109 protein-coding genes, 1 pseudogene, 1 CRISPR repeat array and 1 other annotated feature (1 of these 112 running past the window's edge) are annotated in these 115,343 nt (G+C 37.6%); of the genes and pseudogenes, 44 read left to right on the top strand and 66 right to left on the bottom strand.

Annotated elements, in window-relative coordinates; translation table 11 throughout:
• The first annotated feature begins 23 nt into the window (after window positions 1-23).
• The 10 genes from LS684_RS10750 (at window position 24) to LS684_RS10705 (ending at window position 7,718) form a co-directional block, all read left to right on the top strand.
• Window positions 24-728: a class I SAM-dependent methyltransferase gene (locus LS684_RS10750; RefSeq protein WP_233805914.1), complete on the top strand. Its 705-nt coding sequence runs from the start codon at window positions 24-26 to the stop codon at window positions 726-728.
• 178 nt (window positions 729-906) lie between these two features.
• Complete coding sequence (locus LS684_RS10745; protein ID WP_432418823.1) at window positions 907-2,310, top strand: aldehyde dehydrogenase; 1,404 nt, start codon at window positions 907-909, stop codon at window positions 2,308-2,310.
• A gap of 166 nt (window positions 2,311-2,476) precedes the next feature.
• Window positions 2,477-2,992, top strand: a complete 516-nt coding sequence (locus LS684_RS10740; RefSeq protein WP_233805912.1) for a GrpB family protein — start codon at window positions 2,477-2,479, stop codon at window positions 2,990-2,992.
• Between the two features lie 66 nt (window positions 2,993-3,058).
• Window positions 3,059-3,445 (top strand): GNAT family N-acetyltransferase, encoded by a 387-nt coding sequence (locus LS684_RS10735; protein ID WP_233805911.1) that lies wholly within the window; start codon window positions 3,059-3,061, stop codon window positions 3,443-3,445.
• Window positions 3,446-3,727: 282 nt separating this feature from the next.
• On the top strand, window positions 3,728-4,603 hold the full coding sequence (locus LS684_RS10730; RefSeq protein WP_233805910.1) for an SDR family oxidoreductase: 876 nt from the start codon (window positions 3,728-3,730) through the stop codon (window positions 4,601-4,603).
• Window positions 4,575-4,988 (top strand): hypothetical protein, encoded by a 414-nt coding sequence (locus tag LS684_RS10725; protein ID WP_233805909.1) that lies wholly within the window; start codon window positions 4,575-4,577, stop codon window positions 4,986-4,988. The genes LS684_RS10730 and LS684_RS10725 overlap by 29 nt, the downstream gene beginning before the upstream one ends.
• A gap of 133 nt (window positions 4,989-5,121) precedes the next feature.
• Window positions 5,122-5,346, top strand: a complete 225-nt coding sequence (locus LS684_RS10720; protein ID WP_233805908.1) for a hypothetical protein — start codon at window positions 5,122-5,124, stop codon at window positions 5,344-5,346.
• A complete protein-coding gene (locus LS684_RS10715) occupies window positions 5,330-5,920 on the top strand; it encodes a hypothetical protein (protein ID WP_233805906.1) in 591 nt (196 codons plus the stop codon). The genes LS684_RS10720 and LS684_RS10715 overlap by 17 nt, the downstream gene beginning before the upstream one ends.
• A gap of 155 nt (window positions 5,921-6,075) precedes the next feature.
• Window positions 6,076-6,285: a hypothetical protein gene (locus LS684_RS10710; protein ID WP_233805904.1), complete on the top strand. Its 210-nt coding sequence runs from the start codon at window positions 6,076-6,078 to the stop codon at window positions 6,283-6,285.
• Window positions 6,286-6,485: 200 nt separating this feature from the next.
• Window positions 6,486-7,718 carry a CNNM domain-containing protein gene (locus LS684_RS10705; RefSeq protein ID WP_233805902.1) on the top strand — a complete coding sequence of 411 codons (1,233 nt, stop codon included), beginning with the start codon at window positions 6,486-6,488 and terminating at the stop codon, window positions 7,716-7,718.
• A 366-nt stretch (window positions 7,719-8,084) separates the two neighbouring features.
• On the opposite strand, the gene LS684_RS10700 is transcribed toward LS684_RS10705, so the two are convergent.
• Window positions 8,085-8,645, bottom strand: a complete 561-nt coding sequence (locus LS684_RS10700; protein WP_233811614.1) for a recombinase family protein — start codon at window positions 8,643-8,645, stop codon at window positions 8,085-8,087.
• Between the two features lie 580 nt (window positions 8,646-9,225).
• Here LS684_RS10700 and LS684_RS10695 point away from each other — a divergent pair.
• Together LS684_RS10695 and LS684_RS10690 are read left to right on the top strand one after the other, a co-directional pair.
• Entirely contained in the window at window positions 9,226-9,756 is a 531-nt protein-coding gene (locus LS684_RS10695) for a matrixin family metalloprotease (protein ID WP_233805899.1), read from the top strand.
• A gap of 14 nt (window positions 9,757-9,770) precedes the next feature.
• Entirely contained in the window at window positions 9,771-10,463 is a 693-nt protein-coding gene (locus LS684_RS10690) for a hypothetical protein (RefSeq protein ID WP_233805897.1), read from the top strand.
• A 170-nt stretch (window positions 10,464-10,633) separates the two neighbouring features.
• Here the strand turns inward: LS684_RS10690 and LS684_RS10685 are convergent, their stop codons facing one another.
• Window positions 10,634-13,411 carry a Tn3 family transposase gene (locus tag LS684_RS10685; protein WP_432418766.1) on the bottom strand — a complete coding sequence of 926 codons (2,778 nt, stop codon included), beginning with the start codon at window positions 13,409-13,411 and terminating at the stop codon, window positions 10,634-10,636.
• The gene (locus LS684_RS24290) at window positions 13,383-13,631 is read right to left on the bottom strand and encodes a DUF4158 domain-containing protein (protein ID WP_432418765.1); all 249 of its coding nucleotides are present in this window, start codon (window positions 13,629-13,631) and stop codon (window positions 13,383-13,385) included. Before LS684_RS24290 ends, LS684_RS10685 begins: the two co-directional genes overlap by 29 nt.
• 243 nt (window positions 13,632-13,874) lie before the next feature.
• Between LS684_RS24290 and cas3 the strand changes: the two genes are divergently transcribed.
• From cas3 to LS684_RS10630, 11 genes are all read left to right on the top strand, one after another.
• A complete protein-coding gene (gene cas3 / locus LS684_RS10680) occupies window positions 13,875-16,298 on the top strand; it encodes a CRISPR-associated helicase Cas3' (RefSeq protein ID WP_233805894.1) in 2,424 nt (807 codons plus the stop codon).
• Window positions 16,299-16,463: 165 nt separating this feature from the next.
• The gene (gene cas5c / locus LS684_RS10675) at window positions 16,464-17,183 is read left to right on the top strand and encodes a type I-C CRISPR-associated protein Cas5c (protein ID WP_233805892.1); all 720 of its coding nucleotides are present in this window, start codon (window positions 16,464-16,466) and stop codon (window positions 17,181-17,183) included.
• On the top strand, window positions 17,180-19,099 hold the full coding sequence (gene cas8c / locus LS684_RS10670) for a type I-C CRISPR-associated protein Cas8c/Csd1 (RefSeq protein ID WP_233805890.1): 1,920 nt from the start codon (window positions 17,180-17,182) through the stop codon (window positions 19,097-19,099). The genes cas5c and cas8c overlap by 4 nt, the downstream gene beginning before the upstream one ends.
• A complete protein-coding gene (cas7c, locus tag LS684_RS10665; protein ID WP_233805888.1) occupies window positions 19,096-19,956 on the top strand; it encodes a type I-C CRISPR-associated protein Cas7/Csd2 in 861 nt (286 codons plus the stop codon). Before cas8c ends, cas7c begins: the two co-directional genes overlap by 4 nt.
• Complete coding sequence (cas4, locus tag LS684_RS10660) at window positions 19,946-20,605, top strand: CRISPR-associated protein Cas4 (protein WP_233805886.1); 660 nt, start codon at window positions 19,946-19,948, stop codon at window positions 20,603-20,605. Before cas7c ends, cas4 begins: the two co-directional genes overlap by 11 nt.
• Window positions 20,602-21,633, top strand: a complete 1,032-nt coding sequence (gene cas1c, locus LS684_RS10655; RefSeq protein WP_233805884.1) for a type I-C CRISPR-associated endonuclease Cas1c — start codon at window positions 20,602-20,604, stop codon at window positions 21,631-21,633. Before cas4 ends, cas1c begins: the two co-directional genes overlap by 4 nt.
• A 10-nt stretch (window positions 21,634-21,643) precedes the next feature.
• Complete coding sequence (cas2, locus tag LS684_RS10650; RefSeq protein WP_233805883.1) at window positions 21,644-21,934, top strand: CRISPR-associated endonuclease Cas2; 291 nt, start codon at window positions 21,644-21,646, stop codon at window positions 21,932-21,934.
• A 168-nt stretch (window positions 21,935-22,102) separates the two neighbouring features.
• A CRISPR array of direct repeats spans window positions 22,103-22,865; the repeat unit is 32 nt; unit sequence GTCGCACTCCATGTGAGTGCGTGGATTGAAAT.
• Window positions 22,866-22,998: 133 nt separating this feature from the next.
• Complete coding sequence (locus LS684_RS10645; RefSeq protein ID WP_233805881.1) at window positions 22,999-23,871, top strand: aldose 1-epimerase family protein; 873 nt, start codon at window positions 22,999-23,001, stop codon at window positions 23,869-23,871.
• Between the two features lie 636 nt (window positions 23,872-24,507).
• Entirely contained in the window at window positions 24,508-24,825 is a 318-nt protein-coding gene (locus tag LS684_RS10640) for a thioredoxin family protein (RefSeq protein WP_233805879.1), read from the top strand.
• Window positions 24,826-24,891: 66 nt separating this feature from the next.
• Window positions 24,892-25,980: an FAD-dependent oxidoreductase gene (locus tag LS684_RS10635; RefSeq protein ID WP_233805877.1), complete on the top strand. Its 1,089-nt coding sequence runs from the start codon at window positions 24,892-24,894 to the stop codon at window positions 25,978-25,980.
• 360 nt (window positions 25,981-26,340) lie between these two features.
• Complete coding sequence (locus LS684_RS10630) at window positions 26,341-26,727, top strand: hypothetical protein (protein ID WP_233805876.1); 387 nt, start codon at window positions 26,341-26,343, stop codon at window positions 26,725-26,727.
• Here the strand turns inward: LS684_RS10630 and LS684_RS10625 are convergent.
• The gene (locus LS684_RS10625; RefSeq protein ID WP_233805875.1) at window positions 26,684-27,415 is read right to left on the bottom strand and encodes a methyl-accepting chemotaxis protein; all 732 of its coding nucleotides are present in this window, start codon (window positions 27,413-27,415) and stop codon (window positions 26,684-26,686) included. The two genes, LS684_RS10630 and LS684_RS10625, sit on opposite strands and share 44 nt — an antisense overlap.
• Window positions 27,416-27,428: 13 nt before the next feature.
• Window positions 27,429-27,647, bottom strand: a complete 219-nt coding sequence (locus LS684_RS10620) for a glutaredoxin family protein (protein WP_233805874.1) — start codon at window positions 27,645-27,647, stop codon at window positions 27,429-27,431.
• A gap of 112 nt (window positions 27,648-27,759) precedes the next feature.
• On the opposite strand from LS684_RS10620, the gene LS684_RS10615 reads away from it, so the two are divergent.
• A complete protein-coding gene (locus tag LS684_RS10615; RefSeq protein ID WP_233805873.1) occupies window positions 27,760-28,440 on the top strand; it encodes a Crp/Fnr family transcriptional regulator in 681 nt (226 codons plus the stop codon).
• A 24-nt stretch (window positions 28,441-28,464) separates the two neighbouring features.
• Here LS684_RS10615 and LS684_RS10610 read toward each other — a convergent pair whose 3' ends face one another.
• From LS684_RS10610 to LS684_RS10510, 21 genes are all read right to left on the bottom strand, one after another.
• A complete protein-coding gene (locus LS684_RS10610; RefSeq protein ID WP_233805872.1) occupies window positions 28,465-29,889 on the bottom strand; it encodes a dihydrolipoyl dehydrogenase family protein in 1,425 nt (474 codons plus the stop codon).
• Complete coding sequence (locus tag LS684_RS10605) at window positions 29,890-30,480, bottom strand: CDP-alcohol phosphatidyltransferase family protein (RefSeq protein ID WP_233805871.1); 591 nt, start codon at window positions 30,478-30,480, stop codon at window positions 29,890-29,892.
• A 3-nt stretch (window positions 30,481-30,483) separates the two neighbouring features.
• The gene (locus LS684_RS10600) at window positions 30,484-31,146 is read right to left on the bottom strand and encodes a TVP38/TMEM64 family protein (protein ID WP_233805870.1); all 663 of its coding nucleotides are present in this window, start codon (window positions 31,144-31,146) and stop codon (window positions 30,484-30,486) included.
• A 1-nt stretch (window position 31,147) separates the two neighbouring features.
• A complete protein-coding gene (locus LS684_RS10595) occupies window positions 31,148-32,098 on the bottom strand; it encodes an ABC transporter ATP-binding protein (RefSeq protein ID WP_267930419.1) in 951 nt (316 codons plus the stop codon).
• A 10-nt stretch (window positions 32,099-32,108) separates the two neighbouring features.
• Entirely contained in the window at window positions 32,109-32,936 is an 828-nt protein-coding gene (locus LS684_RS10590; protein WP_233805866.1) for an ABC transporter permease, read from the bottom strand.
• Window positions 32,933-33,802 carry an ABC transporter permease gene (locus LS684_RS10585; protein ID WP_233805864.1) on the bottom strand — a complete coding sequence of 290 codons (870 nt, stop codon included), beginning with the start codon at window positions 33,800-33,802 and terminating at the stop codon, window positions 32,933-32,935. Before LS684_RS10585 ends, LS684_RS10590 begins: the two co-directional genes overlap by 4 nt.
• Window positions 33,780-35,012: an ABC transporter substrate-binding protein gene (locus LS684_RS10580; protein ID WP_233805862.1), complete on the bottom strand. Its 1,233-nt coding sequence runs from the start codon at window positions 35,010-35,012 to the stop codon at window positions 33,780-33,782. The genes LS684_RS10585 and LS684_RS10580 overlap by 23 nt, the downstream gene beginning before the upstream one ends.
• 118 nt (window positions 35,013-35,130) lie before the next feature.
• Window positions 35,131-35,619: a staygreen family protein gene (locus LS684_RS10575; protein ID WP_233805860.1), complete on the bottom strand. Its 489-nt coding sequence runs from the start codon at window positions 35,617-35,619 to the stop codon at window positions 35,131-35,133.
• 94 nt (window positions 35,620-35,713) lie between these two features.
• On the bottom strand, window positions 35,714-36,466 hold the full coding sequence (locus LS684_RS10570) for a YybI family spore inner coat protein (RefSeq protein WP_233811613.1): 753 nt from the start codon (window positions 36,464-36,466) through the stop codon (window positions 35,714-35,716).
• Window positions 36,467-36,674: 208 nt separating this feature from the next.
• Window positions 36,675-38,120 carry an alanine/glycine:cation symporter family protein gene (locus LS684_RS10565; protein ID WP_233805858.1) on the bottom strand — a complete coding sequence of 482 codons (1,446 nt, stop codon included), beginning with the start codon at window positions 38,118-38,120 and terminating at the stop codon, window positions 36,675-36,677.
• A gap of 174 nt (window positions 38,121-38,294) precedes the next feature.
• The gene (gene parC / locus LS684_RS10560; RefSeq protein ID WP_233811612.1) at window positions 38,295-40,727 is read right to left on the bottom strand and encodes a DNA topoisomerase IV subunit A; all 2,433 of its coding nucleotides are present in this window, start codon (window positions 40,725-40,727) and stop codon (window positions 38,295-38,297) included.
• On the bottom strand, window positions 40,727-42,703 hold the full coding sequence (parE, locus tag LS684_RS10555; RefSeq protein ID WP_284701556.1) for a DNA topoisomerase IV subunit B: 1,977 nt from the start codon (window positions 42,701-42,703) through the stop codon (window positions 40,727-40,729). Before parE ends, parC begins: the two co-directional genes overlap by 1 nt.
• Before the next feature lie 400 nt (window positions 42,704-43,103).
• Entirely contained in the window at window positions 43,104-44,789 is a 1,686-nt protein-coding gene (gene argS / locus LS684_RS10550) for an arginine--tRNA ligase (RefSeq protein ID WP_349293129.1), read from the bottom strand.
• Window positions 44,790-44,833: 44 nt separating this feature from the next.
• Window positions 44,834-45,052: a binding site (T-box leader), on the bottom strand.
• Window positions 45,053-45,094: 42 nt separating this feature from the next.
• On the bottom strand, window positions 45,095-45,517 hold the full coding sequence (locus tag LS684_RS10545) for a CoA-binding protein (RefSeq protein ID WP_233805852.1): 423 nt from the start codon (window positions 45,515-45,517) through the stop codon (window positions 45,095-45,097).
• Window positions 45,518-45,558: 41 nt separating this feature from the next.
• On the bottom strand, window positions 45,559-46,452 hold the full coding sequence (locus LS684_RS10540; RefSeq protein ID WP_233805851.1) for a glycine betaine ABC transporter substrate-binding protein: 894 nt from the start codon (window positions 46,450-46,452) through the stop codon (window positions 45,559-45,561).
• A gap of 17 nt (window positions 46,453-46,469) precedes the next feature.
• Window positions 46,470-47,123 (bottom strand): ABC transporter permease, encoded by a 654-nt coding sequence (locus tag LS684_RS10535; protein WP_233805850.1) that lies wholly within the window; start codon window positions 47,121-47,123, stop codon window positions 46,470-46,472.
• Entirely contained in the window at window positions 47,116-48,150 is a 1,035-nt protein-coding gene (locus LS684_RS10530; protein ID WP_284701555.1) for an ABC transporter ATP-binding protein, read from the bottom strand. The genes LS684_RS10535 and LS684_RS10530 overlap by 8 nt, the downstream gene beginning before the upstream one ends.
• 299 nt (window positions 48,151-48,449) lie before the next feature.
• Window positions 48,450-49,421 carry an HD-GYP domain-containing protein gene (locus tag LS684_RS10525; protein ID WP_233805849.1) on the bottom strand — a complete coding sequence of 324 codons (972 nt, stop codon included), beginning with the start codon at window positions 49,419-49,421 and terminating at the stop codon, window positions 48,450-48,452.
• Between the two features lie 34 nt (window positions 49,422-49,455).
• Window positions 49,456-51,630, bottom strand: a complete 2,175-nt coding sequence (locus LS684_RS10520; protein ID WP_233805848.1) for an EAL domain-containing protein — start codon at window positions 51,628-51,630, stop codon at window positions 49,456-49,458.
• Between the two features lie 189 nt (window positions 51,631-51,819).
• Entirely contained in the window at window positions 51,820-53,115 is a 1,296-nt protein-coding gene (locus LS684_RS10515; protein WP_233805847.1) for a purine/pyrimidine permease, read from the bottom strand.
• Between the two features lie 129 nt (window positions 53,116-53,244).
• Window positions 53,245-54,966, bottom strand: a complete 1,722-nt coding sequence (locus LS684_RS10510) for a glycosyl hydrolase family 18 protein (RefSeq protein ID WP_233805845.1) — start codon at window positions 54,964-54,966, stop codon at window positions 53,245-53,247.
• 287 nt (window positions 54,967-55,253) lie between these two features.
• On the opposite strand from LS684_RS10510, the gene plsY reads away from it, so the two are divergent.
• Together plsY and LS684_RS10500 are read left to right on the top strand one after the other, a co-directional pair.
• Window positions 55,254-55,835 carry a glycerol-3-phosphate 1-O-acyltransferase PlsY gene (gene plsY, locus LS684_RS10505; RefSeq protein ID WP_233811611.1) on the top strand — a complete coding sequence of 194 codons (582 nt, stop codon included), beginning with the start codon at window positions 55,254-55,256 and terminating at the stop codon, window positions 55,833-55,835.
• Window positions 55,836-55,983: 148 nt separating this feature from the next.
• Window positions 55,984-56,916 carry a sensor histidine kinase gene (locus LS684_RS10500; RefSeq protein WP_233805843.1) on the top strand — a complete coding sequence of 311 codons (933 nt, stop codon included), beginning with the start codon at window positions 55,984-55,986 and terminating at the stop codon, window positions 56,914-56,916.
• 29 nt (window positions 56,917-56,945) lie between these two features.
• Here LS684_RS10500 and LS684_RS10495 read toward each other — a convergent pair whose 3' ends face one another.
• Window positions 56,946-58,244 (bottom strand): globin-coupled sensor protein, encoded by a 1,299-nt coding sequence (locus LS684_RS10495; RefSeq protein ID WP_267930180.1) that lies wholly within the window; start codon window positions 58,242-58,244, stop codon window positions 56,946-56,948.
• A gap of 125 nt (window positions 58,245-58,369) precedes the next feature.
• On the opposite strand from LS684_RS10495, the gene LS684_RS10490 reads away from it, so the two are divergent.
• From LS684_RS10490 to LS684_RS10480, 3 genes are all read left to right on the top strand, one after another.
• Window positions 58,370-58,534 carry a hypothetical protein gene (locus tag LS684_RS10490; protein ID WP_233805841.1) on the top strand — a complete coding sequence of 55 codons (165 nt, stop codon included), beginning with the start codon at window positions 58,370-58,372 and terminating at the stop codon, window positions 58,532-58,534.
• An 833-nt stretch (window positions 58,535-59,367) separates the two neighbouring features.
• Window positions 59,368-61,428: a methyl-accepting chemotaxis protein gene (locus LS684_RS10485; protein WP_233805839.1), complete on the top strand. Its 2,061-nt coding sequence runs from the start codon at window positions 59,368-59,370 to the stop codon at window positions 61,426-61,428.
• A 129-nt stretch (window positions 61,429-61,557) separates the two neighbouring features.
• A complete protein-coding gene (locus LS684_RS10480; RefSeq protein WP_233805838.1) occupies window positions 61,558-62,346 on the top strand; it encodes a CPBP family intramembrane glutamic endopeptidase in 789 nt (262 codons plus the stop codon).
• 63 nt (window positions 62,347-62,409) lie between these two features.
• Here the strand turns inward: LS684_RS10480 and LS684_RS10475 are convergent, their stop codons facing one another.
• A complete protein-coding gene (locus tag LS684_RS10475; protein WP_233805837.1) occupies window positions 62,410-62,670 on the bottom strand; it encodes a hypothetical protein in 261 nt (86 codons plus the stop codon).
• Between the two features lie 117 nt (window positions 62,671-62,787).
• Here LS684_RS10475 and LS684_RS10470 point away from each other — a divergent pair, with 117 nt between their 5' ends.
• Window positions 62,788-63,081 carry a HesB/YadR/YfhF family protein gene (locus LS684_RS10470; protein WP_233805836.1) on the top strand — a complete coding sequence of 98 codons (294 nt, stop codon included), beginning with the start codon at window positions 62,788-62,790 and terminating at the stop codon, window positions 63,079-63,081.
• Window positions 63,082-63,124: 43 nt separating this feature from the next.
• Here the strand turns inward: LS684_RS10470 and LS684_RS10465 are convergent, their stop codons facing one another.
• The 6 genes from LS684_RS10465 to LS684_RS10440 all read right to left on the bottom strand — a co-directional run bounded on the left by LS684_RS10465 (window position 63,125) and on the right by LS684_RS10440 (window position 67,108).
• Window positions 63,125-63,418 (bottom strand): hypothetical protein, encoded by a 294-nt coding sequence (locus LS684_RS10465; protein WP_233805835.1) that lies wholly within the window; start codon window positions 63,416-63,418, stop codon window positions 63,125-63,127.
• Between the two features lie 27 nt (window positions 63,419-63,445).
• Window positions 63,446-63,871, bottom strand: coding sequence for an acyl-CoA thioesterase (locus tag LS684_RS10460; RefSeq protein WP_233811609.1), 426 nt, complete (start codon window positions 63,869-63,871; stop codon window positions 63,446-63,448).
• A 45-nt stretch (window positions 63,872-63,916) separates the two neighbouring features.
• Window positions 63,917-66,253, bottom strand: a complete 2,337-nt coding sequence (locus tag LS684_RS10455) for an AAA family ATPase (protein WP_233805834.1) — start codon at window positions 66,251-66,253, stop codon at window positions 63,917-63,919.
• A gap of 130 nt (window positions 66,254-66,383) precedes the next feature.
• On the bottom strand, window positions 66,384-66,614 hold the full coding sequence (tlp, locus tag LS684_RS10450; RefSeq protein ID WP_233805833.1) for a small acid-soluble spore protein Tlp: 231 nt from the start codon (window positions 66,612-66,614) through the stop codon (window positions 66,384-66,386).
• A 146-nt stretch (window positions 66,615-66,760) separates the two neighbouring features.
• Window positions 66,761-66,913: an acid-soluble spore protein N gene (locus LS684_RS10445; RefSeq protein ID WP_233805832.1), complete on the bottom strand. Its 153-nt coding sequence runs from the start codon at window positions 66,911-66,913 to the stop codon at window positions 66,761-66,763.
• A 63-nt stretch (window positions 66,914-66,976) separates the two neighbouring features.
• Window positions 66,977-67,108 carry an FbpB family small basic protein gene (locus LS684_RS10440; RefSeq protein ID WP_233805830.1) on the bottom strand — a complete coding sequence of 44 codons (132 nt, stop codon included), beginning with the start codon at window positions 67,106-67,108 and terminating at the stop codon, window positions 66,977-66,979.
• Window positions 67,109-67,437: 329 nt separating this feature from the next.
• Between LS684_RS10440 and LS684_RS10435 the strand changes: the two genes are divergently transcribed.
• Window positions 67,438-67,644 (top strand): hypothetical protein, encoded by a 207-nt coding sequence (locus LS684_RS10435; protein WP_233805828.1) that lies wholly within the window; start codon window positions 67,438-67,440, stop codon window positions 67,642-67,644.
• Window positions 67,645-67,708: 64 nt separating this feature from the next.
• Here the strand turns inward: LS684_RS10435 and LS684_RS10430 are convergent, their stop codons facing one another.
• The 3 genes from LS684_RS10430 to acnA all read right to left on the bottom strand — a co-directional run bounded on the left by LS684_RS10430 (window position 67,709) and on the right by acnA (window position 71,539).
• Window positions 67,709-68,230 (bottom strand): TlpA family protein disulfide reductase, encoded by a 522-nt coding sequence (locus LS684_RS10430; protein ID WP_233805826.1) that lies wholly within the window; start codon window positions 68,228-68,230, stop codon window positions 67,709-67,711.
• Between the two features lie 37 nt (window positions 68,231-68,267).
• Window positions 68,268-68,684: a hypothetical protein gene (locus tag LS684_RS10425; RefSeq protein WP_233805825.1), complete on the bottom strand. Its 417-nt coding sequence runs from the start codon at window positions 68,682-68,684 to the stop codon at window positions 68,268-68,270.
• A gap of 149 nt (window positions 68,685-68,833) precedes the next feature.
• Entirely contained in the window at window positions 68,834-71,539 is a 2,706-nt protein-coding gene (gene acnA / locus LS684_RS10420; RefSeq protein ID WP_233805824.1) for an aconitate hydratase AcnA, read from the bottom strand.
• A gap of 368 nt (window positions 71,540-71,907) precedes the next feature.
• Here acnA and sspO point away from each other — a divergent pair, with 368 nt between their 5' ends.
• Window positions 71,908-72,057: a small acid-soluble spore protein SspO gene (gene sspO, locus LS684_RS10415; protein WP_233805823.1), complete on the top strand. Its 150-nt coding sequence runs from the start codon at window positions 71,908-71,910 to the stop codon at window positions 72,055-72,057.
• Window positions 72,058-72,465: 408 nt separating this feature from the next.
• On the opposite strand, the gene LS684_RS10410 is transcribed toward sspO, so the two are convergent.
• Window positions 72,466-72,732, bottom strand: a complete 267-nt coding sequence (locus LS684_RS10410; RefSeq protein WP_233805822.1) for a hypothetical protein — start codon at window positions 72,730-72,732, stop codon at window positions 72,466-72,468.
• A gap of 159 nt (window positions 72,733-72,891) precedes the next feature.
• Between LS684_RS10410 and LS684_RS10405 the strand changes: the two genes are divergently transcribed.
• Window positions 72,892-73,035: a small acid-soluble spore protein P gene (locus tag LS684_RS10405; protein WP_233805821.1), complete on the top strand. Its 144-nt coding sequence runs from the start codon at window positions 72,892-72,894 to the stop codon at window positions 73,033-73,035.
• A 38-nt stretch (window positions 73,036-73,073) separates the two neighbouring features.
• Here LS684_RS10405 and LS684_RS10400 read toward each other — a convergent pair whose 3' ends face one another.
• Together LS684_RS10400 and selA are read right to left on the bottom strand one after the other, a co-directional pair.
• Window positions 73,074-73,778 carry a DUF421 domain-containing protein gene (locus LS684_RS10400; protein WP_233805820.1) on the bottom strand — a complete coding sequence of 235 codons (705 nt, stop codon included), beginning with the start codon at window positions 73,776-73,778 and terminating at the stop codon, window positions 73,074-73,076.
• Between the two features lie 91 nt (window positions 73,779-73,869).
• On the bottom strand, window positions 73,870-75,279 hold the full coding sequence (gene selA, locus LS684_RS10395) for an L-seryl-tRNA(Sec) selenium transferase (RefSeq protein WP_233805819.1): 1,410 nt from the start codon (window positions 75,277-75,279) through the stop codon (window positions 73,870-73,872).
• A gap of 122 nt (window positions 75,280-75,401) precedes the next feature.
• Here selA and LS684_RS10390 point away from each other — a divergent pair, with 122 nt between their 5' ends.
• Complete coding sequence (locus LS684_RS10390) at window positions 75,402-75,785, top strand: Hsp20/alpha crystallin family protein (protein WP_233805818.1); 384 nt, start codon at window positions 75,402-75,404, stop codon at window positions 75,783-75,785.
• Between the two features lie 72 nt (window positions 75,786-75,857).
• Here LS684_RS10390 and LS684_RS10385 read toward each other — a convergent pair whose 3' ends face one another.
• Entirely contained in the window at window positions 75,858-76,094 is a 237-nt protein-coding gene (locus LS684_RS10385) for an Rdx family protein (protein ID WP_349293042.1), read from the bottom strand.
• A 215-nt stretch (window positions 76,095-76,309) separates the two neighbouring features.
• On the opposite strand from LS684_RS10385, the gene selD reads away from it, so the two are divergent.
• Both selD and LS684_RS10375 read left to right on the top strand, forming a co-directional pair.
• Window positions 76,310-77,377, top strand: a complete 1,068-nt coding sequence (gene selD / locus LS684_RS10380; protein WP_432418822.1) for a selenide, water dikinase SelD — start codon at window positions 76,310-76,312, stop codon at window positions 77,375-77,377.
• A gap of 57 nt (window positions 77,378-77,434) precedes the next feature.
• On the top strand, window positions 77,435-78,175 hold the full coding sequence (locus LS684_RS10375) for an arylamine N-acetyltransferase family protein (protein ID WP_233805817.1): 741 nt from the start codon (window positions 77,435-77,437) through the stop codon (window positions 78,173-78,175).
• 121 nt (window positions 78,176-78,296) lie between these two features.
• Here the strand turns inward: LS684_RS10375 and LS684_RS10370 are convergent, their stop codons facing one another.
• The 4 genes from LS684_RS10370 to LS684_RS10355 all read right to left on the bottom strand — a co-directional run bounded on the left by LS684_RS10370 (window position 78,297) and on the right by LS684_RS10355 (window position 81,937).
• Window positions 78,297-79,256, bottom strand: coding sequence for an L-threonine 3-dehydrogenase (locus LS684_RS10370; RefSeq protein ID WP_233805816.1), 960 nt, complete (start codon window positions 79,254-79,256; stop codon window positions 78,297-78,299).
• Between the two features lie 51 nt (window positions 79,257-79,307).
• A complete protein-coding gene (locus tag LS684_RS10365) occupies window positions 79,308-80,501 on the bottom strand; it encodes a glycine C-acetyltransferase (RefSeq protein ID WP_233805815.1) in 1,194 nt (397 codons plus the stop codon).
• Window positions 80,502-80,941: 440 nt separating this feature from the next.
• Window positions 80,942-81,091, bottom strand: a complete 150-nt coding sequence (gene sda, locus LS684_RS10360; protein ID WP_233805814.1) for a sporulation histidine kinase inhibitor Sda — start codon at window positions 81,089-81,091, stop codon at window positions 80,942-80,944.
• A 210-nt stretch (window positions 81,092-81,301) separates the two neighbouring features.
• Entirely contained in the window at window positions 81,302-81,937 is a 636-nt protein-coding gene (locus LS684_RS10355; protein WP_233805812.1) for a hypothetical protein, read from the bottom strand.
• Between the two features lie 180 nt (window positions 81,938-82,117).
• Here LS684_RS10355 and LS684_RS10350 point away from each other — a divergent pair, with 180 nt between their 5' ends.
• Entirely contained in the window at window positions 82,118-83,671 is a 1,554-nt protein-coding gene (locus LS684_RS10350; RefSeq protein ID WP_233811500.1) for an ABC-F family ATP-binding cassette domain-containing protein, read from the top strand.
• A 391-nt stretch (window positions 83,672-84,062) separates the two neighbouring features.
• On the opposite strand, the gene LS684_RS10345 is transcribed toward LS684_RS10350, so the two are convergent.
• Window positions 84,063-85,181, bottom strand: a complete 1,119-nt coding sequence (locus tag LS684_RS10345) for a phosphatidylglycerol lysyltransferase domain-containing protein (RefSeq protein ID WP_233811499.1) — start codon at window positions 85,179-85,181, stop codon at window positions 84,063-84,065.
• A gap of 238 nt (window positions 85,182-85,419) precedes the next feature.
• Here LS684_RS10345 and LS684_RS10340 point away from each other — a divergent pair, with 238 nt between their 5' ends.
• On the top strand, window positions 85,420-86,067 hold the full coding sequence (locus LS684_RS10340; protein WP_233811498.1) for a glycoside hydrolase domain-containing protein: 648 nt from the start codon (window positions 85,420-85,422) through the stop codon (window positions 86,065-86,067).
• Between the two features lie 37 nt (window positions 86,068-86,104).
• Here LS684_RS10340 and mscL read toward each other — a convergent pair whose 3' ends face one another.
• The 8 genes and pseudogenes from mscL to ltaS form a co-directional block, all read right to left on the bottom strand.
• On the bottom strand, window positions 86,105-86,614 hold the full coding sequence (mscL, locus tag LS684_RS10335) for a large conductance mechanosensitive channel protein MscL (protein ID WP_233811497.1): 510 nt from the start codon (window positions 86,612-86,614) through the stop codon (window positions 86,105-86,107).
• 373 nt (window positions 86,615-86,987) lie between these two features.
• Window positions 86,988-90,407, bottom strand: a complete 3,420-nt coding sequence (locus LS684_RS10330; protein WP_233811496.1) for a hypothetical protein — start codon at window positions 90,405-90,407, stop codon at window positions 86,988-86,990.
• Window positions 90,408-90,572: 165 nt separating this feature from the next.
• Window positions 90,573-91,208, bottom strand: a complete 636-nt coding sequence (locus LS684_RS10325) for an ATP-binding domain-containing protein (RefSeq protein WP_233811495.1) — start codon at window positions 91,206-91,208, stop codon at window positions 90,573-90,575.
• A gap of 196 nt (window positions 91,209-91,404) precedes the next feature.
• A complete protein-coding gene (locus LS684_RS10320) occupies window positions 91,405-92,391 on the bottom strand; it encodes a Gfo/Idh/MocA family protein (protein ID WP_233811494.1) in 987 nt (328 codons plus the stop codon).
• A 120-nt stretch (window positions 92,392-92,511) separates the two neighbouring features.
• Window positions 92,512-93,624 carry a transposase gene (locus LS684_RS10315; RefSeq protein ID WP_233811493.1) on the bottom strand — a complete coding sequence of 371 codons (1,113 nt, stop codon included), beginning with the start codon at window positions 93,622-93,624 and terminating at the stop codon, window positions 92,512-92,514.
• A gap of 11 nt (window positions 93,625-93,635) precedes the next feature.
• A pseudogene (gene tnpA, locus LS684_RS10310) lies at window positions 93,636-93,981 on the bottom strand (IS200/IS605 family transposase).
• Between the two features lie 529 nt (window positions 93,982-94,510).
• Window positions 94,511-94,741 (bottom strand): group-specific protein, encoded by a 231-nt coding sequence (locus LS684_RS10305; protein WP_233811492.1) that lies wholly within the window; start codon window positions 94,739-94,741, stop codon window positions 94,511-94,513.
• Window positions 94,742-94,841: 100 nt separating this feature from the next.
• On the bottom strand, window positions 94,842-96,782 hold the full coding sequence (gene ltaS, locus LS684_RS10300) for a lipoteichoic acid synthase (protein ID WP_233811491.1): 1,941 nt from the start codon (window positions 96,780-96,782) through the stop codon (window positions 94,842-94,844).
• A 333-nt stretch (window positions 96,783-97,115) separates the two neighbouring features.
• Here ltaS and LS684_RS10295 point away from each other — a divergent pair, with 333 nt between their 5' ends.
• The 3 genes from LS684_RS10295 to LS684_RS10285 all read left to right on the top strand — a co-directional run bounded on the left by LS684_RS10295 (window position 97,116) and on the right by LS684_RS10285 (window position 100,268).
• Window positions 97,116-98,360 (top strand): sensor histidine kinase, encoded by a 1,245-nt coding sequence (locus LS684_RS10295; RefSeq protein WP_233811490.1) that lies wholly within the window; start codon window positions 97,116-97,118, stop codon window positions 98,358-98,360.
• A gap of 97 nt (window positions 98,361-98,457) precedes the next feature.
• Entirely contained in the window at window positions 98,458-99,507 is a 1,050-nt protein-coding gene (locus tag LS684_RS10290; protein WP_233811489.1) for a M42 family metallopeptidase, read from the top strand.
• A gap of 509 nt (window positions 99,508-100,016) precedes the next feature.
• Window positions 100,017-100,268 (top strand): sigma-G-dependent sporulation-specific acid-soluble spore protein CsgA, encoded by a 252-nt coding sequence (locus LS684_RS10285; protein WP_233811488.1) that lies wholly within the window; start codon window positions 100,017-100,019, stop codon window positions 100,266-100,268.
• Between the two features lie 38 nt (window positions 100,269-100,306).
• On the opposite strand, the gene LS684_RS10280 is transcribed toward LS684_RS10285, so the two are convergent.
• The 8 genes from LS684_RS10280 to LS684_RS10245 form a co-directional block, all read right to left on the bottom strand.
• Window positions 100,307-101,056 carry a yteA family sporulation protein gene (locus LS684_RS10280; RefSeq protein ID WP_233811487.1) on the bottom strand — a complete coding sequence of 250 codons (750 nt, stop codon included), beginning with the start codon at window positions 101,054-101,056 and terminating at the stop codon, window positions 100,307-100,309.
• 447 nt (window positions 101,057-101,503) lie between these two features.
• On the bottom strand, window positions 101,504-102,451 hold the full coding sequence (locus LS684_RS10275; protein ID WP_233811486.1) for a C40 family peptidase: 948 nt from the start codon (window positions 102,449-102,451) through the stop codon (window positions 101,504-101,506).
• A gap of 655 nt (window positions 102,452-103,106) precedes the next feature.
• Window positions 103,107-104,927, bottom strand: a complete 1,821-nt coding sequence (locus LS684_RS10270) for an ABC transporter ATP-binding protein (RefSeq protein WP_233811485.1) — start codon at window positions 104,925-104,927, stop codon at window positions 103,107-103,109.
• A complete protein-coding gene (locus LS684_RS10265; RefSeq protein WP_233811484.1) occupies window positions 104,908-106,650 on the bottom strand; it encodes an ABC transporter ATP-binding protein in 1,743 nt (580 codons plus the stop codon). Before LS684_RS10265 ends, LS684_RS10270 begins: the two co-directional genes overlap by 20 nt.
• 962 nt (window positions 106,651-107,612) lie before the next feature.
• Complete coding sequence (locus tag LS684_RS10260; protein ID WP_233811483.1) at window positions 107,613-108,986, bottom strand: hypothetical protein; 1,374 nt, start codon at window positions 108,984-108,986, stop codon at window positions 107,613-107,615.
• A 26-nt stretch (window positions 108,987-109,012) separates the two neighbouring features.
• The gene (locus LS684_RS10255) at window positions 109,013-109,288 is read right to left on the bottom strand and encodes a helix-turn-helix domain-containing protein (protein ID WP_233811482.1); all 276 of its coding nucleotides are present in this window, start codon (window positions 109,286-109,288) and stop codon (window positions 109,013-109,015) included.
• Between the two features lie 192 nt (window positions 109,289-109,480).
• A complete protein-coding gene (locus tag LS684_RS10250) occupies window positions 109,481-109,780 on the bottom strand; it encodes a hypothetical protein (protein WP_233811481.1) in 300 nt (99 codons plus the stop codon).
• An 887-nt stretch (window positions 109,781-110,667) separates the two neighbouring features.
• On the bottom strand, window positions 110,668-111,264 hold the full coding sequence (locus tag LS684_RS10245) for a kinase (RefSeq protein WP_233811480.1): 597 nt from the start codon (window positions 111,262-111,264) through the stop codon (window positions 110,668-110,670).
• 441 nt (window positions 111,265-111,705) lie between these two features.
• On the opposite strand from LS684_RS10245, the gene LS684_RS10240 reads away from it, so the two are divergent.
• Window positions 111,706-112,835, top strand: a protein-coding gene (locus LS684_RS10240; RefSeq protein WP_432418800.1) for an IS3 family transposase whose coding sequence is annotated in 2 segments (ribosomal slippage) — window positions 111,706-111,985 and window positions 111,985-112,835 — 1,131 coding nt in all. Because the reading frame shifts where the segments join, the coding sequence is not laid out codon by codon here.
• A gap of 13 nt (window positions 112,836-112,848) precedes the next feature.
• Here the strand turns inward: LS684_RS10240 and LS684_RS10235 are convergent.
• The 4 genes from LS684_RS10235 to LS684_RS10220 all read right to left on the bottom strand — a co-directional run bounded on the left by LS684_RS10235 (window position 112,849) and on the right by LS684_RS10220 (window position 114,382).
• Window positions 112,849-113,196, bottom strand: a complete 348-nt coding sequence (locus tag LS684_RS10235) for a hypothetical protein (protein ID WP_233811479.1) — start codon at window positions 113,194-113,196, stop codon at window positions 112,849-112,851.
• A gap of 17 nt (window positions 113,197-113,213) precedes the next feature.
• A complete protein-coding gene (locus LS684_RS10230) occupies window positions 113,214-113,603 on the bottom strand; it encodes a hypothetical protein (protein WP_233811478.1) in 390 nt (129 codons plus the stop codon).
• 73 nt (window positions 113,604-113,676) lie between these two features.
• Window positions 113,677-113,844, bottom strand: a complete 168-nt coding sequence (locus LS684_RS10225) for a hypothetical protein (RefSeq protein ID WP_233811477.1) — start codon at window positions 113,842-113,844, stop codon at window positions 113,677-113,679.
• A gap of 124 nt (window positions 113,845-113,968) precedes the next feature.
• Complete coding sequence (locus LS684_RS10220) at window positions 113,969-114,382, bottom strand: hypothetical protein (protein ID WP_233811476.1); 414 nt, start codon at window positions 114,380-114,382, stop codon at window positions 113,969-113,971.
• A gap of 107 nt (window positions 114,383-114,489) precedes the next feature.
• Here LS684_RS10220 and LS684_RS10215 point away from each other — a divergent pair, with 107 nt between their 5' ends.
• Window positions 114,490-114,675, top strand: coding sequence for a hypothetical protein (locus tag LS684_RS10215; protein WP_233811475.1), 186 nt, complete (start codon window positions 114,490-114,492; stop codon window positions 114,673-114,675).
• 217 nt (window positions 114,676-114,892) lie between these two features.
• Window positions 114,893-115,343: the 5' portion of a MerR family transcriptional regulator gene (locus LS684_RS10210; RefSeq protein WP_233811474.1), read on the top strand. The gene runs 290 nt beyond the window's last position; only the first 451 of its 741 coding nucleotides appear in the window; its start codon is at window positions 114,893-114,895; the stop codon falls past the right edge of the window.

The raw sequence follows: 115,343 nt of genomic DNA, 5'->3' as shown, positions 1-115,343 counted from the left end.
ATTCATTTTTAGGGGGATTGGGGATGGACAAAAGAATTCTAAATTACGATGACTTACTGCAAATGCTAGATGATTTATTGAGGGATCCTAAAGAATTTTGGGACGATTTCTATCTGGACAGAACCAAAGAGGTACCTTTTTTCAAAAATATGAATCCAGATGAAAATCTAGTAGCTTACTTCGAGAACGACTTTTCTCCGAAGAAGGTACTAGAGCTAGGCTGTGGGCCAGGAAGAAATGCGATCTATATGGCTAAACATGGCTGTCAAGTAGACGCATTAGATATATCAGAAAATGCAATTAATTGGGCTAAAGAAAGAGCATACGAGCAAAATGTTCACATTCAATTTCACTGTCAATCCATGTTTGATTTCGTATTTGAACCACAATCATATGATTTTATCTATGATTGTGGCTTGTTTCATCACTTACCACCTCATAGGCGTCTAACTTATATCGCATTTCTAAAAAAAGCATTACAAAAAGACGGTTACTTTGGGCTTGTTTGCTTTAATGAGGATGGTGCCGATTATACACCTGATTGGGAAATCTACAAAAACAGAAGTCTAAATGGGGGAATTGGATATAACGAGGAAAGGCTCAAGGAGATCTTTCATAACGTTTTCGATATACTGGAATTTAGAAAAATGAATAGGACTAGCTTCGATGCCCAAACCTTTGGAGAAGATTTTCTTTGGGTGAGTTTAATGCGATTGATTGAGAAGTAGTTCACGAATTATTTATATCTATCTTTTTCAACTGAATCTGTCTTACACTTCAGTAATAAATGCTCCTAGCAATAAAGGAGCATTTTTCATTCATCTATTTTCTTGACGGAATTTCTCTCGTATCATAAAATGAAATCAATAAGTTTAAATGTTTAAACGTTTAAAAGGGGGTAGCATGATGAAACCTGTTGATGGAATAGAAGAAAAGACGAATGAATATGTAGCGGAGCGAGTGGAGCTTCAAAAGGCATTTTTTAGAGGAGGACATACAAAGCCATATGCCTTTCGAGTTGATGCTCTAACTAAATTATATGATGCGATTAAAAAGAATGAGAACGAAATTATTTCTGCTTTAAAAGCTGATTTGAATAAATCTGAAACAGAAGCATATACGACAGAGATCGGTATCTTGTTAGAGGAAATCCGCTTCACGTTGAAACGATTAACGAAATGGATGAAACCGCAAAAAGTGAAAACGGCTTTAACCCATTTTGGTTCAAAAGGGTATCAAGTGCCAGAGCCTTATGGAGTTACCCTTATTATTGCCCCGTGGAATTATCCATTTCAATTACAGCTGGCTCCATTAATTGGTGCAATCGCGGCCGGTAATACAGCGATATTAAAGCCATCTGAATTAACTCCCGTTACGTCTCGCTTGATTGCCAAGCTCATGAAAGAAATCTATCCCCCTGATTTTGTAGAGGTGGTAGAAGGTGGAGTTCAGACGACTGAGTACCTTTTGGACCAGCCATTTGACTATATTTTCTTTACAGGAAGTGTTCCAGTCGGAAAAATCATTATGCAGGCTGCTTCTAAACGACTGATTCCTGTAACATTAGAGCTTGGTGGTAAAAGTCCTTGTATTGTCGATGAAACAGCTGACCTAGAGCTTGCAGCTAAACGGATTGCTTTTGGGAAATTTACGAATGCGGGACAAACGTGTATCGCACCTGATTATCTCTTTGTACACAAAGCGGTTCGGGAACAATTTCTAACTGAATTAACAAAAGTGATCAAAGAGTTTTACAGTGACAATCCTCTGCAAAATGAGCAATACGGAAAAATTGTGAATGAACGTCATTTTTCCAGGTTATCAACCTATTTAGCTGATGGAGAAGTGGTATTTGGAGGAAAGGTAGATGGAGAGAATCACAAGATAGAACCTACCCTTTTAATCCCCCATCATACTGATGTGGATGTCATGAAGGAAGAAATCTTTGGGCCCATTTTTCCAGTAATGGAGTTTGATTCAATAGATGAGGTCATACAGTTTGTCGTGGATCGACCAAAGCCGTTAGCTCTCTATTTATTTACGAAAACAAAAGAAGTCGAAGAAAACGTGCTAAATTCTGTTAGCTTTGGTGGTGGGTGTGTAAATGACACATTGATGCACATCGCAACGCCATTCTTGCCATTTGGTGGAGTTGGCGAAAGTGGCATTGGCAGCTACCATGGGGAATCCAGCTTTATGACATTTTCTCATTATAAAAGTGTGTTAAAGCAAACGAACCAATTTGACTTTAGCTTTAAATACCCAAATGCTAAAAATGGCTTAAAGATAATTCGTAGGTTAATGAAATAATAAAATCAGGAGTAGTCTTCAATCAGAAGGCTATTCCTTTTTTCTTTGGAAACAAGTGCTATTTTTATCGAAGGAGATATCACTGACTTTAAAGAATAACATATGGAATCGATTGATCATTAGATCAAATTCCGAATTAAGTAATCAGTTTTGGGAGGGATTTCAGTTGAAAATCCGTTTGACGGAGTATTGTGATGTGTGGGTTCAAATGTTCGATGAGGAGGCTCAAGTGTTAAAGGGAATCTTTGGGGACGCTATCCTTTCATTTGAACACTTTGGAAGCACGTCTGTTCCAGGCATGAAGGCTAAACCGGTAATTGATATGATGTGTCTTGTAAAAGATATTAGGGAAATTGATCAATTTAATGATCAACTGCATGTCCTTGGTTATGATGTTGCCGGAGAATGGGGGATCGAGGGAAGACGTCTATTTCGCAAAGGTGGGGAGAATAGAACCCATCATATTCATGTGTATCGGTATGATCATCCTGAAATCAAACGCCATCTTGTTTTTCGCGATTATTTACGAGTTCATCCAAACGAAGTGTCTCGATATACAAGTTTGAAAGAGCAATTGGCTGACCAATATGACGATACGGCGTATTACAGCAAAGCCAAAAAAGCATTTGTTAGCGAAATGGAAAAACGTGCGTTGTTGTGGTATGAAAACCTAGAATCATAGACTTGATGTGATGGAATGTCTTTGCCATAGACTATTTTTACAAAACTAGAGAAAATGGGGATTTAAATGAATATAAGGCTTGCTGAAACGAAGGATATCAAGCATTTAATTAAAATGAGATGGGATTTTACACTAGAATATGACGAAAGTAAGAAAATTGAACATTCATCCTACTTGGAATTTGAAAAAGAATGCAGCGATTTTTTGGAGAATGCAATAGCTGGTGATCAGTGGTTTATTTGGATAGCAGAGGAGAGGGAGAGAATTGTTTCGCATATCTACATGGAACTCATCCAAAAAGCACCAGGTCCTGGAACCATAACCCACCCATTCGCATACAAGACAAATATGTATACCATTGAAGAGTATAGAAACAAAGGTATCGGCAGTAAGTTACTTAAAAATATAAATCTGTGGGCTAGGGAAAATAACTATGAAATGATCATCATATGACCAAGCGATGAGAGTATCAATTATTATAAGAAAAATGGCTACAAACACTGTTCAGAACCAATGGAATTCTTTCCAACTTAATCAAGTAGTGATTGCTGAATAAGAATGCAGAAGGTGGTGGATGGGGTTATTATGACATTTTATGTGATGCGTACTTTACTATTAGCAGGGTATCAGATGAAAAAATGAATAACTAGTGTTCTTGACTTTCCAAACAAGGTTAATAAGTCATGCATGTAAGTAGTTTAAACTCATAAAAGTGATCATAGGAGGTGGTTAAAAGTGAAAACAGCAATTGTGACAGGTGGGTCTAGTGGATTTGGTTTGCTTACAACTATTAAGCTAGCAAAGGCTGGATTTAAGGTGGTGTCTACTTATCGAACGGGTGGAAATGAAGTGAGAATGAAACAAGAGCTCGAATTACAACAGGTGAGTGACCAAGTGATCATTAAAAAGCTCGATGTCACTTCTCAAGAGTCCTTACAGCATTTTCATCAGGTGGTTGATTCATTGGAACGGATTGATGTGTTAGTGAATAATGCAGGAATGGCAGTAGGCGGATTTTCTGAGGAAGTACCCTTACATGCCTATCGGACCCAATTTGAAACAAATGTATTCGGAGCGATCGCCGTAACCCAATTGGTACTACCGAAAATGAGACAGCAAACGTCAGGGAAAATTATTAACATGAGTAGCATTAGTGGACTTGTAGGATTTCCTGGGTTATCTGCCTACTCTGCATCTAAGCATGCTTTGGAAGGATGGAGTGAGAGCTTACGTCTAGAATTAGCTCCTTTTCATATCGATGTCTTTATTGTGGAACCAGGTTCTTATCATACCAACATTTGGACAACTGGTACATACATTCCGGCTGAAGCCGATTATGATTCATCACCTTACAATGATATGATGAATCAGATAAAGAAGGTCATAGAGAAATCATCAGCGAATTATGGCGATCCAATAGAAGTGGCAACATTGGTAACAGACATTGCTACTGGAAAAAAAGGAACTACATTTCGTTATCCAGTAGGAAAAGGCATAGGACTTACGCTGTTCTTTAAAAAACTTATTCCATGGAAATGGTGGGAAAAGGCGGTCAAAAAGCAAATAAAGATGGGGGAAACAGATGCAAGCAGATATTCACGGAAAGATTAGCCGGATGGGGTCAAATCTATCGGAGAGGCTTGAAGATCATTTAACAGGAAATGTAATTGGCGCCTTACGATATATCCCTTTTTCAATAGGACTTGGGAAGGTTCTTGCTAACGGGGTGTATCCCCGCTCTGTAGGTGAAGACATTTCCAACATTGATAACGAGTATTGGGCAAATCACCTTCAATTTTGGCCCTATGATGCAGAAGGAGAAATCGATGCGTTGATTGATTTCCCTCATCATTTGCTAGGCATTGAGGTTAAGTTTATGAGCGGTCTTTCTTCTGATGATGAAGTGTCTAATCCTTCTAGTACCGATATATATATCCAGAGTATGAAATCAATTAGCAAGGGAATCACGCATTCTATCGAAAAGGAGCAAACATAAAGAAAAGCTGCTTCTATTTATCGCTGATCGAATATCGTGTAAGGCGGTTTATACCCATATCATTCAGCGGAACATCCTTGAAAGAGACGTCAAGCTCGCTTATATTTCCTGGCAAGATTTCCTCCATCAATTGATGAATTTGGATTTACAAGATGCTTTTCACCAATTGATTGTTCAAGACATCATCGCTCTTCTTAAGAGGAAAGGATTTGAAGACTTTAGAGACTTTACAATCGAGATTCCAAATCCAATCAATGAAAAAGGGCATTATTCCTTTCATCTACAAAATCGAATGGAACTTTGCTTTACTACTAATCTAGCCGTAAATGAGGGAGACTTTTATGAGTTCAGATGTTAATATTCGGAATGCATTTCACGTCGTGTTTCAAACATACGAAAATATTCAAAAGCTCATGGATTACTGTAAAACAATTGCACCCGAGCAAAGCAATTATGTAAATGTGATTGATAAGTTTTTAAGATACAAATCAGATAACGACCCTTCTGGCTGGTTCATCAAAAATTTCATCGTCCTATTTCAACGTAAAAACGATATCGAACTCGAAAATGAATGGCGTGATGGACCTATTTATGTCATGGAGATCGAACTGTATGATCAGGACTTATATAAAGAAGCAATGGAGAGCCTGCCATGTATTCATCTCTCTAAATTCGAGTATGACCGCATGGATGAGTGGGGGAAAGGCTGTTCACCAACCAATCATTGGAGATTTTATTTTCCTTTACGAAATGGTGATCTGATGGATATTCAACAAGCCGGTGATTCATTCATTAGCACGCCTAAAGATCAAGGAGAAAGTGATCGATATTACTGGGGGGTCAAGCGAGTCACGAGCAGACGAATCCCACTGACAGATGTGACAGCGGATCACGTTGTCGAGAAAATATTCGGTACCTTTGATTGTTTGTGAAAGAAACTTTTATAGAAAAGAATCTTAATCTGATTCGGTATATAGGACCAGTTCGTGTTATAATATCAATTTAGGATAACTATGACGTATGCTCATATTTGAACGGATGCCAATGAAAGCCTCCGCCTAGAGATCAAAATTGGAGGTCATATGAAATGAATAAACGCTGGACAATTGAAAAAATTAAAGACTTTGTCGAGAAAAACTCAGAAAGTACATTGCTAACAACGGAATATCAAGGTTTTTCACAAAAGCTCTTATTAAAATGCTCATGTGGTAGTAATTTCGAAAAGACATTTAAGAAATTTAAAGATAATCACCAGCGTAAATGCGATGTGTGTCAGCCACCTAAGCAATCGAGGTAATAGGAAGAAGTAGTCAATTTCCATGTGAGAGAAGTTGGCTCTTTTTTATACGTTGTGAAATCCAAAAAAAGATCTATCTCAAAAATCAAAATAGCGGGATAGTATCACATTTATTCGTGCATATTACGGAATTAAAGTTATAATAAATTTGTAAGCCTAGTTTTACCTACTTTTTATTATTAATGGAGGAATTTTTCACCGTGCTGATTGCGATTTTCTTTTTTCTACTGATGTCATTTTTCTTATCGGGAAGTGAAACAGCTCTAACGGCTGTTAATAAAATGAAGCTTAAAACAAAAGCAGAAAACGATAAGAAATCTGAGAAGTTATTAAAGCTCGTAGCAACACCCGATGAATTGATTACAGCCATTCTTATCGGGAACAATATCGCAAATATTATGCTGCCAACATTAGTCACGATCATGGCTATTGAATATGGTTTTAATGTTGGGCTAGCTACTGGGATTTTAACCGTCGTCTTAATTATTTTTGCAGAGGTGCTACCAAAATCGATCGCTGCAACGTTTGCTGATAAAATTGCATACATTGTGTTTCCGGTTATCCGAATTTTAATGATCATCTTAAAACCGTTAACATTTCTATTGTCCACGTTTACACGTGGCGTGATTAAGATGATTTCTAAGGGAGAAAAGACGGAAGTATCTTTTTCTAGAGAAGAATTGATTACGATGGTGGATATTGCATCAAGTGAGGGAACCTTTCAAAATGAAGAATCAAAACGAATTAAAGGTGCGATGGACTTTTATGATCTAGATGTACGTGATGTATTGAAGACTCCCCGCGTAGAAATAGAAGGGATTCCAGTAGAGGCTACCTTTGAGGAAGCAAGTGAAATCGTCTTAAACAACCGTTTCTCAAGGTATCCCGTTTATAAGGAAAATATGGATAACATTGTCGGGGTCTTTCATTCCAAGCAGCTATTGCTATGGGCGAAGGCTGCTAATCAAACGATTGAAGACTTTATGGACAATGAACCGCTGTTTATCTTTGAATTTCACTCGATTGAAAGAGTCTTTAAAAAGATGCTGAAGGAAAGAAAGCATCTAGCAGTCGTTCTTGATGAATATGGGGGAACGAAGGGAATCATAACGAATGAAGATATCATTGAAGCGATGATCGGCCAGGAAATCAAGGATGAAACAGATGAGCATGAAGAAGTCCTAATCCATGAGCTAACCGATTCACATGTGATTTGTAACGGAAAAATATCTTTGCACCGCTTAAACAAAGTATTCAAAACAAAAATCCCTGAGGATGAAGACATTCTTTCAGGATTTCTTCTGACAGAACTCGGGCGCTTTCCTGAAGAAGGAGAAACACTCGAATACCATCATCTCCACTTTACCGTCCAACAAATTGAAGATAACCGGATTAAGCAAGTAGAAATAAAAAAGAAGATGGCTACCATCTAATAAACAGCAGCTACAACTGGTAACCGTACCGGGGGTAGCTGCTGTTTTTGATTTATTGAAAAACGATAGGAATATTAATTATTGCCTATGCTCAAATTCAGACAACCGATAATAAGTAGGTATCTCCAAGAAAGATACATGTACCTATTTAAGGAGATGCTTTTCCTTTGCCACACAAAACTAATCATTGTACCAATAAGGCTTAGTGACAGGGTTCTTGCTGTAGACCGCAAAGTAAATTTGAAGAAATAATATAATGCACCCCTATTTTTTTTATTTCTTCAAACTTTCTTCTATTGGGCTTAGTCACAAGGTTGCTGCTCTAATTTGTCAGATGTTTTACAGAAAATGTATTTTATAACTCGCTTAGCAACCCTTGTACGACTTGTCCAAATACCTATACAACGTAGTTTTGCTGATTCCAGTTGCCTCTGTAATTTCCCTAATGGTGTAATCTTTGCTCTTATACATTTTGACGGCCATTTCTACTTTATCTTCTTTTTTAGTAGGTCTACCGCCCTTCCTTCCCCGAGCTCTTGCAGCTTGAAGTCCTGACTTTGTTCTTTCACTGATAATGTCACGCTCTAATTCTGCAATACTTGCTATTGTACGAAAGAAAAACTTTCCCATGGCTGTTGAGGTATCAATACTGTCGTTAATGGATATAAAGTCTACTCCTACGTCATTGAAAAGTTCGCTAAGTTCAATGAGATGCTTTGTCGATCGTGAAATACGGTCAAGTTTATAGACAACTATTTTATCACCGATACGTAAGACTTTTAGCAGCTCATCTAATTGAGGTCGATCTCTTCTAGTTCCTGTTAATTTTTCTTTATAAATTCTTTCTGCCCCAAATTTCTCCAGTGCATCAATCTGCATATCTAAGTTCTGTTCCTCTGTACTTACCCTTGCATAACCAAAAATCACCATTTACCACCCGTTTCAAATTGTTTATACCTCTATTTTAGCACCAAAAACGGTGTTGACTATCAAAAATATTACTTTGTTTTTAGGAATGAGTTTTGGTGCTATAAATATGCACAAAAAGGCTGTTTTTTGATTAAGTGATTAATAGTTTCATAAATGTCCGTTTATGGGAATGTTTTGATATTGTTTACCTTTGAGAGTGCTGCTATGAACGCACTATTGGAACATTGGTTTATCCACCTTGACCAGATGGGGAAATTGTTTCACTATATTTTTTCCGTATTATGCAACTTTTCGATATTGTATTGAACTTTATTCCCTGAAAACCTAGATCTTGGTTTAAATTATAGACTTTTAAATTAAGAATCTTAAAATTAATTTTTCAAGATTCTTAATTTAACAATTAGTATTCTTTTATCTATTATTCACCTAAATTATTACAAAAATAAATTATTTATAACAAATTACGCCAAAATATACTATTTTTTCTTGTTATTATATAAAAGGAAAGGGGTGATCGGTTTTCATTTACTATTAGATTGTATAAAGAATAAAAATACATATTAAAGGAGAATATGACATGAGTACGAAATTTATATTTTCAGTCCTATCAGTAATAATGCTTATTTTTATATCAGCAACATCAAGCAATGCTTACACTTTCAATAATAGATATTGGCCTAAAACAGCCGGACAAACATATACTATATATTTAAACTACGGAACCTCTAATACAGCATATAGAGCTTCATTTGATACTGCCGTCTCTGATTGGAATAGTGCACAATCTAAACTTAAGTATGTTATTACCTCATCAAGTGCTCCAAATTTTGTTGGTACTCAAAATGTAGATGATCCAACTCTTTATGGGACTTGTTTTGCACTTAGTGGAAATTATTTTAACGCTACGATTAATATTGGAAATCCAACAATAGTTAGTAACTCTACTGTACGTAGAAGTACAGCAGTACATGAATTAGGACATGGTCTTGGCCTTAGCCATGAATATCCTCCAGTTCTTGCGGTTATGAACTCATCAAGAGACAGAACACAAACCTATACTCCGCAACTAGATGATAAAAACGGAATTAATGCTAAATATCCATTTTAAGGAGGAGTTTTAACATGGTAAAAAAATCAACAAATAAATTAATACTATTTTTAACTTTATTTCTTGCACTTGGAGCTACCCTTTTCTTCCTTTTAAAGGCAGAGTCTATAACAGGAAAGAAGGTTCAATCCTCAAATCCATTTACTTATGAGTTTGAATATACCGCTGATTATGACGTAAATGGTGATGTTAAAGGTCTTGTTGCAAAATCTGATTATATTGTTACTGGCCACTACGAGAAATTTGTAGAGAATTGGGAAATGGGAGAAAATTATCATAGTGAAGTCTATACTTTTATTGTAGATAAGGAATTATTTGGTGCAACTGGAAAAACAATTGATGTAGCAATCCCACATACAGTTATGCTAGAAAGCAATGAAGATGGAGAACATGTAGAAGCCGAATTAAATCTTCCAAATTATAACAAACCTGATATAAATAAAGAATATGTTTTATTTTTAAAGAAATTACAAACCAAAGAGGCTTACGGTCCTGCATCAGTTCCTTTCCAAGTAGAAATTGATTCTAAAGGTAAAGTTGAGCTTAAAACAAATACAGAAAATACAGAAGTAAAAAAAGTAATCAAGTCAAAAAATGTTGTTCATTTTAAAACTGAAACAATTGATATGAGTAAAGTCGATAAGATTTCGGGAAAAAACAAAAATGACCTGCTTAAAGAAATTAATATGGAAATAAAGAATAAATAGGATAAAACTTTTTTCTAACATATAAAAATAGTTCATACTGAAAAAAGAGTATTGCAAAATACTAAATTAATTTCCTGTTTGAATGTTGGCGGTACTTCTTTATTGCAAAAACCAGCTAATATTTTATCAAGATATTAGCTGGTTTTTTGTCACTAATTAAATAATGAAAGCTATGATACTTTCAACTTAATAGGTATTCGCTGATCCATATTTAGTTCAAAAGTTCCGTATGGATTGACATGATGATAAAATAAAGGTGTTAATCCCCTAAAATCTTCTGGAGTCATTTTCTTCAACCAATATTGGTTGTTGTCATAAAGCACTTCTTGTACCATTAAGGTATTCATATAGACTAAACAATTTTGCAGCAATTGAAGTGATAAGGCGGACACCTCTTGATCTTCTATCGAATTGGAACGAATTTCACTGTTTTTTCCATAGAAAATATAAGTATTCACCGAGTTCCATTGTTCCACTGTATTTAATCCTTCATGAATCTCCCTTCGAATCTCTTCATAGTGTAAATAATCACATAAAAAGATCGTTTTGATCGCTTTTCCTAATTCACATAAAGCCTGATAGGTTGGATGTTTCGTATCCCTTGTAAATCGCTTTAATATGGATTCTGCAGAAGCAGTACCCAACCGCAAACCAGTTGCAAACTTAATGATTTGTTCATACTGTTGCCGAATAAGATCCCAGTTAATCGGTCTACTTAAAGCCAGTTGCAGGTGAGGATATTCCTCATTCATGCCGGCTTCTGGACGATATAGCTTTTGAGACCCGATATTTTTAAAACGTGGCATCAGTTTAAAACCAAGTAGATGACAAAAAGCAAAAGCAACGACACTTTGTCCGTGTGTATCGACATAATTTCTGTCAACCTCCATGTCCGTACAGTGACGAAGAACCCCTTCCATCATTGCTGCTACCTCCGAAGAAAGGCAGGACTTAAGCTGAGAATAGATACAAGCTGACTTTCGATCTGTATGCCAATAGATAATGACTCCATGCTTCTTATAACGAGGATGCCATTCTGAAAGCAAGTTCTGATCCCAAGAGCCAAAATGTTTTGAATCGGAAGCACATGCAGTGGTAGCTTCTCCCCATACCTCTTTCATTCGATTGTAGATGATATGATTTGTAACCTCGGCGTTGGCTTTTCGCAAATGATCCTTATGAATAAATTTTTGACGTATATACCGAAGTTCCCTATAACTATCTAGGTGGTTTCCGGTAGATACAGTTTTCAAACCTGTATTCGTTCCCAATCCAAATAAACTTAAAAGAAGCCGTCTCTGGATGGTTTCTCGTTCTAAAATCTCGCGATCGGCTGTAGTCTTAAAGTGCTTGGTAAACTCCGTGTGAAAATCTGTTTCTTTTAGTAAATCTAATAAGTTGATGTTGGACCAACGGTTTTTAATCTCCTGTTTTATCCTAGTCACATATGGGGGTTCTGGTTGCTTTTCAAGTGGAGTGACTCGAATCCATCCTCTGTTATTTCTAGTAGTAATTGCGACTTTTTCGTTACTTTGAACCTCTAACCCTTGATTTAGTAATTGAAGCTTATCTTTCATCAACTGTATTATATCTTCGATAAAAGGCTCTACATCAAGTGGTGCTTTCAGTGCTTGAAAATATTCTTCCTTGTGTTCTTCAAAATCTTGAGGTAGATCTTCATCCGGGTTTCGATATCGATCAGCGCCCTCAATCCAAATTTCTTTACAACGAAGTCGAGTACGAAGCGACTGGATCACTGCAATTTCATAATTGATTCGATTCACTCTCTCTATACCTTTGCTGTCTGTCTCGACAATAACGTCTTTCCATTTCGACTGAATTACACCTTCAATGGGAACTTCATCTCCAGCAGAAAAATAACGTTGCCCACTTTCTCCATACTCTCGTATGAGTTGGATAGCCTTAATAATCGGCTGATGAAATTGATTATTTGAGCGAAAAGAAAGGTTGTTTAATATTTTTGAAAGAGACTTCCGATAATGCCCTTGGTAAGAAGAATGCATTTTTGTATAGATTTTTTCTTTGTATTCCCGGTTATTTTTTGTCATGTCCTTAATAATATCTCTAATCATATCAGAGCTAACAATAGGGAACAAAGTATCTTGAATGACCCCTTCTGGGTGATCTACGGTTGCTTTTAATAAATTAACAATATGTCTATTTTTTCCTTGGACTCTTTCTAATTCTTCTACTGCTTCTTTTCGGGTTGTATTTTTTGCCTTATTTCCGAATTTAAGCGTAATTTCATCCAATAAATCAGCTAAATAATCAATGACTTCCTCATGACGATGCGAAAATAAAATGGCAAGAAGGGTATAGCGAATGGGTGCAGGGTGTGCACGCAATTCCGTTACGGTTTCTGTAACTGCACGAAGTCGATATTTCTTTACTAATTTCGGAGTCAAATGATGAAATAATCTTGGAGGAATGTGTAGGTGCCGAATAGCTAACAATTTTTCAACTTCTATTTCCATAGTGTTTACACTTGGCTTGCTAGGAGAAGATAAAAGTTGCCGAAAAGTTAAAATATCTGATTCCTTTTCCTTATGAAACTCTTCTTCAAAACCTTCTGCTGTTACCTCATCAGCAAAAGATTCCAGTAACGCATCTAATCTTGAACAAGTCCTAGGAGATAGCTGTTGATAAGTCGATTTATACAAATTTTTTTCAAAAGTATCAATGGAAGAATCAATCAATCGCTTTAGACTTCTATTTGAAGGAGGTTCGACTTTCCATTTACGAAATATGCTATATGACTGATTTTTTAAGTAGTCGATATCATGAGTAAACTGAACTTGTCCGTGTAACCATTCTGTCAAAAGTTCGTTATCTTTTGCTGTAAGTTCTCGAAAACCAAAGAACTCTCGAATTTGTTTTCGGTGATAAGTAAAGTTTCTTTCATCTGCGCCCCCAACGATATTCCTCAAAGAGCGCTGAAGATAACCCTAATTGCTGTGCTATAAATTCAACTACCACTTTGGGAATATCTTGTTTTTTAGAAGGAAATCTAGCCTCTTGTTGAAAGTACTTTAATAATACTGCAAATCCTAAACGACTTGCCCCTGTTTTATTACCAATCAGCTTTCTTTCAATGGGTAGTACTACAAAATGTTCTAGAAGCTCATCTTCATTCCAATTTCGTTTCATAAATATCCTTCCCCTAACATTAGAATAATCACTATTATGAGTGTAATCTATTGAATAGAGGATGAAAACCCTACTTTGCGGTCTAGAGCAGCAACCCTGTCACTAAGCCAATAACAGCTAATACCAATATAGAATGTACATTTTCTGCTTTTATTATGGAAAAAGGATCAGTTATATGCAAAAATTTAATTGTAATATACTGTTAATTTATTGTGTCAATTTTCGTAAAAAGGAGAGGGTTGGATGAGTTATATTGCTCATATTCGCGGGAGTGACAGACAGATACAGACCGTTGAACAACATTTAATAGAAGTAAAAGAACTTGCAGAAATGTATGGAGAAAAAATTGGCGTCAAACATTTAGCTGGCCTTGCGGGTATGCTTCATGATCTTGGCAAGTATACGGATGAGTTTAGAGAATACATAATAGAAGCAGTTGCAAATCCTGATACCCCGCCTAAAAGAGGAAGTGTTGATCATTCGACAGCAGGAGGGAAACTTCTATATGAGCTTTTTCATACAAAGGAAAGTATCTCTCGCGATAAACATAAAGGAATAGTAGCTGAAGTTGTTGGAAATGCAATTATTTCTCACCATGCGTATCTTCAAGATTTTTTAAATCCAGATCTAGAATCGAATTATTTAAATAGAGTAAGAGATAAAAAACTAGATGGATTTGAACATGCAAAGCAATGTTTTTTTGAATGTGTCATGAATGAGGATGAATTTCATCGTTATGTTGACAAAGCTGCGAGAGAACTAGAAACCTTTTTAGCAAAAGAAGCACCAGAACATAATGAAAAACAACTTATGTTCCTAACCAAATTTATTTTTAGTGCATTAATTGATGCAGATCGAACAAATACGAGAAGATTTGAAGAAAACAAAAAAGACGAAGTATCTAGTGATCCAATACAACGATTTCATACATACTACGAAAGACTCATGTCAAAAATCAACGCATTTAATGCAACAACACCTATTAATCTTTTAAGAAAAGAAATGTCAAATCAGTGCGATCAATTTGCCGCGAATCCATCAGGAATTTATACATTATCAATACCTACTGGTGGCGGTAAAACATTGGCAAGCTTACGATACGCACTAAAACACGCTAAACTTCATCATAAAAAACGAATTATTTACGTTGTCCCCTACACTACGATCATTGAGCAAAACGCAGAGGAAGTTCGAAAAATACTTAAGGATGAAGCTCATATTTTAGAGCATCACTCAAACGTTATTGATGATATGAATGATCATGATGAAAATCAAGATGGCATGATAAATATACAACAAAAATTAAAGCTAGCGAAAGATAATTGGGATGCTCCGATTATCTTTACGACAATGGTACAGTTTTTAAATGTCTTTTACGCAAAAGGAAGCCGCAACATTAGAAGGCTTCATAATTTAAGTGAATCAGTGCTCATTTTTGATGAAGTTCAGAAGGTACCTATTCCTTGTGTATCTTTATTTAATCAGGCATTAAATTTTCTAAAGCTACATGGCCGTTCCAGTATGGTTCTATGTACCGCTACTCAGCCAGCATTAGATTTTGTCGAGCATAAATTAGACGTTAATGCAGATGCCGAAATGATTAATAACTTAGACCGTGTGATTAAGGCGTTTAAACGAGTAGAAATTATTGATAAAGCAACAAATGAAACATTTACGAATGATAGACTTACAGATTTTATCAATTTAAAGATTCAAGTGGTTCAGAGTGTCCTAGTTATATTAAATACAAAGTCGGTAGTAAGAGATTTGTATACACGGTTACAAACTAATGAACAGAGTATACCGGTTTACCATTTGAGTACATCCATGTGTGCCGCCCATCGAAATGGCATTTTAGCTGAAATCAGACACCATCTGAAAGAAGGCAATCAAATCATTTGTATTAGCACCCAATTAATTGAAGCAGGGGTAGATGTGAGCTTTGAATGCGTCATTAGGTCTTTAGCGGGGCTAGACTCAATTGCGCAAGCGGCAGGACGGTGCAATCGTCACGGTGAAAAAGGATTACAACATGTGTATGTAATCGATCATGAGGAGGAGAACATCAGTCACTTAAAAGAGATTAAAGTTGGAAAGGAAGTGACGAAAAGAATTTTAGTGGATTTGAAGCGTAATAAAAAGGAACACGGAGGTGATATATTATCACAACAAGCGATGGACCGATATTTTAAAGAGTATTACACAGAGTTTGAAACAAATTTACATTATTTTATCCCAAAAATAAAAAAAGAGATGACGGAATTATTGACGGCTGCAAAATCAAAATCTAGTTACTACAAGGCTTATATTCATAACGAGAAAAAGCATCTACCGCTGTTTCTGATAAACAGTTATAAAACTGCAGCTGAATATTTCCATGTCATTGACGATGTAACATCTTCGGTCATTGTGACGTATGGCGAAGGAAAAGAGATCATTGCTGAATTAAATGGCAGTCGTTCCATTGAAGATCTTGACTATTTGTTGCGAAAGGCTCAGCAATATTCGGTTAACATATTTACACATGAAAAAGATCAATTAATTAAAAATGACGGATTGATATACTATCTTGAAGGAAAAGTGATGGCTTTGAAGGAAGGGGCATATAGTGACGAATATGGTTTGGATATCAAAAACGAAAGCGGTTTTCAATCAGTCATATTTTAAAATAGTTTTTTAACATGATTGAATTTTCAGAGTAATACAAAGTGATAGAAGAGATTCTAGATGGGATGTTCACCTATATTTCACAATAAACGACCTTGATAATTTCATAGGAAAAAGGTACGATTTATTTGAAAAATAACCCATAAAAGTAAGGGGGTGGAATTAATGAGGAATGCTATTGAATTCGAATTATTTGGTAACTACGCTTTATTTACAGATCCTCTTATGAAATTAGGTGGAGAGAAAATGACCTATCAGGTGCCAACTTATCAAGCACTAAAAGGGATTGTGGAGAGCATTTATTGGAAACCTACTCTTCTAATGATTGTAGATGAATTGCGTGTTATGAAGCCTATTAAGATGGAGTCAAAAGGAGTCCGGCCGATTGAATATGGTGGTAAGAACACCCTTGCTAATTATACATATTTGAAAGATGTCCACTATCAAGTAAGAGCTCATTTTATATTTAATCCTTATCGTCCTGATCTAGCTTTTGATCGTAACGAGCATAAACATCACAACATTTTAAACCGCTCTCTTAAAGTAGGGGGCCGTAGAGATATCTTCCTCGGAGCGAGAGAATGCCAAGGATATGTAGAGCCTTGTGTATTTGGAGAAGGAGAGAGTTTTTATGATCATTACGGGGATCTGCATTTAGGGACAATGGTCCATGGGATTAACTATCCTGATGAGACAGGAAGGAATGCAATGGAAGTGCGTCTTTGGAATCCAGTTATGAAAAACGGGGTTATCCGATTTATTCGACCGGATGAGTGTACTCATGTGCGCAAAATTTCAGATATGGAACCGAAACACTTCGATCATTCAAACATTGAAACAGCCGATGAACTCTTCGAAAAAATGGAAATGGAGGTAATTAAATGAGCTGGCTATTGAATTTGTACGAAACGTATGAATCAAATTTGGATCAGGTAGGCCAGATTAAAAAGAAATACAATGGTCAGGAATATACGTTGTTGCCTATTTCTCATACTACTCAGACGGCACATATCGAAGTTTCAATTACAGAAGATGGTGAATTTCACTCAGCGACAATCCTTGATAAAAGTGATGCGAACACGTTAATTCCTTGTACCGAGGATTCAGCAAATCGAGCTGGTTCTAAAATTGCCCCGTATCCCCTTCATGACAAACTTAGCTATGTAGCAGGAGATTTTGTAGCATATGGAGGAGCGATAAAAAAAGAAGAACCTTTTTCATACTACATAAGCCAATTGAAAGAATGGGCTGAATCTTCAAATGCTACTGCTAAGGTGAAAAGCATCTACTGTTATTTAAAAAAGCGTAAGTTGATATCCGATTTAGTCACTGCAGGAATTTTACATGTAGATGCTAATGGGAAATTAATAGATACGTGGGATAAAAAAGCCGAGTCTTTTCTTGGTGAAAAACCGTCAATTTTTTCGGCAGTTACTGGCAGTCAAGAAAGTGCGTTTGTCAGATTCAATGTGGTGTCCTCAGACAAAATTTTGATAAAAGTATGGAAAGATAAGGAAATGTATGAATCATTTATCAAATTTTATCAAGATTATTTAAGCGATGAGGATTATTGCTATGTAACAGGCCAAGTGATGCCAAGTACAGATAAGCATGCAAATAAAATTAGAAATGCTGGAGATAAGGCGAAGTTGATATCCTCTAATGATACGAGCGGCTTTACATTTAGAGGGCGATTTAATAAAGCAGATGAGGTAGCAAAAATTAGTTATGATGTATCTCAAAAAGCACACAATGCGTTAAAATGGCTCATTAACAAGCAAGGAAAGATGGTAGATCAACGCGTTTTTCTTGTTTGGGGAAATGATGCAGAAGATATTCCTGATACTGTAGAAGATAGTTATGATATTTATTCACTAAATGAGATTGGAACTGAGAAGAGGGAAATAACATCTTATACGAACGATGAATTTGCAATTAAATTGGCTAAAGCAATCGATGGATATAAAAACAACTTAACGACCAAGGCTGACGTAAATATCCTTATTCTTGATTCTGCAACAACAGGAAGGTTAGCTGTTTTGTATTATCGTAATATACAGAAAGACTTGTATTTAAATAGATTAAAAAACTGGCATTCTTCGTGTGTTTGGGAACATCGCTATCGTAAAGATGAAAATAATGAATTTGTTAAATTTTTCGGAGCCCCATCAACGAGAGATATTGCGTTTGCTGCATATGGGCCAAACGCAAATGAGAAAGTGGTCAAAGGTTTAATGGAACGTATGTTACCTTGTATTGTAGATGGAAGGAACATTCCATTTGACATTGTCCGAAGTGCTCGTGAACGTGCATCTAATCCTGTGTCGATGGAAAGGTGGGAATGGGAAAAAACACTAAGCATTGCATGTGCATTAATCAATAAACAGGAGGGATACAAGGTGCCGTTAGATAAAGATAATAACGACCGTGATTATTTATTTGGTCGATTATTGGCCATCGCGGATGTGTTAGAAAGAAGTGCTTTAGATATTAAAGAAACACGGGCTACGAATGCAATCCGTTATATGAATTCATTTTCCAAGCATCCTGAAAGAACATGGAATACGATTCAAGCGTCTTTACAGCCATATCAGGCACGACTCGGAACGAAAGCAACCTATTTATCTAAATTAATCGATGAAGTGGCGTCAAAGTTTACGGTGGAAGAATTTAATAACAAACCATTATCCGGAAAATATTTGTTGGGATTCTATAGTCAGCGTCATGAGTTGTATCAAAAAAAGAATAAAAGTGAGTCAGTAGATCAAGCAATAGATACTGGGGAGGAGAATTTAGTATGACAAGTCTAGATCATAAAATCGATTTTGCCGTTATTTTATCGGTAACAAAGGCTAATGCAAACGGGGACCCTTTAAATGGAAATCGTCCGAGACAAAATTATGATGGTCATGGTGAAATTTCTGACGTAGCTATTAAGCGTAAAATTAGAAATCGACTCCAAGATATGGGCGAATCTATATTTGTCCAATCAAATGACAGAAAAAACGATCCATTCAATAGCTTAAGAGAAAGAGCAGAAGCAAATGAAGAGTTAGTAAAAGCACTAAAATCAAAAGAAAATCCTAAAGAAATGTTTGCTACATCCGCATGTAAGGCATGGATAGACGTAAGAAGTTTTGGACAAGTCTTTGCATTTAAAGGTGGTACGGAAAAAGGTGTCTCTACTGGAGTAAGAGGCCCGGTTTCCATTCATACGGCAACGAGTGTAGATCCAATTGACATTACAAGTATGCAAATTACAAAAAGCGTGAATTCTGAGCCTGGGAAAGAGAAAGGATCAGATACAATGGGAATGAAACATCGTGTCGACTTTGGGGTTTATGTATTTTACGGAAGCATCAACACTCAACTAGCAGAAAAAACCGGCTTTACAAATGAAGATGCGGAAAAGATTAAGCAAGCGCTTATTACTTTATTCGAAAATGATGCATCATCTGCTAGGCCAGAAGGAAGCATGGAAGTACATAAAGTGTGCTGGTGGGAGCATAATTCAAAGTTAGGTCAATATTCTTCTGCAAAAGTTCATCGCTTGTTAACTATTGAGAAAAGAGTGGATGAACCAAAAACAATCGATGACTATTCTATTGAAGTCCACGAATTGGATGGGTTAAAAGCTGAGGTGATTGATGGACTATAATGATGAGGACAGCTATCTTATGCTGTCTGGCATTCAGCACTTTCAATTTTGTAAACGCCAATGGGCGCTTATCCATATTGAACAGCAATGGGAAGAAAACGTCAAAACGGTTGAAGGGCAACATCTTCATCGTAAAGCTGACCAACCATTTACTAGAGAGAAGCGCGGCAATAAACTCATTGTTCGTGGGATGCCTGTAAAATCAAATAAGCTTAACATTACGGGAATTTGTGATGTAGTGGAGTTTATTAAGGATGAAAATGGTGTTGAAATAGCGGGTTCGGAAGGGAAATATACTGCATATCCAGTCGAGTACAAACGAGGTAAACCAAAAAAGGACGATGCAGACGTTTTACAACTAACTGCACAAGCTATGTGTTTAGAGGAGATGCTGCTTTGCGATATAAACGTTGGTTATATGTTTTATAACGAGATAAAGCATCGAGTGGAGATTCCACTAACCGCTGAGTATAAAAACAAAGTGAGATCGGTTGTTACAGAGATGCTCGATTATTATAGTCGAAAATACACACCTAAAGTAAAAACAGGAGCATTTTGTCATAGTTGTTCCCTTCAACATATTTGCTTACCTAAGCTCATGAATAAGAGGTCGGTAAAAAGTTATATTGAAGGGAAGATTAATGAATGAAAAAGCTTCTAAATACGTTATTTATCACTCAACAAGATGTTTATTTGTCATTAGATGGAGACAATATTGTTCTGCTTAAAGAACAGGAGAAGATGGGAAGATTACCGCTTCACAATTTGGAGTCCATTGTGTCCTTTGGCTATACAGGTGCCAGCCCTGCACTTATGGGTTATTGTGCAGAGAGAAATATTTCATTAATCTTTTTAACGATGAGTGGAAGGTTTCTGGCAAGAGTGAGTGGGAAAAGCAAGGGAAATGTAGTTTTGAGAAAGAAACAATATCGTATTTCAGATGATGAAGTGTTATCAGCGAAAATTGCACGTAACTTTATTATTGGTAAAATTTATAATAATAAATGGATGATTGAGAGAATGACACGAGATTACCCATTACGAATAGATGTCATTCAGTTCAAGGAAATTTCTCAGCACCTATCATCTATCATTAAAGCAGTAAGAGAGTGTAAGGATTTAGAAAGATTAAGAGGATTAGAGGGGCAAGCGGCTATTAGCTACAATAGCTTGTTTAACCAAATGATCTTACAGCAAAAAGACGATTTTTATTTCCATTCTCGTTCACGTAGACCGCCGTTAGATCATGTCAATGCAATGCTGTCATTTGCATATACGTTACTAGCAAACGATATGGCATCCGCTTTAGAAGGCGTTGGACTCGATGCATATGTTGGGTTTTTACATCGAGATCGACCAGGAAGAGTGTCGTTAGCGTTAGATGCTATGGAAGAACTTCGCGGAGTCTATGCAGATAAGTTTGTTTTGTCACTCATTAATAAAAAAGTTATAAATAAGGGCGATTTTCTAATGAAAGAAAATGGGGCTGTTATTATGACAGATGAAGGAAGAAAGAAATTTTTAAACGCATGGCAGAATAAAAAACAAGAAAAGATAACCCATCCGTATTTAGGTGAAAAAATAGCTTGGGGCTTAGTACCACATGTCCAAGCGTTATTGCTCGCTCGTCATTTGCGCAATGATTTAGACGAGTATCCACCATTCCTATGGAAGTAGGTGCACATATTTGTTAGTGTTAATTACGTACGATGTAAGCACTGTAAGTAATGGAGGGCAAAAGAGACTTAGAAAAGTCGCGAAAACATGTCAAAATCACGGCCAACGAGTTCAAAACTCGGTGTTTGAATGTGTAGTAGATGCAGCACAATTTGCTGCATTAAAAATGAAACTAGAAGACATTATTGATCCTACGCAAGACAGTCTTAGATTTTATCAACTAGGCAACAATTATAAGACAAAAGTAGAACACGTTGGTGTAAAAGAATCAGTAGATTTAGAAGGTCCTTTAATTTATTAGTGCGAATATAAAGCACACATAAATTCTCAGGCACATTCGCACCTGGATTTTACCATTTATCCACCCATTTTTTTCTAATTATTGTAGTGTTCTTTATTCCAATAAAGAAAATAGCAGATTTTTGATCGGAAAATGCGTAATTTTAGCTTATTTTGGTCAAAAATCGCTGTCGCACTCCATGTGAGTGCGTGGATTGAAATCAGATTGGTTTGATAAAGAGGATGAACCAAATACGTCGCACTCCATGTGAGTGCGTGGATTGAAATTTAATACAAACATCTGACTTTAAGGGGAACAATTGTCGCACTCCATGTGAGTGCGTGGATTGAAATAAGTATGGGATTAATTAGTCTACTTGCACCTATAATGTCGCACTCCATGTGAGTGCGTGGATTGAAATCTCTAATGATTAATATTGGAAAGAAACGCATTTGTCGCACTCCATGTGAGTGCGTGGATTGAAATTTCTATAACGCAGATCGAAGACCTGGCAGGCGGGTCGCACTCCATGTGAGTGCGTGGATTGAAATCCTAAAGTATTAATGCCAGAACTAATTAAACAAGGTCGCACTCCATGTGAGTGCGTGGATTGAAATAAAAATCAACAAGGAGAATCAGAAGCGGACTTCAGTCGCACTCCATGTGAGTGCGTGGATTGAAATTATAATCGATTGAAGAATATTAAAGATGCTTTTGACTGTCGCACTCCATGTGAGTGCGTGGATTGAAATATAAGAATCGTGTATAAAACTTATTCGTCCATCATGTCGCACTCCATGTGAGTGCGTGGATTGAAATATGGCTGCATTGTTTGCGGATCGAATCATTGAGCGTCGCACTCCATGTGAGTGCGTGGATTGAAATAATTCAGCAGCAAGCTTATCGGCATTGGCTTTTTCGTCGCACTCCATGTGAGTGCGTGGTATGAATTTGCTTGTTCATCTTAATAATCTTCAAATATCAATTAATTGATTTATGAGATGAATAAATTTAAGATTACGAGGATAAAGGATTCTTTTTATATAATAAGCAGGACGTATTACTTGAGAGATGAGGGATAGAAGATGATTCTAATGGAAAATGATTGGTTACAAGTTGAATTTTCAAGCAGCGGGGCAGAAGTGAGGAAAGTTGCACATAAGAAAAATGGTCTCGACTATATGTGGACGGGTGACAGTGCCTACTGGGGACGCGTCTCACCGGTATTGTTTCCGATTGTTGGACGTTTAAAGGAAAATCGTTATGAACTTGATGGTCAAACATATGAAATGTCACAGCACGGATTTTTGCGCGACGTTGAATTTACTATTCATGATCAAACAGCAACAAAGATTTCGTTTCAGTTTCAATCAGCTGGACGTTATACCGACGTGTACCCATATGAATTTACAGCGATTATTCATTATACCCTTCAAGAGGATTCACTTACTGTGAAGTGGGAAATTGTGAATGAAAACAATGAAACGATGTATTTTTCCATCGGTGCGCATCCAGCATTTCTTATCCCGCTTTTAGAAAATGAAAGAGTAGAGGACTATCATGTTCATTTAACGCCGGCAGGGAAAGTCACTCAATATGAACTAAAGAATTCGTTCATTCATGAAAAAGGAATGGTTCATGATTTTTCTACGATCCAGCTTACGAATGATCTATTTGCAAATGATGCCCTCATTTACAGCAACATCGATCAAGTTGAACTTTTATCAAGTAAATCGAATCACGGTGTAACAGTATTGTTAGAAAAATTTCCATTTGTAGGGATTTGGTCAAAATATATAGAGGAAGATGGAACAATTGCTCCGTTTGTTTGCATCGAACCATGGTACGGCATCGCTGATACACAATCTACAACAGGAAACTTAAAAGAAAAATTTGGGATGAATTCACTGGAAGTCAGCCAAACATTCCAAGCCGAATATACAATGACATTTAAATAATGATAATTACAAGAATTACATACGGCAACGTAATATATTTACTCATGGGAATCTAGGATGATCATCTTAGATTCCACTAGAATGAGATCTCATGGATTTGGTGTTACAATGGCTGGGTTAAAAGGAAGGGGATGTACGGATTGTAATATATTCCAATTTCATTTTTCCTAGTTTACATAATAACTATTATAGGAAGTAATAAAACGAGACAGAAATCCAGTCTCAATGACTAAGTATACTTAAGTAAATGAGACAGAATGGAAAATTTCGATGAATACCTGATAACTGTTTGCCTAACTAATTTATTTAGGTTTAACTTCTCAATTTATAGTAAAAATAATATTAGGTTCATGACATACACATTTATCTGACTTCACCAAAATTTGCTGCATAGATAACTCTGTATGGATATTGTTATACAAAACATATCTGGGCAAAATTGTTAATGGTTCATTTCATCCATTTTTTATTTGGTTAATTTTCAGAATTCTCATTATTATTAACTTTATTAACACGCTGTTCATCGGTACTTTTTACTACACCTCCTCCCTTTCTTCAATTGTTGTAAGCTATCTTACGGTATTTCTCTTCCTAAGTGTCTATAATGGGTTTATAAGTTTAAGGAGGAAGATATAAATGAAAACGATCCATGATATAACTGAATTTGATCGCTTTATTGCAAGTGATCAGCCTGTAGTGGTTAAATTTTTTGCTGATTGGTGCCCAGATTGTAAGAGATTAGATATATACCTACCTTCTGTTTTAGAAGAGCTTCCAAATATACCCTTTCAACAAATCAACAAAGATGAATTATCAGAGCTAGCTGAACGTCATCAAGTTATGGGTATTCCTAGCTTGCTCGTGTTTAAAAACGGGGAAAAGATTGGCCACCTTCATAGCGCTAATGCGAAAACTCCTGAAGAAGTTCAAGAGTTTTTGGCTACATTCTTTTAAAGAAATGAGAAAACCAGGTGTTCTCACACTTGGTTTTCTCTATATACATAAGGAGTTTGTTTACATATGAAACGAATTGTTTTAGCTGGAGGCGGCCATGCCCATTTAACTGTTATCCGAATGCTGTTAGATAACAAAAGGAATGATATCGAAGTAATATTAATCTCTCCTTCAACCTATCAATACTATTCAGGAATGTTTTCAGGATATACTGAAGGATTATACCAAGAGAACGATATTCGGATCGATCTTAGCAAGCTTGCTGAATTTTCTTCGATTTCATTCTACGAAGACGAAATAATCAAAGTGGATCCCGATAAGAAAATGGCTTATGGACTTTCTGGTCAACAATGGTCATTTGATATCCTCTCTTTTAATATTGGGTCTCGCTATACAAATAAGCATACTTCTACTCAAATAATAGATGTTAAGCCGAATTTCCTCTTCACCAAGAATATTGAGCAATTCAGATCCTTAGAAAAGCCTGTGATTGTTGGTGGTGGAGCTTCTGGAGTAGAGCTGGCTCTTTCCATACATGCATGGAAAAGAAAACACCAGCCTGGATCACAAGTAAGATTAATTAGTTCACAACCGTTATTGCATTCCTATGGAGAACGTACCTCAAATCAGATTCGAAAGATTGCCAGTCAAAAAGGATTATCATTTACTGAAAATGAAAAGGTCATACAACAGCAGGCTGATTTCCTAGTGACTGATCATCAGCGACAAATCCCTTATTCGGGTATCCTTTGGCTCACAGGTCCAACAGCAGCAAATGTATTTTATCATTCGCAGCTAGAAACCGATCATAGAGGGTTTTTACTGGTGAATGATTTTCTTCAGTCAAAAAGATACTCAAATATATTCGCTGTCGGGGATTGTTCGACACTCATAAATCACCCTGCCCTCCCCAAAAATGGAGTATATGCTGTCAGACAAGGACCCATTCTTGCTCATAACATTTCAGCCTTGTTAGAGGATAAGAGCTTTACCCCTTTTAAGCCTCAGAGCAGGTTTCTTGCAATCCTTTCTACAGGTGATCAAGAGGCATTATTAACGTATGGTCATTTTTCAACACACGGGAAATTTCCTTGGAGGCTCAAAAATCATATCGATCAAACGTTCATGAACAAAACAAAAGGAACTCTCGGATAAATAAAAACCAACAAGTATGACCCATTTTTTGCCTTTAATACAGAGGTTTTACGAACGATCATCCATCCGAATCATCTTTGGAACACGTTGCATATAGGCTATTTACAACTGCTTGTTGTTTTCTTTCTAACTCCCGTCTATTTTATGATTATCAATCGAAAAACCACTCAAAGATTAACGGCGGTTGAGAAACTAGTCCTGCCTACATCTATTGATAGTTTTTTCATTTTAGGTACTTCAATTCTAATTGTAGGTATAACAAGTACGTTCGAAATCGTAAAAAGCTATTTCTTTTATGATTTTGTATTTTCTATGATGATTGGATTTGGCTAGGGATGGTTTGTAAGGAAAAGAAAACCTGTGCAAAATACCGAGCAAGTGAATCAGCTCGGTACGATTGGTCTCTACCTATTTATTATTCTTACCGTTTATAAAACAAGTAACTTACTAACATTCTTCCCATTTGAACATTTGTTGATAATCGTAAGTAAGTCGATAATAGTTGGAATCCTAAGCTTTTCTATTTGTTTGATGTTGTTGCGGCGCTTTACTGAAGCAGAAAGAATAGTAGTGATAGTGGCCATGTGGAGCTTTACATTATATGCCCCAGTCGTTTGTATGCATGCTAGGCGAACTGCAGTGAACCGTGTGGGCCCCGCTCCATACGTACTTCTCGTTGTTCCTCTTATCATCCTATGGCTTATTAATTACGTGCATGTATGGCTGACTCTAAGCCTTCAGCAATAGTTTTCCGATTGAAGGCGATTGATTGACTTAAATCATTCGCTTGTTTGCTTGATTCATTTATTCGGCTTGTCTTGCCTATCAATTCTTCCTTTTCCTTATTGACAGTTGACACGGATTGATAGATTTGGTTAAACAGAAGGCTTGTCTCATTTACACTGTTAATCCCAATTTTAACTCTCTCCTGTTCTTCTTGGGAAATTCCTTTGATTACGTTTATTTCTTTAATAATATGGTCAATTGATGCTTGAGCCTGTTTCGTTGCTTGGCCGCTTTCCTCAGATAGCTTTCGAACCTCTTTAGCAACCACGTCAAATCCTCTTCCAGCTGCTCCTGCACGTGCTGCTTCAATTGAGGCATTGAGAGCTAATAGATTCGTCTGTGAAGAAATAGCTTGTAAGAGTCGAATGATTTCAATTAACTGTTGTGAGAGCTGTGAAAGTGTATCTACTTTATCATATAAATGGTTTGAAGAGTGATGGATGTTTTCCATCTCAATTACTGTTCCTGCAATCCTTTTCATTCCCTTTTCTGCATGAAAAGAAGCCTCACTTACCTGTTGATGAATAGTATTCGAAATTTGTGATAGTCCGTTTGATTGCTCGACCATCTCGCGTGCAGCTTGTAAAAATTGATCCATTTCTTGTTTTTGCTTTTTCATAACGTTTAAAGCCTGTTGCAATTGATCCATTATCATAGCTCCTCTATGTTTGAAGGTTTAATATATCCTTCCCAATTATTGTTTGGTTTTTAATAATCAATACCGGTGTGATCACTTCACCCAAACGATCAATAAGGGTAGTAACCGAATTTGGTTCTTCGAGAATATTTATTTCTTGATAGCTTAGGTGTAATCTTTCTAAATGATTACGAGCTTGAACGCAAATTTCACAACCGTTAATCGTGTATAATGTGGCTTCCATCCTCTAGCCCCCTTTATGATCTCAGATTTGATAAAACAGTAAAATGGATTCCTTTTAAGTTTCCCTTTATACTTAGAAAGAAGTCGAAGCGAAGGAAATCTGGAGGAATACGATGGATAAATTGTTTTTATTATCCCAAATTAGCTTGTTTGATGAATTACCAATGGATGATCTCCAAAAAATTGATGCAATGAGTGAAATGAAACCTGTAAAAAAAGGGACCATCATTTTATCACCCACTCATCAAATCCCAGCGCTATTTCTATTGAAAAAAGGACAGGTTAGATTATTCAGAATCAATGAAAACGGCAAAGAATTTACGGTTGATATACTAGTAGATGGCAATATATTTGGTGAAACTTCTACACTTTCTTTAACTGATGATCAAATCTATGTGGAAGCCATGACAGACACCTATCTTTGTGTGATAGGAAAGGAGCGGTTTGAAGCATTTCTCGAAAAAAATCCGAAAATGGCGATTAAGTTAATCAATATTCTTTCAACAAGATTAAAGGAATTGTATTCTTTTAGTGAAAAAATTGCGTTAAGTGATGTAAAATACCGCGTACTCTATCTCCTTCTAAAACTGAGTGAAAAAACAGGAAAACGTAAGAATGAATGGCAAACCATCGATATGAAGCTTACCCATCAAGATATGGCGAACATGATTGGTTCTACTCGGGAAACGACTAGCTCGATCATTAGTCAGTTAAAGAAGGATGGCTATATAAAGAAAGGCCTCAAACTTTCCGTAAATGTAGAAAAAGCGAAAGAAATGATTCAAGAAATTTAAAGCGGACCTATTGTCCGCTTTTTCTTATCTAAATGTTTGAATATATTTCTTTATCAATCTCGGAATCCATCCTTGAAAGAGCTTTTCTCTCCAGTAGGAATCCGCTGTTCTTTGGATAGCTGCAGCATGATTCGGATACGGATAAACCATTTGTGATAGGTCTCCTATTTTCTTTTTTTCCTTCATCGCAAGCACTACCGTTTGCATCCAATCACCCGCTCCCTTTCCAATTGCATGGGCACCAATAATTCTGCCTTTTTGATCTGTCAGAATTTTGACCAATCCTTCTGTTTCCCCATCTGCTACAAACCGGTCTACTTCTGAGAGTGAAGTTTGGTATACAAGGTGGGGCTGGTTTTTGTCTTTAAGCTCTTCTTCAGTCTCCCCTAAATGAAAGATTTCAGGTGTTGTGTACGTTACCCAAGGAACTTCCGAATATTGTATCTTTCTTCTTAAACCAAGTACGGCATTTTGGACTACTAGTTTGCCTTCAAGGCCTGCGACATGTGTAAAAGGAAGTGTCCCATTGACATCTCCGATTGCGTAAATATGTGATACGTTTGTTTGTAGCCTCTCATTAACAGGGATGTAGCCCTGTTGATCCACATGGATTCCTGCATTCTTTAGCTCAAGCTGATCAGAGTTCGGTATCCGTCCAGTTGCAAGTAAGATCGCATCTACAACCAATTCCTCTTCTGTCCCATCGATCATGACAGTCATTTGCTTTTGCCCGTTTTCTTCCTTGATCCGAGTGACACTCGCTTCGAAGGAAAAATGCATTTCCTTTGAGAGGAATTCAAACGCTCTTTCGCGAATTTCCTTATCTTCCTTCGGTAAAATCGTCTTTCCTCGCTCAAATACAGTCACTTCACTTCCAAGTCTTGAGAAAGCTTGAGCAAGTTCGATTCCTATTGGTCCTCCTCCAATTACAGCGAGCTTTTTTGGCAAGGATTCTAAGTCAAATATCGTTTCGTTCGTTAAAAAACCACTTTCTTGTAGCCCTTCTATATTCGGTATAAATGGCCTAGATCCAGTAGAAAGGACCATTCTCTTTCCGTAGATGGTTTCGTTTCCTTGAATCTCTACTTCATGCTCATTCAAAAAATTGCCCTTTCCAATATAAATATCTACTCCAAGCTTTCGAAAACGATCCGCGTCATCATGAACTTGAATATGGGAAATGACTTCTTGGATTCTCTCTTTTACTTCCGTCATTCGGATCGTTCCAGTAGCATGTAAGCCATAGGATGAAGCGGACCTCATATTGTAGATTCGATTGGCAATGGAAATCAGCGTTTTTGAAGGAACACATCCGTAATGAAGGCAATCTCCTCCTGGCTGTTGTTCCTTTTCAATTAGAGCTACCTTCGCTCCTAGAGAACTCGCTCCTGCAGCAACTGTTAATCCCCCTGCGCCTCCTCCAATGACAATTAAGTCATACGTTTTCATTTAGTTCACATCCTTTAGTAGTTTTCTTGCTTCTAACATTCTTTGGATGCCCGTAAAGATCTCAACAGCTACAAAAATAAGGGTGATTTCTAATCGGAATGGCTCGACTAGCATCATAAGCGTCAAGAAAATGAATCCTTCTGTTCGTTCAGCTACTCCAGCTTGGTAATAAAAAGATTTCATACCCTGCTTTTCTGAAACTGCACCAACTGTTAGAAAAATCGTAATCGAAAAGATGATGGAAACACTTAAAAGCAAAAGGGCCCATTGAAGTTCAGGGTATAGGAAAGCAATCCCTAGAATCACACTTATTTCAACTAAACGATCAAACGTCACATCCATAACGGTCCCCCACGGAGATGGCTTTGTCATTCGTGCCATCGAACCATCCACAGCATCCAAGTAACCGGAAAGCCAAAGGAAGATGACTGCCAGAATAGGCTGGTTATAAAAAAACCAAATTCCAGATGAAATTCCTGTGAAAAATGCCATAATCGTTACCTGATTCGCAGTGAGTCCCATACGTAATAAATGAGTAGCTGTTTTATGAATGATAGGTTGTACAAATTTTCGTCCATGTGTGTCTAACAACGCTTAATCCCTCTTTTCTTTTGATAATCCTAGCTTTTCTCGTAATTTTTTGCTAAGTATTAGGGGAGCTAACGCAACAACGATAAATAGGATGATTGCTATAACCAGCTTTCCCGTTGTAGCTCCTACAATACTTGCACCGAGAAAATTGTAGGCAAACGTACCAGGGATGATTCCAATCATCGTTCCAACAGCAAAATGAATATATTTCACTTTGGATACCCCTGCTAAATAACTAATCATATCAAAATTAAATAGGGGAATTAATCTTAATAACAATACATATACAAACCCATTCTTACTCAACTGTTGTTGAATGGTTTCCCCTTTTCCCTTCCATCTCTTGTTCGCTAGATTCTTTCCTAGCTTTCTAGCCAAGAAAAACGCAACAGTTGCTGCTAAAGTAGCTCCAATGATCGTATAAATAGTTCCATAGACGGGTCCAAATGCAAGTCCGCCGGCTAAAGAAAGAACAGATGCAGGAAAAAGAATGATTGGTCGAAATGTATATAAAATGATATAGATAAAAGGAGAAAACAATCCAAAGGATAGAATCCAATCGCGTATTTTTTGTGGTTCAATATTCAAGTACTGCTGATTAAACCATATGAGAAAGATAACTATTGCTGCAATTGCGCCCCATTTTATGAGTGTGGTCCTTTTCATCTTATTTCTCCTCAAAATTCAGAATGTTGTTCGGATGATCAAGTGTAATATTCACTCGTTGATCCACTTGATGTTCGTGATCTCGTAAGGTAACGGTTTGGTTTAATGCGGGTATATCAATGTCACAGAAGACGCTGCCATACTTAAACCGCTTGCTTGTCACTACTCCTGCCCACATATATTCATTTGTCGACTCCGTAGAAGGCATACATATCAGATGGTTTGCGTGGATAAACCGACGCTCATCTAGTAGAATTCCCTCGCTAATAAAACTAGCTACAAATCGATTTTTCGGAAATGAATAGATATCTGTTGGCACCCCTAGTTGTTGAAGCGAACCCTCCCCCAACACCGCCAGCTTATCTCCTAGCGACATCGCTTCCTCACGGTCATGCGTTACAAATATGCTCGTGATTTGATGTTGTTTCAATAATTCTCTTACCCAAACAGTTACCTCTCTTCTGAGTTCATGATCAATACTACTAAATGGCTCATCTAATAGCAGTAGCTTTGGCTGGGTGATAAGAGCACGAGCTAATGCAACCCGCTGTTGTTGTCCGCCCGACAATTCATGAGGGTATTTCCTCTCAAGCTTATCCATTCCTATGTGGTGAATAAACTCTCTCCCCCTCATTTGACGCTCCTTCTTGGTCATTCTTGTGAAATGTAGACCATATATGACATTATCAAGAACGGTCATATGTGGAAAAAGCAAGGCTTCTTGAAACATGAGGACAACAGGCCGCCTATTTGCATGAGTAAGATTGAAATTTTCCTTCTGAATGAGCACGTCCCCTGAATAATCGAGATCTAGGCCAGCGATTGCTTTTAATAAGGATGATTTTCCTGTTCCAGACGGGCCGACTAAGCTTAATATATCACCCTGTGTCATCGTAAACGAAACATCCGTAAATACCGGCTGTCCTTCGAATTGCTTGCTTAGATGTGATATTTCAATGTAATCATTTATAATGATCCCCTCCTGACTTACGTTCTAACTGTAGCTTCTTCTGATAGGGTACGAGTAACCGAAAAAGGATTTCAAACACAAGTACTGAGAAGATAGGCAACAAAGCAAATAGTAGTGAAAAGCTCGCAATTACTGCATCATTGACACTTGATAAAAAAGGGAAGTAGATGATGGCTAGTGTAATGACATTTCCCCCTCCAATCAATGCAGTTAATATATATTGACTCATTGATATGACTAAGATCAAAAATAGACTACTACGGATACTTGGAAGCAAGAGCGGCAAATAGACTGTATAATAGGTCTTCCGTTTTGTTGCTCCTAGAGTTGCGGCAGCATGAGAATAGGAATTCCCTATCGATTCAAAACCGGCACGAATGATTTTCACTGTGTACGGTACAGTTGGTAATAAATGTACAAGAACCACGCCCATCCACTGATCGGCTAAGCCGATGCGGATAAAACTTAAATGAATTCCCATGGCAACAGCTAAGCTTGGAATCATAAGCGGTAAGAGCAGTACACTCTCTACAATCGACTTTCCTTTGAAATGCTCAAATGCTAACACATAAGCTGCAGGAACAGCAATGATGAAATTTAGCAAAATAACCACAAAGCCAATGAGCAACGATTGGAATACTGCATCTAGCAATCTTGGTTCTGAAAATAATACGGACCAGCCTTGTAGTGAAAATTGATTCGGCCATACCATGGGCCAGTTCCAGCTAATTGAAAAGCTTTTCGTAACGAGCAGAATAAATGGAAGGAGTGTCATTACATAGAAAAGGACAGAAAGAAATGGTTGGATTCTTCTATTCATCTATCCACCTCTCCTTTCACAAACCGCTTCCGATTGTGTAAATGCCAAATATAATACAATACGACTGGCAGCATAATCACAAGCGTGAGCAAAATCATAACCGCAAATGCGTATGGTCTTTGACTCCAATCCCCTTCATAAAACCAATCATACGTTAATACGGAAACATATTTTGGATAAGTCGTTCCAAGAAGGTATGGTACTTCATAAGCTCCTAAGACAAACGCGAAGATTATTAAGCCCGCTTCTGCCACAACTGGATAAAGAAACGGCCATTCGATATCCTTGAAAACTCTCCACTTGCTCCCTCCTAATGTTTGAACAACGAGCGGATAATTGGGGTTCATTTGAACGTATACCGGTAATACCATTAAGACGACAAATGGAACCTCTTTACCGATATACGTCAATATCATACCAATCCCATGATGGTCTCGGATCCAAAGGGGGAAATCGCTGTAGTCATCGATCCACCCTATCGTTTCGAAAATAGCGGATACCCAGCCTGTTTGAGAAAGCAACAAAAGCATGACATACGCCCAAACAAAATGAGGGAAAAGCATGGGGATCCATATGAGAGCCTTGCTATGATGGGATTTCAATGATTCAAACATCCATTTGGCTACTAGAAGGCCAATCAGTAACGATAGAGTCGTAGATACCGAGGCAATGGTAAGGCTTAATTGAATAGAATCCAGAAAGGTTGGATCTTTTAGTATTTCCTTATAATAGGTTAGCGTCCATGAACCATCTCCTTGGATACTCGTCAAAAAGGCGGATAAGAGTCCGTATCCAACTAGTAGCAAAACAAAGAAGATGGCAGGAAATAACGCAAAGCTAATTTTACTTCGTTTGGACCACTTCATGAATCCAATTCTCCTCTATCCAGTTCACATACTGCGCATCCATTTCAGGTAAGAACGACTCATCTAGTACTCTTTGAGGTAATACAGAAGTACCGCGATCATAGGAGTCGATTTGTGCTTGTGTTTCTGCTGGAAGCAATTCCTTATCAAGTGACATATTTTCCCCCCAGTAAGTAGAGTCATATTTTGCAAATTGGGCATCAGGTGATAATAGGAAATTGGCTGCTACAAGGGCAGCTGCTTTATTTGGGCTGTTAAACGGAATGGCTAAATAATGCGTATTGCCAATTGATCCTGACTCCAAAACAAATGATTTCGTTGTCTTCGGAAACACACCCTCTTCGATTAAGCTTTCCGCGCGTGCTTCATTATAGCCCATCGTCATCCATACCTCCCCTTGGCTATACAAACGATCTAATTCTGTCAAAGAAGCTGGGTACGTAGCACCTTCTCTCCATAAATCCTTTTCGATATCATTTAAATAACCCCACATCCAGTCGCTATTCTGTTCTGCAAGGGCTTCACTATACCCATTTTCAAGGAGTGGTTCCGGTCCACCTGCACTTTTATAGAGAACATGACGTAAAAATGCATTACCGGTAAAATCACTTGCATCTGGGTAAGTAAACCTTCCTGGATGTTCTTTTACCCAATTTTGTAATTCTTCAAAGCTAGTAGGGGGATTACTTACTTTGGCAGAATCATAGAAAAATACGAACTGAACCTTTCCCCAAGGAGCTTCATACCCATTGATTTCCGTACCAAAATCATATTGTAGGTCAAGACGATCTTGTTTTAAAAAAGAGGTATAATTAGGTAGTTGATCAGTAAATGGGCCGTATAAAAGCTCGTTCGTCTTGGCATTTCTGAAATTTCCCCCATTGATCCAAATGAGATCAATTGTCCCCTTTTCCTTATTAGCTTTTTTCTCATTTAATAGTTTTTGAAGAATTTCATTCGTATCAATTGGCACTCTTTCTAACGCAACCCCAGCGTTTTCTAGTAATTGAGGCGCTACCCAATCATCGATATACGAATTTACGCCTTCATCTCCGCCCCACATATAGATTCGAACGTTCTCTCCCTCTGCAAGCGCTTGAATGTCATCCCAATCTTTGTTTGCGAGGTGAACTACCTCTGCATCTGGCTGTTGACTACAAGCACTTAAAATAAGTAGAAAGATAAATGCAAGTGATATTTTTTTCTTCATTCCGTTTTCCTCCTAATTTTTCCTTTATCCTACACGAATAAGCATATTCATTTCTGTAAGGAGGATTACATATTACCGTAAAGATTAAATCAAAAAAAACACAGGCGAATCGCCTGTGTTAAGTTACGGTCTGTTTTTTAGATTGCATTTCGATCATTAAATATTTTCTAGGCGTGCCAAAGTACAGCAATTGGTTAAATTGAGGATACACGGATGAGAACTGAATAAAAATGGGAGAATCTAATAGCCATGGATAATGAAGATAAAAGCTTCTGTCCCCATATACCATTGCTGTTAATGCGAGATCTAACTCCCGCTTGAAAATCATGTAGCGAATTTTGGCGTATTTCTCATCGAATTCTCCTCCGCTGACATATACCGTTCCATTTAGTATATACTGTCCCATTTTTGGCGTCCATTCAGCTACCACTTCATCACGAAATTGAGGATTGACTGCTTTCATATCATATCGAATGCCGATGGATAAGTATAATTCCCCTGTTGTATCTGAATGGGTAAGTGTGTACTTTCTTCCTTCCACTGGATGGAAAGGTGTAGCTGGTGGTAGATAGGTTACAGTCAGTAGATTGGAATCAAAGTTCGTCATACATTCGTTCCCCCTCATACAGCTAGTTCATTCTATTTTCATCATGCTTATTGTAGTCTATGAAATGAGAGGGGATTGCGTGACAAATGCCTACCTATTTAATTTCCATCACATCAGCGCCAAGAAGCTTCCATTTCCCATGATCAAGCTTCCAGATGGATTCAACAAATGCAATAGCATCTGCGTTGTATGCCCCACTGACTCTTTGGACTCCTTTTAATCCAACAGATCCATCTTCTAATTTAATTGGCTTTAACAATCCATATGCATGAACCATTAACTCTTGCGGTTCATTCAATTTTTCATTGACATATAACCCCATCTTGTTATATTCCTCTTTGCGGTTTTGTAAATCGAATTGATACGTTTTGCCTGTTTCATTGATTGTTAAATTGGCTTTATAGTGATCAAGAAATTGGGCTTGCATCAGCAAAGGATCAGGAACAGTCAGGTCATGAATGGAAAAATCTTTTAAGCTATATAAGTAGTGCTGTGATAGTCCTCCACTACCACCAGTTGGAACAGTAACAAATATATCTACGACTCCATCCTGATTTAAGTCTTGAAAAACAATTGTAGGCTCATAGCCGCCATCGAGCTTAATTGTATAGTGCTCTTGGTTGGATGCCACGATTTCCAACTTGATTTCTTTGAGGAAACTCGCTTTGTTGTCAAAAGGAGTGCCTTTCACATATATAGTATCCTTTATTTGATCACCGGTTACATCCACTTGGTCTTTCGAGATCGTTGCTTCTTTTTTGTTTTCTTCTATTGCATATACGCCGGTAATTGCAGACAGTGACATGAAGAAAAAGGATGCAAAAGCAAATAATAACTCTTTTTTCATCAAATTGATAGCCTCCCTAGAAACGACTCTTTCACTTAGTATCTCCATTATTGGTAAAAACATGTAAACTTCATGTGGAAATTTCAACATGACTTGCTTGTCGTTTTTTTATTTCTTTTAAGTTAGGGGGCATTCTATGATTCAGAAGGATAAAAAAGCCGCACCTAGCTAGCATGGTTACACTAGACAAGTACGGCTTGATGGTCTGTTAAATTGATTGTTTTGTGTTTTCAGTTGTTGGTTTACTCTCCCAACATTCAATTCCCTCGAGTCCAGAGATGGAATCTGCGTAGAAAACTGGATCTTTGTCATCCTCGCGTTGCTTTTGGTAATCCTTTAAGGCTTTATATGCAATTTTCCCTAATAGGAAGATAACAATTAAGTTAATAAAGGCCATAATTCCCATGAATAGATCGGCAAGCGTCCAAACAATCGAAAGGTTGACGACAGCTCCGAAAATTACCATAGCCAGCACAGCCATACGATAGATGAAAAGCATCGCTTTACTATTTTTGATAAACTCAATATTCGTTTCTCCATAATAATAGTTCCCAATAATGGAGCTAAAAGCGAATAGGAATATCGAAATGGCAATAAAGATCGTAGCCCATGAACCAATATGCTCGGATAACGCAAATTGAGTTAATTGAATGCCCGTTAATTCGGTTGCAGCATAATCACCTGATAAAAGAATAATAAAGGCAGTTGCCGAACAGATTAAGATCGTGTCAACAAAGACACCAAGCGTTTGGATTAATCCTTGTTTGACTGGGTGTGTGACAGCTGCAGTGGCTGCTGCGTTTGGAGCGCTACCCATTCCCGCTTCATTTGAGAACAGACCGCGTTTAATCCCCATCATGATCGCCGCACCGATACCTCCACCGACCACTTCTTCCACGCCAAAGGCACTTTTCACAATTAGACTAAGAACGGCAGGTACTTCTGTAATATTAAGAATAACAATAAAAATAGCAAGAAGTAGATAAATCGTCGCCATAATCGGCACAATCACTTGTGATACATGAGCAATCCTTTTGACACCACCAAAAATGACAAGACCGGTTAGAACCACTAATACGATTCCAACTGAAAAGCGGCTCATACCAAATGCTTCGTTAAAAGCAATTGAAATGGTGTTCGATTGCACTGAATTAAAGACAAGACCAAAGCAAAATGTAATAATAATTGCAAATAATACACCTAGCCAGCGCATATGAAGTCCTTTTTGAATATAATAGGCAGGTCCTCCTCTGAATCCATCCTTATCATGAACCTTATAAATTTGCGCTAATGTACTTTCTACAAAGCTCGATGCTGCGCCGAAGAAGGCGATAATCCACATCCAAAATACGGCTCCAGGCCCTCCAGCTGCAATCGCTGTTGCTACACCTGCAAGGTTTCCCGTTCCAACTCGAGAAGCGGCACTGATGCAAAATGCTTGAAAGGAAGATAGCCCTTTTTTTCCATCAGAAGACACCATTGCCTTGTCACCAAGGAGACGAAACATTTCACGAAAGTATCTTAATTGGACAAACCCTGTTTTTACGCTAAATAATAATCCTAAAAGAATCAGTACAGCAATTAAAATATACGTCCAAAAAAAGTCACTGACTGTTGCAATTTGGGTCTCCCATATTTGTAAAGTCTTTTCCATAGAGTTCCTCCTGATTTTCTTGTTGAAAGTATTTAGACTTTATTATAGTAATCTATCAAAGAAAAACAAGTACTAATTTTCTTATTTTGCGAGATTTTGTCGAAGAAGAGGATATAAGCAGGAGAAAATCTCCATGATAATAAACTACCCAGCCTTAAGACTGGGTAGTAAAAATTATTGAACTTCTTTCATTTCTTCTTTCCAAATCGCGACAATTCGGCCTGCTTCTGATTCATCTAAGACAAACGAGCCATTAGAATACCGATCATTGTTTCGCAAATCTTTCACTTGCGTTTTCTCTGTTAGTCCTTTTTCAGACTCAACCAAGATGATAGATGTGTCCGTTACGAGTTCTAAACCAATTAATCGGTGTGGATTCGATTTGAGCTCACGAAGCATAACCACTCCACGTTTAGCACGTGATGCAAGCTCAAATTCATCAAGCTTCATGCGTTTAATCGCCCCGCGCTGAGTAACGATGACTACACTTTGTTTGATTCCCATTTCAATGAGCTTCCCGCTTACGACAAAATCACCGTCTTTTAAATTGATTCCTTTAACTCCAGCGGCACGAGCACCAACAATATTTACTTCTTCTTCTTTAAAGCGAAGACCGTAACCTAAATGAGTGGCAAGCAATAGCTCTTGCTGTCCATTTGTTAAATGCACATCGACTACCTCGTCATCTCCTTTTAAGTTGATGGCCACTAATGGCTTAGAGTAACGTTGAGCTTTATAAGCCTTAAGCTCTGTTTTCTTCACCATTCCATTTTTAGTGACAAACAGCATAAACAGATCTTGTTCAAAGTCTTTAATCGGGAATGCTTGCAAAATTTGTTCATCCCGATCGATTGGAATAATATTCGCAATATGCTGTCCGAGATCTTTCCAACGGATATCTGGTAGTTCATGAACAGGACAATATAAATAATTCCCTTTATTTGTAAATAGGACAACCACATCGGTTGTGTTCACATCCAGCTGGGCAATGAGTCGATCTGAATCCTTCATGCCGAAATCCTGTCCATTAGACGCAGCATAAGAACGAAGACTTGTTCGTTTCACATAGCCCTCTTTTGTAACAGATACGATGACATCTTCACTTGCTACAAGAACCTCGAGGTTAATCTTTATTTCTTCAATTTCTGCTTCGATTTGCGTTTTTCTATCATCCTCGAACTTTTTCTTAACCGCTTTAAGCTCTTTTTTAATAACCGAATGAAGCACTTTTTCACTTTGTAGGATCGCTGAAAGCTCTTCGATTTTCTTCGCTAACTCACTTGCTTCATTCTGTAAAGCAGTAATATCCGTATTGGTTAATCGATAAAGCTGTAAAGATACAATTGCTTCTGCTTGTGGCTCTGAAAAAGCGAATTTCGCAATGATATTGTCTTTCGCGTCTCGTTTGTCTTTTGAAGCTCGAATGGTCGCAATCACTTCATCTAATACAGATAGAGCTTTCATTAACCCTTCGACAATATGCTCTCGATCTTTCGCTTTTTGTAAATCGTATTGTGAGCGTTTTGTAACAACATCTTTTTGATGCCCGATGTAAGCATCAAGCAACTCGCGAATACCTAGTAATTTCGGCCGTTTATTTGAAATAGCTACCATATTAAAATTATATGGAATTTGAAGGTCGCTATTTTTATACAAGTAATTTAAAACGCCTTCTGCGTCCGCATCCTTCTTCAATTCGACGACCATACGGAGACCGGTGCGATCTGTTTCATCCCGGACCTCCGCAATCCCTTCCACTTTCCGGTCCAATCGAAATTCGTCGATCTTCTTAACAAGATTGGCTTTATTGACTTCATACGGGATTTCCGTAATGACAATTTGTTGTTTGCCCCCGCGAACATCCTCAATATTCGCTTTTCCGCGAATGATGATTTTCCCTTTCCCTGTTTCATAGGCTTTGCGAATTCCGTCAACGCCTTGAATAATGCCTCCAGTTGGAAAATCCGGTCCTTTTATCACCTTCATTAGGTCATCAACAGTCGATTGGGGGTTGTCCATCCGTAAAATGACACCGTCAATGACTTCGCCTAAGTGATGAGGGGGAATTTCTGTTGCATACCCTGCTGATATTCCCGTTGATCCATTAACAAGTAAATTCGGATACATGGAAGGTAGTACAGTTGGTTCACTTGACGTGTCATCGAAGTTTGGAATAAACTCTACCGTATTTTTTTCAATATCCCGCAATAATTCTGATGCAATTGCAGATAAGCGCGCCTCTGTATAACGCATCGCAGCTGGAGGATCGCCATCGATACTTCCGTTATTTCCATGCATTTCAACAAGTAGATTTCTAAGCTTCCAGTCCTGACTCATCCGCACCATGGCATCGTAAACAGATGTATCACCATGAGGATGATAATTCCCAATTACATTTCCGACTGTTTTTGCCGCTTTTCGGAATCCTTTTTCATTTGTATTGCCTTCTACATGCATGGCATACAGAATTCGGCGCTGTACAGGCTTAAGTCCATCGCGAGCATCAGGAAGGGCACGCTCCTGAATGATATACTTACTGTAGCGTCCAAAGCGATCACCTAACACATCCTCAAGAGGTAAGTCACGAAATTTCTCTGATGCATTTATCATTCCACTACCTCCTCAATTACCGAAATGTTTTCGTTCTCCAGAATGCTTCCATCTTCTTCAAGACCGAAGGCAACATTGGATTCAATCCATTTTCGTCGAGGCTCTACCTTATCACCCATTAATGTGGTAACACGACGTTCAGCACGTGCCGCATCATCAATACGTACGCGTATTAGTGTACGCGTTTCCGGGTTCATCGTTGTCTCCCAAAGCTGGTCTGCGTTCATTTCGCCGAGACCTTTATAGCGCTGAATCATATAGCCTTTCCCGATTTTCTTCATGGCATCCTGGAGTTCTTCATCACTCCACGTGTACTCTACAACTTCCTTTTTCCCGGTCCCTTTGCTCACTTTATATAAAGGAGGAAGGGCAATAAATACCTTACCAGCCTCAACAAGTGGTTTCATATAGCGGTAGAAGAAAGTAAGAAGAAGAACTTGGATATGAGCACCGTCAGTATCTGCATCGGTCATAATAATGATCTTGTCATAATTTACATCATCTAAGTTAAAATCCGCTCCAATTCCAGCACCAATTGCATGGATAATCGTGTTAATTTCTTCATTTTTAAAAATATCAGCTAGCTTCGCTTTTTCCGTATTTATCACTTTCCCGCGCAGAGGAAGGATGGCTTGGAAACGGCGATCACGTCCTTGTTTTGCTGATCCACCTGCCGAGTCACCCTCAACAAGGTACAATTCATTTTTTTGAGGATTCTTCGATTGAGCAGGTGTTAGCTTACCAGATAATACCGTTTCAGACCGCTTCCGCTTTTTGCCGCTTCGAGCTTCCTCTCTTGCTTTTCGAGCAGCTTCTCTTGCTTGATACGCCTTGATCGCTTTTTTAATAAGGAGGGAGCTGATATCAGGATTTTCTTCAAAGAAATAAGAAAGATGCTCCGATACGACTGTATCAACAGCAGAACGAGCTTCACTTGTTCCTAATTTTCCTTTTGTTTGGCCTTCAAATTGCAAGAGCTCCTCTGGCACGCGAACCGAAATGATCGCTGAAAAGCCTTCACGGATATCTGCACCATCTAGGTTTTTATCTTTTTCCTTAAGAAGGTTCACTTTACGAGCATATTCGTTAAACATTCTCGTAATCGCTGTTTTTGCACCTGCTTCATGCGTTCCACCGTCTTTTGTGCGAACGTTGTTAACAAATGACAGAACATTTTCGGAATAGCCATCATTAAATTGGAAGGCAAAGTCCACTTCAATACCATTGTGAGCACCTTCAAAGCTAATCACGGGATGAAGGGAGTCCTTTTCCTCATTTAAGTACTGTACAAAAGCTTCTATTCCGTTTTCATAATAAAAAACGTCATGGAAATCATTTCGCTCATCAATGATTTCCATTTTCATTCCTTTTAACAAGAAAGCAGACTCTCTTAAACGTTCACATAATGTTTCATAATTATAGGTAGTGGCAGAAAAGATGGTTGGATCCGGCTTAAAATGAATGGTTGTTCCAGTTTGATTCGTTTTCCCAACCTTTTCAAGCGTTGTAACAGGCTTTCCTCCATTTTCAAAACGTTGCTCATAGACGAAGCCTTCTCTTCTAATTTTGACGACTAGCCATTCAGATAAGGCATTTACAACTGATGCTCCAACACCGTGCAGGCCACCGCTTGTTTTATAGCCACCTTGACCAAATTTTCCACCTGCATGTAACACAGTTAGAATGACCTCAGGCGTCGGCTTGCCTAATTTATGCATACCTGTTGGCATTCCTCTTCCTTTGTCCTGTACACTAACGGAATGATCTTTATGTAATTTCACAATAATTGTGTTTCCATAACCAGCTAATGCTTCATCAACTGAATTATCTACGATTTCATACACTAAGTGATGAAGACCTCGTGAATCTGTGCTTCCGATATACATTCCCGGACGCTTTCGAACAGCTTCTAGTCCTTCTAGTACTTGTATGGCATCATCATTGTACTCAAATGCTTGTTGATTTTTTGCCACGAACATACCCCTTTCATCTTGCAAACAACACGCTATCGTCTTTGTATGTATAATGTCGAACATCCGTATATGTATTCGTTATAAAATTTAGATAATCCTTTAATAAAATGTGATTATTATTTGAACGAACAAATGTTCTATACCGTCTATATTATCAACTTCACGAAAAGACGTCTATGTTTTATTGTATATATTTATTGAGATTTGGCAAATAAGTTCATGAATCAGATTTCATAATTACTAGAGAAAAAGCCTTTTCTTTTCTCTTCCCTTTCATTTGCATAAGCCCTTTATAAGTATAAACCAATTTGATCTAGATTAGTTTGATAAATTAGCTTCTGGTTTTGATGCGTAAAAAAACCCATGGCCATTTGACAGCACCAATGGGTTTAACTTACCATTACATTCTTTCTGGAGCCTCAATTCCAAGTAAACGCAAGCCCTCTTTTAACACAACCGTTACTGAATAAACAAGAGATAGTCTAACCTGTTTTTGTTCTTCATCTAAGATCCGTACCATTCCATAATATTTATTGAATGCCTTTGATACATCTAGAACGTACCGAGCAATTTGTGATGGATCGTATTCCTTTAATGACCGCTCAATTGTAGTAGGGAACTCCGTTAATAACGTAATGATCTCCCATGCAGAATCATCATTGAAGCTAGCAATCTCAACACCCTCTTGAAAATCCCCTTTTCGTAATAAAGAACATGCCCGAGCATGTGTATATTGAACATATGGGCCAGTTTCGCCTTCAAATTTCAGCATATCCTCTAAGGAAAATTCAATATCATTTTGACGGAAGTGCTTAAGATCATGAAAGATAACCGCTCCCGTACCGACCTGTCTTGCTACTTGATCTACGTTCGGTATTTCTGCATTTCTCGCTGCAATGTTCGCTTTTGAATGGGTGATCGCCTCATTTAATACTTCTTCCAAAAGCACAACCTTTCCTCTTCTGGTCGACATTTTCTTTCCGTCTTTTAACATCATGCCAAATGGAATATGGACTAGCCCTTTTTGCCAAGGTAAGGCTAATTTATTTAAAACAGCGAACACTTGTTTAAAATGCAGGGCTTGTTCATTTCCAACAACATAAAGGGACTTAGTAAAGTGGTATGTTTTTTGGCGGTAAATGGCTGCTGCTAGATCTCTTGTTGCATATAAGGTTGTGCCATTTGTTTTTTTTATTAAGGTTGGTGGTAGGCTGTATTCATCAAGTGTCACCACTTTTGCACCATCTGATTCGACTAATAAACAATTCTCTTTCAATTGCTGTATAACCGCTTCCATTTGATCATTGTAGAAGGCTTCACCGTGATATGAGTCAAATGTGATGCCTAGTAGCTCATAAATTCTAGCAAATTCCTTTAATGACTCGTCCTTAAACCAAGACCATAAAAAATAAGCTTCTTCATTGCCATTCTCTAACCTTTTGAACCACTCTCTAGCTTGTTCATTTAAGCTTTCATCAAGCTCTGCTGCCTCGTGAAATTGGACGTATAGGCGTAATAATTCTTTAATCGGCTGCATTTTGACTTGATCTTCATTGCCCCACATTTTATAGGCAACGATTAATTTACCAAATTGTGTGCCCCAATCCCCCAAATAGTTTATACGAATCGGCTGAAATCCGCATTTTTGCAATATAAGTGCTATTGAATTTCCAATAACAGTAGACCGTAGATGCCCCATTGAAAAAGGCTTTGCAATATTAGGGGATGAAAAGTCAATGGTGACGACCTGATTTTCCCCTATATGACTTGTTCCGTACTCATTTTTTTCGTTCAATATCTTTCTGATCACCATTGTTGAAACAGTCGATTTTTTGAGGAATACATTGACATAGCCATTTACCGCTTCTACTTTTTCAAACTCAGGAGATGCTAGTTTTTGGGCTAGTTCTTCTGCAATCGTCTGAGGTGACTTGCGAAAAATTTTTGAAAGCTCATAGCAAGGAAACGCAAGGTCGCCTAAATGAGCAAATTTCGGCTTTTCAATCCTTGTTCGTATATCTGATTGCTGTAACGTACCTTCTAAACAATCAACTAGTACTTGACTGAACCGTTCTTTATCATTCACCATAATCTCCCCCTAAATAAAAAGCTCCCGTCTCTTTATTAACATAAAGAGACGGGAGCTTTGACCCGTGGTACCACTCTAATTGTATAATCCAAGGATTATACCACTTTCTTTTCTAACGGGGCATGCCCCGGCTTCCCCTACTTAGTTCAGGAAAGCATCTACAAAGTGCGCTTCATTATGTGTAATAGGTTCAGGCTTTCACCATCCCTGAATCGCTAGTCCCACCCTTACATAATTACTCTCTTTGTCACTGATGTTGGATATATTTTTATATATTATAAAGCTTTAATAAAAAATAGCAACTAGCTTCGTGACTTTGTTAAGGCGTGCTCTACTTTAATGCATCGATCCATAATAATGATATAGCCCTTTTCTTTTAGAAAAGTATATGCTTCCTCATGTTCTACACCCAGTTGAGCCCAGAATACATCTGCATCGATTTCAACAAATTCCTTTGCGATGTCAGGTAAAAATTCGGATCGGCGAAAAATATTGACGATATCTACATGGCCGTCAATATCTTTCAGGCTTGCAACGGCTTTGACACCTAGCACTTCATCAATACTCGGATTGACTGGAATAATTTCGTAGCCTGCTTTTTGCATTGCTTCTGAAACCATGTATGAAGTTCTTTCAGGATTCGCACTTAACCCAACAACAGCAATTCTCTTCGCCTTTTTTAAGATGGAACCTATTTCTTCTCTACTTGGATTTTCAATTGGCATCTGTCTTCCCACTTTCCATTAATATAAGTAAAGCTAATAGCTTAGTCTTCGATTAACCCTTTTGAAATAAGAAATTCTCTTGCTACCTCTTTTGGGTCATTTTTATCAATGTCTACTTTAGCATTCATTTCTGACATTTCTGTTTCGCTGATTTTTCCAGCAAGCTCATTGACAACCTTTTCTAGGTCAGGAAACTGATCAAGCACTTCTTGTCTTACTACCGGTGCTGCATAGTAAGCAGGGAAAAATCCTTTATCATCCTTTAATGATTCCAAGTCATATCGAACAATGCGGCCATCTGTAGTAAAAGCAGGGATGACATCTACATCTCCTTGCTTAACAGCTTCATACATTATGTTCGGATCAAAGCTTTCTGTACCTTTGAATTGGAATGCATATGCTTCTGCTAAAGCATCATACCCGTCTGCTCGTTCGTAAAATTGATGGGGAGCTCCAAACGTAAGATCCTTTGTGAAAGGAACTAGGTCTGAAAATGTTTCTGCTTCAATATTTTGCTCTTTTGTATAGGCGAGCGTGTACGTGTTTTCAAAGCCAAGCGGCTCTAACCAAACGACATCAAATTTCTCCTTGTAGCCCTTTCTCACTCGCTCTAATACAGAATCTGCTGACTCTCCTGGCTCAGCTTTTTCCTTCAAAACAGCCTCAAGTCCTGTACCTGTATATTCTACATACATATCAATATCTCCTTTTTCAAGAGCAGGAGTTAAGATCGACACTTCACCTAGACTGTCTTTTACTTCCACGTTATAATCTGTCTTCGCTTGAATATACTCGGATAAGATATGAGGGAGAATATATTGCTCGGTCCACATTTTTCCTGAAATGACAATTTTCTCGTCATTATTTCCTCCACATGCCGAAAGAATAGTGACGACCATTAATAGAATTGATACTACTAATCCTTTTCGATTCATCTATCTGGTTCCTCCAATCAATTTTTCATTCCTTTTGGTGTGGCTAATTTTTCTACTCGCTTTAATAAATAATCAAAGAAAATTGCAAGTGCCGCTGCTGGAATGGCTCCTGCGAGTACCAGCTGATTATTCCAGGTGGATAGACCGCGATAAATCAAATCCCCTAAGCCACCAGCACCAACAAAAGTTGCAAGTGTCGCAACCCCAACCGTTAATACGGTAGCTGTGCGAATTCCTGCCATCATAAACGGAAGGGAGAGTGGCAATTCAATTTTTGTTAATATTTGTTTACTTGTCATCCCCATCCCTTTTCCTGCTTCAATAATCCCGCTATCCACACCAACAATTCCTGTATATGTATTTCGGAGGATAGGCAAAAGAGAATAGATGGTCAGCGCTGTAATGGCCGTAACACTACCTGTTCCAAAGATGGGAATAAGAAATCCGAAAAAGGCAAGGCTTGGAATCGTTTGAAACACAGCAGTTATTCCAATGAAAAACTCAGCAAATTTTCGATTGCGCGAAATATAGATACCTAAAGGAATGGCAATGAATAAGGCAATAAAAATACTGGTAAATGATAAAAATAAATGCTCCATTAAGCCCTTTAAAATATCATCTGAACGGGTAGACACCGTGTCTAGAAAGAGTGAAAATGAATTTTTATCCATGCTGCACCTCTTTCCCATCAATGCCCGAGTAATAGGACAGAAGCTGATCCTTTGAAATCATCCCGACAAGCTGACGTTCTTTTGTTAGAACAGGTACAATGTCTAATGTTTGTTCAATTAGTAATCGAACTGCTATTGTCAATTCTTGGTCACTATAGACCACTGGATAATTAGCTACCTCATGATCCAATTGAAAGGCTCCTACATATGTACCATCCGTATCCGTTTTAAAGGATATGGATGAATAATTCAGTTGATTGGGCATCATTAGATCCATTACCTTTTTACTCGACTTATTCCCTAACCGATTTTCCCCAATAAAGTCGATGACAAACCCATTCTTTGGATTTTTCAATATCTGTTCTGGTGAATCGATTTGCACGATTTCACCTTCCTTCATGATAATCATTCGATCAGATATCTTTAAGGCTTCATCAATGTCATGCGTAACAAATACAATTGTCTTTTTGATATTCTTTTGCAGTATTTTTAATTCATCCTGCAGTTGCTCTCGACTGATCGGATCTAAGGCGCTAAAGGGTTCATCCATCAGAACAATTGGCGGCTCAGCGGCAAGTGCTCTTACAACTCCGACACGCTGCTGCTGACCCCCACTAAGCTCTAGTGGATATTTTTCACGGTACAGGGACGGATCAAGTCCAACGAGATCTAGCAGTTCGTCAACCCTTTTCGTATATTGTTCCCTACTCCAGCCTTTTAATTTCGGAATTAGGGAAATATTATCAGCAATTGTCATATGTGGTAGCAATCCGATTTGCTGAATCACATACCCGATATTTCGACGGAGCTCGACGGCATTAACAGTTGAAATGTCTTGTCCGGCTACATAAATCTTCCCTTCAGTTGGCTCAATCAGTTTGTTTACCATTTTCATCGTAGTCGTCTTTCCGCACCCACTTGGGCCGATTAAAGTGACAAGCTCACCCTCTTGGATTTGCAAATCCAATTGTTTTACAGCTTGAAATCCATCTTCATATACTTTCTTCACACCTTCAAATCGAATCATGTTCCACCTTCCTTAATTATGCATATCACTTCTTACCTACTTAGAGTAGATGAATCCCATTCATTTTTCCAATTATTTTGCTCAGAAGTTCCGTTATTCATGATTCAACTTTAAATATGAAGGCATCAGATGCATTTCTTAACCCCTTCCATTAATGGGTTCTATCCGGCATTTTCAGTAATGATTCTTTTTATTTATCAATTCCGTCAATTCGAATTCAACTCGATAAAAAAAATCCCAACTTCCTTAAAAGGAGAGGAATTGGGATTCGTACAGTTGATTCAATATGGCTAATGTGATCATTTATCAAATAAACCAATTTTGCTGATTTGAATAGACCGGTCTTTCATTAGGTCGATGAAAGTATCTTGTACTTTTATTAATGGCAGTAAGGGGTCACTCTGATGTACAGAAAGGATTATGCCCATTTTCCCGGTTGATAGCAATACCTTCTCACCGATCAATGACGTCATTATTCCTCGAATGAAAACAGTAGTGATTTTCATGTCTAGCAAACCATACGAGCCTTTACTCATTTCATCCATAATTTGATAAAAAGGCAGTGCTTTCCGGTAGACACGGTCTGATGCCATCGCATGAAATACATCGACTACACCGACAATTTTGGCATAGGTCGTAATTTCATTTCCTTTTAAGTTATATGGATATCCACTTCCATCCATCCGTTCGTGATGCTGTAATGCAATTAGCGGAATATCGAACTGAAGCTTTTGTTGATTCAATAATAGATGATACCCATAAATGGGATGCATTTTTATTACTGAAAATTCTTCATTAGTTAATCTTCCAGGCTTGTTCAAGATCCTTTCGGGAATACATAATTTACCAATGTCATGTAAAACTGCACCTGTAATTAATACTCTTAAGTGTTCTTCTGATAATCTAAGCCATTTTCCTAAAAGCCCCGACAAGATGGCTACACTAATATTATGCTGTGCGGTATAGGGATCACTTTGGTGTAAAAGCTTTATTAAATAACTAATATAAGGTGTTTTCGTAATCTTCAAGATTTCAGGTACAACTTTCTGTTGAATCGGTTGAATTTGTATCTCTTTCGTCAACTTTGTCATTTCAAAAATAAAAGAAAGCTCTTCACAAGCTTTACGAATACTAGATTTCAAATGGTTCATCCCATCTAAATCTTTCGAAGGGGAGCAATTGCCAAATTCCTCTTTATATTGTTTCATAAGTATTTGTTCAATCTCAATCTCGGTTAACGTATCTTTATGATAGTTATAGATTTTTTTCATAATACTCCTTCATTTCGTTTGGAAATAATCAAAATTATTGTTCTTTCTTTAAATACAGAAATTTATCCCCAGTAACAAATCGATCTGAGTGATTGATTGAATTATTCTTAATTAAAGCTGAGAAGCGGTTTAAATTCGTAAGTAGCCTTTGTCTTTCATGCTCACTAATAACAAACTCGAGTCCATATTCAAAAAAGCCCTTTTTTATCTCTTTGTATCGAACGATTTTTCCTTTTAGTTCAAATTGAGCGTTTAACACATTTACATGAATAGATAGGATTACAAAAGGATTAACTGGAAATTTAATGAGTGATAGGAACCTAAGGCCACCTGGACCGATATCTTCAACAAGGACCTCTGTTTTTCCTAAATTGACTTCTTTTCCTTGAATCTCACTAATCGTAATAAAGGAACTAATGGAGTATGGAAGCTCAATCCGGAAATATTTTCTTCGATTTTCCCAATTTTCGTCATCACTCGTAATCATAGGTGAACAGTGGCCAACCTTTAATAAACGCTCAAATTCCTCTTCATTGAGGGGGGTGGAAAAATAAATCCCTTGCGTCACATCACAGCCAACTTTTTTAAGAAAATCATACTGTTCCTTTGTATCACATCCTTCTACATTCGCTTGAACCTGTAAATCTCTCATCAGGCTTAATAGCGATTTTAGTATTTTTTCATCTACTGAGTTTTTGTATTGGTTTAATAATGTTTTAGAAACTTTAATGGAATCCGGGGCATAAAGCTTAAGTTCATTTAACGAAAAGCTACCAGTCCCAAAACCAGCGAGCGTTAGGTTTACACCTTTGCTTTTTAGTTCTTTCATTTTTTCGGCTAATTGTTTTGTGGGGACGATTTTTTCTCCCCTCGTAATTTGTAAATCTACATATTGTGGAAGTAACTTTTCATCCGCCAAAAGGCTTGCTAAATCATCGATAAAGTTAGGCTTTAAGAAATATTTTGAATCGAAAGCAATTGAAATAGGTATATGTTGTAAGTTGTTCAATTGCCATTTTTTATTCATCTTTATCGATTGTTCGAGAAGCCAATTCGTGACCAGATGATCAATTCCAATTTCTCTGCTAAGCCTGTTAAATTCCTCCTGATCGAGTTCACCCCAGAATGGATGATTCCAGTATGGGATCGCTTCTACTCCAATAATTTTTCCCGTGTTTAACTTGACTATCGGAATAAAGTGCATTTGAATCAGATTTGACTCATAGGCTTTAAATAATTCATTCTTCATTTCAAAGCCTTCAATCAATTGAAGATTCATCTTATTCGAGTAAAAATAAAAATTGTTCCTTCCCAGCTCTTTCGCATATTTCATTGCTGTTTCAGTTTGTGAAAAAACATCACTAACCGTTTCACCATTTTGCGGAAACAGACAGCCTCCAATGCTGAGCGTAACCTTCAGTTCTAACTCATCTACCTTAATAGGCTTTGATACGGATTGTAAGATAGTTGAAGCTGTTTTTGATAATTCTGCTTTCGAACTGTTCATTAAAATGAAACAAAACTGATCGGAGCTTATCCTTGCAAGGAAACTATTTGCAGGTGCTCCATTCATTAAGATCGTTGAGACCGAAATTAACACTTGATCTCCTACGTTATTTCCAAACGCTTCGTTGATTTTATTAAAGTAGTCAATGTCTATTAATAGCGCGCCAAACGACTGCTCTGCTTGTACATGTTGGTTCATAATATCTTGTAGGTTACGCTCTAGTAGAGAACGGTTGGGTAATTTCGTAAGTTTGTCATAATAGGCTAGCTGGTAGATCGTTTGTTCGGCAAGCTTTCTTTTTGTGATATCATGTCGTATTGCAATATACTGAAAGGGCTTACCCTTTTCATCAAGAAAAGGAACAATAACAGCATCTACCCAATAATATGAACCCGATTTTGTTTTGTTTTTCACCTCTGCTCTAAAAATCCTTCCGCTCTGAATGGTATCCCACATTTCTTTAAAGAGGCTTTTCGGATGGTGTCCGGAATTGACCATTCGGTGGTCCTTTCCAATTAGTTCATCTCTTGAATATTCTGATATCTCACAAAATTTATCGTTTACATAGGTGATTTTTCCTTTTGCATCAGTGATTGCTAGAATCGTTGATTGATCAAGGGCAAACTTTATATCCTTTAGTTCCTTGTTTAACCACTCTATTTGTCTTTGTCGATTGCTTCCATATGGTGATATATTTAACAACGAATTCCCTCCCTGTCACATTTCCTTTACGTTTGTATAGTAAAATAAACCCGGGTATATCGAACTATCAAACCCCTTTTTAAAATTTTACCATTTTGTAGCGATAGCAAATTTGATCATTCTGTGAAAATTCAATGAATATTTAGTTAACAAAAAACAAAAAAACTCCACACGATGTGCGAAGTTAAATTAGACTTTGGAAAGTAGCTTTTCTTTCCGAATCGAATATTGGTCGATTATTATTGCCATCAATGTTCCCAGGATTAATCCGTTGTTCAGTAGTGCTGTAAGGTAGGGAGGAATACCAATAAACGCTTTTGAGGAAACAAACATGGCACCAACCCCTGTAAGCAAGGCAACACCAATCACTCGCCTAATTCTGCTTTGATTTGCCTCTTTTTCAATTTCGCCAAACGCGATTCCAACCATATTTGTAAAAACAACAAATGTAACGGCGTAACCGATTGGAGTTGGTAATGCGGCAAAAAAGCTCATCATCATTGGAAAGAAACTCGAAATGGTTACAAAGGCAGCACCAATCAAAAACGGAAGGAGTTTACTAATGTTCGTCGTGGCAATAAACCCAGCAGCGCCAGAAATAGGTACAGGTCCAATAGCTGAGAACACACCTCCTAATAATTGGTTGATCCCCGTTACAAAGCCTCCTGCAGTTACTCTTGTAGGTCGATCTTCTGTTCTATATGTACTCAACACTCTTCGCACGACATGAATACTTGCAATCATATTTGTAAGTAAAAGCAACGAGACAAATATGGCTGTGATGATCATCCCTGTCTCAAATACTGGCATTCCAAAAGAAAACACCTTTGGAAACGAGAGGATGCGATCACTTGGAAAAGTAAAGGGGGTTGACAGCTTGAATATGGCCATCAAGCACCATCCAACACTTAGGCAAATTAAAATGGAATATTGACTGATAAGTGTTGAAGAATGCCTAGATAAATAGAAGGCTAAAAGGACAACAACAAAGCTAATTCCCGCAATCGGAAGGTCCACTTCTTCTTTTCGGTAGCCAACCCCTAGCATCCCATTCATAAATGAACCACTAAGCTGTAACACAAGCAATAACAAGTAAACACCTGATACGACAGGTGTAAAAAGGGTAGCCAGCTTTTCAATCCACTTTAAGCTACTAAAAAGAATAAAAACCATTCCACTTATGATCATAGCACCTTCTAAAGCCTGTAGTGTTTCAGTTGACGATTGAAAAATGGTTGTGCCAATCCCCGCATAAATAACAAATACTCCCCACCATAGTCCTGCAGGCCCCTCATTGATTGGGAGTCTATGTCCGATCAAGCCTTGTAAGAGGCTTGATATCCCAAGTACAAACATGGTCCGCTGTACAAGTCCCGAGGTCTCTGCAGCACTTAATCCATATAACTCTGCAATGGCAATCGGTGCGACGATTGTTCCTGCGATCATAAAGGCCATCCACTGTATGGCTGATAATCCTGTCTTCATCTAGTCACTCCCATCCCTTATCCTCTATTCATCGTAATAAAAATGGATGAATATCTCAATATCTCAACGACAAATGTAAAAGCTGCCAAGTGATACGCGTGTCTTGGCAGCTTACTGTTATAAGCAAAATTATTTTTTCGTTACTTGTTTTTGATCTAAGTTTAATGCAGTCCAAGCGGTATCATCTGCAAAAAACCTTGACCAGCTTGCTACTCCAGCGAGATCATATTTATTGGCTAGCTCGGCTCTTTTCTGTAAAGAAACTTCATCCTCAAGCCAAATTTTATAAGTGGCTTGATCTCCCTCTGAATAATGCTCAGCATAATTTTGACCTGTTGTCTCATCATATACTGACTTTACATTATTGGTCTTCAACCATTCCTTTACTTTTTTCATACTCCACGCTTTTGACGAAACTTCCCCGTTAGCTTTTTCCTCCCAGATTCGGGTATATAACGGCACACCGAGGATCAGTTTCTCATTTGGTACGACTTCTAATAGCTTTTGTAAATTTTCTTCAACCCACGGCAAGCTTGCTACACTTCCTGCAACGGGTGAAGAGCCCCAATGCTCGTCATATGCCATGACCATTAAATAATCAACAATTTCAGCCAGTTTCTCTCTTTCATAAAAAGCAGACCAATTTCCGCTGTTTGAGATAAAATTGATATCCATTGAAACGATTAATCCAGCCTCATGAAAATAGGGTGTTCCTTCACGAACAAATTGAGTGATTAGAGGACCATCTTCAATATTCACATTCTCTATATCGATGTTAATCCCATCTAATTGGTACATTTGACTGTAATGGAGAAGCTGTCTAATCATTTTCTGACGAGTTTCATAGTCTTTAAACGTTGTATGTGTAAGTTCAGGATCAAATGCATTAGAAAACAGTGCCCAGACTTGATAGCCTCGTTTCTTTGCCCAGTTCACATAATCCAAAGAACCTAAGTTTTTTATCGATCCATCTTCTCCACTTAGCTCAAACCAAGTGGGAGAAACAACGTTCACCCCAGGCATGGCAGGTAATTGACTGATGTCAGGATTTTTGGAATAAACGGCTTCCCACGTTAATTGAATGGGTCCATTGATAATTGGTAGAGTGGCTTCCTTTTGTTCATGTACGATGGAAACCGTTCTCTTCTCTTCTTTTTGAACAAATTCTTTATGAATATAACCCGCTACCCCATTTTCTTTGCGGATATAATAGAATTCTTGCTCTTCTTTCTCGACAAAGACCGTTTCTCCATTTGATGCTTGATCATAGTATGGTGATTGAAGATGAGCTTCTGAACGTAGGCGAAGCTTCTCTTCATGTGCCTTCGGAGCATGGATCGTTCCTACCTGCCTCTCATCACCGTCTTGTTCAATCCAAATTGCCTTTGTGGCATCTAATAGGTCATATTGTATAGGATAATAGGCAAGTATAGGGTCGAGTGAAATATAAAGCTCCCCTTGTTGATCGGTTATGGGGGTAAGCTGTAGCTTAACCGGCTTTTCATTCACATAATAGGTGAGAGATTCAGAAGGCATTTGAATCACTTTATCCTTCGTCGTAATAATAATGGAATTTGATTTTTCATCAAACGCAATGCTGTCATCCACATATTGCTTCATAAATGAAAGGGGAACATATACGGTATTATTCTCTACTACCGCGTTTCCTACCTGCTCCCCTTTATATAAAATAGGATGCTCTCCTATAAAATAATCCGTTCTCTCCTTTGAAGCAAAGGGATATAAGATTAATAGACTACTTGAAATGATTAGAAAAAAAGCAAATACAAGCCCTGCTATAATCCAAGCTTTGGACAGTGGCTTCTTACTGTGAAGTTCTGTTCTCGCCATGTATCTTCCTCCTTCTATCTATCGTAACGTATGTCCCTATCTGTTGAGAAGCGAAAATCTCAGACAAGTTTTCCCTTTTTTTATCTTGTTTTTATTCAACATATACGTAAACGAACAAAACAAGTAAAAAGTTTCAATGAAAAATGAATTAATATATTTTGACCTCGAGCCATATATATAGTAGTAACAAGTAGCACGAAGGGAATTGACATATTCTTCATGGTGTTTTGTAAAATAAATGATACAATAGAAGAACGTAGACAAAGTGTAAGGGAGAATTATGGATGATTGAAATCGTAATGATCGTGATAATCGCGTACCTGCTCGGTTCGATTCCTTCAGGGTTAATTATTGGAAAAGGGTTCTACGGGATTGATATACGCGAGCATGGAAGCGGAAATTTAGGTGGGACAAACACCTTTCGAACATTAGGGGTAAAAGCAGGACTTATCGTAACTGCAGCAGATATATTAAAGGGGACGTTAGCTACCCTATTACCTCTTTTCCTTGATACCGAAATGCATCAGCTAATTGCTGGGCTAATTGCAGTTATAGGTCATATGTATCCAGTGTTTGCTAACTTCAGAGGCGGGAAAGCAGTTGCAACCTCTGCTGGTGTATTACTTGGCTATGAGCCATACATGTTTTTAACTATGTTTGCTATTTTCTTTATTTGCTTATACCTTACTAAATATGTTTCGTTATCTTCCATTTTAGGAGCATTCGCTGCTATCATTTATTCGATGGTAATTTTTGATCCCGCACTAATTGTGGTAGTTACCATACTTGGCATTTTTGTCATCTATAGACATCGAGCCAATATTAAAAGAATCATCAACAAAACCGAACCAAAAATTAAATGGATGTAATCAAAACAGCTGACATATCAAATATGTCAGCTGTTTTTTGTTCCCCTTCATTCCTCACCATTTTACAAAATGTGAGCATGTTTCCCTTCCTCCCCTCATATATTCGAGTAAAGAGAAACGGATATTTCGTGAAAGGTAGGGACTTCTATTGTTTGAACCATTTGAGTTATCACATGATCAGCCAAATATATATTTTGTAATAAATGAAGATTTCAAGATTGTAAATAGCTCCATTTCCCCATTAATTGGGACTAGCTGGTTTCATCTAGACCCTCATCGTATCCTACTAGAGGGAAGCTCTTCACCTCAGCACCTTGACCTATTTATATCACAAGAATCAACACCGTATCAAGTCTTCCAAACAAACGTTTCGAACCTTCTTCATGTTTATTGTATTCCAGCCCTTAAGAAAGACCTCTCCTTGCCGGATCATGCCGCTATGGCGCATGAAATTAGAAATCCACTTGCTGCAATCAAAGGGTTTATACAACTACTAATGCCGGAGCTTGATGAACTCGGAAAGCAAGGATATGGACAGATTATTATCGGAGAAATCGAACGAGCAAACGGGATTCTCGAGGATTACCTTAGGGAGCCATATTCTGAAAAAAAAGGGATGGAAAGAATTCATGTCCAATCCCTACTAAGAGATATGCAGCAATTATACATGGGCCAAGCTATTCAGAAGGATATTCAACTGTATGTTCATTCGGCTATTCAAGAGGTAGAGGTATATGGCAACAGATACGAACTCATACAAGTCCTCACAAATCTTATCAAAAATGCAATTGAAGCAAGTACAGATGATCAAAGGAAACGCAAAATCATTCAACTTGAAGCAAGTGCTGACGACCAAACGGTTTTTATAAAAGTGTCTGATAATGGACCGGGTATGGATGAGCAGACACTCCATCATTTATTTACTCCCTATTTTACAACAAAAGAGGAGGGCACTGGAATTGGCCTTTCCATATGTAGAAAGCTGCTGCAAAAATATAACGGGCAACTAGCGGTATCAAGTGAACTCGGAAAAGGAACTGAATTTACGATCAGCTATCCATTATATAATAAAGAATCGTAGGGAGCTGTTAGTAGCTCCCCTACGGATTACTACAGTGTATTAGCTGTTTCATTAAGCATTTCAGCAGAGGATGAAACCTTCGATGTAGCTACACCAATTTCTTCTATCACTCGAACAAGGTAGGTCATTTTTTGGCCTACTTCAACCGTTTCAGTCAAGCTCTCCTCCATGGATGAAACAATTTCTACAAAAGATTTTTTGGTATGATTAGAGTCTTGTTCACTAGATTGTATGACATTTCTTACTCCATCTAATGATTGTATGACATTTTCCATAAATGTGTTTGAAGTAGTTACGATGGAGTTAATTTCACTAATTGACGTTTTCGTTTGATCAGCCAATTTCCGTACCTCGTCAGCTACTACGGCAAACCCTTTTCCATGCTCGCCAGCCCTTGCGGCCTCAATAGCAGAATTTAAAGATAACAAGTTTGTTTGGTCTGCAATATCTTGTACAACCTTTACAAACTCAGTAATTCTCTTTAGAGAATGGTTTAGTTGGGAAATGTTGCTCTCCACGGTTTTCGTTAAACCGTTAACAGAATCAATATGATTAGATAACGTAAATATACGTTCTTGGCCAGTTGCAGCTAGTTCTTTCGATTTTGCTGACTTTTCACTGTGGTTGAAAACAAGCTCATTTACGTTTCGGCTACTGGAAATTAATGAAAGAACTGCAACGTTCGTTTGTTCACTTAATGCTGCGAGTTCTTGGCTCACCTCTAATATATTTTCCTTGATTTGTTTCTTAATGGTTTCATAGTGGTTCTCTCTTGCTTTTATATTTTCTTGTTCATAAGCCTCTAGAACGAGCTGTTGTTCAAAATTTAGAATCTTAGAAATCGCACAATTCATGGCAAAGCGCTCTTCTTCTTGAGTCAAATACTGATAAACAAGTTTAGATAATGTATTTTGCACATTTTGAAAAGCACATAAATACCAACGAGGCTCTAGACCAATTATATAGTGTCTTTTGGCTACTCTTAACCGAGCTTCAATAAATCCCTCATCAATCTTCCCTTCAAACAACTGAACGATATGACCTTGCAAGGTTTGACGAAGACGATTTATTGTACTATTACTTTCAATAATGGTTTTTAAATGATCTACTTTTAATATCGTCTGGTAAAAATTCTCAACCAATTGTTCAATATGCTCCATAACAATCGGTTGAAATGCATGAACCAAACGTAGCTCTTCTTCGCTTAAATGAATCATCTCTAACTGTTTTAACACATCTTGATTATTTATACTAATATAACCAGGTGTATCTTTTGCAATTTGCAAGATGTTCGGTTGACTCTTTCTCTTCTTTAAGAAAAACTTCATAGATGGATCATCCCTTTTATTAAGATGGAAAAAAATTCTTCAATAAATTGACAAAAACTACTTGTTACATCCTTCATTTCTTAAGCTACTATTAAATTATCCAAAGATAAGGTAGGTGCAATTGAATGGAAAATTATATTTACCTAACGGAAGTAGGAAAAGAACCTCAAGCTGAATTTTATGTTGAGCTGTATGGCTATAATTCGAACCTAACCTGCGAAAGTCACCCAATTAAAACCATCTATTGCTTCGAACAACTAATTCAGTTTGTTGAAGAGTTAAATGATTAACCAAATCCAAAAACATACAACTATATTCCTATTTACCATAATGGAATCAATCAAGCTTTCCGTCAAGGAACCTAACCGAAAGTATACATACTTGTAATATTTAACCCTTTTATTAACATTTCTATAGTGAAAACTATAAACTTCTCCCTAACATGAGTAGATGAAAAAAACCCGCGAAGCATCGCGGGTTCCCACTCATAGTTTTATTAGTTCAAATTTGGCTCTTCCAAGAACGTCTCTTACAAAATCGAGCTTCGTATAGTCAAAATAGACGTAATCTCGTTCATGAATGACGATTTCTAAATCACCAAACGCAAACAACTTATCATCAGTTAATGGCTGCTCTTCCAGAGACAGCTTTAATTGAGGGCCCCCTCAGCCAATTCCCATTGAAAGGCGAAGGTACAGTTTTTCGTCCTCTTGATTTTTCTCATCTTCAACGGTTCTCTGTAAGTATTCGTAAGCATTCCCTGTAATTTTAAACATTTTTTCACCTCTGCTATTTCCTTCTTTTATCTATTATAGAATGTGTATCGTTTTCTAGATAGTATTCTGCCTTCTTCACATGATTAGAGATTCAGATGGTAGTTAACCTTCAAAAAAAGTACACAAATCGATCATTCGACCTAGACGGTTTATTCTTGCAACCATCCTGTTCCTAAGATTGATATCTAGTAATAATATATGTAACAAACTGTTTCTGTATCCTATTAGCATATTCGTATATAGGTAAATTGTAATACAAATTTCATATTTTCTGAAAAAAATGAAATAGATGGCCTTTATAATGAGGAAAAGGGGTTTGCTTTTATTGTAAATAAGGGGGCTATTTCGTGTCTTTAAAAATGAAGTTATTAACTGGAGTCTTATTTACCATGATTTTGATTATAGGGGTATGCTCAGCTTTCACATTCCTCTCTGTTCAACAGTTTTCGAAAAATGGAGAGAGCTTAACGAAGGGACTCTCTAAAGATGTGCAACATGATGTAAGCGGTTTCTCTGAGCATTACGCTGGAACCTTAACCTATCATGAAACACAAAATGTAAACCGAATGGTCGATGATGTGATTAATCAAGGAAAAAATACGCTCCTTGCGATTTCTACCTTTCCAGAAATCTATGAAAATGACACCACAGCAATTCGAACGTTATTACAACGATTTATCGGTAAAAATACGCTGTTAAAAAACATCTATTTAGTTAACGAAAATGTTGTGACCGTCTCTTCCTCTAATCGTTTAACAAACGAGTTGAATCAGTCGCTTAAGAACATACCTTCTCTAGCTAAAGGCACCTATCACATCTCACAGCCGTATGTAACGGAAAATAATAAAGAGTATGCATTAACAATAAGTGCTCCTCTCGAAGGAAGAAACGGGTTTTTAGCAATAGAGGTGTCCCTTCATTCCATCACGGACCACATATCAAACACAAAAATCGGAAACAATGGGTATCTAATTGTTACAAATCAAATGGGTACAATATTGGCTACTCGAAATCAAATAGAGTCAAGTATTGGAGAACATATCTCCACCCTCCCCATATTTTTAGAAGAGAAAGATGGCATAGTGTATCTTGATACAAAGGAAGTAACCTTCATAAATGCAAAGCATGAAGGTACTGGGCTAAGAATTTATTCAATCATTCCGCAAGAGGAAGTGAAATCCTTTTCATCTACTATTTCGTTAAATATGAGCAATCGAATAGATGCAGCAGATGTGGATTTAAAAGACAGTCTGTCTAAGCTGTTTACTATCCAAATCATAATTATGATTATTTTAATCATTGTTGCGATTTTTATTAGTCTATTTTTCGCCAACTATTTCATTCATCCAATCAAAAAACTATCTGCTTTTTTGAAAAATGTAGCAGATGGAGATTTGTCCAGTACGATTGACACAAAGTCGAACGATGAAATTAGTGTATTGTTTCAATCAGTCAATCAAATGGTGACAACGCTCAAACAGTTAACGGAGAAAATGAATGATCTTATCATGGAAGTTGAACAAGACTCGAACGTACTGAGTGAACAAGCAAATAGTTCATCCCAAGTAACCGATACGATTAGTTCAGCTATGAGAGAAGCATCCGTTGGTGCAGAACAGCTAGCTTCTGATATGGTGAATATATCTTCGAATGCCGAAAGCAATGTAATGGTGGTAACAACCGTATCAGAGAATGTAGAGAAGATTGCCAAGCATGCAAATCAAACGAAACAAGTCGCAGCTGATGGTCATATTGCTGTTGAGGATATGAATGTGAAAATGGCGCGTATTGTCGATCAAGCTGTAGAATCTTCACTCATCATGAAAGAGTTAGATCATAAGCTTCAAACAATTAATGATATTACCAAGCTAATCTATGATATATCTGAACAAACCAACCTCCTTTCTCTTAATGCATCGATTGAAGCAGCTAGAGCAGGCGAACATGGAAAAGGCTTTGCTGTCGTTGCCCATGAAGTGAAGAAACTTGCAGAACAAAGCAGTATGTCGATTGATCAAATTAATTTACTCATTAGCGAAATACAAACAGACTCCACAAGAGCGTTAACAAATATTTATGATGGTCGAAAAACGGCCGTCGAAGGAGCGGAAATGAGTAAGCAAGTAGAGAATAGCTTTCAAAATATTAGCCGCTTTATTGATCATCTAGTGTTAGAAATAGATGAAATTGCTTCTTCAAGTAAGTCATTACTGACAAGGAGCCAATCCATTTCAAGCTCTGTTGACAATGTAGTATCAATATCAGAGCAAACATCGGCTCAAGTAGAGGAAGTATCAAGCACGACTGTTGAACAGCAACAAACTGTTCAGCAAGTAAAAGCAATTTCTGATCGTTTAAAAAACTTAACGATGGAATTACGAATGATTATCGACCATTTTAACGTATAAACCTCTTCTAAACCTCCGAGTATACTTATACATGGAGGTTTTCCTATTTTGCTTATGCCCACATCCCCTCGTAATTTTCTGGTAGAATATTCATATATGAACCTGCTTGCACGAGGAGGAGTACTGTAAATGAACGATACTCAACAGACCCATTTGAATGCTTTTTGGCTTATTACATTTACGATCATTTTCCTTGCTTTTGAGCTACAAAGCTTTCAAATTGCATATCTCCTATTATTCATTACGATGCTAGTAATCCCATTTTTACATGAGGAACTACGGGTATTTTCATGGGCGATGATTGCCTTTTTTGTGGGGAAAGTCATCTACCTGTATAGTCATCGGATGGTCGCATCCATATCATTAGATAATGAAGAAGCACTTATTATTAGTCGCATTCTCATTCTCATTCCAATTTTAGCAATGGCCTATGTCATTCGAAAATTTAAGCGCCCCATTGTGTTCTATTGGCAGAAGCCAGAATGGAATCAGTCAATTAGGTTTCCATTCATCTGGTCAGGCTTAAAACCTATTACGATCAGACAATTTTTGATCATTGCCATTGGAATCAATATTATTTTGTTCCTTCCTCTCCTGCGGGAACCGAAAATGGTTTATTCCTTTTCTTTTATCCTCATGTTTACGTTAATCCATGCATTTATTGAGGAATTTCTTTGGCGCGGAGTGATTCTATCACGAATGGTTGAGTTAGTTGGAGGAAAGAAGGCATTGGTATTTTCTAGTGTTGCATTCGGACTTTCTCATTTATCCCTCGGCTATTCCTTAGCTGCTTGCCTAGCCTTCGCTTTTACAGGAATCTTCTTTGCAGGCATCACCCTACGTTCTAAAAGTTTATTACCAGCAATCATCTGGCACGGTGTATTGAATATTTTGATGCTTTCTTCTGGATTCATTTAGGGAATGCTTGAGTCGAAACAAAAAAACAGTGCAATAGGATTCGTTCATTGCACTGTTTTCACACTAATGATGTCCGCCGAATAAGATCCCTTGTAAAAAAATAAAGCTGATCGCTAAGACTGCTAACACGGTCATGATGGGGACAAATAGACCGATCGCACGCTTTCGGATAAACACCATTACGAAATAGATGATGGCCATAATTCCAAAGAATATCATTGCTTCCAATTGCTTGTCGAATCTTTCTAAATGTAAAAAAGTCATCATTGCTATCCCACTAAACATACCTATTCCGATTAAATTAAATAATTTTGTTTCAGACATAGCTTCCTCCTTATTTTTGTGTAGTTTTTCCCAAAATCACGATGTTCAATGCCATTATTCGCTTCTTCCTGTACAATCTACTATAATAAAAAGGAGCAATCAGGAAGGAGAATCCGCATGCAAATACATATTAATGATGAGGCAGCTCGTTGGTATACAAATGAGTTCACGTTAAAAACAGGTGATTTTGTTAGATTTTTCGCACGATACGGCGGATGTAGCACGGTTCAAGAAGGCTTTTCACTTGGTGTTTCCAATGAAGAACCAATTAACCTTGGTATACATACAGAAAAAGATGGAATTACCTATTTTATAGAAGAAAAAGATCTTTGGTATTTTGATGGTCATGACCTTTACGTAGACTTTAATTCCAAAGCACTAGAGCCTGTTTTCCGCTATACAGCAGAATAAAAAGGAGCTTAAGCATCACATTATAGTGTGTGCTTAAGCTTTTTTATTCCCAAATCTGGTCCTCGAGTCCTTCCTTTTGAAGAATTTCTCGCTGCTTTTCGCCAAGAAGGTCAAAATGGGAATAGCCGTCGGTACGTATATGTATCCATTCACTCTTCAGACCATACCTACTTCCCCATCTAGCAAGCTCCTTTAGATCTCTCCCGCCCACTTTTGTTACCGTACGAAGTCCTGGAAAACGATCATCTAACCAGTAATGAGTAAGGAATGCGATTTTTCCATTTTCTATATCGGTTTTCCATGCTTGCAGCTCCTGCTTTTTTATGCCAAATGCCAAGCTGTTCACCTCTTTTGTTCGGATTCGTTACATGCCTTGTTTTTTGGCTTTTTCATATGCTTCATGCCAATTTGGATACGATCTTTTGACAGAGATTGGTCGGAAGGATTCTTTTTTAACACAAACATGCTTGGACCATCCTGTTACGGCGATCTCTTCATTTGGTGATAATATTGTATAGCCATAAGTAACTCGGAAACCATCGTACTCTTCAATCCAAGTTTGAATTGTAGCAGTCTCACCATACCGCAATGGTTTTTTATAGGAGGCTTGAATGTCAATTACGGGAGACAAGATCCCATCCTTCTCCATCTCTGCATAATTGAATCCAAGATCTTGAATTAATTTCGTTCGTCCAAGCTCCATCCACACCAAATAATTTGCATGGTATACGACTCCCATTTGATCAGTTTCCGCGTATCTTACTTCTAACTCCCTCGTCGAAATAAACATCATCTTTCCCCTTTCAATTTTGGCCAGGACCATTCTTCTTGCTCATTACCCTCTCCCAAGTTTTGATAAGGCATATTTAATATCATCTGACATTAACTCAGATGAGCTCTCAATTGACGGCTCCCCGTCCATCTGAGTGAAAATCCGTAACGCTTGTGCTTGAATCGCTTCATTGATTAAATTTGTGGCGAACCGTCCATTTCCTTTTACAAAGTCTAATTCACCCATACTGCTTAGAAACAGCTCTTTAGCTTCAAGAGCTATACTATATTCGTATTGCTCGGCATATGCCTCCATAATTTGAAGCAATTCCGCTTTTGAATAATCTTCGAAGTAAAAAAACTTTTTGAACCGTGACTTCAATCCTGGATTGCTTTCTAGCAGTATTGACATTTCATTTGGATAACCTGCTAAAATAACGACTAAATTTTCATTGTGCTTCGTCATTTCATCTACGAGGGTATCAATGACCTCTTTGCTAAAATCTCCTGTGCCATTTCCAAGTAATGAATACGCTTCATCTATAAACAATACACCACCAAGTGCTTGACGAATTTTCTTCTTTGTTTTTATCGCTGTTTGGCCAACATACCCAGCGACAAAATCCGCGCGGCTCGTTACAATTAAATGGCCTCTTTTTAAGATGCCACACGCTTTTAATAGCTCCGCATAGATTTTGGCTACAGTCGTTTTTCCGGTACCTGGGTTCCCTGTAAAAACGGAATGAAGCTGAATAGGAACTGCTGGTAAGCCCTTCTCTCGTCGCCATTGCTGCATTTGCACAAAGGAAATGAGTGTTTTCACCTCTTCTTTTACATCACTCAACCCAACGAGACGTTCTAGCTGATCTTTCGGATCTTCTTCCAATCTTTCTTCTCCCCATTCAAAATCCTTTTTTTCAAGGAGTGTGTAAGAAAGAATGTTGTTTTCAAATAATTTTTGAGAACCCTTTTGAAAAATGGCATCCAAGACGATGTTTTTTACTGTTCTGGCATTCCCAAACGTATCATCCACTCGTTCTTTTTCCAACCGCTTTTGAAGTTCAAATTTAGCATTTTCTGTCAGGATGTAATCATTTTCTATAGCAATTTTCTCAGCAATTTCAATCAGCTCTTGGTCAGAATAGTCTGGTAGCTGAATGAGGTTTGACCCCGGAAAACGACTTCTTAAGCCTGGATTCGCATCAAGAAACTGACGCATTTCTTCTGGATATCCAGCAAGAATCACGGCAAACCTTCCGCCATATTCCTTCCCTGTCATTAAGGAAACGAGTGTATCAATGGCCGTTTGTCCATAATCACTGCCTGATTGACCTTCCCTTTTTAAGCTATAGGCTTCGTCGATAAAAAGAACCCCACCTAGAGCCTTTTCCACCATCATTCTAACATTTTCTTCCGTTTGTCCCACATAGGACCCAACCAGTTGAGAGCGATCAGCTTCGACGACCTCTTCTCGAGGGAGAACACCTAACTCATAATAGATTTTAGCTAATAAACGAGCAAGTGTCGTTTTTCCAGTACCGGGATTTCCAGTCAGAACCATATGGAAGCTTATTTCATCCTTTGAATGGAATCCAAGAGCTTTCCGCTGCTTCTGGTATTTAAAAAATTGATAAAAATCATGCACACGACTTTTTACCGTATTCAGACCGATCATTTCATTTAACTGATCTAAAGCTGTTAGGGAATTTTCCTCCCCATCATCGTCATGAAACTGTAAGTTCCACTCCCTTTGCAGTTCGATAATGTTATCCTGGTGGATTTTCATATCTTGGTAATGTGTAGATGTGTAAAACACACCGGATATAGATTCTTCATATTCTTTAGTTGCTTTTCGTAATCGTGCTACTTCTTCCACGGTTTCTTCAAGGAGCTGAATTAATTTCTCATAGATCGATTGAAGGGAAGATTCTTTAAACTTTCTAGAAATCATCAAGCTTTTTTCTAGTTCCTCTAAGTGGTACTCAGACTCCTCCATAAACCTTTGACAAATAGCAAGATACTGTTCAGCTATCTTTTTCTTAGCAGGGCGATTATCGGTTTCCCGTATAGGTGGAAAGGTAAGCAAGTCTAATAGCTCTTTCTTTTTTTTCCATTCATATTGAGCCAGATACTCTCCTGCTCGCTTGTTTTCTGAATCAAGCTGTAGGGCTTTTTCCATCCATGCAAATGAGACCGAGTCTTTATCATTTTGACTCATTCGTGATTGAGCGGCTATCGTTAACAGCTTTGATATAAGAGTTCCATGCTCCTTTTCATTTAAACCTTGTAAGCAAAGCAATAGCTGTTCTTCTGCTTGAATAAAGCCGTTCTTTCTTAGCTCGTCTTCCCATTCATTCACTTGCTTTTCTACTTGTTGCAGATCTATTTTTTGTTGATTCATCTTCATCACTTCTCTTATGTAGTTTCCTCATTATCTTACCATATTTTTGCGAATGACCTGAATCAATTGCTACTGTATCCGCTTAATCGTACAAAAGACCTGATACAGGATCAGGTCTTTTGTGTCCGAGTTATTTTAATCCATTGAAATCTGCTTCTTCTTTCACTTCATGACGGAACGCTTCGATACTCTTCCGTCTTCGATCATTTTTTGCTTCAATTTGTTCGCGCTCATCTTCATTTGTAGCAAACTCTAGAGCTTCTTCTGCTTCATCCATATTTTCAATGGTGTGGACGATCATGGATTGGAGTTTTTCTACATTATCACTGCGGTCATCTGGTTTTGCTTTATCATTTGCCATCCTGATTTCCTCCCTATTTCTTAGTGATGGTACAGAAATAGTTTGTGAAGAACCGGGAAAAATATCACGGAAAACACTGGGTGCTATTGGAATAGTAACTACAAAACGAAAAAATCCGCCTGTATAACCAAGCGGATGAAAAAGAGTTATTCTCCTTTTGTTTGAATCACTTGAGGGTGCTGACCCGACTGATCTTGCATTTTTTTTCCTTTGTTTCCTCCAAAGGATCGGGATTTTGTCCCAATATGATTCGGTGCAAAATGCTTATCATTCTTCTTAGTAGAAATATTTTTGCTCATGTAAATCCCTCCTCAATGTTAGTATCTCCGAATTGTGGACTTACATGTAGGCAACGTCTACATTTATTCAGCCTTTCCTAGATGCTTTTCTTCAAGGCGCTTTTCAATCCGATCGAGTGCCGCTTCATCCTTTAATAACTGGCGCTTATTTTCCTGCACAAGCTCTGCAAACGAGCGCTTTCGAGGTTTTCTCAACTTTCTCACCTGCCTACTATCCTTTTATTGCAAGTATCTCCGAATAGAGTTCTTATTATTACAATTTTTTAGAAAATTTAATCGTGTTCAACTATTAATACGATGAAAAGGGCCAAAAGGTTTCAGAGTTCACAGAATTTTCATATTTATTTTAGATATTATACAAAAGTCACTATATTTGTAAATTGATTTGATTATCATTCACTTCGAGTTGAAAATATGATAACGAAAAAAAAGTGGATTTTTTTGAAACTTCCTAATCATACCATTCGTAGGATAAATAGTGTTTATTGGAATTTTAAGGAATTTACTTCATAAAGGAGGAGTATATGGGGAACTTTTTACTGTATGTATTGTTTGCTTTACTTGCTGCAACGGTGCTTAGTTTTGTTTTAGGATTTCATTCAGTGGGATATGTTGTAGGTACCTTATTTGGATCAGTTGCGATGGGAGCAGGATATATTTATTCGTCTAGGGATGATGATAAATACCGAGCAAATTATTTGAACACTAGCGAAGGGAAGAAAAAGAGATAATAGGACTTCACACCAGAAGCAACATAAATGTTTCATTTCGCTTCTGGTGTGAAGGGTTCCATCATTACATATCATCTATGTAGCTCTTCATCATTTCATACGTCATTGCCCCTACTCCTTTGTTACGTATAACGCCCTTTTCATCAAGAAAAAAGGATGTAGGTATGTTAATGATTTGATACACCTTATTCACTTTAAACTTGTCATCAAGCAAAACTGGAAATTGTATTTCCATATTTTTAACGAATGCATCAACTTTATCTCGGTTGGCAGGAGTATCCATATTTACTGCTAAGATGACGACATCTTCTTTCGCTTCTTCATGAAACTTTTGCATATCAGGCATTTCTGCTTTACAAGGTGGGCACCATTCAGCCCAGAAATTAAGCATCACTTTTTTTCCTTCAAAGTCAGAAAGCTTTACTTTCTCCCCTTGTAAATTTTCTAATTCAAAGTCTGGAGCCTTTAGTCCAACTTCCAGTCCTGTTTCAGCAGTCACCTCTTCCGCATTGCGATCGATTGTTTGAATGATTGCAACCGCTGTTAAAGCAATTAGAATAATGGCTGCTAATGATTTCTTCAGCATGTAAGGTCCTCCTTCTCTAGGCTACTCGTATTTTACCCTAGAAGAATAGATAAAATAAAGTACGTAATAGCCAGAAACTAAGCGCAAATGTGACAAAACCATAAACAATCACCGAGACTACCTGTGCTTTGTTCCACTGATGCTTCTTAATTTTCCATATTAGGTAAAGAATTATGACAATCATTCCTAAAATACTACCTCTCGTTCCTCCAGTGAAATATAGAAGAGCCACGGGATGATCGATAATAAGATCAGGACGAAATATCACAATACTGAACTTATAAGTAAGAAGGTAAATAAATAGGCTATTCATGAATGCTTCGACCCATTCGTTTTGAAATGAAGAATCTTTTTCAGTCACTTTCTTCATAACTATGTAAGCAATCCATCCAGCCAGAAACATGAGAATCCATTCATATTTAACAGATAGTGGACCCAGTTGAAATACACCCATAACGCTCTCCTCTCAAAGTTGTCCAACCTAATCATACCTTAATGTAGCTAACTCAATAAAGGGATTTGATCTGTAATCACTGATTTCTGCTTCTTATACTTGAACAAAAAGAAAGCACCTTGTGTTTAACACAAGGTGCTTCTATCTCATTAGGCTTTAAGCTTATCACGTAATACCATTTGAAGAATTCCACCATGACGGTAGTAATCAATTTCGACTTCAGAATCGAAACGGACAAGAACTTCAAATTCTTTCTTGTTTCCAGCTTCATCAGTAGCAGTAACTTTTACTAGGTCACGTGGTCTTACATTTTCATCGATTTGAACGTCGATTGCTTCTTTACCAGTTAATCCTAGTGTATCAGCACTTTCTCCATCCTTAAACTGTAGAGGTAGAACACCCATTAACACTAGGTTCGAACGGTGAATACGCTCGAAGCTCTCTGCGATAACCGCCTTGATTCCTAATAGGTTTGTTCCTTTTGCAGCCCAGTCACGAGAAGATCCCATCCCGTAATCTTTACCTGCAAATACGATTAATCCTGTATTTTCTTCTTTATACTTCATACAAGCATCATAGATAGATGTCACTTCACCAGTTGGCCAGTGAGTAGTATATCCACCTTCCGTTCCAGGTGCGATTTGGTTGCGGATACGGATATTTGCGAAAGTACCCCGCATCATTACTTCATGGTTACCACGACGAGAACCATATGAGTTGAAATCACGAACCTCTACCCCATTTTCACGTAAATATTTACCAGCAGGTGTGTCTTTTCCAATAGCACCAGCAGGAGAAATATGGTCAGTAGTTACGGAATCACCGAATTTTGCCACAACACGTAAAGAAGATAATGGTTTAACCTCTTCTGGATCTGGCTTTAACCCTTCAAAGAATGGTGGGTTTTGGATGTACGTAGATTGGTCATCAAATGAATAAAGTGGGTCATTGCCTGTTTTAATTTCATTCCAACGAGCATTGTCACTGAATACATTTTCATATTCTCTACGGAATAATTCAGGTGTAACTGTACGATGTACCACTTCATTCACTTCAGCTGATGTTGGCCAAATATCTTTGAAGAATACATCATTTCCATCCTTATCTTTTCCAATTGCTTCATTTTGAAGATCGATGTCAACTGTACCAGCTAAAGCATAAGCAACAACCAATGGTGGTGATGCTAAGTAGTTAGCTTTTACAAGTGGGTGAATACGTCCTTCAAAGTTACGGTTACCTGAAAGTACAGAAGTAACAAGTAAGTCACTATCTGCTACTGCCTTTTCAATTTCGTCTTTTAATGGACCTGAGTTACCGATACAAGTAGTACAACCGTAACCAACTAAGTTAAATCCGATTTCTTCTAAATATGGAAGAAGTCCAGAGTCACGAAGGTAACCTGTAACAACCTTAGAACCAGGAGCTAAAGATGTTTTAACAAATTTAGGAACTTCCATTCCTAATTCAACAGCTTTTTTCGCAACTAAACCAGCACCTACTAATACATACGGGTTAGATGTATTGGTACAGCTCGTAATCGCAGCGATGGCAATCGCACCTGTTTTCATTGTAGTTGTATCGCCATTATTAAAGTTAACCGTTACTTCTTTCTCAATCTCAGAAGTATCTAAGCCAAAGCCTTGATTTCCTTGAGGAGCAGTTAACGCATCGTTAAATTCTTTTTTCATTGCTGAAAGTGGGATCAAATCTTGAGGACGCTTTGGACCTGAAAGATTTGCTTCAATATCAGCAAGCTCAATTTCGATTACATCTGTATAGATTGGATCTTCGTCAGGATTGAAGAATAATCCGTTTTCTTTACAGTATTGTTCTACGATTTTGATTTGTTCTTCTGAACGACCTGTTAAACGCATGTAGTTTAAGCTCTCAGCGTCAACTGGGAAGAAACCACATGTAGCACCGTATTCAGGAGCCATGTTCGCAACAGTTGCACGATCAGCAAGCGGAAGTGAAGTCACACCAGGACCATAGAACTCAACAAATTTACCAACTACCCCATGCTTACGAAGAACTTGAGTTACTTTTAAAGCTAAGTCTGTTGCAGTAGCCCCATTTGGAAGCTCGCCTGTTAATTTAACACCCACAACCTCTGGAACAGGGAAATATGAAGGTTGACCAAGCATTCCAGCTTCAGCTTCGATACCACCTACACCCCAACCAAGTACACCGATTCCGTTGATCATTGTTGTATGTGAGTCAGTACCTACTAGAGAATCAGGGAATGTTTCAAATTCACCGTCAACTTCAACTGCATGAACGACGTTTGCTAGAAACTCAAGGTTTACTTGGTGAACGATACCTGTAGCAGGTGGAACCGCACGATAATTATCGAATGCTTTTTGAGCCCAGCTTAAGAACTGGTAACGCTCAGCATTACGTTCAAATTCAAGTTCCATATTTGCTTCAAGCGCGTCAGCAGTACCATAACGGTCAACTTGTACCGAGTGGTCAATAACTAGATCAACTGGCTTTAATGGATTGATTTTGTCAGGGTCTCCACCCATATCCGCCATTGCTTTACGTAGTGAAGCAAGGTCAACAACAGCTGGAACCCCAGTGAAGTCTTGAAGAATAACACGTGAAGGTTTAAATGGAACATCCACTTCCTTCACTTCATCTGTTCCCCATTTTGCTAGATTTTCAACATGTTCTTTAGAAATTACACGACCATCTAACTGGCGAAGCACTGATTCTAGTAAAACTTTAATAGAATAAGGTAATTTGGAAACCTTTCCAATACCAGCCTCTTCAAGTGCTTCAAGTGAATAGTAGTTATAACGCTTTCCATCTAAATCAAATGATTTACGAGCGTTAAACACATCATGTTTTGTCATATCATTACCCCCTCTTTCGTAATCATATACAAAAAGAAATTAGTCGAAAAGTTCGAATCTTTGCTTTCATCACAACTTTTCTTACAATTCTATCTTAATACAACCTATCTTATAAGTAAATAACAAGAAAGTTATTGTTATTGATAAGTTTACCTTATGTTATAAAACGTTTTCATATTATAAATGTTTAAAATCATGTATATTATTAGGCTTCATTTTGAAATGAAAAGATTGAATCGAATCATAAAGCTATGTTAAGAAAGCTTTTACAAAAGATGAAGAATAAAAGATTTCCTATTTTCGGTTTTTTTGGCACGGAAGTATTTTGTCGTTTTTTGGAGATACTAGGTACTTGGAGGTGAGGAAAAATGGCAAAGCGAAAAGCAAATCATGTTCGTGAGGGAATGAATGCTGCTAGCGCACAAGGTCAAGGCGCTGGATATAACGAGGAATTCTCGAACGAACCTTTAACTGAAGCTCAAAAGCAAAATAATAAAAAGCGTAAAACCAATCAATAGTCGGTTGAATGAATGAGATGTCTCAGGCTATTGAGGCATCTCATTCATTATTGATAAGGGTAAGTGAAATAATAAATACTTACTTAGTAAGGTGAGTCGCTCGGTAACAGGGGACTTTATTGGGGGATCTTTTTTTGGGGGATCTCTCTATTATGTAAATCAGCGATCTTATGAAGACAAACATTCGTTAGGATTTGGGCTTTTTGGTCATCATCCGGGTTATGAAGGCCCTTTCCAGTAAAAATCCCCCTATCTCTAGCCATCGAGGGTTAAAGTCATGTCTCCATATCATTGATCCTTTGAATGCCTTCAAATATAGATGTTCCCCATAACACTGCGAACAGCCAATGCTTTCACCAATCAAAAAACAGCATGACCCACTAGTCATCCTGTTTTTTGATTGGTGGATTAGTATGAATCCTGTCCGTTTACATCCATTACGATGGACTGGAGGTCGGACTGGAATTGCTCGAGTCTTTCTTTTTGATGCTCAGATGCAACTTCTAGAGCATTTTGAATTTGGGCATATGCTTCATTGACTTCATTTTTTAAGTGTTTGAGTTGATGACCATAGCTTGCACTATCCTTGACGATTTCTTGGTAGAGTTCAGATGCATCATGAAACCCTTGCTGAGCTGCTTGGAATGCTTGTTGTTTGTCTTTATGATATGGCATATTGGTTCACTCCTAATTTTCGTTAGTATGGTCCCTTCTGGTAGAAGCGGTTCTTCTCCGTCAGTGAACTGTTGTATCGTTAAATTGTCCACTGGTTCATGATTTTATTCGGTATAAAAACTACTCAAAACCCCATCCTAGAAGTAGGAGGTGGATTGTATGAACAAAAATGATGGAAAAGATATGCGAAAAAATGCACCTAAAGGAGATAACCCAGGTCAGCCAGCTCCTTTAAGCGGCTCTAAAAAAGTAAAGAACCATAATCATACGAGACAGAAGAAAAATAGTAGCCATGATATGTAAAAGCCAGCTGCTCATTTATTGAGCAGCTCCTCTTCTTTTTACCTCAGCGGTTGATCCTCATATTTATCGACATAGAGATTTCCATTTGTTTGTAACTGAGCGTAGAATACTTCTTTGACATCATTAATACCCTCATCATTCAATTTTTTTGTTAACCAGCTACGATCTAACTGTAATTCAACTAAGTTTTTTTCGATGACGTTTCCATCTATAATAAGCTCTGTTGCAAAGGGGATTTTTTGACTTTTACGTGGTTCATCTTGATGTAAATCTCTTTTGGTCACTGCTTGTTCCAAGTCTTTTTTGATAACAGACAATTTTCCGTTCGTCTCGAGGATGGCATAATCCACATCTTGAATCGAATCAATGCTTTTATTTCTTAATAAAAAGGTGAGTTCATCTAAGTCTAGTCTTAGTCTTCTTAATGAATCCTCCATAACTTTCCCTTGTTTGATTACGATTTCTGGCTGTCCATCAATGACTTTTCTAGCAAATCTTGATTTTAAATTCATATAACCGACTAAAATGGTAAGTATGGCCCAAGAGACAATTCCTGTTCCACCTTGAATAAAGGTGACCTCTGGATCAACAGTAATATCAGCTGCAATAGATCCGATCGCAATTCCAGTTATATAATTAAAGAACGTCATTTGGGTAATTTGTTTTCGTCCCATAAACCTTGTCATTAGCCATAACGTAACAAAAGCAAATACCGACCTTCCAATGACCGCTGAAACTTCCATGATAAGCCACCACTTCTCTAGAAAAGTTTGCTTCGATTTATGTTTCCACAAAACGGAAAAAGGCATACTTTTAAAAAAGCATGCCTTTTGATTAAGTGATCGAAGTCAGCGCGGTGAAGAGAAGCTGTTCTTCTTCCTCAGTTACTGTACGAAGATCGATATAGACTTCTTCTTTTAGAATTCGTACGACTATGGAAGGGGTAAATTCCGTTCGTAATTTTTTCGCCAACTGTACAGCAGAATAGCTCATGTGTGTTACGGCAATTACATATGTTGGCAACTCTACCTCTGGCATGGTTCCTCCGCCTACTTGACTTACACTTTCTTTAATGGATACATCATAATTAGTAGTTTCAGCCGTTATTTCATGTAGGAATCGCTCACTCCGCTCCTTAAGCTCTTCTTTAGTCGTTAACAAATCTCGGACTATCGGGATATTTTGAAGTGCGGTCTGTCCTTTTATATAATCTAATAAAGTCCCTTCAAGTGCTGCCAAAGTCATTTTATCCACTCGAAGGGCCCGTGCTAGCTGGTGCTTCTTCAATTGATCGATAAGCTTTCTTTTTCCGACAATAATTCCTGCTTGGGGCCCGCCTAGTAACTTATCGCCACTAAAGGAAACGAGATCGGCTCCTTGCTTTAACACTTCACTTACAACTGGTTCGTCACCAATTCCGTGTAGCCTGTAATCATATAGTACACCGCTTCCTAAGTCCTCGTAGAAAATTACTTGCTCATGCTGCGCTGCAAGCTTCCCCAGTTCTTCTGTATCTACCGATTTCGTAAATCCAATGACTTTAAAATTACTCGTATGCACCTTTAAAATCATTGCCGTTTGTTCGCTTATCGCGTTTTCATAGTCGTATAGATGTGTTTTGTTTGTTGTTCCCACATCGACTAAATGTGCACCGCTTTCTTCCATTATAGAAGAAATTCGGAATGAGCCGCCGATTTCAACGAGCTGACCACGAGAGACGATCACTTCTTTCTGTTTGGCTAATGCTGTCAAGGTTAAGAATACAGCTGCCGCGTTATTATTCACAACCATCGCTGCTTCAGCACCCGTTATCTCCTTCAACAGCTTCTCCGCATGAAGATGACGTGAACCCCGAGACCCCTCTTCAACTAAATACTCAAGATTGGAATAATTCTTTGCTGTTTCGATGACGTGCTGGATGGCTTGCTCACTTAATCTCGCTCTCCCTAAATTGGTATGAAGAATTGTTCCTGTCGCATTAATAACCCTTTTTAGTGTATAACTGTAATCAGTTTGCATTTTTTTCTCTGACCTCTTGAAAATTTCTTCAATAAAGTGTGTACTCCCAGGTTCAGCGCCGTGCCATTCTTCCATTAAAATGGATTGACGTAATTCCTCTAGAACTTGCTTAATCATCTCTGTTAATTGAATCATATCAATCCCGTACTTATTCATGAGGGTGGAAAATTGCACTTCTCTTTGCAGCTCATGTACGGGCGGTAAGTGTCTAAGTAGCTTTTTCACGAAACATCCTCCAACCTTCCAATATGTATTACATCCCCTATAGTGAGAAGTCTCAATTATTATAGCATTTTTCACTTATTTACATAGCTTGAATACAATAGGAGAATAAGGAGGCTAGTCGAATGGAAAAGGACCATCATGTATTTGATCTAGAAGAAATGGAAAACTGGCTGAAAAAGCTATATTTGGATCCATTCACTTCTTATTTAGATGAATGTCAATTTCGCGTTGATTTATTCGAAACAGCTGAAGAGTATATTCTTGAAGCGCTTCTTCCCCACAAGAATAGAGAAAACATTGAGGTTCATGTAAACGGATGCACAATTGAGATCAAGGTTTCTTTAACAGAGCAATTAGGGACGGATCCCTTATCAAGGACTATTGAATTCCCTTGTGACGTGAAAAACCAACACATCCGGGCACAGTATGATAATAATATATTAGAAATCTATATTTCAAAATCAACAGAGTCTAACGGCGAAAATCGTTCGATTTTCGTTAAGTAACCCCTCTGTTTATTTTTTTATGATTCAGCCATAATAAAAACCCTCAGAACTGCTGAGGGTTTCTTAACGGCATTATGCCTCCATTTTTTCAATTATCTCTTTCGCTTTTGGGAAAACGCCTGTTTCTAATTTTGAATATAACTTTTCCCCGTTCACGGTTACTTCAAATGCTCCACCTGAGCTTGGGATCAATTCCATTCTTGTAATACCTGAACGGAAATGATTAAATAACTCTTCCGCGAAACTCGCGGCTTTTGGTGCGTAGTTTCACATCATGCAAAATTGTACAGTAACTTCGAAATTCTTCATTTAAATAACCTCCTAGCAACCATTAATCAAAAATTCACAAAAATGACACATTTTTGTTTAGCCATATTGTAATATACCATTTATCATAACGCAAATCATAGGTTTCTTTAAGTGATTTTCCCCTCTATTCCATGTATACTAAGGAAAGTGCGCGTATCTTATGATTAAACGTACATAGGTAATCACGATTGATAACAATCAAAAATAGAGCTTATATGGAGGTGGATCCAGTGAGCGAACACGAGAAAATTCGTCTTACTTCATTATCTACAAAAGCTGGCTGAGGCTGCAAAATTGGTCCAGAGGACTTGGCGCAAGTGTTGCGTCTTTTACCAAAACAAGATCCCGTGCCTGAATTATTAGTCGGACACGAAACCTCAGATGATGCTGGGGTTTATCAAATTTCAGAAGATCTAGCGTTAATTCAAACCATTGATTATTTCACCCCAATTGTAGATGACCCTTATATGTTTGGTCAAATTGCTGCAGCTAATGCGCTGAGTGATGTTTATGCAATGGGCGGGGTACCAAAGACTGTACTAAATATAGTCGGATATCCTGTGAAAAAGCTTGGGCCTACAATCTTATCCCAAATTTTACAAGGTGCAGCAGATAAAGTGAAGGAAGCTGGCGCAGTGACGGTTGGCGGACATTCCATTGACGATCAAGAGCCTAAATTTGGTCTATCTGTTACAGGATTTGTTGACCCGAAGAAAGTATGGAAAAATATTGGTGCTACACCAGGAGATGTGCTTGTTTTAACAAAGCCAATTGGTGTGGGGATTATCACTACAGGCATCAAGCGATCGGCAGTAACTCCCGATCAAGAACAAAGAGTAACAGAGCTGATGGCGATGCTTAACAAATCAGCTGCTGATGCGTTGTCACATTATCACCCACATGCTGTCACAGATGTTACAGGGTTTGGTCTATTAGGTCATGGAAGTGAAATGGCCCGTGGAAGTGATGTGAGCTTTGACATTACATTAAGCAAAGTACCTGTATTAGAAGGTGCATATGAACTCGCCAAAGCTGGAGTAATCCCAGGAGGCTCCAAATCCAATCATCAATGGCTGCTAGATGAGGTATTCTATGATGGCATCACCGAGGATGAGCAGTTTGTTTTATGTGATGCAATTACTTCTGGAGGCTTGCTTGTCGCTATGAAGGAGAACGAAGCCATTCAATATGTGAATGACTTATATCATCTGGGACTGTCCGATGCGGCGATTATTGGATCTGTAACAAACAAAAAGGACAAACTGATTTATGTCCAAAAATAGAGGGGAATGAAATCATTCTCCTCTACATTTTATTAGAAATCAGGTGAACAAATGGACATGAAAACTTATTTAAACCGATTTGCCTCTTTCCCAATAACTGAACCTACGATTCCTCTCTTAACATCTCTTCAGCAAAATCATTTATTACACATCCCATTTGAAAATTTAGATGTTTCACGTCAAGTACCGATCGAACTGAATGTTCACCGTTTTTATCAAAAGGTGGCACATAATCAGCGAGGGGGATTTTGCTATGAATTAAACGGACTATTTCATCATCTTCTTGAAGAAGTAGGGTATAAAAGTCAGCTTATTTCTTGCACCGTTCGAAGGCCTGATGGATCATGGGCGAAAGAGGATAGTCACGCAGCCATCCTCGTCTTTTTAGATCAACCATACCTTGTAGATGTAGGTTTTGGTGATTCTGTCCGCGTGCCGCTTCCTCTAACAGGAGAGAAAAGGAACGATATTAGCGGAACATACAAAATTTCAACACTTGATTCTGGCCAATATGATTTACAATTAGCTGTTGATGATCATTGGCAAACGAAATACCGCTTTACCACGAATGAAAGAAGACTGTTGGACTTTACGGATGGCTGTATCTTTAATCAAACCTCCCCCCACTCCCCGTTTACCAAAGGCGATATGGTAACAATTGCAACGGAGGATGGTCGAGTGACGTTATCAGGTGATACACTTACGATTACTAAAGGAAGGGAAAAATTTAAGAGGGAAGTATCATCCGATGAAAGGCCTAGTGTTCTAAAAGACTATTTTCAAATTCAAATCGATTAATAGGAGAAGCGGGTCTGCTTTATCATCAATAGAATGGAAGCAAGTGCATCTCAAATCACCAAAAAACGCCAAAAGGAGAGAGATGATTCGCTCTTCATCCCCTTTTGGCGTTTTTTTTAGCCTATTCTTGAACTGGTTGAAGCTTAACCTTTAATTTGTCAAGCATGTCAGTTGTCATTTTTGCTAAGTCATATTCTGCTTTAAATCCCCATTCTTCCGTTGCTGCAGATGCATCAATGGAATTTGGCCAGCTGTCTGCAATCTTTTGGCGAATTGGATCAACTTGATAAGACATTTGGAATTGTGGGATATGCTTTTTAATTTCAGCTGCAATTTGCTCTGGATCAAAGCTCATTGCAGTGACATTAAATGAATTGCGATGTTTCAGCTTGGAAGGATCGGCTTCTAGCAGATTCACAATTGCATTCAGCGCATCTGGCATATACATCATATCCATATATGTTCCTTTATCAATATAAGAAGTATATTGCCCATTTTTAATAGCCTCGTAGTAAATCTCTACTGCATAATCCGTAGTTCCACCACCTGGAGGCGCTACATAGGAAATTAAACCTGGAAAGCGCAGACCTCTCGTATCTACACCAAATTTATGATAATAATAATCCGATAATAATTCACCAGCCACTTTGTTTACACCATACATTGTTGTTGGGCGTTGAATGGTATCTTGTGGTGTTTGGTCTTTAGGAGTCGTCGGACCAAATGCACCAATTGAGCTTGGAGTGAAGAATTTGCCATCTAACTCTCTAGCTGTTTCAAGTGCATTCATAAGACCGCCCATATTTAAATTCCAAGCAAATACAGGATTGGCTTCCGCCGTGGCTGATAAAAGGGCAGCCATATGAATAACGGTATCTACCTGATATTTTTTTGCGATTTCTAGCATCTTTTCGCCATCTGTTACATCAAGAATTTCAAATGGACCTGCTTGAGCTGCTTCTGACTCATTTTTCCGAATGTCGGTAGCTACGACATGATCCGCACCATATTGTTCTCTCAGCTTACCGGTAAGCTCTGAACCAATTTGTCCAAGAGCGCCAGTGATTAAAATACGTTTCATTGTTCTCCTCCATCTATCCTCTTGTTCGCAAATTTCTAGTTAGTAAGTAGACTATTCAATAATCCCCATTTCTTTTCCTACTTTTTCGTATACAGCAATGGCACGATCTAGCATTTCTTTCGTATGTGCAGCAGAAGGCATATTACGAACTCGACCTGTTCCTCTTGGAACGGTTGGGAATACAATTGACTTGGCATAGACGCCTTCTTCGTTCAGACGCTGGCTGAATTGTTGGGTCTTTGATTCATCTCCAATAATACATGGTGTAATTGGAGTTTCACTATCCCCAATGTCAAAACCAAGGTCTTTTAATCCTTTTTTCAAGTAATCGGCATTTTCCCATAGACGTTCGTTTAGTTCCGTGCTTTCCATTAAAATCTCAATCGATTTCTTACTAGCAGCTACATCTGCAGGAGTTAACGAGGTAGAGAATAAGAAAGGTCGACTGCGAACCTTTAGCCAATCAATCAAATCCTGCTTCCCTGCAACGTATCCGCCTACCACACCGATTGCTTTAGATAACGTTCCAATTTGGAAATCCACTTTATCCGATAGTCCAAAATGCTTTACGGTTCCTGCTCCCTTACCAAGGACACCAGAACCATGTGCGTCATCAACATATGTAATTAAGTCAAACTCTTCGGCAATTTCAACAATTTCTGGTAGCTTAGCAATATCTCCGTCCATGGAGAATACCCCATCTGTAATAACCATGATTTTATTGTACAAGCCAGATTCCTTCGCTTCCTTCGCTTTAGCACGAAGATCTTTCATATCGGAATGGGTAAAGCGGATAATTTTCGCTTTAGAAAGACGACAACCATCGATAATTGAAGCGTGATTAAGTTCATCTGAAAGGATGGCATCATGTTTATCCATCACAGCTGAAATCGCAGCCATATTACAATTAAAACCAGATTGATAGGCAATTGCAGCTTCTGTATGCTTAAATTCAGCTAGCTTTTCTTCCAGTTTCACATGTAATTCAAGTGTTCCATTAATCGTACGGACAGCACCCGCACCTACACCAAATTGTGAAATCGCTTCATTTGCTGCCTCTTTTAAACGTTGATCAGTCGCCAAACCTAAATAATTGTTTGAAGATAAATTGACCAATTCTTTACCATTTATTTTTATAATCGGACCATTTGGACTTTCCAGTGGATCAATGACATTGTATAGACCTCTTCCTTTAAGGTCTTCTAAATTTTCTGTTAAAAATTGATCTAATGTTTTACTAGGCAAAATAATATCCCCCTTTAAAATCTGGTTATACGTAAGACTGCTACTTAAAAAACAATCTTAAAAAAATACAATTGTTCACCCTGTGTGTACAAAGGTTAATCAGATAAGCAATTGCTATATAAGGGTTTCACTAATACTACTTTATCATATTTTTCTCATTTGTACATATCTCAAGGACATGAAAAAAGAAGGTTTTCATCATTGTTGTAAAAAGCACCACTCCCTGGTCTTTATACAAAATGAACCTTAACTTTATGAAAACCTCTTCTACTATCTTTACCCATATCAACATATTTTACTATCTATTTAAGAGTGGCTGTTTGATTGAAAGGGGAGTGGTCTTATGAATGTAGATGTCAACTGTCAGTGAAAAATCATATGGTGGATCTAGGGGGTAGAAGGCTTGTAGGAATATAAAAAACTCAGCCCGCAACTTTCCCTTAATTGAAAAGGTACCTGTTCGACTGAAGCCCCCTTCTACTCATTTCTACTTTCAAAAGTTGGATAAATTCATTGGATAAGTTTAAATGGATGGCTTCTCGTAAAGCGGTAACAAGTTGTTCGTCGGTTAGTCTCTTATAAGAGTTCATACGATCGCTCCTGTCTTAATTGTCTACAATTTATTTATCCTTAATTAAATAGTGTAAACTATTTTAAACAGAAATTAGGAAAATAAACCCATATATAGAACCTATCACACGACACTTGAGCTTGATTCCAAACTGCCTATTATTAAAAAGGAACGATACGTTCTGATGTATCCTTCCTAGTCGGTTTCCAATTCGTTTCTTGTATTCATCTCAAAGGCTAGGGAATTCTCTTGCAAATGTTCGAACAAGTACGTATCTTTGTATCCCTTTTGAATGAGAAATCGCTTGTTGCGCTTCCAATCCTGCTTGCTCATCGTTTCCTTTCTTTTTCTCTATTTGAGACCTCAGTGCATGCTTCATCCAAGGAGACTTCATCTCTTCGATTAATTCCTCAGCTTCTTTCAAATGTCCCTCATGTATGAGAATGCCTGCTTGATAATAAAATCGAAACTTCTTCTGTTTAATTTTGTTGATATAGGTAGTAGCTTGGTCCATGTCTTCATAGTAGAATGCATGAATGACATGGTACAAGGCTTGGTATCCTTCATATTTATATTTCTTTAGAAGCTTCTCAATGGATTCGTCTACTAAGTCATCCATTTTATTTGCAAGTCCATAATACAAGGCGTATTGAGGCTTATTTTTATTTTTTAATAAATACGTTTCCACTTTTTCTACTTTTTTTGTCCAAAGCAACGTATTAAAAAGAGGAAAAAGAACAATAGGCAGGACAATGATTAATACAAGGAAAAATTGATAAGGCTCTTGGATTGGATGAAAAGCTTCGAGCAATAATGTGAATATAAGGGTAAAAACAAAAGTATAAACATAATAACGAAATGGCATTGAACTATTCTCCTATCTTTTTCTTAATCCTATTATATCAGCTAGAAATATAATTTTCTTCCAAAAAATGATATGTACTAGTTTTATGGTTTTAACCACCTGATAGTCAAGTCTAGAAATTTAGCGTATTTTCAAGTAAGATGGAGAAATGAATTATTTTAATGAAGTGAGGACTATTAGATGAGTTTATTAACTGTCGATAAGTTAAGTCATACATTTGGAGATCGCACCTTATTTAAGGATGTGAGCTTCCGATTATTAGCAGAGGATCACATTGGATTAGTTGGAGCCAATGGGGTTGGAAAGTCTACTTTAATGAACATTATTACAGGGCAATTAATCCATGATGCTGGACGTGTGGAATGGACACCTGGCGTACATTATGGATACCTTGATCAGCATACAGTTCTATCAAAAGGCAAAACGATGCGAGACGTGTTGAAAGATGCCTTCTTGCCACTTTTCGAACAAGAAAAGGAACTAAACATTGTAACAGAGCAAATGGCGACAGCTTCTCCTGAAGAATTAGAAGTTCTTCTTGAGAAAATGGGTGAGATTCAAGATCGTTTAGATGCTGGAGATTTTTACTCAATCGATATTAAAGTGGAAGAAGCAGCACGTGGGTTAGGTCTTGATGCGGTAGGACTTGACCGTGATGTTTCCGAGCTTAGTGGTGGGCAGCGGACAAAAGTATTATTAGCGAAGCTATTACTTGAAAAGCCACAAGTATTATTACTAGACGAGCCGACGAACTATTTGGATGTTGAGCATATTTTTTGGCTAACAAACTATTTACGTGAGTATCCTTATGCATTTATTTTAATCTCTCATGATACCGAATTCATGAATAAAGTTTCGAATACTATTTTCCATTTAGAGTTTTCAAAGCTCACGAGATATACGGCAAGCTATGAAAAATTCTTAGAACTTGCAGAAATTAATAAAAATCAACACTTAAATGCATATGAAAAACAACAAGAATTCATTAAAAAACAAGAGGACTTTATTTCAAAAAATAAAGCAAGGTATTCAACAACTGGCCGCGCAAAAAGTCGTCAGAAGCAGTTGGATCGTATGGAGCGAATTGATCGCCCTGAAACGGCAGCTAAACCAACCTTTGATTTTAAAGAATCTCGTGCGAGCAGTCGCTATGTGTTCGAAGGGGAAAATTTCGAAATTGGCTATACACATGCCCTTCTACCGAAGATGTCCATCACCATCGAGCGTGGTGAGAAAATTGCGATCGTTGGCTGCAATGGAGTTGGAAAGTCAACACTTTTAAAAACAATGCTTGGAAAGATTCCTGCCATTAGTGGAAAAATCGAGCGCGGTGACTTCCTTTTCCCTTCGTATTTCGAGCAAGAGGTGAAAGCACCAAACATGACACCGATTGATGATGTTTGGAATGAATTCCCTCATCTCGATCAACACCAAGTAAGGGCTGCTCTTGCTAAGTGCGGATTAAAGAATGAGCATATTTCACGGCCAATGAATCAATTAAGTGGTGGAGAGCAAGCAAAGGTTCGTCTATGTAAACTATTAATGAATGACAGCAACTGGATCTTATTTGACGAGCCAACCAATCATTTAGATGTATCAGCAAAAGAAGAATTAAAACGCGCCTTAAAAGCATACAAAGGGACAGTTGTTCTTGTTTGCCACGAGCCTGATTTTTATGAAGACTGGGTAACGAAAGTCTGGAATGTTGAAGAATGGGCACAAGGTAATCAATAAAAGCATTGAACGCCTCCAAGATAAGCTTGGAGGCGTTCGTTTTATGTTTGTTTACCATCGATTTGTATCCCTCTATCTACTCGATAAGTAAACGTGATGGTTTTATATTCTTCTGAGTTTAATGAAACCCAGAATACAATTTCTTGACCATTTTTCTTCTCGTATATGAAGGCTAGCTGTTTGGAGCGGATGGGCGCGAGATCAGTGGGAAAGGTGCTACCTAAAATGAGAAGCCGTAGAAGCTAACCCGCACCCCGCGGCAACCGACTCACCTGAAGCGGAATACGCCCTTTGCTTCCAAAGCAATATTGGCTATGAAAACAGCCAAAAAAAAAAGAGCAACCGTAAAAATGGTTACTCTGAGACAGTAGGAAGGATAACTCTAACTCCTCTACCCTGCTTTATTAAATTTTGGCAAACTCAACATGCCAAAGGAGGTAGTTGATTTCGGTTGTTTTTGATGGATTAGGTAGACGATTTGGATAAAAAGGATCGGTAGAAACGATTTTTCATAGACAAGATACCTAGCTTCCCAATTTGGGAAGAATTTATTCTTATACTCTTGTAGACCTTTAAAGTTATAAAACTGATTGCCATGTTGAAAAATATAGTGGCAAGCTTTTTCTACATGGCTACTTTTCTTACAGGTTCCCACATTAGATAAGGGAGCCATTCCCATACTACACCAATCATAGCCATTCTCCTTACACCACTGGAAAATAGATAAAAATAAGAAATCCATCGTTCCATGGGGGCTATTCTCCTCATAGCGCATCAGATCAATGGTAATTGTACGATCAACGTGCTTGTGATCGCAAGCAAGAGTCGCAAACGCAATTTTCTCACCTTGTGTATTTGTTAAGATCGCAAGTGGAAAACGAGAAACATATTTTTCACAGAAGAAACCGACTGAAAATCCTTTTTCTTTCCGCTTTCCTAGCCATGAATTGGAAATGGATTGGATTTCTTCTATCACACGATCCTGATATGGGGGATGAATCACTTGAAACTGAAATCCATTCCGCTCAAATTTATTTTTTCGAGTACGAAGCTTGGCCCCTTTTTTTCCTGCCAGTGAAAACTCCAGTAAGTTCACCTTTGCCTCTTCTCCAAGTTTTATCGCATTCAAACCTTGATATGAATAGTGGTCTAGAGAATCAGCAGACACTTGGTAAAAAACGGCTTGCTTCCCATTCAATTGACTATATGATCTAAACTCTTCGATTGCATCAACTAGCTTTTCCTTATGACAAATCGGGTCGCCTAATACGATGTGTTTATTCCAAACCTTTTTATAGACGATTAATGCTTTCTTATCGGTCGTCCAAAATATTTGCTTGTCATTAATAAATACCAAATGAGAATTATGGGTTCCGCCATTTTTCTTCATAAAAGAGTATACCTCATCTAAATGATCACGTTCTTCAAAAGCAGGTGTGCTTTCCCTTTTCCAATAGAAAATGATCCCTAAAATGAAGCTGATAAATAAGATGATGAATAAAGATAGCATAATACCCTCCTATAAGCTTTATCCCAGTCAATAACATAACATATTATCGTGAGAAGAGCGATAGGAATTTATGAAATACCAGATAAAAAACCTACCTTCCTTAAACATCCAACTTCCCTCTTTTAATTCATGCATTTCTATTGCAATTGGGATGGGCTAGCCGGCATAAACGAGTTTGTAGGTTCATATATTTTTTAAGTGATGAAGCGCGAACGACAAAAAGGGAGGATTGATCCTGTTGGCATATATTTGGGGAGTGGATTCAGCTTCAACAGTTGATAAAGAGCTATATGATTGTGTATTAACTAGCTTTGGAAAGCCGAATTATTGGGGAAGATATATTACAAGAGTAGAAGGGGCAGCAGAAGGATTAACACGAGAAGAAGTCGAGCTATTGCATAATAGCGGCACAAAAGTTCTTCCAATATACAGTAAATTCCTAGAGGCAACAGGCTATCGAAATGGGAAGGTAATTGCCCAAAATACGATATTCCATGCCAACCGCCTCAGTATCCCTAAAGGAAAGGTACTTTTCGCAAATGTGGAGAAATTCTTTGCCGTAGATGAAGCTTGGATTCGCGGGTATATTGATGGTATGTTTCCTAGCGGCTATAAGCCGGGCTTCTACAACGACCCCGTTGACGGAGATTTTCGAAATGCGTATTGTACTGCAGTTGAAAATGATAACAAAGTTTCAACACAAGCGATATTATGGAGCGCACGCCCTGAACCTGGCGTAACAAAAGCGAGAAATGCACCTAAATACAAACCGGCCAAACCCAAATGTAAGGCAAATGTATGGGGCTGGCAATACGGAAGAGATTCAAAAATATGCCCAATTGATACAAACCTAATCGACAGCAGACTCTATGAGTTGTTATGGTAGGAAAAGCTAAAAGACAGCCGTTCACACCGGCTGTCTTTTAGCTAGATTTAAAATGAATTCGCACATTTTGATCCTCTACTTTTTCTTCCTTTATTAATATGCTTGTACAATTTGGGCAGCGTTTAGCCCTTTTCGGGATACTCGATATACAAAATGGACATTCTTTTGAAGAAAATGAATCACCAGGTGTTTTTTTCATGCGATTGATTTGCAAAATGGTTAAATAGGTAGCAAATGCCACAATGCCAAAATGGAGCAGTGATTCAATAAATAAGCCATAATTAATCGTAACAGCCCCTGCCTCTTTCGCATCCGCTACTGTTCGGTAGTAGCCACCAGAAAGATTCATATACAAATTGGCAAAATCGACCTTCCCTAAAATTAAGCCTAACGGAGGCATAATAATATCGGAAACAAATGAATCTACTACCTTTACAAATGCTGTCCCTACAATCACCCCAATCCCCATCTCAACCACCGTTCCTCGTACGGCAAATTCACGAAAGTTTTTAAAAAATGAACTCAGGTGTATCACCTCTTCTATCATTAACTACTATCTAGTCTATTACTCTTTCGAAGAAATATGAGTCGAAATAGTCCAATCATTATAGGTGTACTGCTCAGATAGCAAGATTTCTTGATAATCATCACAAAAATCTAGTCCCTTTCGTGTTCTTTTCTATCAATTCTCCCCATAAGCAAAAAGATTACATCCCTCCATTATGCACGCTATATCTTTTCCTAATAAACAAAACACTTCATTATCCTGATCTTTTCCATATCTACAAGATTGACAGGTTGTAGATTCTTACATGCACCTGTAGCATTTTTTGTATATTATAGATTGCAAACTCACACAATGATCTTTTCATATAAAGCTGATCCTAACCAACTTGTAACGGCTGGGATCAGCTGATAGATTAATTCCACCTCTTTAATGCAGAAAGCACCTGATCTTTAATACGAATGAGGATCGGCTTCTCTCCTTTTGCTAGTTTTTGCTTGGACCATTCATTATAGCTAGCGACAAAGATTAAGATGGATCCAGCAATCAGAAGATAGGCCCACCAAGGTAGGCTTCCCCAATAAGGTCTTGTTTGTAAAAAGACGTTTAATAATAGAACACCTGACCCGATTAAGAAATACGCTTTTACTCGGAAGAATAATCCAGCTAAAATCGCAATCAATGAAAGGGAACCGAGAATCAAAGCATCATAGATCGTATGACTCGCCAAACCATCTTGAATCAGGCTTAGGGAAACAAGGGATAGGATGACCCATTGGGCAATAGACGTTTCTTTGTGAAACTCTTCTTTTAACATCAGGCGAATAAAGACGATAAGCACGACAAATGGCAAAACGAGAAATTCCCGTTCAAGTAATTCAGGGAGATCAATTAGGAAAACCGCTGTGTAATAAGGCTGAATTAGATAGCAGCCAGCTAACAGGGGTATCCACTTAGAGAACCTTGAACTCACTCGACCCTTTTGAATGAAGATCGCCAAGCTAATCAATGCACCAGGTAAAACATCTAAGTACACTTCATAGGTTTGAAATAAATACATGGACGCAAAGAACAAAATGGCTATGATGGAGTAGCTATCCACCGACTGTAGCGTTTTCTTTTCTGAAACATGAATAAATGTTGGATACAGCATTCTTCCAGTAACTAATAGAAGAATACCCATACCTCCATTCATTAGTAAATTTAGCTCGGAGTCTTGAATGACAGCCTCATTTAACAAGATCGTACTAATTAATGAGAGTAGTAACGGAATAATCGTTAACATGCTCAATTGATTACGGTGAAGGAAAGCCACCAACCCGAAAATATACAGGATACTCCCTATATAGATGCTCCATCCGAACGGGTATGTAGCGATTAAACCAATGATTCCAATTATTGAAAACGGAACCATATAGAAGACTGTACGTTCCTTGTAAGCTTTGCTAGATAACAGCCAAATGCCTGCTAGTAAAATACTCGTGATAAAGAAATCCCATTGGTGAATTTTGCTCATCCACCATTCAAGTGAAAGTGAAATAGCGAAAAATAGATGGGTAAAGGCTCCATAGAGAAATAGCTTCTTTTTCCATTCTTTCCTTGCAAGACTTGAACTACCCGCATACAGAATGGCTGCAATCGTTAGAGTGAAAATTGAATCATAGCCATATGCTAAGTAGGCAAATAATGCCGCTGGGATTAGAATGATATGACCTCCCCAGCCGTAGCTATTATAGATCCCCTGATCCTTGTTCCTTCCTAGTACACTAATAAACAAGAGAATAGAAACACCGAAGATTCCTTGAAGTATTTCGAATGGATAAGGTACATCTAAATAATAATGAATGCTACTTAACACATAAACGTATGTCAAAATGGTGGCACTAGACATGACGTATGGAATCCACTTCAATTGAAGACGTCGATACAATCCAAAGAAAAGCATGACCCCAACTAAAAAGATGAACGGCTTTACCAAATAGTGATTTATTGGGAAAAAGCTAGCGGTTATCATTGCTAACACATACATCAATTGTCCGGTGATATAGGCAGCTCCCCCATACTTCTTGTTATTCAACCAGCTCCAAAGAATACTTAATACAAACGAAGCCACACTTCCAAGAACGAAATGCATCGCTATACCAAGCTCTGTTTTATAGAATGGCAGCCACTCTCCAAGCTCAATTCCAAAGCTGATAAACGCAAGTGATAGTGCAATCGGCTGAACCCAATAGGTTGGACCTTGAAAAAAGCTTCGCTGATCTATCCGAATAATCACAACAGGAATAAAGCTAAAGATTAACAAACTTACGCCAAGCTCCAACCAGGAAAATGAATAATACATACCTAACAAGGAAAGTACCATCATTCCTAATCCTACATCTCTTGAGCTCTCTTTGATGCTCCTAGTATATGGATGGCTAAGTATCCAACCAAATAGAACAAACACCAATAGACCAATGAAAAATGCTGGGAATGCAAAGGTTTGGAACGCAAGCAATTGATCAATGTATAGCATACATTCAAATAGGGCTGCACCAAGAAACACAGGACTTAAATAGTTGAATATAGACGTTTTCAATGTATTTGCTAAAAAGATAAAATGAATGGCTATTATTAAATAGGCAACCATCAATAAGATCGACGGCTCATTCATGTTCACCCATATTCCTTCAAAGCTCAAATACAAAAAGGCAAATCCAGAAATGATTCCACTCGTTATTCTAAAAATTCGTTCCCAAGGGAATCTTTGATCTAAAAAACGAGGAATGAATAGGAATGATATTCCAACCAAGGCATAGAAAATCGGACTATACAAATCGAGAACACTGTTTTCAATTATTTGATAAAAGGCGTACACAATCATTGCAGTAAATACAAAATGAAACTCCTTCTTTCCTGTAACGTACGTCATCGATAAATAGAGGATAGCCGTCAGAAACAGATTAAATCCATAGTATATGGGATGCTGATAAAATACGACCAATAAGAGCGTTGTGAGGACCAATTGAATTTGGGCAAATATCGGCATTTCTTTCGTAAATAACGGGAATTTCTTATTCTTCTTTAACCAATGGTACGCCATAATTATGATGGCATTAAACAATACTAGGCCTAAATAAAAGCCATCAACAGGCAACTGGATACATTTTAGAGTAAACCCAACCGATAAAGTAACAGATAAATAGCTAAACCAGACAAATAAACGAGAAGATTGCTTACTCGCTAGGATGACATAGACTGGGACAAGAACAAGTGAACCTATTGTGCCAAATAAAAACCTGCCATCTCCCCGAACAGATAGATATGTTCCAAATAGTTCAAACCAGCCGACAGACAAAATAAAGATCGGTAAAAACAAACTCGCTAATACGACGAACGCAAACGAGGTTTTTTCAATTTTCAATAACCGCTTTGAAATATATGCGATTCCGTAGAATAAGATGGATACAAAAGCGATTGAACCGCTTTTCATCCAAGCTGACATTGTGCCCCAATTACTGGTAGCTACATACAATCCACTTATTAATAATAATAAAACACCAAGATTTAATAACCATGTAATATTACGCTCGCGAATTTCTTCCTGAGAGCGCTTCTTTTTTATTTTTACAGGTTTAACCGGTTGTTTGACCGGTACTTTTATTTGTTTCTGGACATGAACTTCTGTAGTCTTGCTTTCAGCGGGAGCCCCTTCTACTTGTTGATTCCAATAGGATAAATAGGCTTTTGTGACGGTTTCATAGTGGTATGGAGAGATAAACCCTCCTTCCTTTAACTGATATAACTCCGAACGAAATATTTTTCTCCGCTCTTCTCCTGAAGGTGTAGCCATTTAACCCCTCCTCAATTTAACTAAAATATTCATTTAGTGTAATTTTACACCATTTATTTATTTTTTCAATATGTTCACAAAAAATAATCCGCCTTTTTATGTAGACGGATTACGAACATGTTGCTGTATTTAGGTTGACGAATTCACCTTAGGAATGGCCGCTACTTAAGGTTCATCTGATAGCGAATGATACTCAAAAGTGTTTTGATTTACATCTTGAATGAGTGAGGTTATTTTTCCAACTGAAAAAACATGTAATTCATGCATGACTCGAGTACAAGCTGTATACAGAATCTTCCGTTCGACAGAGTATTCCTTCTCTGAAGCATTATAAATAATGACGGCATCAAATTCGATCCCTTTTGCCAAATAAGAAGGCAGTACGACGACACCTGATTCAAAAGTAGAGGAGAATTTATCAATTAACCTTAGATCTATAGTGTTTTTCGTACGTTTGAAAAATCCTTCCGCCTGAATCGCTGTTTTACAAATGACTGCAATCGTTTGATACCCTTTTGTTTGAAGCATAGAGATGCATTCTACCACCATTTTATCCAGTGTCGACTCATTTTTCACTTCTGTGACAGTTGGAAGCATTCCTTCTCTGTTGAAGGCTTCAATTTGAGCTGCGTTCTTAAGAATTCCCTTTGAAAAGTTAACAATCGGTTCTGTAGAGCGATAGCTTCTCGTAAGGGTAATTTTTTCTAGATGATTTGCAAAAAAATTTCCGCCTGCTAAAATATTGGATGCATCAGTTGTATCAGAATAAATGGCTTGACTGATATCGCCTAGAAGTGTCAATTTACTTGTAGGAAATAGCTCTTAATGAAAACACCCCTTAAAAAAGATTCATGAAACAGTTGACACATCTTGTGTTTTTGTGATAATGTTATTATAGGATAAATATTTACATTTAAATAATCTACCCACAAAAAATTAGAGACCAATCAACATATTATCACCCCTTGCCATCTTTGGCAAGGGGTTTCATTATCGATTAGCTTCTAATAATTTTTTCTAATACCCGTTGGACCTCTAACCCCTCTTGAAAGCTAACAATTTGGGCTTCTTGATTATTGATTCCATGAATGAATTCTTCGACTATATCCAGCTCATTCCCTCGTTCTAACGGAATTCTTGTTGGTGCTTGATCTCCCTTGCTTACAAACAATTCACTCCAGTTTACTAAATCAACTGTTCCCTTGCTTCCGTATATTTTAAATGAAAGATGCTCCTTTTGCCCAATCCCGCCTAACCCGTTAATCAAAACAGGTGTTTGATCTTCTAATTCCATTCGAACGATAAATCCCTTTTCACAAAGCTCTTGCTGAACAGGATAATCTACGAAGGAATGAACATTGGAAAGCTCCCCAAAAATATCATAGATCATATGAATATAATGCGGAGCGACTTCACGAATAAACCCACCTTGCTCTCTACTAGAAATCCAATTATTTTTCTGCCAAGACCTAGGCCACTCAGTAAATTTCATATGTACTTCAACTCGGTTCAATTCCCCTAATTGGCCGGATTTGATAAATTGTTTCATTTGACTGAAGACATTCGTGTATACCATCGGGAAGTTAATTCCGTGAATGCGCTGTGATGCTTTCGCTGCTTGGTACATTTCCTCTGCTTCTTCTAAGCTGTTTGCTAGCGGTTTTTCACAGAGAAGATGCTTCCTTTTTTTGATTACATCTAATGCAATCTGGTGGTGGAATTTAGGCGGTACCGCTATATATACAAGGTCAATGGATTCGTTTTCTAGCATTTCTTTGTAATCTATGTATGATATTACTCCTTCTAGTTTTTCTTTCATAGCTGCTAGTAATTGTTCGTTTGTGTCACAGATTGCTAGTACATTTGCTTTTTCATGTGTATGGAATGTATTAAGTAATCGCTGCCCAATCGCACCAAGGCCAATGATCCCCACGTTTAATGTTGTCATAATATGACTGACTTCCTCTCGGTGAACTACTCCCACCACTTACCACCCTTGCGGGTTGCTTGAAGTGGGGGCTTCTTGGGTAATCGCCACTTTTGGTAGCTGACGAAATTGACCAAGCTAACCCTCTTGTTCCAAGAGTTTATATCTCTTATTTCTTTAGGCACTTGCTAATAAGCGAATGCCTTCTTTTTTGATATTGAGTGCTGAATTGTAATTTCTATCGAGGTTTAGTCCGCACGAACAAACATATATTCTGATGTTCATTGGCATTAGTTGGGTATTTCCACAATGCGAACAGGTTTGGGTAGAGGGGAACCATTTGTCTATTTTGATCAGTTGTTTCCCTTGTTCTTTTAGTTTGTACTGTAAGAAAGAAGTGAACATTCCCCATCCATTATCAGCTACACTTTTACCGAATTTAAGTGCTTGTGACATTCCTTTCATATCTAAATCTTCAATCACAACAGCATCATAGTTCGCTACTAATTTTTTTGATTGATGGTGAAGAAAGTTCTTCCGTTGATTGGCGACTTTCTCTTGAATGTTAGCTACTCGAATACGTTGTTTATTCCAATTGGAAGAACCTTTCTTCTTACGAGACAGTTTACGTTGTTCTTTTGCTAATTTTTCAAGTATTTGTCGATAAAACTTAGGGTAATTGGCTTTCTCACCCTCGCTATCGACAAACAATCCATCCATCGCAAAATCTAACCCAACTACTTTTTCAACTTCCTTCCTTTCAATTTCCATTTCGTACTCTGTCAAAATAGAAATAAAATATTTTCCTGATGCGGTCATAGATAAAGTGCAAGATTTGATTTTGTATTCTGAAGGTATCTTTCGATGTTGTTTGATTTTGACCATTTTCAACTTAGGTAATTTGATATGACCATCCAACAACTGAATATTTCCATTGACAACATTTGTTGTGTAGCTTTGTTTGTGTCGTTTCCTTTTGAACTTTGGAAACTTGACACTCCCTTTGAAGAAGGCTTTATATGCCTTATCTAAGTTTAGTTGTGCGTTCGCTAATGCTAAAGAGTCTACTTCTTTTAGCCATTCATACTCTTTTTTATACTTAGCAGGAGTTGGGTGCTTTATCTTTTTCAATGCTTCTTTATCTTCTTTTAGGCTTTCATACGTTTCTATTCGTTCAGCTAACATTTTATTGTAGACGAAGCGAACACACCCAAAGGTTTTTCGTATAATAAAAGCTTGTTCATCTGTTGGATACAACCTGAACTTGTACGCTTTATTTTGTTTAGTCATATCAAATCACCTCACTTTACCCCTTGATTTTCTATATATTTTTTCACCACTTCCATAGGTGAACCACCAGTGGTCAACAAACAGAAGCTTCTTGATTAGTCTTGAACTGGCACTTTTATAGGCATTGATGAATTTTGATATTTCACTGTTAGGCTGTGCTTTGAACAAGATATGAACGTGGTCAATATCGTGGTTCCATTCGACTAATGTAATATTATATTTTTGACTCAAAGACACAAATTTATCTTTGGCATAGTCGGAAATCGTATCATCTATCACTTTCCTTCGAAACTTCACAACTAGTAAGAGGTGGTAAGACATCAAGATTACTGAATGGTTATTACTGTCTAATTTCATTATTATATCAATACCTACGCTTTATAATACTGATTATAACATATGGAGGAAAATGACAAAAGAAAGAACCTTTGGGCTATCGCCCAACCGAAATTCATCTCACCCTTACCGTTGGACTACGCCCTTCACACGCTTGAAGAGGGAGACTTCTTTCGGAAGTACGTTAAAAGTAATCCTATTATATAAATATTTTTAATAAATTGAAAATATTTTCATTCGTAAACCAAAATAAATGTATGGGAAATCCTATTTAGAGTTAGAAGATTATTTCAAATTTAGTCGAGAGGATAGCATGGGGATTTGTACTCCGAGTGCTTGTTTTTCGGGGGGCGTTCGCCAAGCCTCCTCTTCATTCGTACTTGAGGGGTCTTGGCTTTAATGCCTATCCCGAGGAGTCAAGCTCCTTCCCTTTCATTCACCTAGTTTGACTGTTTGAATTTTAGCTGAGAACCTGATCCACACACTTTGTTCACTGAATGTGAAATCTTGAATACTAGCAATTCATTTCTTTGATGTTTAGTAAAGAAATTCACGCTTTTATGATTTCAAGCAGCTGGTTGTTTCGCTTTTGTTTTTCTTCGTCAGTTGATAGGTCGTATTTCTTCAATAAATGAAAGACTTCGTTGAGTAATTCCTGTTGGTGATCCCCTGAAGAAAATTTGGCAAAGCCCTCCTTGATCTCAATCGGAAGAAATTCAACTTGTGTTTCATACTTTTGTATAACATCTTCCAAGCTATGGTTTAATTTACATTCACTCATATGATCACTCCTCTTCTTATTCTATCGTAACGCAAAGCAGGATGTTTATCTGTAATGTTTTTAACAACAACTGTTTTTTATAAAAAGAACCGAGGGAGTGTTATTCTCCGCTCGGTTTCATTAAGTCAAACTCAGGACCAAGGTATTGATAGTCATTTCGATTAATTTTTTCAAAGCCTTCTGGCTGATAGAATCTGAGTAGGTCTTTGTTAACGATACTGTCTGAAATACTTAACTCCGCTCTCGCTTTTTCCGCTAAGGTGCTGCATGCTATATTGTCTACGATTTCACCTGTTTCATTTTCGTAGCAATGATCGCCGACACTTGTGTACTTTGGTGAGACGAAATCACCATCTCGGAACGGAACGACTTGGCGATGATCTTTCGAAAGTAAGTCTGAGCCAAGCTCTAGATAATCTTTTGTATCAATCCCTAACAGATGCAGGACGGTTGGTCGAACATCGATTTGACCACCATATTGCTCTTGAATTCCGCCTTTAACCCCTGGTACGTGTATAAAGACAGGAACTCTTTGTAAATGGGCATATTCAAACGGAGTAATTTCTTTCCCCATCACTTTCGCCATTGCTTCGTTATGGTTTTCTGAGATTCCGTAATGATCACCGTAAAACACGATCACTGAGTTATCATATAGACCAGAAGCTTTCAAGTCGTTAATAAACTGCTCTAATGCTTGGTCCATATAATTAGCAGCTTCAAAATAATGATCGACGACACTGTCTCCAAAGTCTCCTGGAACAAAGTCCGTATCTTCTTCATCCATTTTAAATGGAAAATGGTTTGATAATGAAATAAATTTCGTATAGAACGGCTGGTTTAATCCCTCAAGAATTGGCATGGACTCTTTAAAGAATGGTTTGTCTTTCATGCCGTAGTTTTTTGTGTTTTCTTCTGTCATTTGATAATATTCTGCATCAAAGAAATAATCATATCCGAAAGATTTATACATTTCATTCCGATTCCAGAACGTTTTGTAATTGCCATGGAAAGATGCTGAAGTATATCCATGTGTTTTCAAAATAGCTGGTGCGGCCTGGAATGTATTCTGTGCCTTGTTCACAAAAACAGAACCTTGTGCCATCGGATACAAAGAATTCTCCATAATGAACTCTGCATCAGACGTCTTCCCTTGACCTGTTTGATTAATAATATTTGGAAAGTAGAAGAATTCATCTCCATTAGCTAATGAATTTAGAAATGGTGTGACTTCCTTTCCATTCAATTGATAATCGATAATAAATGTTTGAAGCGACTCCATCGATACATAAATAACGTTCATTTCTTTTGCTTTTCCAAATAAGTCAGGATTTGGCGCTGTATAGTTCGCTTTAATGTAGTTTTCGATTTCGATAATATCTGAACTATCTGCCATCGCTCGTTGACTAGCCGATCTTGAGTTTTGAATAATGTCATAAATTGTGAAATTATATGCTCCAAGATATTTAACTAAATAGTTACGGTCAAATGAACGAGATAATAATTGCGGGCGGTCCTTTTCTGCAATCCCTAGATTGAATAAAAACGTCGCAACAGCCACAAGCATAACAATACGGGCAGGTTTTTTTCGATATTCCGCGCTAGGCTTTACTTTTTTCAATAAAACCAATGCAAGTAAAATAAGCGTATCTGTAAAATAGAAAATATCGAATGACGACATGAGAGAAAGTGCACTATCCCCAAGCTGCCCCCCATTCGTCTTGGTTTGCATTAGAACGGGAACGGTAATAAAGTCATTAAAAAAGCGGTAATAGACAATATTCGCATAAAGTAGAAATGACAGTAGAAAATTCATTGTAATTAATGCAATTTGCTGCGTTTTCCCTTTGAAAAATAAAGCAAGCCCTAAGAAAAACAAGGCAGAGCTTAATGGATTAATGAATAACAAAAATTGTTGAACGGTATTATCAATACCTAAATTAAATTCTATTTGATAAGCTGCGTATGTTTTAAACCAAAATAAAATAACTGCTAACAGAAACAAGAATAGACTACCTTTTGTAGCATTTGTTAATTTCTGCATGTGTACACCTCTATTCACTAACTATGTTCAATTTTTAACAAACTAATTCATTCAGTTAAGCTCGCAAAGCTTGATAGCTAATCGAGCATTTTCTTTACAAATTCACTTATTTCAAATGAATGTAGATTAATATAACATAATTTTTTTGTAAAGAAAACATATATTATATGTAAATATACGACACTATTTTTATGAGAAAAATCACATTTTTCCTACTATTAATCTTGTTGGCTGCTACTAAATTCAAAAAATAGTAATAAACATAGTAATGCAAATAATAGGAGTAATTGGTATACTAATGGAAACGAACATAAGGAGGTTTCCTTCTTATTTATGAAGGTCTTTATAGAGAATATCATACTTCATTTTTCCATTATGCTATTACTTCCATTTATCCATAGCTTTGTACATAAAAAAGAAAATGATGTAAAGAACTCCCTACTATTCATTATGACCATTTTCGTTTGTTTACTGTTAACGTCTTACTTCCCTGTACCCATCCAAAACGTAGATATTCAATTCGATCTGAAATTCATTCCAATTTTCATTGCTTTCATGTACGGTGGAAAACGAATTGGTATGATGACGGTTTTATTTCTTTTTCTTATGAAGCTTGTCCTCGACCCATCCAGTGTGTTTATTACGGTCATCAACTTCTTCATTATGACTTGCATATTAATGCTTGTTGAAAAGTTCTATCGGAATTTCTCACGATTGAAAAAAATCTTATTCGCCTTAATTTTATATTTGCTGATCAGCCTTACTTGGTTATATGCTCTCAGTGTAAAAGGTCAGCTCGGGGAATCGGGGTATTTATTGCTTTATAGCATTGTCTCTTTCTTAACCATTTCCCTTGTCATCTACTTAATAGAAACGAATATGATGCACGTCCATATACAAGAGAAGATTCGGGAAACGGAAAAATTAAATGCAATTAGCCAAATGGCTGCTGCAGTTGCCCATGAAATTCGAAACCCAATGACAACGATTCAAGGGTTTATGCAGCTTTTAAAAGGCGAAAAAAATTTAACTGAACAGCAATCCCAATTCATTTCGATTTCACTTGATGAGCTTCAGCGCACACAGGGAATCATTAATGATTATTTGACATTGGCTAAGCCAGAACATCCGAATGTAAAAAAAATGAATATTAATGATCTGATAAATGAAACCGTAGAATTTATGAAGCCTTACGCAATCATGACAAAGGTGTCGTTACAATTTTCAAATGATGAACCGGTTCAAATTCTTGGAAATGAAAACGAGTTTAAACAGATGCTAATCAACATTATGAAAAATGGCATTGAAGCGATGCCGGATGGTGGAAAACTCCTAGTAACTACAGAAGTGCAGAAGCCATTTGTCCTAATCAAAATTGCCGATGAAGGTGTAGGGATGTCGAAGCATCAAATGAACCAGCTTGGAAGTTTATACTATTCGACGAAAATCAAAGGCACTGGACTTGGAATCATGATCTCTTTTGACATCATTAAGCGTCTGCAAGGTACGATTTCCATTGAAAGCCATCTTAACAAAGGAAGCACGTTTTTATTCAAGTTTCCCATTTGTGAAGAGTAGAGCTCTTATTCATTCTGAATCTTCAATGTATTTCTCTATTTTTCTCCTCTCTCCCTATGTATAATAGGTATTGAATATGTTAAAAGGAGTGCATTAGATGAATTACCCAAATACAAGCGACACAATTGAATTAATCAAACAATTAGTTTCCATTCCTAGTCCGTCTGGAAATACAAATGAAGTCATTACATATGTAGAGAAATTCTTAGCTGAGATAGGTGTAGATACATACCGAAATCGCAAGGGTGGGCTGATTGCGACAATTCCTGGGAATGATACAGAAAACCATCGAATGCTTACGGCTCACGTAGACACACTAGGAGCTATTGTAAAGGAAATCAAGGGCAACGGCCGACTAAAGCTAGACTTAATTGGTGGGTTTACCTATAACTCCATTGAAGGAGAATATTGCGAAATCGAGACAACGAAAGGTACCAGGTTTACGGGTACCATCTTAATGCACCAAACCTCTGTCCATGTTTATAAAAATGCTGGAAAAGCCGAACGAAATCAGGACAATATGGAGGTCCGAATTGACGAAGAGGTGAAATCAGCTGAAGATGTTCGTGCTCTTGGCATTGAAGTTGGGGATTTTGTATCCTTCGATCCACGTGTTCAGGTGACTCCTAGTGGGTTTATTAAATCGCGCCACCTTGATGATAAAGCGAGTGTCGCAATTTTACTTCAGCTCCTCAAGCAAGTGAAAGAAAATGAAATCGTCTTACCATATACCACCCACTTCCTTATTTCAAACAATGAAGAAATTGGCTACGGTGGAAACTCCAATATTACACCAGAAACGGTCGAATATCTTGCTGTCGATATGGGAGCAATGGGAGATGGCCAGCAAACAGATGAATATACAGTTTCAATTTGTGTAAAAGATGCAAGCGGCCCTTATCATTATGAGCTGCGAAAAAATCTTGTAGCATTAGCAGAAGAGAACGGAATTTCGTATCAGCTTGACATCTATCCCTATTATGGTTCCGATGCGTCAGCGGCAATTCGGTCCGGTCACGACATCGTTCACGGCTTAATCGGCCCTGGTATTGACTCTTCCCATGCCTTCGAACGAACGCATGAAAAATCGATCGAAAACACAACAAAGCTTTTATATCACTATCTACAGTCAGATATGATTCTGTAATCACTTTTTTAGACCAAGGCTCAAAAATAAGAGCCCTTGGTCTTTTTTAGGTTTACAATTTTGTATTATAAGTATTTTTTGTTTATCATTCGAAAACCTCTATTCAATATAGCCTCTCCATGTGAAATTAAATTAGCAGCTCATGATCTATCCGAACAATCAGGAGTCATCTCCTTTTACTAGTTCGGGTATTTTTGGTTGTTCGGAAAACAAATTATTGAAAAATAATGGAATGGAGCGGAAGACACTCGATTCCTAAGGGGAATAGAGGAAAGGCTGAGACACCAAAGCGCAGCGAGGAGGATCAGCTTCCTCCCCGCGGAAAGCGAGTGTCTGCAGTGCAGGTGGAACGAACTTGTTTTCACAACCAAAGTATTTTATTTTGCCCCTTTCCTATTATCTTGTTTGAAATAAAAAATATGTGGGAATGTTGTACAAGTTTTCATAATTTCATCTAATCGAGCAAATGATAAACTCAGTCTTACACATGGAGGAAAGGAGTGTTGAAAATGAATCAAGCTGTCGGCTATTTACGAGAAGTGTTATCTAATTATACGGAGGGATATCCGGTTGGCCAAATGATTTATGATAAGGTGAAAAACATCGATTTTAAGTCCGAACAACAATTTGCCAGAGCATTATCAGAGCAAGAAATCAATTTTTTACATAACATTCTTCCGGATGAAATCCAGCATGCACATAAAGAGCAAGACTTTGAGCGAGCCCATCAACTGAATGCGATTTATGAACAGATGATTTGACACGAAAAAAAGGACAATGGTGGTCATTGTCCTTTTTCCTACTCTTCAACGTATGGTTCATGTTCATATGCAGGTAGATCACCAAATGGAGTCATGATGCCCTCTTCATCAAGTACCTGCTCGTATTTCTCATGCTGCTTGTTCGGAAAAACCGTCATATTTTTTCCTTCTATATCAACGCCGACAAAGTTTTCATAATCCTCAACATAGCCTTCATTTTCATCAGGCTCAATTGATATATCTTGGTAACTGTCGGTTGGGCATTCCATATCAGATGGTGTTTGAGAATTCCCCCAATTGGATACGATTTGCCAACTGTCCTCTGCATCGAAGGATACATTCTCATCCTCTTCATCTTTCGAGAATTTCCCAAACGGCGGCATTAAGACTCCCTCTTCAACTGGTCGCTGATGGGATGTAACCTGATCAGGCGAATGCTCTTTACAAAAAGTTGAATTTGGAAGAGCTTCTAACCGTTCAAGCGGAATCTCTTTGGAGCATACCTGGCAAATCCCATAGGTTCCATTCTCAATAGCCTGAAGGGCACTCTCAATGTCCTCCAACTCCTTATGGGCATGCTCATTTAATGCTATGTCCTTTTCTCTTTCGTACAATTCTGTTGCATCGTCAGCTGGATGGTTATCATAGCTTGACAGCTCACCAACCGATTCATGTGGATGTGCGTATGGTAACCCAAAGTGCTCACTTGATTGAAGATGCTCTTTCACATCTTCTCTTTGTTTTAATAATATCGTTCTAAAATGGTCGATTTGACTATTCGATAGCATAAGACAGCAACCCTTTCCTGTGTCTTTCTTTACATAGTATGAATCAATAGGAGAAAGAACATGAAAGGAAAAAAGTTCATATAGAACTGATCACATAATGTTAAACGTTTTATGTAAAAAATCAAGTAGAGGGAAGATAATTTAACTATTTTGGCCCTCTCAAAACACCGTACGTACGGTTCACGTATACGGCGTTTCAATGTATATTACACTGTGTACTTTTAGGTAACGTTCCATGGAATAGCGAATTCCCCTCTGCTTTAGTCTTTTAGTTGAAAGTGCTCGTTGAACTACTTTTGATAATCCTATATAGTGGACTTTCACCACCTAGATAGTTGCCATGCCTAGCACACATAAGAAAAAACCTCCTAGAGTGGAGGTTAAGCGATTAGCTCTAGATAACAACTTACCTCATACAGATTCCGGGAATGTTAACGCATGGATTCTTTAGAATGGTGTCCTCACACCTAAATAGCGGGGCTTCCAGTACGTATCATTCAAGTCACTAATGGTGACACCTTTAGATGAACTTGCGTGAATAAATTGATTATTGCCTAGATATATTCCTGCATGAGATGGGCCCGCTGAATACGTTTCAAAGAAGACTAGATCTCCGATTTTTGGAGAAACTATTGGCGTGGTTGCATTCCAAATCGTCGCGACTGTTCTCTGAATAGAAATCCCTACCTTTTGGTAAACGAAATGAAGGTATCCACTACAATCGAAACCAGTTGTAGTTGTACCACCCCAAACATATGGTACACCGATATATTTTTTCGCTTCCGTTATAAGAGTATCAACCTTTGACACATTTGGAACAGGATCTGTTTTTGCATCAGGTTGTCCAGATACGATTAATAACTGACCAACGAAAATGGTGTCTGATATAAGATTGTTCAATGATTTCAGTTGAGAGACTGATAGATCATGTTTCGTTGCAATCCCCCATAAAGAATCACCACTTTTAACCATATACGTATGACTATGTGTTGGAGGAATAGATGCTGATGCTTTAACCTTTAGTACTTGTCCAACAAATATGACATCGCTTGTTAATTCGTTGAGGCTTTTCAGTTCGGCTATAGAAATTCCGTGTGCAGCCGCAATTCCCCACAATGAATCCCCAGATTTGACCGTATATGATGGGGATGTTGGAACAGAAGTCTGTGTACTTTTTGGTGCTAACATTAGCGTTTGGCCTACATAAATCGTTGAATTCTCTAAGTTGTTATACATCATAATATTTTGTACTGAAACCTGATGATCATTGGAAATTTTCCATAAAGAATCACCTGTTTTTATCTGATATGTATGTTGATTTGCATTTGCAGACTCACTCATCATCGGAAATAAGACACCTGTTGTCAGAACAATCGATAGCAACCTTTTCCTCATCAATACCACTCCTATGCATTGGGATACCCTTATGTTACTGACTATTGAATCAACCAGGTATCATCAAAAATTGGAGCATTTGGTAAATTAAACAAGCATACTATGACAGAGATTAGAGATTTCTATGAAAATCGGTGTTTGTTCTGCTTGACGGCTGTGGCCAGTGGCAATAGTTTTATATTTTACCAGAATTCTCCATTGACAGTTGATGTAAGCGGTACCAAGTGCAGAAGGATTCACTTGAGATTTAGTGGTGGTCTTATAACGAGAGGATGATAGATTTTTCAGTGGATATATTAGTAATTTTGGCCTTCATCGACTTGATGATGACCTTTTTGCTTTAAGATTCTAATGAAGTTGGCCTTCATCAACCTGATGATGACTTTTTTGGTCTAAATTTCTATTGATTTGGCTTTCATCAACCTCATGATTGCCTTTTTGATCTAAAATTCAAGTGGATTTGGCCTTCATCAATCGGATGATGACCTTTTTTCAAAATATCCTAGTAGTTTTGGCTTTCATCGACTACTTAATGACCAGTTGCTTCTAGAAATTTACCTTTTTGAACTCCATCATTCTCGTATCCGTAATTTCCAACCTCTTAAGAAATTCGAAAAAAGTGCTCATCCGAATTTCTCGGGAAAGCACTTTTTCATTAGGTCATATGAGCGAATTGGCTTGTGTATAACGCGGCATAGTCGCCGTTTGCTTTTAAAAGGGCTTGGTGATTCCCTCGTTCGATAATTTCTCCATCTGCTAGAACGATGATTTGATCGGCATGCCGGACGGTATTTAGACGATGAGCGATAATAAAACTCGTTCGCCCTTCCATTAGTCGTTCTAATGCTTCTTGAATTTTTATTTCTGTAACGGTATCAATACTACTTGTCGCTTCATCTAGGATGAGGATGGCAGGATTGGCAAGAATTGCACGGGCAATCGCAAGTAGCTGCCTTTGCCCTTGGCTAATTCCGCCACCATCTTGACTTAGGATGGTCTCATATTTCTCTGGAAGCTTCTCGATAAAGGAATGGCTATTGGCTTGTTTCGCCGCTTCGATCACCTCTTCATCTGTTGCGTCGAGCCTGCCGTAGCGGATATTTTCCATTACGGATGCTTTAAACAAAACCGTATCTTGTAAAACAAATGCCATTTGCTGACGCAAGCTAGCTCTCCTAATTTGGTTAATGGGCATGCCATCGATGAGGATGTCTCCCTCTGTTGGTTCATAAAATCGGGTAAGAAGGTTTAGGACGGTTGTTTTTCCAGCTCCAGTTGGTCCTACTAATGCGATACATTCTCCCTTTTCTACTTGAATTGAAATGTTTTTCAATGTATTTTCACTATCTTCATAAGAAAAAGACACATTCTGAAATTCTACTCGCCCTTCAAGACGTTCAAGGTCGATAGTGTTCAGCTCATCTCTTGCTTCAACATCTTCATCGAGAATCTCGAACACCCTTTCCGCTCCTGCAATTGCAGAAAGAATCGTGTTAAATTGATTGGCTAAATCATTGAGTGGACGAGTGAACTGCCGAGAATATTCAGTAAAGATAACGATTGCCCCTATTGAAATCATTCCGTTAAGTGCAAATACTCCTCCAATAGCTGCGATGATTCCAAAGCTTAAATGATTCAAGAAGTTCATCAGCTTCGGAATAAACCCAGAAAACGTTAACGCCCAAAATCCAGCCCCTTTTAACTTTTCGTTTCGGTCTTGAAATTGCTCGATTACCTGCTTTTCTTGTGAAAATGTCTTAACAATACGCTGTCCTGAGATGGTCTCCTCAATAAAGCCGTTTAGCTCTCCTAAATGGCGTTGCTGCTCTTTAAATAAGACCCCTGTTCTTCTCGTAATCCAATTCATTCCGTAGAACATAAGCGGAATGATGATTAAGGTGATGAGGGTAAGCAGTGGACTGATGTAGACCATTACCGAAATCGTTCCAATTAATGTTAATACACTTGAGAAAATTTGAATGACTGAGCTATTTAGCGTAGAACTGACATTCTCCATATCATTGGTGACGCGGCTCATGAGCTCTCCGTATTGCCTTTTATCAAAAAATGGGATCGGTAGCTGCTGCAGGTGTGAGAACAATTGTGTTCTCATCTTAAATACTGTATCTTGAGCGATTCCAATCATCCAATAATTTTGAAGTAATAATGTGAATGAATACAACAGATAAACCACACCGAGTAAAAGCAGTTGTACAAAAATGCCATCTGTATCATGTGGAACAATGTAATGATCAATTGTATAGCCGATTAAAAACGGGCCAAGTATTCCTAATATAGAGCTAGCTATAACAAGGATGATAACGGTGAGTAACAGCTTCCTTTTTTCAGCCAAATATCTCCACACACGCTGGATTGTTTGCCATTGGTTCTTTGCTTTAGAAACCACTTTCTTCTCGAGAGGAAGCTTTGTCGAAAGTTTTTCATAACGGAAAGGTCTAGTGAGCTCTTTGAGCATGGGCAAGCATCTCCTCTCCGAATTGTGATTCGACTATTTGCTGATATAAGCTAGAAGCATTTAATAAATGCTCATGAGACCCGCTAGCTAGTATTTTTCCATTTTCCAATAATATGATTTGATCTGCTTCTTTGGCTGTGGTGATTTTTTGTGTGACAATAAAAGTCGTACAGTCATATTCCTTTAACGCTTTTAATAGCTTTTTTTCCGTTTTGAGATCGAGAGCACTAGTACTATCATCAAGCATAAGAATCTTTGGCTTTCTTACAAGCGCTCGAGCAATGGAAAGTCTTTGTTTTTGGCCTCCTGAAAGATTGACACCCTTTTGTCCAAGAATGGTTTCATATTTGTTTGGTAGCTTTTCAATTGTTTCATGGATTTGAGCATGCATAGCTGCTTCTTCCACTTCTTCCATGGATGCGGTTTCTTTTCCCCAGAGAATATTGCTTTTGACCGTTCCTGTGAACAGAAGAGGTTCTTGCGGTACTAAACCGATATTCTTCCGAAGATTTTCAAGCTTCATTTTTCGAACGGGTTGACCGTCGATGAATACGTTCCCTTCTGTTGTGTCATAGAGCCTTGGAATCAGCTGTAACAAGGAGGTTTTCCCTGATCCAGTAGCACCTAAAATAGCGATTGTTTGATGGGGCTTCACATCAAATGAAATGTTATTTAAAACGGCCGCTGAAGTCGACGGATAACGAAAGGAAACACGATCAAACGTTACTTGCCCCTCACGAATCGTGTAGCTCACATTAGAATCGTCTTCTTCAACTAAGTCAATGGTTGTATCAAGAACATCTCCGATTCGTTCAGCCGAAGCTTTCCCACGTGAAAAAGCCATGATGATCCAGGATAAGATAGAAAGTGCTGCAGTAATACGCGTAGCATAGTTTACGATGGCTACAACCTCTCCGACTTGAATCGTACCACCGATTAGCTCTCTACTCCCAAGCCAAATCACGAGTATTAATGCAAGATTCATAACAAATAATAAGAGTGGAACGGTAATCTCCATTATTCGAAGAGCACGAACGGTGGTATCTTTTAAATTTGCAGTCGCTGAGTCAAACCGTTCCACTTCGTAATTTCTTCGCACAAATGCTTTAATTAGCCGAATGCCAGCTAAGTTTTCTCGCATCACTCCATTCACACGGTCGAGTCGTTCTTGAACTAATTTAAACAGCTGCCCACCTTTTTTCATTAACCACACAAGAAAAATGAACAAAAATGGAGTAATCGCTACTAATACTAGTGCTAATTTAACGTTCACTAAAAACGACATTACAAGTCCCCCAATAATCAATAACGGGGCACGAAGCATAATTCTTAAGCTCATAAAGGTAACATTTTGAACTTGTGTAACATCATTTGTCAGCCTGGTAATAAGGGATGAAGTTGGATACTGGTTAAAATTCGCAAACGAAAAAGCTTGCACCTTTTGAAAGAGATGGGACCTAATATCAAATCCAAAGCTTTGACTAACATGTGCAGAATAAAATGAATTCACAATACCAGATACAAAGGAAAGAAAAGATAACGCGAGCAAAATACCTCCCCAGTACAAAACTTGATTCAAGTCATTTTGTAAAATTCCATCATCAATTATTTTAGCCATAAACAATGGTTGCAACAGTTCAACGGTCAGTTCTGTTAACATTAATAACATAGCCACACCCATTGCGATCCGGTATGGTTTCAAAAGTCGTAAAACTGTAGACATGATTATTCCTCCAAAATCATCTTTAACGCCTAATTATTTCGCCCATCTAAATACATATATCCATCATAAATGTTTTCGCGGAATAGTTAAACCATTTTTCAATACCAAATTGCATAATTGTCCTTTTCTCCTCAAAAGATGTATGGGAGAAGTGTTTAGGGAGGCTAAAAAGCTGAAACAGCTTTATCTTCGAATTCGAAATAGTATATGGATCATCCCACCCATTTATAGTTCAATTGCCTTCCTGCTTGCTACTGTCATTATTCTTATAGATATACAATAGTATGATGAAGTATTAATAAACTTACCAGAATTTTGCCTTACGAACGTTAGTTTCGCTCAACAAATATTATATGTCATTGCCGGTTTGCATTTTGACGATGACGACGATATCGTTTTCTACTTTAATGATTGGTTTAACTACGTATTCTTCGTAATTTCCCCCTCGAACATTGCAAAGCTTTATTCATAATCAAGTGACAATGAAGGTCTTAGGAGTATTCATGGGGGCTTTGTTTACACGATATTTTCCTTGTTGTTTATGAGGGAATCGGTTGAGAACCCGAAGCATCAGCTTCTGTAGGAGTTGTGATCTTCATTTTAGGTAAACTCTACGGATGAAGCCTTTCCTAGTATGTGAATAAATGCCTTTGCTTCCTTGATCTTAATAATCATGTTCATTTCCTCCTAAGCGTGTAGTTAAATAATAGAATTATTTTTTACAAGCTTCCTAGAACGCAAAAAAACCCTATTGAGGGGCATACTCCTTCCAAGGATAAATGCCACCCAATAGGGTTTGTGACTTCAAAATCAGGCTCAGTTGAGCAAATAAAAAATAATATGCCATTATTATACTATAAGTATCTAAAAATAAAAACCTGTTACTATTTATGTGAAGTAACAGGTGGTTTAATATATTTTTTTACATTGTTCAAAGACTAACTGATTCACGGTATCTCTCTTTATTTCCTTTTATTATTGAAAATAGATAAAACCGAACGCTTCTTCTTTTTAGGCTCTAATTTCTCAAAAAGCTCCTTACCTATAGCTTGAGAGGCTATTTGAGAGAATGTGTCTGTTAATTCCTGTAATTGTTCTTCATCCAAAAAGCTCCAGACACTTTTCACATCCATCGTAGCATTTTTCACTTCTTCGATATGTGGAAAAAAATGAATATCATCCGTATCAAAGTATGCTTCTTTAAGGTCCTTACTATACTTTTTTTCTAAGTAGTCATTAGAATGATTACTTAACATCGTCACTTTATCAGTTAAATTGTGTTCAAGAAGATAACTAACCATACTATGATTCGAGGCACGTACACGAGCTGGATCAAACATAGTCGTTAGAAAGATTCCGTTGGCTTGTCTAAGAATCAATTTTTCACGTTCATCGACTACCCCGTTTGAAATGTCATAAAGCAGAATAGGAATTTGTCTTGCGTATCCCACTAGATAAGCGGATTTCATTAGATTCCAGTTTTTTAGTGATACTCGTGGGTTTTGAGGAATATAGGTAACCCCTTCAATATTAATACTCATGCCTCGTCGAATTTCTTTATCATCTTGTATTAGCTCATGCATGCTGGTCCAATCGTCCGAAATATATTCTTGAGCATTGATTAGATCGTAAAGACTAGGTGCGATATAAGGGCTTTCTAATACTCCTACTTGTAATTGTAGGGACGCTAAATACTCCGCAAGCATTTTTGCAAATGTAGAAGAACCGCTCCCTTTTACAGCACTCCCAAATACAAATAATTTCGGTTTTACTATCAGTTGATGATAAACCGGTACTTCTATTTCAACAACCTTTCCTTCTTTTGGAATGGCGCCTGACGAAATAATGACTTCTGCTTGTTTTTCCTCTTCCTCTCTTTTTTTCTCTTTTAATGATTTGCTGACTTCTTGCACTTGCCCTCTAAAACGTTCGATATTTTTATAGGATGGAGCTAGCTTAATTTGTTCTAAGTAATTACTCGGCAGCTTCCCCTCGTTAAAAATATCAGTAATGCTATAAGTCGTTAGTTTCGTGAGAAATATATCATCTTGAGGCCGATCACAAAAAAAGATAATTCTCAAATCATAACTAAAACGCCTAACTTGTTCAATCGTAAATTCCCACTCTTCTTCAGACTCTTCTTTTGAGTTACTTTCGCCTACCAGTTCTTCCCCTATAAACAAAAGGCTAGGTCCTAATTCATTAACTTTATTTACTAATGTTCTCCTGGTATGAACCTTCGCGAAAACGCGACCAATCCCCTTAGTCTCCAGATCCGTTTGAATAATCGCGTCTAATTGTTCATTACCAGTCCCAATTATGATTTCTCTTTCCATACGGTTCTCCTTCAGATTGATTACTTTTATTGAAAAAATGACTCTACAAGTTCCCTAAAATCTTCTAAGGACAGGCTCTTGTTTAATTCGAACTGTTCAAACACTTGTACGAGTACATGCTTCCACACTATTTCTGAAACAAAGATATCACCTATTTCCATTTTAGATATGGTACTTCTCTCAAGACCTAAAGTGTTAGCTAATTCACTCTGCTTTAAATTAAGTAACCCTCTAAAATGAGCAAGGCAGCTCCCCTTGGTTTCTGGTAGAAAAACTTGTCTTATTAATTGCTCTGTACTCATTTAATACTCCTTTCGTGCAAAACCAAAAAAAGACGCATACTCCTCCCCATTTAGGAGAGAAATACGCGTCTTCCGCACTATTTCTTTAATCTATTTAGTAGTGTTTCTAAAATTTGTATTGTCTACAATTATATACCATTTTTGGGAAGTGTTAAAGATATTTTCATCTAATATCCACTTAGATAGTATTAATTATGACTCTTCATCACTCAATAATTTATATAGTTGTTTTCCTCTGACAGTTAGAAAGTATGGCCGCATATTCCCCAATGGTCTGGTTTCAACAAATCCCTGGGCCTCTAAAATGATAAAAGCTAATTCAATGGAACGACGTTTCGTTTTAAATTCAGGCATTTTTGTTTTATAAATACCAAGTTCTCCTTTGGTTTCCGCTACTAACCGTAAACATGAAATAGCAGTAGGATCTAGTTTTTTACGAAAAAAATGCAATAATTCCTCGGAATAGACTAATTCATTATCTGAAATACTCAATTGTATCACCTCAACGAAACATTTAATTGATACATTTAATTGTACTTGTAATATTACAGAATTTCAATATATTTCTGTTGGTTTGGAACAAAGTTTAATCAAAAGGATGCTGCAAATACTAATTTTATAATAGAAGAAAACCTCGCAATTTAAAAAAAAGATTGATCAAAAAACTCGTATAAAATTATTATTTGAATGAATTTTTATAAAAAAGTTTGATTAAAATTAGTAATATTCTCTATCAGCCTAATTTCGTCTTATACTATTTAAAGCTCCATACCCCCTTACTTCGAAACAAGCCCAGTAAGAAGGACTGCTATATTCGTCAGAAGCTAAAAGTTTCTTTTGAGCATTTATTTATCACTGATTTTGATAGAGCATCTGTATTTTTATCAAATATCTTTTCCAAAACTATTAAACCCGAATTATTTTTTTTGGCCATATTGTTCTCTGAATTATCATCCTGTAAAAATATTTACTTGATATTATATTGAACTTTCACTGAAATATTTATACCTTTTGATTTCTTAATCGATAAAAGACTTCCTTTTATTTTGATATAAAGGGGTACAGCCAACATTTCGGACTTTGTACGCTAAGCAAACATGAAAAAAGCCGAGTTTTCCTAAGTGCTACTTGATGAATCTATTATACTTCTTTTTTCGCTATTATCATAAATATACTTTCCATTATTACCTAGATTCGGATAATCTTCTTCTATATTTAAATGCGCTAAACGAAGCATATCATCAAATTTTCTAGAATTATCTTTGTATTAATTCGTTCTCTGAGAAACGTTTTCTAGCTAGGGACAATTAGATGGCTTTTGAATTGTATTTTGAACAGTAGGAGCACCTTGAATTATCCTTCAAAAGCATTCCTAGAAACTAGTTTGTAAGAACTAAATTTGCCCGCTCTTTTGGCTTTTCTTCTCTTAAATAATAATCTTCTGCCTTCCAATATCTATTTTCAAATTTCTTAATGTTATTTTGTGTAGAAGGACTTTCACGGAGTAATCTCTTATCCTTAGGGGCATCTATGTAGACTACAAAATCGTAGAAATCCCTCCACTCTTTTCGTTGTAAGAATACACCTTCTATGATGATCAAACAAGTTTCAGGTATATTCACAGTTTCTACACTATGAGTATCAGAAAGATTATCATAGTAAGGAAGGGTGATCACACATGAGGTTTTTAGTAACTCGAACATGTTTTTTTTCATCCAATTGATATCCCATTGTAAATAATAATACTCATACCATTCCTCGTAATTCGTATTGTATCTGCTTTTTCTTTCAACAATAAAGTCATCGATATGAAAAAGACAAATCTTGATTTTCTGTATCTTTTGTAATTCATCTTTAAGCATATTAGCTAAAGTGGTTTTCCCAGAGCGGCTTAGTCCATCTATTCCGAATATAATTTTTTTCCCTTTTTTAATTTTTGGTATAGCATTTATTAGATTCAAAACATTATGTTCCAAGTAAATCTCCCTCCTATCTAAACCAAAATATACGTCTTTGACTTATATTATCATTTAAATGATCGATTCTCTAAAAATAATAATCCCCTCCAGAGAATGAAGGGGATTATATATCATATTACGTTATTACGTTTAACATTACCATTAGACAATTCAGGATTATAATATTCATCTACATAATAATTCCTTAGTGGGCTCATTGAGAACTTTAGTGCAATGACAAGAGAGAATAACCCTAAAAATAGAAATATATATTTAATTTCTATGTAGCCTGCAAAAACTCCTGTCAAAAAGCCTGATAAAGGCAAAGTTCCTAGACTAAGCATTGTAACGATGCCGTTAACCCTTCCGTAAATATAGTTTTGGATAGGCTACACTTAGTTGGACATATAAAATAAGGGGAGGTAAACTTAGACTAATGAATAAAAGGAGCGTGCTAAGATGACACGTCAACGTCGAACTTTTACACCCGAATTTAAACTCCAATTAGTGAAGCTATATGAAAATGGCAAATCCCGTGCGGATATTGCCAGAGAATATGATATTACTCCGTCTGCGTTAGATCGCTGGATTAAGAATCATCAAGAAACAGGTTCCTTCGCTGCGAAGGATAATCGTTCAGAGGAAGAGTCTGAGTTAATGCGTCTTCGCAAAGAAAATCAGCGTTTACTTATGGAGAACGATATTTTAAAGCAAGCCGCGCTGATCATGGGACGAAAATAGATGTGATTCGTAATAACGCTCACAAATATTCGGTATCAGCAATGTGCGACGTCCTCAATATCCCTAAAAGTACGTATTACTATCATGCAAATTTAACAGGCAAACGTGCACAAAAAGCTGAAGATAAAGAGCTTTCCAAGGAAATTTCCCGCATCTTTAAAGAAAGTCGCCATAACTATGGAACGCGTAAAATCAAGAAAGAATTGGCTAAGTTGCCAGATCCAAAGTGTATATCTCGCCGGAGGATTGGCCGGTTAATGAACGAAATGGGTCTTGTCTCAAACTATACAGTGGCGCAGTATAAACCTCACAAGTCAACCTCTAATGAGGCTCAAGTGAAGAACGAATTAAAGCGTCAGTTTAAACAAGAGGAGCCATTAGCCGTTATCGTCAGTGACTTAACATACGTCCGTGTCGGAAAAAGGTGGCATTATGTATGCTTATTTGTCGACCTTTTTAATCGTGAAATCATTGGCCATAGTGCTGGTACAAGTAAGACCGCAGACCTTGTATATCAGGCAATCGCTAGCATTCAAGCGAATTTAAACGATGTTAAAATGTTTCATACGGACCGCGGAAAAGAGTTTGATAATAAACTAGTTTCAGAGGCACTCAAAACATTTGGGATTCAAAGATCGTTGAGCATGAAGGGCTGCCCTTATGACAATGCGGTTGCCGAAGCGATGTTTAAAGTATTCAAAATAGAATTCGCTAATGGAGCGCATTTTTCTTCCCTTGAACAGCTCGCTCTTGAACTTAATGACTATGTTCACTGGTTCAACAACATTCGAATTCACGGAACACTTGGGTATGTAACACCTGTGGAATTTAGAAAGCAAGCCCTTTAATTTTTTGTCCAGTTTAGTGTTGACATTCCAGGTCAATAAATTGATCATCAATATAAACAACCTCTAGTACTCTAATTTCATCTTTAAGTAAAAGCGTATCTTTTGGCAGAAAGTTTTCATCAATAGGAAGATTCTTTTGAAGCGTCTGCTTAAATGCCTCTTCAGAGAGAGAGATGTCAAAGACTACGTTCCCATTAATTAACTCATCTGCCTTGACAAACAAAGCACTATCATGAACTGCATGTTTTAATGCGTAGTCAACTTTGTCATATGCCATATCTTGTAGATTCGTTTGTAGTTGATAGTTAAAATTATAGAATGCTAGGATTGCCAAAGCACAAAAATAAAAGAATGGCTTCATCTTCTCCCTCCCTCTCGTTAGTTAATGAATTCACTCATTCTTGTTGCAGAGCGGACGTGATACATTTCTGAATCATCATTGAGTAGTAGTAATGATTTTGCTAATACAAAGAAATAATCATTCGGTACTTTAATTTTCCCAGAAACATAATCTCCTCTATACGTTAAATTGGTAGTAACCGATAATTCTATTTCATCTTTCTCATATCCTACTTCTTCCATCTCTGTATAGATTTCTTCGATTAGTTCGGGAGTGAATTGCCCAAGAATGGCAGCTTTTTCTGTCGCCTGTTGGATTACTATTTGAGCTTTCTTTCCTCTTACTTCCTCCGCATTATGTAACATAGGCTGAATCAAGAAAAAAATAAAAGCTGGAACAAGCATGACAAATGCAATAAGCTCTTTCATCCTATTGATTACTCTCCTTTCTATTAAAAAGTGCTGAGTGTTATAACTCAGCACTTATACACTTTACTTTCTCTTACAGCCCACTTGTATCCATTGAATCTTGTGCTGATTGAAGCATTGATTGTGTCTTACTTTTAATATTTTCAGAGTCTGACTTAAACCCCCCATCACTGAAAACAAACGCTGTAATAAGTCCTACTACAAAGAATAATAGAATAGCCATCGCCATTAAATCTTTCATATTTTCTCCTCCAATTTCTTATAGTGTATATAATTTATGTACCATCTATGATGTGTTACCTAAGACAAATGAGCCAATAAGTTATGCTGCTTTGTACATCACCTCCTTAAAATATGCTAGTACCTTAAAGCGAGTTGTAAGACTCCATCATTTCTTTATACTGTAGATATTGAGCTATAACAGGGTTACTCACGATAGCCATAGCACAAATAAAGATGACTAGAAAAATGATCACTCCACGGTCTTTTAAATAGTCTTGAAAGGTCTCATAATTCGCATTTGCAAACTGCTCTTGTTTTTGAGTAAGTGTGTGTAAAGCCTTAGCTGGAGATGTTTGTTCAACATCTTTCATCACGGTTGCTAACATGGTCGCTTCATGGGTACCAATTTCTTTTTCGAATACATTCCAAGCAGCTTCACTTCCATTTGAGTTCCACGTCAATATCATTTTTTCTAGTGCAGGCCTGATAGCTTGATAATAATTTCGATATTCCAATAACAGATGGTACACATTACAAATGACTTGTGACTCATTCATAAATTCTGCTTTTAACTGCGAATATAAAGAATATACTACTTGGAGCAATAGTCTGCTCGATAGGATACATCTGCTCTACTTATAATCAAAAAGAGGCTCCAATATTAGTGATTGAACATCCCGCTTTCCAAGAACAGCTATACTCCACTTTTTCCAGGTTCATTCATTATGGAAAAGAAGATTTATCATTTATGATCGCCATTGTGAACGCAATTGAAGAAGTCGCCTTGAACACACCCGCCCAAATAAAAGGAAAACGAAAGAATTTGCAGAATATGTATGAGCGAAAATAAGTGTTCGTGAGCTAGATGAGCTGGATTTAACCCTATTTAATAACCATCAAAAGACACTAGAGGATAGGTGTCAATTCGTTGAATAGGAGTCCATGTCTCCCTATTCGACATGATCTTGAGGTGGTTCACCCTCTCTTCCGTAACACTTTTGGAAAAAATAGTTGAAGCTTACGTAACGTGATGTTGTATCATGAGCGATAACAAGGAGGAGATTGAGATGAAGAAAAGCTATCAGATTGGAACATTCGCTAAGATGACTGGAATGACGGTAAGAGCCTTGCACTATTATGATGAAATTGGGCTATTAAAACCCCATTTAGCTGATAATGGAAGAAGATTTTACGATGATGTACATTTCATACCTTTGCAAAAAATCGTCACCCTAAAGTTCCTGGGGTTTCCATTAGATCAAATCAAGGAAACCTTGCAAAATGAACATTGGAAGCTTAGAGATTCATTCATATTTCAGCGTAAAATAGTGGAAGAAAAACGGAAGCAGCTAGACCATATGTTAAAAGCGTTGGATCATGCCATATATTTAGAGGAAAACCACAAAAATTTAGATCCGTCTATTTTCATATCGATTATTAGCGGGATTAAATATGAAGAAGAACATAAAGAGTGGCTTCGAACTATTTTTTCCGAGGAAAAAATTGAAGACATATTTA

This window comes from Cytobacillus spongiae (assembly GCF_021390075.1).
This window is presented reverse-complemented; position numbering and strand designations above follow the sequence as displayed.

What these genes read in the sequence shown, in the direction of transcription:
- LS684_RS10350 (WP_233811500.1), top strand. Translation starts at nt 82,118, where the DNA reads ATGAGTTTATTAACTGTCGATAAGTTAAGTCATACATTTGGAGATCGC.
- ltaS (WP_233811491.1), bottom strand. Translation starts at nt 96,782, where the DNA reads ATGCAGAAATTAACAAATGCTACAAAAGGTAGTCTATTCTTGTTTCTG.
- LS684_RS10400 (WP_233805820.1), bottom strand. Translation starts at nt 73,778, where the DNA reads ATGGAAGTTTCAGCGGTCATTGGAAGGTCGGTATTTGCTTTTGTTACG.
- LS684_RS10490 (WP_233805841.1), top strand. Translation starts at nt 58,370, where the DNA reads ATGGAAAATTATATTTACCTAACGGAAGTAGGAAAAGAACCTCAAGCT.
- LS684_RS10635 (WP_233805877.1), top strand. Translation starts at nt 24,892, where the DNA reads ATGAAACGAATTGTTTTAGCTGGAGGCGGCCATGCCCATTTAACTGTT.
- cas3 (WP_233805894.1), top strand. Translation starts at nt 13,875, where the DNA reads ATGAGTTATATTGCTCATATTCGCGGGAGTGACAGACAGATACAGACC.
- LS684_RS10540 (WP_233805851.1), bottom strand. Translation starts at nt 46,452, where the DNA reads ATGAATCGAAAAGGATTAGTAGTATCAATTCTATTAATGGTCGTCACT.
- LS684_RS10470 (WP_233805836.1), top strand. Translation starts at nt 62,788, where the DNA reads ATGCAAATACATATTAATGATGAGGCAGCTCGTTGGTATACAAATGAG.
- LS684_RS10375 (WP_233805817.1), top strand. Translation starts at nt 77,435, where the DNA reads ATGAAAACTTATTTAAACCGATTTGCCTCTTTCCCAATAACTGAACCT.
- acnA (WP_233805824.1), bottom strand. Translation starts at nt 71,539, where the DNA reads ATGACAAAACATGATGTGTTTAACGCTCGTAAATCATTTGATTTAGAT.
- LS684_RS10725 (WP_233805909.1), top strand. Translation starts at nt 4,575, where the DNA reads ATGCAAGCAGATATTCACGGAAAGATTAGCCGGATGGGGTCAAATCTA.
- LS684_RS10460 (WP_233811609.1), bottom strand. Translation starts at nt 63,871, where the DNA reads ATGTTTATTTCGACGAGGGAGTTAGAAGTAAGATACGCGGAAACTGAT.
- LS684_RS10510 (WP_233805845.1), bottom strand. Translation starts at nt 54,966, where the DNA reads ATGGCGAGAACAGAACTTCACAGTAAGAAGCCACTGTCCAAAGCTTGG.
- cas8c (WP_233805890.1), top strand. Translation starts at nt 17,180, where the DNA reads ATGAGCTGGCTATTGAATTTGTACGAAACGTATGAATCAAATTTGGAT.
- LS684_RS10570 (WP_233811613.1), bottom strand. Translation starts at nt 36,466, where the DNA reads ATGAAAAAAGAGTTATTATTTGCTTTTGCATCCTTTTTCTTCATGTCA.
- LS684_RS10220 (WP_233811476.1), bottom strand. Translation starts at nt 114,382, where the DNA reads ATGAATGAGTCACAAGTCATTTGTAATGTGTACCATCTGTTATTGGAA.
- LS684_RS10495 (WP_267930180.1), bottom strand. Translation starts at nt 58,244, where the DNA reads ATGAAGTTTTTCTTAAAGAAGAGAAAGAGTCAACCGAACATCTTGCAA.
- LS684_RS10345 (WP_233811499.1), bottom strand. Translation starts at nt 85,181, where the DNA reads ATGCTATCTTTATTCATCATCTTATTTATCAGCTTCATTTTAGGGATC.
- mscL (WP_233811497.1), bottom strand. Translation starts at nt 86,614, where the DNA reads ATGATAGAAGAGGTGATACACCTGAGTTCATTTTTTAAAAACTTTCGT.
- LS684_RS10545 (WP_233805852.1), bottom strand. Translation starts at nt 45,517, where the DNA reads ATGCCAATTGAAAATCCAAGTAGAGAAGAAATAGGTTCCATCTTAAAA.
- LS684_RS10535 (WP_233805850.1), bottom strand. Translation starts at nt 47,123, where the DNA reads ATGGATAAAAATTCATTTTCACTCTTTCTAGACACGGTGTCTACCCGT.
- cas5c (WP_233805892.1), top strand. Translation starts at nt 16,464, where the DNA reads ATGAGGAATGCTATTGAATTCGAATTATTTGGTAACTACGCTTTATTT.
- LS684_RS10575 (WP_233805860.1), bottom strand. Translation starts at nt 35,619, where the DNA reads ATGACGAACTTTGATTCCAATCTACTGACTGTAACCTATCTACCACCA.
- LS684_RS10715 (WP_233805906.1), top strand. Translation starts at nt 5,330, where the DNA reads ATGAGTTCAGATGTTAATATTCGGAATGCATTTCACGTCGTGTTTCAA.
- LS684_RS10260 (WP_233811483.1), bottom strand. Translation starts at nt 108,986, where the DNA reads ATGGAAAGAGAAATCATAATTGGGACTGGTAATGAACAATTAGACGCG.
- cas4 (WP_233805886.1), top strand. Translation starts at nt 19,946, where the DNA reads ATGGACTATAATGATGAGGACAGCTATCTTATGCTGTCTGGCATTCAG.
- LS684_RS10370 (WP_233805816.1), bottom strand. Translation starts at nt 79,256, where the DNA reads ATGAAACGTATTTTAATCACTGGCGCTCTTGGACAAATTGGTTCAGAG.
- LS684_RS10430 (WP_233805826.1), bottom strand. Translation starts at nt 68,230, where the DNA reads ATGCTGAAGAAATCATTAGCAGCCATTATTCTAATTGCTTTAACAGCG.
- LS684_RS10525 (WP_233805849.1), bottom strand. Translation starts at nt 49,421, where the DNA reads ATGAAAAAAATCTATAACTATCATAAAGATACGTTAACCGAGATTGAG.
- LS684_RS10425 (WP_233805825.1), bottom strand. Translation starts at nt 68,684, where the DNA reads ATGGGTGTATTTCAACTGGGTCCACTATCTGTTAAATATGAATGGATT.
- LS684_RS10600 (WP_233805870.1), bottom strand. Translation starts at nt 31,146, where the DNA reads ATGAAAAGGACCACACTCATAAAATGGGGCGCAATTGCAGCAATAGTT.
- LS684_RS10720 (WP_233805908.1), top strand. Translation starts at nt 5,122, where the DNA reads ATGAATTTGGATTTACAAGATGCTTTTCACCAATTGATTGTTCAAGAC.
- LS684_RS10275 (WP_233811486.1), bottom strand. Translation starts at nt 102,451, where the DNA reads ATGAGGAAAAGGTTGCTATCGATTGTTCTGACAACAGGTGTCTTATTT.
- LS684_RS10480 (WP_233805838.1), top strand. Translation starts at nt 61,558, where the DNA reads ATGAACGATACTCAACAGACCCATTTGAATGCTTTTTGGCTTATTACA.
- LS684_RS10695 (WP_233805899.1), top strand. Translation starts at nt 9,226, where the DNA reads ATGAGTACGAAATTTATATTTTCAGTCCTATCAGTAATAATGCTTATT.
- LS684_RS10285 (WP_233811488.1), top strand. Translation starts at nt 100,017, where the DNA reads ATGAATCAAGCTGTCGGCTATTTACGAGAAGTGTTATCTAATTATACG.
- LS684_RS10230 (WP_233811478.1), bottom strand. Translation starts at nt 113,603, where the DNA reads ATGAAAGAGCTTATTGCATTTGTCATGCTTGTTCCAGCTTTTATTTTT.
- sspO (WP_233805823.1), top strand. Translation starts at nt 71,908, where the DNA reads ATGGCAAAGCGAAAAGCAAATCATGTTCGTGAGGGAATGAATGCTGCT.
- LS684_RS10585 (WP_233805864.1), bottom strand. Translation starts at nt 33,802, where the DNA reads ATGAAGTGGTCCAAACGAAGTAAAATTAGCTTTGCGTTATTTCCTGCC.
- LS684_RS10305 (WP_233811492.1), bottom strand. Translation starts at nt 94,741, where the DNA reads ATGAGTGAATGTAAATTAAACCATAGCTTGGAAGATGTTATACAAAAG.
- LS684_RS10390 (WP_233805818.1), top strand. Translation starts at nt 75,402, where the DNA reads ATGGAAAAGGACCATCATGTATTTGATCTAGAAGAAATGGAAAACTGG.
- sda (WP_233805814.1), bottom strand. Translation starts at nt 81,091, where the DNA reads ATGAACTCTTATAAGAGACTAACCGACGAACAACTTGTTACCGCTTTA.
- LS684_RS10615 (WP_233805873.1), top strand. Translation starts at nt 27,760, where the DNA reads ATGGATAAATTGTTTTTATTATCCCAAATTAGCTTGTTTGATGAATTA.
- LS684_RS10745 (WP_432418823.1), top strand. Translation starts at nt 907, where the DNA reads ATGAAACCTGTTGATGGAATAGAAGAAAAGACGAATGAATATGTAGCG.
- LS684_RS10410 (WP_233805822.1), bottom strand. Translation starts at nt 72,732, where the DNA reads ATGCCATATCATAAAGACAAACAACAAGCATTCCAAGCAGCTCAGCAA.
- LS684_RS10265 (WP_233811484.1), bottom strand. Translation starts at nt 106,650, where the DNA reads ATGTCTACAGTTTTACGACTTTTGAAACCATACCGGATCGCAATGGGT.
- LS684_RS10610 (WP_233805872.1), bottom strand. Translation starts at nt 29,889, where the DNA reads ATGAAAACGTATGACTTAATTGTCATTGGAGGAGGCGCAGGGGGATTA.
- LS684_RS10625 (WP_233805875.1), bottom strand. Translation starts at nt 27,415, where the DNA reads ATGGATCAATTGCAACAGGCTTTAAACGTTATGAAAAAGCAAAAACAA.
- LS684_RS24290 (WP_432418765.1), bottom strand. Translation starts at nt 13,631, where the DNA reads ATGAAACGAAATTGGAATGAAGATGAGCTTCTAGAACATTTTGTAGTA.
- LS684_RS10295 (WP_233811490.1), top strand. Translation starts at nt 97,116, where the DNA reads ATGAAGGTCTTTATAGAGAATATCATACTTCATTTTTCCATTATGCTA.
- LS684_RS10255 (WP_233811482.1), bottom strand. Translation starts at nt 109,288, where the DNA reads ATGAGTACAGAGCAATTAATAAGACAAGTTTTTCTACCAGAAACCAAG.
- LS684_RS10405 (WP_233805821.1), top strand. Translation starts at nt 72,892, where the DNA reads ATGAACAAAAATGATGGAAAAGATATGCGAAAAAATGCACCTAAAGGA.
- LS684_RS10330 (WP_233811496.1), bottom strand. Translation starts at nt 90,407, where the DNA reads ATGGCTACACCTTCAGGAGAAGAGCGGAGAAAAATATTTCGTTCGGAG.
- LS684_RS10580 (WP_233805862.1), bottom strand. Translation starts at nt 35,012, where the DNA reads ATGAAGAAAAAAATATCACTTGCATTTATCTTTCTACTTATTTTAAGT.
- cas7c (WP_233805888.1), top strand. Translation starts at nt 19,096, where the DNA reads ATGACAAGTCTAGATCATAAAATCGATTTTGCCGTTATTTTATCGGTA.
- LS684_RS10445 (WP_233805832.1), bottom strand. Translation starts at nt 66,913, where the DNA reads ATGAGCAAAAATATTTCTACTAAGAAGAATGATAAGCATTTTGCACCG.
- LS684_RS10455 (WP_233805834.1), bottom strand. Translation starts at nt 66,253, where the DNA reads ATGAATCAACAAAAAATAGATCTGCAACAAGTAGAAAAGCAAGTGAAT.
- LS684_RS10735 (WP_233805911.1), top strand. Translation starts at nt 3,059, where the DNA reads ATGAATATAAGGCTTGCTGAAACGAAGGATATCAAGCATTTAATTAAA.
- cas1c (WP_233805884.1), top strand. Translation starts at nt 20,602, where the DNA reads ATGAAAAAGCTTCTAAATACGTTATTTATCACTCAACAAGATGTTTAT.
- LS684_RS10530 (WP_284701555.1), bottom strand. Translation starts at nt 48,150, where the DNA reads ATGATTCGATTTGAAGGTGTGAAGAAAGTATATGAAGATGGATTTCAA.
- LS684_RS10270 (WP_233811485.1), bottom strand. Translation starts at nt 104,927, where the DNA reads ATGCTCAAAGAGCTCACTAGACCTTTCCGTTATGAAAAACTTTCGACA.
- LS684_RS10620 (WP_233805874.1), bottom strand. Translation starts at nt 27,647, where the DNA reads ATGGAAGCCACATTATACACGATTAACGGTTGTGAAATTTGCGTTCAA.
- LS684_RS10225 (WP_233811477.1), bottom strand. Translation starts at nt 113,844, where the DNA reads ATGAAAGATTTAATGGCGATGGCTATTCTATTATTCTTTGTAGTAGGA.
- LS684_RS10315 (WP_233811493.1), bottom strand. Translation starts at nt 93,624, where the DNA reads ATGACTAAACAAAATAAAGCGTACAAGTTCAGGTTGTATCCAACAGAT.
- LS684_RS10640 (WP_233805879.1), top strand. Translation starts at nt 24,508, where the DNA reads ATGAAAACGATCCATGATATAACTGAATTTGATCGCTTTATTGCAAGT.
- LS684_RS10565 (WP_233805858.1), bottom strand. Translation starts at nt 38,120, where the DNA reads ATGGAAAAGACTTTACAAATATGGGAGACCCAAATTGCAACAGTCAGT.
- LS684_RS10475 (WP_233805837.1), bottom strand. Translation starts at nt 62,670, where the DNA reads ATGTCTGAAACAAAATTATTTAATTTAATCGGAATAGGTATGTTTAGT.
- LS684_RS10590 (WP_233805866.1), bottom strand. Translation starts at nt 32,936, where the DNA reads ATGAATAGAAGAATCCAACCATTTCTTTCTGTCCTTTTCTATGTAATG.
- LS684_RS10645 (WP_233805881.1), top strand. Translation starts at nt 22,999, where the DNA reads ATGATTCTAATGGAAAATGATTGGTTACAAGTTGAATTTTCAAGCAGC.
- tlp (WP_233805833.1), bottom strand. Translation starts at nt 66,614, where the DNA reads ATGGCAAATGATAAAGCAAAACCAGATGACCGCAGTGATAATGTAGAA.
- LS684_RS10710 (WP_233805904.1), top strand. Translation starts at nt 6,076, where the DNA reads ATGAATAAACGCTGGACAATTGAAAAAATTAAAGACTTTGTCGAGAAA.
- LS684_RS10355 (WP_233805812.1), bottom strand. Translation starts at nt 81,937, where the DNA reads ATGCCATTTCGTTATTATGTTTATACTTTTGTTTTTACCCTTATATTC.
- LS684_RS10690 (WP_233805897.1), top strand. Translation starts at nt 9,771, where the DNA reads ATGGTAAAAAAATCAACAAATAAATTAATACTATTTTTAACTTTATTT.
- LS684_RS10515 (WP_233805847.1), bottom strand. Translation starts at nt 53,115, where the DNA reads ATGAAGACAGGATTATCAGCCATACAGTGGATGGCCTTTATGATCGCA.
- LS684_RS10435 (WP_233805828.1), top strand. Translation starts at nt 67,438, where the DNA reads ATGGGGAACTTTTTACTGTATGTATTGTTTGCTTTACTTGCTGCAACG.
- LS684_RS10280 (WP_233811487.1), bottom strand. Translation starts at nt 101,056, where the DNA reads ATGCTATCGAATAGTCAAATCGACCATTTTAGAACGATATTATTAAAA.
- LS684_RS10290 (WP_233811489.1), top strand. Translation starts at nt 98,458, where the DNA reads ATGAATTACCCAAATACAAGCGACACAATTGAATTAATCAAACAATTA.
- LS684_RS10750 (WP_233805914.1), top strand. Translation starts at nt 24, where the DNA reads ATGGACAAAAGAATTCTAAATTACGATGACTTACTGCAAATGCTAGAT.
- LS684_RS10235 (WP_233811479.1), bottom strand. Translation starts at nt 113,196, where the DNA reads ATGAAGCCATTCTTTTATTTTTGTGCTTTGGCAATCCTAGCATTCTAT.